This window comes from Acinetobacter sp. WCHAc010052, from assembly GCF_002165295.2.
GTDB lineage: Bacteria > Pseudomonadota > Gammaproteobacteria > Pseudomonadales > Moraxellaceae > Acinetobacter > Acinetobacter chinensis.
The window spans coordinates 2243669-2359011 of sequence record NZ_CP032143.1; the positions used below are offsets into that span (position 1 = coordinate 2243669).

General features: G+C 41.9%; 99 protein-coding genes and 1 pseudogene (2 of these 100 running past the window's edge). 41 read left to right on the top strand and 59 right to left on the bottom strand.

What is annotated here, in order from left to right; translation table 11 throughout:
- Positions 1 to 1032, top strand: the 3' portion of a protein-coding gene (locus CDG61_RS11175) for a DUF1615 domain-containing protein (protein WP_087512512.1). It extends 174 nt beyond the left edge of the window; 1032 of the gene's 1206 nt are visible here — the last part of the coding sequence; the start codon falls outside the window, past its left edge; it ends in the stop codon at positions 1030 to 1032.
- Positions 999 to 1670: an HAD-IB family hydrolase gene (locus tag CDG61_RS11180; protein ID WP_087549219.1), complete on the top strand. Its 672-nt coding sequence runs from the start codon at positions 999 to 1001 to the stop codon at positions 1668 to 1670. Before CDG61_RS11175 ends, CDG61_RS11180 begins: the two co-directional genes overlap by 34 nt.
- A gap of 57 nt (positions 1671 to 1727) precedes the next feature.
- On the opposite strand, the gene CDG61_RS11185 is transcribed toward CDG61_RS11180, so the two are convergent.
- Positions 1728 to 2822 carry a fatty acid desaturase family protein gene (locus CDG61_RS11185; protein WP_087549220.1) on the bottom strand — a complete coding sequence of 365 codons (1095 nt, stop codon included), beginning with the start codon at positions 2820 to 2822 and terminating at the stop codon, positions 1728 to 1730.
- Between the two features lie 14 nt (positions 2823 to 2836).
- Positions 2837 to 3901, bottom strand: coding sequence for a ferredoxin reductase (locus tag CDG61_RS11190; RefSeq protein WP_087549221.1), 1065 nt, complete (start codon positions 3899 to 3901; stop codon positions 2837 to 2839).
- A 142-nt stretch (positions 3902 to 4043) separates the two neighbouring features.
- Here CDG61_RS11190 and fabR point away from each other — a divergent pair, with 142 nt between their 5' ends.
- Positions 4044 to 4736 (top strand): HTH-type transcriptional repressor FabR, encoded by a 693-nt coding sequence (fabR, locus tag CDG61_RS11195; protein ID WP_087512508.1) that lies wholly within the window; start codon positions 4044 to 4046, stop codon positions 4734 to 4736.
- Positions 4737 to 4760: 24 nt separating this feature from the next.
- Here fabR and CDG61_RS11200 read toward each other — a convergent pair whose 3' ends face one another.
- The 12 genes from CDG61_RS11200 to CDG61_RS11255 form a co-directional block, all read right to left on the bottom strand.
- Complete coding sequence (locus CDG61_RS11200) at positions 4761 to 5594, bottom strand: alpha/beta fold hydrolase (protein WP_228199568.1); 834 nt, start codon at positions 5592 to 5594, stop codon at positions 4761 to 4763.
- A 156-nt stretch (positions 5595 to 5750) separates the two neighbouring features.
- A complete protein-coding gene (gene rapA, locus CDG61_RS11205; protein WP_087512507.1) occupies positions 5751 to 8588 on the bottom strand; it encodes an RNA polymerase-associated protein RapA in 2838 nt (945 codons plus the stop codon).
- A 143-nt stretch (positions 8589 to 8731) separates the two neighbouring features.
- Positions 8732 to 9376 carry an RluA family pseudouridine synthase gene (locus CDG61_RS11210; protein WP_087549222.1) on the bottom strand — a complete coding sequence of 215 codons (645 nt, stop codon included), beginning with the start codon at positions 9374 to 9376 and terminating at the stop codon, positions 8732 to 8734.
- Positions 9377 to 9508: 132 nt separating this feature from the next.
- A complete protein-coding gene (locus CDG61_RS11215) occupies positions 9509 to 10213 on the bottom strand; it encodes a phosphopantetheine-binding protein (protein WP_087549624.1) in 705 nt (234 codons plus the stop codon).
- A 21-nt stretch (positions 10214 to 10234) separates the two neighbouring features.
- The gene (locus CDG61_RS11220) at positions 10235 to 10651 is read right to left on the bottom strand and encodes a GlcG/HbpS family heme-binding protein (RefSeq protein WP_087549223.1); all 417 of its coding nucleotides are present in this window, start codon (positions 10649 to 10651) and stop codon (positions 10235 to 10237) included.
- 76 nt (positions 10652 to 10727) lie between these two features.
- Positions 10728 to 12023, bottom strand: coding sequence for a glutamate-1-semialdehyde 2,1-aminomutase (gene hemL / locus CDG61_RS11225; RefSeq protein ID WP_087549224.1), 1296 nt, complete (start codon positions 12021 to 12023; stop codon positions 10728 to 10730).
- Positions 12024 to 12061: 38 nt separating this feature from the next.
- Positions 12062 to 12685 carry a thiamine phosphate synthase gene (gene thiE / locus CDG61_RS11230; protein WP_087549225.1) on the bottom strand — a complete coding sequence of 208 codons (624 nt, stop codon included), beginning with the start codon at positions 12683 to 12685 and terminating at the stop codon, positions 12062 to 12064.
- A 233-nt stretch (positions 12686 to 12918) separates the two neighbouring features.
- Positions 12919 to 13791 (bottom strand): hypothetical protein, encoded by an 873-nt coding sequence (locus CDG61_RS11235; protein WP_087549226.1) that lies wholly within the window; start codon positions 13789 to 13791, stop codon positions 12919 to 12921.
- Positions 13792 to 14480: 689 nt separating this feature from the next.
- A complete protein-coding gene (locus CDG61_RS11240) occupies positions 14481 to 15200 on the bottom strand; it encodes a hypothetical protein (protein ID WP_087549227.1) in 720 nt (239 codons plus the stop codon).
- A gap of 18 nt (positions 15201 to 15218) precedes the next feature.
- A complete protein-coding gene (locus CDG61_RS11245) occupies positions 15219 to 15905 on the bottom strand; it encodes a hypothetical protein (protein ID WP_087549228.1) in 687 nt (228 codons plus the stop codon).
- An 88-nt stretch (positions 15906 to 15993) separates the two neighbouring features.
- Positions 15994 to 17148, bottom strand: a complete 1155-nt coding sequence (locus CDG61_RS11250) for a helix-turn-helix domain-containing protein (protein WP_087549229.1) — start codon at positions 17146 to 17148, stop codon at positions 15994 to 15996.
- Positions 17149 to 17536: 388 nt separating this feature from the next.
- On the bottom strand, positions 17537 to 17920 hold the full coding sequence (locus CDG61_RS11255) for a DUF962 domain-containing protein (RefSeq protein ID WP_087549230.1): 384 nt from the start codon (positions 17918 to 17920) through the stop codon (positions 17537 to 17539).
- Positions 17921 to 18209: 289 nt separating this feature from the next.
- Here CDG61_RS11255 and CDG61_RS11260 point away from each other — a divergent pair, with 289 nt between their 5' ends.
- Complete coding sequence (locus CDG61_RS11260) at positions 18210 to 19673, top strand: CYTH domain-containing protein (protein ID WP_087549231.1); 1464 nt, start codon at positions 18210 to 18212, stop codon at positions 19671 to 19673.
- 343 nt (positions 19674 to 20016) lie between these two features.
- On the opposite strand, the gene CDG61_RS11265 is transcribed toward CDG61_RS11260, so the two are convergent.
- Positions 20017 to 20649: a hypothetical protein gene (locus tag CDG61_RS11265; RefSeq protein WP_087549232.1), complete on the bottom strand. Its 633-nt coding sequence runs from the start codon at positions 20647 to 20649 to the stop codon at positions 20017 to 20019.
- A 95-nt stretch (positions 20650 to 20744) separates the two neighbouring features.
- Here CDG61_RS11265 and CDG61_RS11270 point away from each other — a divergent pair, with 95 nt between their 5' ends.
- From CDG61_RS11270 to CDG61_RS11290, 5 genes are all read left to right on the top strand, one after another.
- The gene (locus CDG61_RS11270) at positions 20745 to 21089 is read left to right on the top strand and encodes a DUF3144 domain-containing protein (protein WP_087512493.1); all 345 of its coding nucleotides are present in this window, start codon (positions 20745 to 20747) and stop codon (positions 21087 to 21089) included.
- 56 nt (positions 21090 to 21145) lie between these two features.
- The gene (locus tag CDG61_RS11275) at positions 21146 to 21541 is read left to right on the top strand and encodes a DUF3144 domain-containing protein (protein ID WP_087549233.1); all 396 of its coding nucleotides are present in this window, start codon (positions 21146 to 21148) and stop codon (positions 21539 to 21541) included.
- Between the two features lie 195 nt (positions 21542 to 21736).
- The gene (locus tag CDG61_RS11280; RefSeq protein ID WP_087549234.1) at positions 21737 to 22384 is read left to right on the top strand and encodes a LexA family protein; all 648 of its coding nucleotides are present in this window, start codon (positions 21737 to 21739) and stop codon (positions 22382 to 22384) included.
- Between the two features lie 13 nt (positions 22385 to 22397).
- Positions 22398 to 23693, top strand: coding sequence for a Y-family DNA polymerase (locus CDG61_RS11285; RefSeq protein WP_087549235.1), 1296 nt, complete (start codon positions 22398 to 22400; stop codon positions 23691 to 23693).
- A 144-nt stretch (positions 23694 to 23837) separates the two neighbouring features.
- Positions 23838 to 24914: an amidohydrolase family protein gene (locus tag CDG61_RS11290; protein ID WP_087549236.1), complete on the top strand. Its 1077-nt coding sequence runs from the start codon at positions 23838 to 23840 to the stop codon at positions 24912 to 24914.
- Between the two features lie 138 nt (positions 24915 to 25052).
- On the opposite strand, the gene CDG61_RS11295 is transcribed toward CDG61_RS11290, so the two are convergent.
- The 4 genes from CDG61_RS11295 to CDG61_RS11310 form a co-directional block, all read right to left on the bottom strand.
- Entirely contained in the window at positions 25053 to 27833 is a 2781-nt protein-coding gene (locus CDG61_RS11295; protein WP_087549237.1) for a M16 family metallopeptidase, read from the bottom strand.
- A gap of 108 nt (positions 27834 to 27941) precedes the next feature.
- Complete coding sequence (locus CDG61_RS11300) at positions 27942 to 29120, bottom strand: winged helix-turn-helix domain-containing protein (protein WP_087549238.1); 1179 nt, start codon at positions 29118 to 29120, stop codon at positions 27942 to 27944.
- A gap of 182 nt (positions 29121 to 29302) precedes the next feature.
- Entirely contained in the window at positions 29303 to 30127 is an 825-nt protein-coding gene (locus CDG61_RS11305) for a PhzF family phenazine biosynthesis protein (protein WP_087549239.1), read from the bottom strand.
- A gap of 202 nt (positions 30128 to 30329) precedes the next feature.
- Positions 30330 to 31721 carry an L-cystine transporter gene (locus CDG61_RS11310; RefSeq protein ID WP_087549240.1) on the bottom strand — a complete coding sequence of 464 codons (1392 nt, stop codon included), beginning with the start codon at positions 31719 to 31721 and terminating at the stop codon, positions 30330 to 30332.
- A gap of 213 nt (positions 31722 to 31934) precedes the next feature.
- On the opposite strand from CDG61_RS11310, the gene CDG61_RS11315 reads away from it, so the two are divergent.
- Both CDG61_RS11315 and CDG61_RS11320 read left to right on the top strand, forming a co-directional pair.
- Positions 31935 to 32519 carry a flavin reductase family protein gene (locus tag CDG61_RS11315; protein ID WP_087549241.1) on the top strand — a complete coding sequence of 195 codons (585 nt, stop codon included), beginning with the start codon at positions 31935 to 31937 and terminating at the stop codon, positions 32517 to 32519.
- Between the two features lie 154 nt (positions 32520 to 32673).
- Positions 32674 to 33852, top strand: coding sequence for a YbfB/YjiJ family MFS transporter (locus CDG61_RS11320; RefSeq protein ID WP_087549242.1), 1179 nt, complete (start codon positions 32674 to 32676; stop codon positions 33850 to 33852).
- Positions 33853 to 33906: 54 nt separating this feature from the next.
- Here CDG61_RS11320 and CDG61_RS11325 read toward each other — a convergent pair whose 3' ends face one another.
- Positions 33907 to 34215, bottom strand: coding sequence for a DUF4124 domain-containing protein (locus CDG61_RS11325; protein ID WP_147387786.1), 309 nt, complete (start codon positions 34213 to 34215; stop codon positions 33907 to 33909).
- A 169-nt stretch (positions 34216 to 34384) separates the two neighbouring features.
- Positions 34385 to 35638 carry an NADP-dependent isocitrate dehydrogenase gene (gene icd / locus CDG61_RS11330; RefSeq protein WP_087512483.1) on the bottom strand — a complete coding sequence of 418 codons (1254 nt, stop codon included), beginning with the start codon at positions 35636 to 35638 and terminating at the stop codon, positions 34385 to 34387.
- A 200-nt stretch (positions 35639 to 35838) separates the two neighbouring features.
- On the opposite strand from icd, the gene CDG61_RS11335 reads away from it, so the two are divergent.
- The gene (locus CDG61_RS11335; protein ID WP_087549244.1) at positions 35839 to 36627 is read left to right on the top strand and encodes a pseudouridine synthase; all 789 of its coding nucleotides are present in this window, start codon (positions 35839 to 35841) and stop codon (positions 36625 to 36627) included.
- Between the two features lie 80 nt (positions 36628 to 36707).
- Here the strand turns inward: CDG61_RS11335 and CDG61_RS11340 are convergent, their stop codons facing one another.
- The 6 genes from CDG61_RS11340 to CDG61_RS11365 form a co-directional block, all read right to left on the bottom strand.
- A complete protein-coding gene (locus tag CDG61_RS11340; protein ID WP_087549245.1) occupies positions 36708 to 37508 on the bottom strand; it encodes a sulfite exporter TauE/SafE family protein in 801 nt (266 codons plus the stop codon).
- Positions 37509 to 37618: 110 nt separating this feature from the next.
- Positions 37619 to 38113, bottom strand: a complete 495-nt coding sequence (locus CDG61_RS11345) for a flavin reductase (protein WP_087512480.1) — start codon at positions 38111 to 38113, stop codon at positions 37619 to 37621.
- A 439-nt stretch (positions 38114 to 38552) separates the two neighbouring features.
- Positions 38553 to 39584 (bottom strand): methionine synthase, encoded by a 1032-nt coding sequence (locus tag CDG61_RS11350; protein WP_087549246.1) that lies wholly within the window; start codon positions 39582 to 39584, stop codon positions 38553 to 38555.
- Positions 39585 to 39702: 118 nt separating this feature from the next.
- Positions 39703 to 40692, bottom strand: coding sequence for a putative oxygenase MesX (locus CDG61_RS11355; RefSeq protein ID WP_087549247.1), 990 nt, complete (start codon positions 40690 to 40692; stop codon positions 39703 to 39705).
- Between the two features lie 437 nt (positions 40693 to 41129).
- Positions 41130 to 43361, bottom strand: coding sequence for an NADP-dependent isocitrate dehydrogenase (locus tag CDG61_RS11360; protein WP_087549248.1), 2232 nt, complete (start codon positions 43359 to 43361; stop codon positions 41130 to 41132).
- A gap of 529 nt (positions 43362 to 43890) precedes the next feature.
- Positions 43891 to 45594, bottom strand: coding sequence for a M61 family metallopeptidase (locus tag CDG61_RS11365; protein ID WP_087549249.1), 1704 nt, complete (start codon positions 45592 to 45594; stop codon positions 43891 to 43893).
- Positions 45595 to 45769: 175 nt separating this feature from the next.
- On the opposite strand from CDG61_RS11365, the gene CDG61_RS11370 reads away from it, so the two are divergent.
- From CDG61_RS11370 to CDG61_RS11395, 6 genes are all read left to right on the top strand, one after another.
- Complete coding sequence (locus CDG61_RS11370; RefSeq protein ID WP_228199569.1) at positions 45770 to 47077, top strand: D-alanyl-D-alanine carboxypeptidase PBP6B; 1308 nt, start codon at positions 45770 to 45772, stop codon at positions 47075 to 47077.
- A 103-nt stretch (positions 47078 to 47180) separates the two neighbouring features.
- The gene (locus tag CDG61_RS11375) at positions 47181 to 48467 is read left to right on the top strand and encodes an NAD(P)/FAD-dependent oxidoreductase (protein ID WP_087549251.1); all 1287 of its coding nucleotides are present in this window, start codon (positions 47181 to 47183) and stop codon (positions 48465 to 48467) included.
- Positions 48468 to 48602: 135 nt separating this feature from the next.
- A complete protein-coding gene (gene slyD, locus CDG61_RS11380) occupies positions 48603 to 49085 on the top strand; it encodes a peptidylprolyl isomerase (protein ID WP_087549252.1) in 483 nt (160 codons plus the stop codon).
- A gap of 82 nt (positions 49086 to 49167) precedes the next feature.
- Positions 49168 to 50199 carry a hypothetical protein gene (locus CDG61_RS11385; protein ID WP_147387787.1) on the top strand — a complete coding sequence of 344 codons (1032 nt, stop codon included), beginning with the start codon at positions 49168 to 49170 and terminating at the stop codon, positions 50197 to 50199.
- Positions 50200 to 50231: 32 nt separating this feature from the next.
- Positions 50232 to 51662, top strand: coding sequence for a cryptochrome/photolyase family protein (locus CDG61_RS11390; RefSeq protein WP_087549254.1), 1431 nt, complete (start codon positions 50232 to 50234; stop codon positions 51660 to 51662).
- A gap of 71 nt (positions 51663 to 51733) precedes the next feature.
- Complete coding sequence (locus tag CDG61_RS11395; protein ID WP_087549255.1) at positions 51734 to 54688, top strand: hypothetical protein; 2955 nt, start codon at positions 51734 to 51736, stop codon at positions 54686 to 54688.
- Between the two features lie 70 nt (positions 54689 to 54758).
- Here the strand turns inward: CDG61_RS11395 and CDG61_RS11400 are convergent, their stop codons facing one another.
- Together CDG61_RS11400 and yaaA are read right to left on the bottom strand one after the other, a co-directional pair.
- Positions 54759 to 55382: a metal-dependent hydrolase gene (locus CDG61_RS11400; protein ID WP_087549256.1), complete on the bottom strand. Its 624-nt coding sequence runs from the start codon at positions 55380 to 55382 to the stop codon at positions 54759 to 54761.
- A gap of 31 nt (positions 55383 to 55413) precedes the next feature.
- Positions 55414 to 56193, bottom strand: coding sequence for a peroxide stress protein YaaA (gene yaaA, locus CDG61_RS11405; protein WP_087549257.1), 780 nt, complete (start codon positions 56191 to 56193; stop codon positions 55414 to 55416).
- A 124-nt stretch (positions 56194 to 56317) separates the two neighbouring features.
- Between yaaA and CDG61_RS11410 the strand changes: the two genes are divergently transcribed.
- Complete coding sequence (locus tag CDG61_RS11410) at positions 56318 to 56950, top strand: alpha/beta hydrolase (protein WP_087549258.1); 633 nt, start codon at positions 56318 to 56320, stop codon at positions 56948 to 56950.
- 467 nt (positions 56951 to 57417) lie between these two features.
- Here CDG61_RS11410 and rtcR read toward each other — a convergent pair whose 3' ends face one another.
- Positions 57418 to 59028, bottom strand: coding sequence for an RNA repair transcriptional activator RtcR (rtcR, locus tag CDG61_RS11415; protein WP_087549259.1), 1611 nt, complete (start codon positions 59026 to 59028; stop codon positions 57418 to 57420).
- 263 nt (positions 59029 to 59291) lie between these two features.
- Between rtcR and CDG61_RS11420 the strand changes: the two genes are divergently transcribed.
- The 5 genes from CDG61_RS11420 to CDG61_RS11440 all read left to right on the top strand — a co-directional run bounded on the left by CDG61_RS11420 (position 59292) and on the right by CDG61_RS11440 (position 63695).
- On the top strand, positions 59292 to 60551 hold the full coding sequence (locus CDG61_RS11420; protein ID WP_087549625.1) for an RtcB family protein: 1260 nt from the start codon (positions 59292 to 59294) through the stop codon (positions 60549 to 60551).
- A 2-nt stretch (positions 60552 to 60553) separates the two neighbouring features.
- On the top strand, positions 60554 to 61030 hold the full coding sequence (locus CDG61_RS11425; RefSeq protein ID WP_087549260.1) for a hypothetical protein: 477 nt from the start codon (positions 60554 to 60556) through the stop codon (positions 61028 to 61030).
- A 25-nt stretch (positions 61031 to 61055) separates the two neighbouring features.
- Positions 61056 to 61517, top strand: a complete 462-nt coding sequence (locus CDG61_RS11430) for a DIP1984 family protein (RefSeq protein WP_087549261.1) — start codon at positions 61056 to 61058, stop codon at positions 61515 to 61517.
- A 491-nt stretch (positions 61518 to 62008) separates the two neighbouring features.
- Positions 62009 to 63040, top strand: coding sequence for an RNA 3'-terminal phosphate cyclase (rtcA, locus tag CDG61_RS11435; RefSeq protein WP_087549262.1), 1032 nt, complete (start codon positions 62009 to 62011; stop codon positions 63038 to 63040).
- A 214-nt stretch (positions 63041 to 63254) separates the two neighbouring features.
- Entirely contained in the window at positions 63255 to 63695 is a 441-nt protein-coding gene (locus CDG61_RS11440) for a DUF2147 domain-containing protein (RefSeq protein WP_087549263.1), read from the top strand.
- 61 nt (positions 63696 to 63756) lie between these two features.
- On the opposite strand, the gene CDG61_RS11445 is transcribed toward CDG61_RS11440, so the two are convergent.
- From CDG61_RS11445 to pheA, 3 genes are all read right to left on the bottom strand, one after another.
- On the bottom strand, positions 63757 to 64134 hold the full coding sequence (locus tag CDG61_RS11445; RefSeq protein WP_087549264.1) for a hypothetical protein: 378 nt from the start codon (positions 64132 to 64134) through the stop codon (positions 63757 to 63759).
- A 224-nt stretch (positions 64135 to 64358) separates the two neighbouring features.
- The gene (locus tag CDG61_RS11450; protein WP_087549265.1) at positions 64359 to 66623 is read right to left on the bottom strand and encodes a bifunctional prephenate dehydrogenase/3-phosphoshikimate 1-carboxyvinyltransferase; all 2265 of its coding nucleotides are present in this window, start codon (positions 66621 to 66623) and stop codon (positions 64359 to 64361) included.
- 33 nt (positions 66624 to 66656) lie between these two features.
- Entirely contained in the window at positions 66657 to 67766 is a 1110-nt protein-coding gene (gene pheA, locus CDG61_RS11455; RefSeq protein WP_087512460.1) for a prephenate dehydratase, read from the bottom strand.
- A 286-nt stretch (positions 67767 to 68052) separates the two neighbouring features.
- Between pheA and CDG61_RS11460 the strand changes: the two genes are divergently transcribed.
- The gene (locus tag CDG61_RS11460; RefSeq protein WP_087549626.1) at positions 68053 to 68574 is read left to right on the top strand and encodes a DJ-1/PfpI family protein; all 522 of its coding nucleotides are present in this window, start codon (positions 68053 to 68055) and stop codon (positions 68572 to 68574) included.
- 89 nt (positions 68575 to 68663) lie between these two features.
- Here the strand turns inward: CDG61_RS11460 and CDG61_RS11465 are convergent, their stop codons facing one another.
- Positions 68664 to 69806 (bottom strand): acyl-CoA dehydrogenase family protein, encoded by a 1143-nt coding sequence (locus CDG61_RS11465; RefSeq protein WP_087512459.1) that lies wholly within the window; start codon positions 69804 to 69806, stop codon positions 68664 to 68666.
- Positions 69807 to 70199: 393 nt separating this feature from the next.
- A complete protein-coding gene (locus CDG61_RS11470) occupies positions 70200 to 71546 on the bottom strand; it encodes a dicarboxylate/amino acid:cation symporter (protein ID WP_087549266.1) in 1347 nt (448 codons plus the stop codon).
- 436 nt (positions 71547 to 71982) lie between these two features.
- Between CDG61_RS11470 and CDG61_RS11475 the strand changes: the two genes are divergently transcribed.
- A complete protein-coding gene (locus CDG61_RS11475) occupies positions 71983 to 72978 on the top strand; it encodes a glycosyl transferase family protein (RefSeq protein WP_087549627.1) in 996 nt (331 codons plus the stop codon).
- A gap of 91 nt (positions 72979 to 73069) precedes the next feature.
- Here the strand turns inward: CDG61_RS11475 and CDG61_RS11480 are convergent, their stop codons facing one another.
- Both CDG61_RS11480 and CDG61_RS11485 read right to left on the bottom strand, forming a co-directional pair.
- Positions 73070 to 73336, bottom strand: a complete 267-nt coding sequence (locus tag CDG61_RS11480) for a YeaC family protein (RefSeq protein WP_087512457.1) — start codon at positions 73334 to 73336, stop codon at positions 73070 to 73072.
- 2 nt (positions 73337 to 73338) lie between these two features.
- Positions 73339 to 74250, bottom strand: coding sequence for an NAD(+) kinase (locus tag CDG61_RS11485; RefSeq protein WP_087549267.1), 912 nt, complete (start codon positions 74248 to 74250; stop codon positions 73339 to 73341).
- 181 nt (positions 74251 to 74431) lie between these two features.
- Between CDG61_RS11485 and mrcB the strand changes: the two genes are divergently transcribed.
- Positions 74432 to 76831, top strand: a complete 2400-nt coding sequence (gene mrcB / locus CDG61_RS11490; RefSeq protein ID WP_087512455.1) for a penicillin-binding protein 1B — start codon at positions 74432 to 74434, stop codon at positions 76829 to 76831.
- A 17-nt stretch (positions 76832 to 76848) separates the two neighbouring features.
- Positions 76849 to 77415 carry a tetratricopeptide repeat protein gene (locus CDG61_RS11495; protein ID WP_171405641.1) on the top strand — a complete coding sequence of 189 codons (567 nt, stop codon included), beginning with the start codon at positions 76849 to 76851 and terminating at the stop codon, positions 77413 to 77415.
- Between the two features lie 24 nt (positions 77416 to 77439).
- Here the strand turns inward: CDG61_RS11495 and CDG61_RS11500 are convergent, their stop codons facing one another.
- Positions 77440 to 78342, bottom strand: coding sequence for a thiamine phosphate synthase (locus CDG61_RS11500; protein ID WP_087549628.1), 903 nt, complete (start codon positions 78340 to 78342; stop codon positions 77440 to 77442).
- Positions 78343 to 78478: 136 nt separating this feature from the next.
- On the opposite strand from CDG61_RS11500, the gene hemP reads away from it, so the two are divergent.
- Positions 78479 to 78649 carry a hemin uptake protein HemP gene (gene hemP / locus CDG61_RS11505; protein ID WP_087512453.1) on the top strand — a complete coding sequence of 57 codons (171 nt, stop codon included), beginning with the start codon at positions 78479 to 78481 and terminating at the stop codon, positions 78647 to 78649.
- A 139-nt stretch (positions 78650 to 78788) separates the two neighbouring features.
- Here the strand turns inward: hemP and CDG61_RS11510 are convergent, their stop codons facing one another.
- From CDG61_RS11510 to CDG61_RS11525, 4 genes are all read right to left on the bottom strand, one after another.
- Positions 78789 to 80111, bottom strand: coding sequence for a sensor histidine kinase (locus tag CDG61_RS11510; protein ID WP_087549629.1), 1323 nt, complete (start codon positions 80109 to 80111; stop codon positions 78789 to 78791).
- Between the two features lie 12 nt (positions 80112 to 80123).
- The gene (locus CDG61_RS11515) at positions 80124 to 80789 is read right to left on the bottom strand and encodes a response regulator transcription factor (protein ID WP_087549269.1); all 666 of its coding nucleotides are present in this window, start codon (positions 80787 to 80789) and stop codon (positions 80124 to 80126) included.
- Positions 80790 to 80923: 134 nt separating this feature from the next.
- Positions 80924 to 81289 (bottom strand): NirD/YgiW/YdeI family stress tolerance protein, encoded by a 366-nt coding sequence (locus CDG61_RS11520; RefSeq protein WP_087512451.1) that lies wholly within the window; start codon positions 81287 to 81289, stop codon positions 80924 to 80926.
- Positions 81290 to 81373: 84 nt separating this feature from the next.
- A complete protein-coding gene (locus CDG61_RS11525) occupies positions 81374 to 83131 on the bottom strand; it encodes a GspE/PulE family protein (RefSeq protein WP_087512450.1) in 1758 nt (585 codons plus the stop codon).
- Between the two features lie 172 nt (positions 83132 to 83303).
- Here CDG61_RS11525 and CDG61_RS11530 point away from each other — a divergent pair, with 172 nt between their 5' ends.
- Both CDG61_RS11530 and CDG61_RS11535 read left to right on the top strand, forming a co-directional pair.
- The gene (locus CDG61_RS11530) at positions 83304 to 84359 is read left to right on the top strand and encodes a hypothetical protein (protein WP_087549270.1); all 1056 of its coding nucleotides are present in this window, start codon (positions 83304 to 83306) and stop codon (positions 84357 to 84359) included.
- A 291-nt stretch (positions 84360 to 84650) separates the two neighbouring features.
- The gene (locus tag CDG61_RS11535; protein ID WP_087549271.1) at positions 84651 to 85667 is read left to right on the top strand and encodes a hypothetical protein; all 1017 of its coding nucleotides are present in this window, start codon (positions 84651 to 84653) and stop codon (positions 85665 to 85667) included.
- A 24-nt stretch (positions 85668 to 85691) separates the two neighbouring features.
- Here the strand turns inward: CDG61_RS11535 and tsaA are convergent, their stop codons facing one another.
- Complete coding sequence (gene tsaA / locus CDG61_RS11540; protein ID WP_171405603.1) at positions 85692 to 86408, bottom strand: tRNA (N6-threonylcarbamoyladenosine(37)-N6)-methyltransferase TrmO; 717 nt, start codon at positions 86406 to 86408, stop codon at positions 85692 to 85694.
- A gap of 105 nt (positions 86409 to 86513) precedes the next feature.
- Between tsaA and CDG61_RS11545 the strand changes: the two genes are divergently transcribed.
- Positions 86514 to 87293 carry a ferredoxin--NADP reductase gene (locus CDG61_RS11545; RefSeq protein ID WP_087512446.1) on the top strand — a complete coding sequence of 260 codons (780 nt, stop codon included), beginning with the start codon at positions 86514 to 86516 and terminating at the stop codon, positions 87291 to 87293.
- A 343-nt stretch (positions 87294 to 87636) separates the two neighbouring features.
- Here CDG61_RS11545 and CDG61_RS11550 read toward each other — a convergent pair whose 3' ends face one another.
- Positions 87637 to 88206: a TetR/AcrR family transcriptional regulator gene (locus CDG61_RS11550; RefSeq protein ID WP_087549272.1), complete on the bottom strand. Its 570-nt coding sequence runs from the start codon at positions 88204 to 88206 to the stop codon at positions 87637 to 87639.
- Positions 88207 to 88976: 770 nt separating this feature from the next.
- Here CDG61_RS11550 and CDG61_RS11555 point away from each other — a divergent pair.
- On the top strand, positions 88977 to 91394 hold the full coding sequence (locus CDG61_RS11555; RefSeq protein WP_087549273.1) for a membrane-bound PQQ-dependent dehydrogenase, glucose/quinate/shikimate family: 2418 nt from the start codon (positions 88977 to 88979) through the stop codon (positions 91392 to 91394).
- Positions 91395 to 91452: 58 nt separating this feature from the next.
- On the opposite strand, the gene CDG61_RS11560 is transcribed toward CDG61_RS11555, so the two are convergent.
- The 3 genes from CDG61_RS11560 to CDG61_RS11570 form a co-directional block, all read right to left on the bottom strand.
- Entirely contained in the window at positions 91453 to 92454 is a 1002-nt protein-coding gene (locus tag CDG61_RS11560; RefSeq protein WP_087549274.1) for an aldo/keto reductase, read from the bottom strand.
- Positions 92455 to 92561: 107 nt separating this feature from the next.
- Positions 92562 to 93488 carry a helix-turn-helix domain-containing protein gene (locus CDG61_RS11565; protein ID WP_068975460.1) on the bottom strand — a complete coding sequence of 309 codons (927 nt, stop codon included), beginning with the start codon at positions 93486 to 93488 and terminating at the stop codon, positions 92562 to 92564.
- 132 nt (positions 93489 to 93620) lie between these two features.
- A complete protein-coding gene (locus CDG61_RS11570) occupies positions 93621 to 94253 on the bottom strand; it encodes a cation transporter (RefSeq protein WP_087549275.1) in 633 nt (210 codons plus the stop codon).
- A gap of 102 nt (positions 94254 to 94355) precedes the next feature.
- Here CDG61_RS11570 and CDG61_RS11575 point away from each other — a divergent pair, with 102 nt between their 5' ends.
- On the top strand, positions 94356 to 94763 hold the full coding sequence (locus CDG61_RS11575) for a Cd(II)/Pb(II)-responsive transcriptional regulator (protein WP_087549276.1): 408 nt from the start codon (positions 94356 to 94358) through the stop codon (positions 94761 to 94763).
- 446 nt (positions 94764 to 95209) lie between these two features.
- Here CDG61_RS11575 and arsB read toward each other — a convergent pair.
- The 3 genes and pseudogenes from arsB to CDG61_RS11590 all read right to left on the bottom strand — a co-directional run bounded on the left by arsB (position 95210) and on the right by CDG61_RS11590 (position 97080).
- A pseudogene (arsB, locus tag CDG61_RS11580) lies at positions 95210 to 96258 on the bottom strand (ACR3 family arsenite efflux transporter).
- Positions 96259 to 96268: 10 nt separating this feature from the next.
- Positions 96269 to 96742: an arsenate reductase ArsC gene (locus CDG61_RS11585; protein WP_087549277.1), complete on the bottom strand. Its 474-nt coding sequence runs from the start codon at positions 96740 to 96742 to the stop codon at positions 96269 to 96271.
- 14 nt (positions 96743 to 96756) lie between these two features.
- Positions 96757 to 97080, bottom strand: a complete 324-nt coding sequence (locus CDG61_RS11590; protein ID WP_087549278.1) for an ArsR/SmtB family transcription factor — start codon at positions 97078 to 97080, stop codon at positions 96757 to 96759.
- A gap of 163 nt (positions 97081 to 97243) precedes the next feature.
- Here CDG61_RS11590 and yegQ point away from each other — a divergent pair, with 163 nt between their 5' ends.
- Entirely contained in the window at positions 97244 to 98644 is a 1401-nt protein-coding gene (gene yegQ, locus CDG61_RS11595; RefSeq protein WP_087549279.1) for a tRNA 5-hydroxyuridine modification protein YegQ, read from the top strand.
- A gap of 15 nt (positions 98645 to 98659) precedes the next feature.
- Positions 98660 to 98911, top strand: coding sequence for a YfhL family 4Fe-4S dicluster ferredoxin (locus tag CDG61_RS11600; protein WP_087512436.1), 252 nt, complete (start codon positions 98660 to 98662; stop codon positions 98909 to 98911).
- 183 nt (positions 98912 to 99094) lie between these two features.
- Here the strand turns inward: CDG61_RS11600 and CDG61_RS11605 are convergent, their stop codons facing one another.
- On the bottom strand, positions 99095 to 99988 hold the full coding sequence (locus tag CDG61_RS11605; protein WP_087549280.1) for a metal-dependent hydrolase: 894 nt from the start codon (positions 99986 to 99988) through the stop codon (positions 99095 to 99097).
- Positions 99989 to 100152: 164 nt separating this feature from the next.
- A complete protein-coding gene (locus tag CDG61_RS11610) occupies positions 100153 to 101043 on the bottom strand; it encodes a LysR substrate-binding domain-containing protein (RefSeq protein WP_087549281.1) in 891 nt (296 codons plus the stop codon).
- 114 nt (positions 101044 to 101157) lie between these two features.
- On the opposite strand from CDG61_RS11610, the gene CDG61_RS11615 reads away from it, so the two are divergent.
- Entirely contained in the window at positions 101158 to 101826 is a 669-nt protein-coding gene (locus CDG61_RS11615) for an FMN-dependent NADH-azoreductase (RefSeq protein ID WP_087549282.1), read from the top strand.
- Positions 101827 to 101935: 109 nt separating this feature from the next.
- Here CDG61_RS11615 and ahpF read toward each other — a convergent pair whose 3' ends face one another.
- Positions 101936 to 103501, bottom strand: coding sequence for an alkyl hydroperoxide reductase subunit F (gene ahpF / locus CDG61_RS11620; protein WP_087549283.1), 1566 nt, complete (start codon positions 103499 to 103501; stop codon positions 101936 to 101938).
- 574 nt (positions 103502 to 104075) lie between these two features.
- Between ahpF and CDG61_RS11625 the strand changes: the two genes are divergently transcribed.
- Positions 104076 to 104684 carry a DsbA family protein gene (locus CDG61_RS11625; protein ID WP_087549284.1) on the top strand — a complete coding sequence of 203 codons (609 nt, stop codon included), beginning with the start codon at positions 104076 to 104078 and terminating at the stop codon, positions 104682 to 104684.
- A 73-nt stretch (positions 104685 to 104757) separates the two neighbouring features.
- Here the strand turns inward: CDG61_RS11625 and CDG61_RS11630 are convergent, their stop codons facing one another.
- From CDG61_RS11630 to CDG61_RS11640, 3 genes are all read right to left on the bottom strand, one after another.
- Entirely contained in the window at positions 104758 to 105594 is an 837-nt protein-coding gene (locus CDG61_RS11630; RefSeq protein WP_228199639.1) for a hypothetical protein, read from the bottom strand.
- Positions 105595 to 105723: 129 nt separating this feature from the next.
- Positions 105724 to 106845 (bottom strand): toxic anion resistance protein, encoded by a 1122-nt coding sequence (locus CDG61_RS11635; protein WP_087512429.1) that lies wholly within the window; start codon positions 106843 to 106845, stop codon positions 105724 to 105726.
- A 33-nt stretch (positions 106846 to 106878) separates the two neighbouring features.
- On the bottom strand, positions 106879 to 107658 hold the full coding sequence (locus tag CDG61_RS11640) for a tellurium resistance protein (protein WP_087512428.1): 780 nt from the start codon (positions 107656 to 107658) through the stop codon (positions 106879 to 106881).
- 191 nt (positions 107659 to 107849) lie between these two features.
- On the opposite strand from CDG61_RS11640, the gene CDG61_RS11645 reads away from it, so the two are divergent.
- Entirely contained in the window at positions 107850 to 109394 is a 1545-nt protein-coding gene (locus CDG61_RS11645; protein WP_087549285.1) for a DUF4139 domain-containing protein, read from the top strand.
- Between the two features lie 89 nt (positions 109395 to 109483).
- Here the strand turns inward: CDG61_RS11645 and rnk are convergent, their stop codons facing one another.
- Positions 109484 to 109888, bottom strand: coding sequence for a nucleoside diphosphate kinase regulator (gene rnk, locus CDG61_RS11650; RefSeq protein WP_087512426.1), 405 nt, complete (start codon positions 109886 to 109888; stop codon positions 109484 to 109486).
- A gap of 228 nt (positions 109889 to 110116) precedes the next feature.
- Here rnk and CDG61_RS11655 point away from each other — a divergent pair, with 228 nt between their 5' ends.
- Positions 110117 to 111679 (top strand): hypothetical protein, encoded by a 1563-nt coding sequence (locus CDG61_RS11655; RefSeq protein ID WP_147387789.1) that lies wholly within the window; start codon positions 110117 to 110119, stop codon positions 111677 to 111679.
- Between the two features lie 48 nt (positions 111680 to 111727).
- On the opposite strand, the gene glyA is transcribed toward CDG61_RS11655, so the two are convergent.
- On the bottom strand, positions 111728 to 112981 hold the full coding sequence (gene glyA / locus CDG61_RS11660) for a serine hydroxymethyltransferase (protein WP_087512424.1): 1254 nt from the start codon (positions 112979 to 112981) through the stop codon (positions 111728 to 111730).
- A gap of 243 nt (positions 112982 to 113224) precedes the next feature.
- Positions 113225 to 114457: an alpha/beta hydrolase family protein gene (locus tag CDG61_RS11665; RefSeq protein WP_087549287.1), complete on the bottom strand. Its 1233-nt coding sequence runs from the start codon at positions 114455 to 114457 to the stop codon at positions 113225 to 113227.
- 260 nt (positions 114458 to 114717) lie between these two features.
- Between CDG61_RS11665 and CDG61_RS11670 the strand changes: the two genes are divergently transcribed.
- Positions 114718 to 115343 carry the 5' portion of a putative quorum-sensing-regulated virulence factor gene (locus CDG61_RS11670; RefSeq protein WP_087549288.1) on the top strand. The gene runs 73 nt beyond the window's last position, so only the first 626 of its 699 coding nucleotides appear in the window; its start codon is at positions 114718 to 114720; the stop codon falls past the right edge of the window.

The window sequence follows — 115343 nt, forward strand, 5'->3', positions numbered from 1 at the left end:
GCAAAAGATATTTACGATATTACAGATCAGCTCGGTATTCCTCAGACCAAAGAAAATATCTGCACCATTGTTGCAGTCGTTGATCAGGAATCCAATTTTGTTGCTGATCCGCAGGTACCTGGTCTGGGTGAAAAAGCAGTCCGTGAAGTTCAGGATCGTCTGGAAGAAAAGTTTAAAGATAAACTGGGAGACTCCATAGGGGGAACGGTTGCAGGATATTTTCAGGATGTACTGAAAAATCAGCCCAGCCCAGAAGACAATTATTTAAGTCAGATGCGCAGAGTCAAAACAGAGCGTCAGCTGGATGAACTTTACCGTGAAATTTTTGACTATATGTCCAAGCATTATCATGTCAGTGCATTGACTGGTGCAGCCCGACTGGTTGGTCAGGACATTGGTGAAAAGCTGAATCCAATTACCACACTGGGGTCAATGCAGGTACATATCGGATACGCAAAAGACCATAAACGTCAGGGTGGCAACATTGCAGCACTGAGAACAGACATGTACAGTCAGTATGGCGGTTTATATTACGGTATCCACCGTCTGATGATGTATCCTGCTGACTATGACAAGCCTCTTTACAGATTTGCCGACTACAATTCGGGTCGTTACTCCAGTCGAAATGCCGCGTTCCAGAGCATGCTGAATGATCTGACCACAGCTGAACTGACGCTCGATGGAGACCTGTTGCTTTACAACAAAGATGGTTCACCACGTGCGACCAAGAGTGAATCTGAGCGGGAGCTGACCAATGTATTTGCAACCCATAATATTCTGGTGACTCCGCGTCAGATCCGTTCCGATCTGAAAAAAGAAAAAGATCAGGACTTTGAAAAAACAGCGACATACAGAGCAGTGACCAAGCTGTATCGGGAAAAAACAGGTAAAGACGCTTTTTATGCAATTATGCCTCAGGTCGTGATTTCAGGCCCCAAACTGAGTCGTGACTATAATACCAACTGGTTTGCCACACGAGTAAACGGACGTTATCAGACATGTATGCAACGGGCAAAACGAATAAAAATTTAGCACTTTTTGACTTTGATGGAACACTGTACAACAAAGACAGTTTTACAGGGTTTATTTTTTATGCCTTAAAAAAACGGCAGATTGTGCGTCGGGGCATTAAAATTATTCCCTGGGTTCAAGCTTATTATTTAAATATCTACCCTGCCCATGCCATGCGGGCAAGACTGTTCAATGTGATGTTCAGAAATGCTGATTTCAGTGAAATACAGGCACTTGCTCATGAATATGCCAAAGAACTTCCTGCACATTTCAACACTGAATTGTTCAGACAGCTGTTACAGCATCAGCAACAGGGCGACGATGTTGTGCTGGTATCGGCATCGGTCAGTCTGTATTTAAGCGCTGTCTGTGAAATGCTGGATATTGACCTGATCTGTACTGAACCTGAAATTAAAAACGACAAACTGACGGGACTTTACAGCACAGCAGACTGTAGCTGTGAACAGAAAAAAATCAGAGTCACAGACAAATACGATCTGTCCAGCTACAGACATATTTATGCTTATGGTAACAGCCATGAAGACCTGGACATGCTGGAACTGGCACATCATCCTTATATGGTGGGTGAAAGCTCTCAGCTTCCTGCTTTACGCACTCAGTTCAGCATTACTGATCGGGAGACAGATGAAGCAGTCTGAACCTGTTTCATCTGTAACCCATATAAAAAACCACCAGTTTGCAGGTGGTTGTTTTATTTATTTTTTGAATGGAAATGCGTATTTCACGATCCGTTTTATGACACTGCCGTACTGTTTGAACAGACTCGCATTATTATAATTCAGACCATATTTTTCACAGACAGCCTGCACTTTCGGTGCCATTTTACGGTAACGTCTTGCTGGAATATCCGGATATAAATGATGTTCAATCTGATGACTTAAATGCCCCGTCAGAATATGAAATGCTTCAGAGCCTGTCAGGTTGGATGAACCACGGATCTGACGCATGTACCAGTGTCCACGGCTTTCATTCTGCATAACAGATTTCGGAAAAACTTCCACATCCTTGGTAAAATGACCGCAGAAAATAATACTGAAAGTCCAGACGTTACGGATACCGTTTGCAACCAGGTTTCCGGTCAATACCGGTAATGCCGCAGGTCCTGCTATTAAAGGGAAAAACACATAATCCTTAAACAGCTGTTTCGTCATTTTGCGCTGTAAAGGTTTCCATTCTTCCATAAATTCTTTTTTGGTTTTTTTGCCATAAAGCACCCGACCAATTTCAAGGTTCTGAATAGCAACACCCCACTGAAACAATAAACAGAAAGGAATACTGTATAACGGCTGCAGCAAATAGCCAGGTTTCCAGCGCTGTTCAGGAAACAGTCGGATCAAACCATAGCCGATATCATCATCCATACCTTTGATGTTGGTATAGGTATGATGTTTAAAGTTATGGGTCTGACGCCAGTTATCCGAAGTTCCTACAATATCCCACTCATAGGTCGCACCCTGAAATTTAGGGTCATTCATCCAGTCATACTGACCATGAATCACATTATGCCCCAGTTCCATGTTTTCCATGATTTTGGCAAATCCAAGCAGTCCTGTACCCAGCAGCCACATCGGCGGTAACCATCCCGCAAAAAGACAGGCACGACCTGCAATGGATGCATAGCGGATTGTGGAATACACTTTGCGGATATACTTAGCGTCTTTTTCCCCAATATCATCCAGCACTTCCTGCTTAATGGCATCCAGTTCTTTTGCCAGTGCATCCAGTTCAGTCTGCGTCAGCTCTCTGTTTTTCGGATTTTTAAAATATTGAAATTTTACAGGCATATTCATGATGTATATCTCTCTTAAAGATCAATGACGAGGTCAGTCTGAGCTGAATTGACACAAATTTTTAAAGCACTGCCAGGTTCATGGTGATGCTTACCGTTTGCCATATCCTGAGTTGTTCCCTGAACTTTCGAGCAGACACACTTATGACAGACACCCATACGGCATCCGTGTGCTGGTTTAATATTCTGCTGTTCCAGACCAACCAGAATGGACTGTCCTTTAGGTATCGCTACTGTTCTGTCTGAACGGGTCAGCGTCACATTGACAAAACCGGTCTCACCGCCGTCAAACTGACTTAAACTGAATGATTCTGTTTTCAGTCGTGCAGCCTGAGTAAACATTTTTTCAACTTCTGCTGAAAACCCTGATGGTCCGCAGGCAAACACTGTACCTGACTGCATGTCACCCGCCGCAGCGTGATGTGTTTCATTGATCCGTGAATCCCCTTCCTGGGTGTAGAAAAACTCACAACTGAAATCTGAATACTGCTCTGCCCATTGCTCAAACTGCTGTTTAAAAGCCACATCTGCATAATGTTTCACCCAGTACAGCAGTTTTATTTTCTTTTGAGAGAGCTGTTTTTTCTGGTGCAGGTCGTTCAGCAGGCTGTACATAGGAGTGATTCCACTGCCGGCTGCCAGCAACAGTACCGAATCTGTTCCTGTCTGCTGTAATGTCATATCACCATAAGGCTGTCCAAACTCAAGAATATCACCGGTTTTTGCCTGTTCAGTCAGCCAGTGACTGACTTTTCCTTTTTCAGTTTTTTTTACGGTCAGCAATACGTGATGTACATCGAGCTGAGTCAGACTGTAATTACGTTCATAACGCACACCTTCAATGCTGACAAAGACCGGGTGATGCTGTCCTGCCTGTCCTGCCTGAAAATGACGGTTTGTCTGCAGCGTCAGACTCACTGTATCGGCAGCTGCCTGATGAATCTGCACAATTTTTCCTAAAGCCTGGTGAACAGACCACACAGGATTTAATTTCTGCAACCAGAAATTAACGGTATGACGGTCTATCACCCCTTCGGCAAACTCTTTAAACAATGAGCTTCTTTTTTCAGTCATCTGCATAGCACGGACCACGTTGCTGTTGATTTTTAATTATTATACACATGTATATATATTTGTATATATATTCGTATTGTATCCATTCGTTTCACAACTGTGTCTGCTCGGGCTATAATGCGGAAATGTCTCTAATCCATTGAAAAATATGATTCAGTCTTCGATTAATACAAATATTGACACTGTTGCTGAACAGCAGACGCACAGAGAACCTGTGACGGTACGTACCGTTGGACGCAAAGCAACCATTACAAAAGAAGAACTGTTTCAGGCTGCACTGAATTTAATTGGACCTCAAAAAAGTATTTCATCTCTGAGTCTGCGTGAAGTCGCACGTGAGGCAGGAATTGCTCCAAACAGTTTTTATCGACATTTCAAAGATATAGATGAACTTGCTATTGAACTGATAGATCGGGCCGGTATTGTTTTACGTCAGATTCTGCATGAAGCACGTATTAAAGCTTCCCGTCAGAACAGTATTATCCGCAGTTCTGTAGAAGTTTTTATAGAACAGCTGGATGCTGATGAAGGCAATCTGAGTCTGCTGCTGCGTGAAGGATTTACTGGGTCACGGTCATATAAACAGGCGGTTGAACGTCAGCTCAATTATTTTCAGCAGGAACTTCAGGATGATCTGATTCGACTGGAACGACTGAACAACAGCAAAATTGCCCATCCTGAACTGGTTGCAAAAGCCATTACCCAACTCGTTTTTAATATGGGTGCAAAAGTAATTGATGTCCCTGTGGCTGAACGTACTGAAGTTGCAGAACAGACCATGATTATGATCCGTATGATTTTAGAAGGCGCGCGTCATCTGGATGAAGCTCAGTTTCAGTAAGCCTGATCAAAATTAAGTTAAACTTTAAGCATTCATTTCGATAATACTTTTAACTTTCTGTGCCGTCATTTCAGGCTGTTCCAGTGGAAACATATGACTGCCATCTACTACGCTGAACTCAATACCATAGGTTTTTTTCATGCCTTGCGGTAAACCCTGCTTATAAAAATGACTATGCGTCGCTGTAATTAAATGCACGGGCACATCTGGTGCCTGTCTTGGAGTTCTCCACCACCAGGCAGGCACAGTACGGAAGATATCTGCCTCAACCTGTTTTGGAATGCTGAGAGTTACACCGCCTCGCTGTTCATCTGCCCGAATACCATGAGCAAAATAATCATCAAAACACTGCTGATCAAAGTTTTTAAATAAACGGTTATTCCGTAATGAGGTATATGCCGTTTCCAGATCTGACCAGTGATCATTGCGTTTCAGGGTAATAGCTGCTGGCGTAATTTTATCTACAGCTTTGAGTTTCAGTTTTTGCATCGCTTCGAACAGGGCAGATTTTGAACCAATCACAAAAGGTGGATCCATAATCACCAGCTGTGAAAACAGATCAGGGCGTTTATAAGCTGCCATTAAAGTCACTAAAGAACCAAAAGAATGCCCTAAGCCAATCACCTTCTGCTTTGGAAACTGCTGTTCAATATCTTCAATCACCTGATTGACCAGATGCTCCCATGTATGGGTCACAGGAAAATCAGGACTCATACCAATCAGGGGAATTGCTTTCAGTTCATAATTGTGACCAAAACTCTGAAAAAATTTTTGATAGCTTGCAGATGGAATACCATTGGCATGCGTAAAATGCAGCGCAAATTTTTCAGTGTTGTCCAGAATCATGATGAATGCCATTTTCCATGTTGAATCAACATACGTTAATACAGTTCTTCCGAACTGTAATTGCCTTTGACTGATATTTTTATGTAGAAGAAGTCATACCGTTCTGTCACTTAAAAAGTGCTGACACAAAAAAAAGCTCCCTCAGGAGCTTTCTTATATATTCGCGTTTTAAGGCTTCACTACAACCAGAATCTGAATTGCTTCTGGTGTTACAGATAAGCCATCCAGCAGGTTCAGACCTTCTTTCTGGAATTTCTGTAAGCGGGCAATTTCATCTTCACGGATACTTGGATTGAACTGCTTCAGATAGCTTAAACGGTCAATTTCATACTGCCATTTAGAACCATAGACTTCTTTAGCCTGCTGTGTCAGTTCAGGTAATGAACCTTTTGCAATATCCAGTGCCTGTGAATAACGCTGTTCAATCACTTCACGGCGTGCTTTTACCACCTGACGGCAACTGTTGCCATCCAGATGATGCAGATAAGGTTTCAGAATCTCAGGATTAATTTTCGCAGAAAGATCCTGTCCCGTTTCACTCAGTAACACCCGAATCAGCTGCTGAGGCAGACTGGACGGTAAATTGAGCGCTTTAGGTGCAACCACATCCACCTTGAACCAGACTTCCATCAGGATTGTACCCTGCTTCAGTGCGCCAGATTTCAGCAGTGCAACATTGGTGCTACCGAATGACTGAGTACTGATCATTTCCATTACACTCTCAGTGAATGGATGTTCAAGAGTCAGATACTGTGCATCTTCACGTGTCTGAGCCTGATCACGGTAGAAGGTCACGGTCATACCGTCTTCATCCAGTGTCAGTCCCTGTACCTGCATCTGGTCAGTTGGTTTAATGATGACTGTACCGTTGCTTTGCTCATCAAAATCAATGTTGGTGGAAGCCATAAAACGCTTCATGAACATAGGCAATGTAGAATTATCATCATAGCTTTCCATTGCCTGCACAATTTCCTGTGCCACAACTGGACGGCATGAATTATATTCAAGCAGACGGTCACGCCCCGCCTGAAGTTCTGTTTCCAGTGCTTCACGCTGAACACTGACTGCTTCAAGCAGATCTTCAAATTTCTGACCCTGATCTGACAGCAGACAGTCTTTCAGATCAACAATAAAGTTTTCCTGTAAGGTCTGTGCAGCAGGTGAAATATTACTGAAAATGTTCAGGGCTTCGTTATACCAGCGGAACATACGCTCCTGAGCAGTTCCAGTCAGATATGGCACATGAATCTGAATACGGTTTTCCTGACCAATACGGTCAAGACGTCCAATACGCTGTTCAAGCACATCTGGGTTAGCAGGTAAATCAAACAGAATCAGGTCAGAGGCAAACTGGAAGTTCCGTCCCTCAGAACCAATTTCAGAGCACAGTAAAATCTGTGCACCATAAGAGTCTTCAGCAAAATAAGCTGCTGCCTGATCACGCTCAAGCAGGCTCATGCCCTCATGGAACATGGCAGTACGGATACCGGCATGTATACGCAATACATTTTCAAGTGCTTCCACAACAGGACCACTGCGTGCAATCAGCAGGACTTTTTTATGTTTTAAATCTGTACGCAATCGCTCCATGAGCCACATGACACGAGGATCTGATTCCATCCAGGCACCATCCAGCTGGGCTTCTTCCGGCCACATCTGTTCACGCAGTTTGCCATCTTTAGACCAGTTTTCTGGCGCTGGCAACGGTGCCGGCAGGCAGTCACGTCCAGGGAAGCCCTGAATCGCCTCACGTGTATTACGGAACAGAATACGACCTGTGCCATGACGGTCAAGCAGTTCATGAATCGCACGGTAACGCTGTTCTGGTTCATCGCTGATACGATGTCCCAGTAATGTTTCAACCGCATTCAGATGTTCTTCTTCAAGCGGGAAATCTGACATCAGTACTTCTGCGATTTTTGCAGTATGCTGATACTGTTCTTCTTCATCCAGGAAGCGGTCAAGTGAACTGAAACGCTGTGGATCAAGTAAACGTAAACGGGCAAAATGACTTTCCACACCCAACTGTTCAGGTGTTGCAGTCAGTAACAGTACACCTGCTGTCTGCTGTGCAAACTCCTCCACCAGATCATAACGGTCATTACCGCCTTCTTCTTCACTCCACATCAGATGATGTGCTTCATCCACAACGAGTAGATCAAAACCGGCAGCAATCGCCTGCTCACGCAGATCATCATGGTCAATCATCAGATCCACAGACGCAATAATGCACTGCTCTGTCAGGAATGGATTCTGTTCTGGATCATGCTCTTTAATGGATGCTGTACGTGTCAGATCAAACAGTGAGAAATTCAGGTTGAAACGACGACGCATTTCAATCATCCACTGATACTGAAGTGAGTCAGGAACCAGAATCAGAATACGCTCTGAACGACCTGTCTTGAGCTGCTGATGAATAATCAGACCCGCTTCAATGGTTTTACCCAGACCAACTTCATCAGCTAAAAGAACACGGGGAGCAAAACGCTGTCCCACTTCATGGGCAATATACAGCTGGTGCGGGATCAGTCCTACACGGGAACCGATCAGACCACGTAAAGGGCTGACTTTCATGCCCGCCTGCATCATCAGTGCTTCAATACGCAGGTCATACCATTCTTTATAGTCGACCTGGCTTGCAAGCAATCTGTCCAGCGGTTTTGCCAGCTGAATGGTTGCGCCAATTCGGGTTTCATTTAAGGATTTGCGCTCATCCGTACCATCTTCAAGTTTACGGAAAACGTTATAACGGACTACACCATGACGGTCTTCAAGTGACTCTACGGTCCACTTGTTACCTTCCTGATCCTGAACTTCATCATTCACATTAAATATAATGCGTGACAAAGGTGCATTGTTCCGTGCATAGACACGGGTTTCATCACTTTTGGGGAATAAAATGCTGACCGATCGTTCATCTACATCAATAAGAACTCCCAGACCAAGCTCTGTTTCTGTATCAGATAACCAACGTTGACCAATAGCAAACTGCTGCAATTTTTCCACCTTTTTTCAGAAGTTAGGACTGCGATTTCTGAGCCATATACCTGTTCGGTATTTGATCAAATAATCCCGTCTTTAAGCAATGTATTTTGACACAAAGCCCACTAAAAAGTGAGCAATATTAGTAAGTATTCATGAAGATTCATTTAAAAAGGGACTGCGCAGTGAAATTCAACCTTTTCACCACTGACAGGATGACTGAAACTCAGATAAGCAGCATGCAGACAGAGTCTTTCTGCCAGTGACTGCTGTTCCTCAGTTGCATACAGCGTGTCCCCAATAATCGGGTGTCCCAGGTACTGCATATGAACCCGTAACTGATGCGATCTGCCGGTAACAGGTGTCAGTTCCACCCGTGTGACTGGCTGTCCCTGAATTTCAGAATGCTCCACTGCTTTCCACAAAGTCAGTGCAGTTTTGTTGTGTTCAGGGTCGGCAATATGTAAAGGAGGATGAGCAGGATCGTACACTACAGGAACACTGATCTCACCCTCACCTTCAAGTCTGCCTGCAACCAGTGCCTGATAAGTTTTGGATGTCTGTCTTTCCTGGAACTGTCTTGAAATACTGTTCTGACCTGTTCTGGACAATGCAAATACAAGAATGCCAGAAGTATCACGGTCAAGACGGTGAATCAGAAGTGTTCTGGATTCTGTTTTCAGAAGCCTTGAAATCACGCAGTCCTTTAAGTCTTCAGTTTTACCTGGAACAGTAAGTATTCCTGCTGGTTTGTGAATAACCATGAAATCTTTATCACGATGAATCAGATGTTCAGTTAGAAAATTACTCAAAGTTCAATCCAGGCTGATCATAAAAACAAGGCGGCAATGATAGAAAGCCTGACACAGAATTACAATGCACAATGCTTCTTTTCCCGACGGATTTTCCGATTCTGACAAAAAATAATTTCAATTTGCTGAAAATTAAAACTCAGCTTTCAAAAGATGGAAAAGTTGTCTCAGTGAATTGTTCTGTTCAAAGTCTTCATAGCTGATTCCCGCGCCATTGGCACGCCATAAACCGATCAGACTGACCATCGCTACAGAATCCAGTCCATACTGACGTAAATCAGTTTCTGGATCAATTTCCAGTGGCTCCATATCCAGCTGTTCAGCCACAGCCAGCAGAATTCCTTTATAAGAAAGAATTTTTTCTTTCGGTGCGGACAAAGACCACAGTCTGGCAACGGTGTGACTGTTCATGTGATGAACATACTGCTGGGTCATATTTTCAACCCATTGAATATGCTGTTCCTGATTTGCCAGCTGAATTGCATCATCCACAAGGCAGACTTTATCTGTAATGCTTTTCAGATGTAACAGCAGCGGCTTAAGCTGAGGACTGATCAGTCCTGAAATAATAAGCTGCTTACGCTGAGTCATCTGTTCACCCAACTGCATCAGACCTTGAATATTCTGCTGATATGAATAATCAACCACTGGGATTTCAAGTGCTTTTGCTCTTTTGAGTGTATGCAGCATGTTGTGATTCAGTTCCGACTGTTCCCAGTCCGGCAAAAGACGCAGTTCATTCAACCCTGCAACCAGCAGTACACTTTCCTCAGAGAGTAAAGTCCATTTTGCCAAAGATGGGCTGAGCTGAATCTTTTTGGGCATTGCATACAGCATACTGACCGAACCTAGACCCAATTAATCAGCTAAAGCCAGGAAAACCTGAATGGCATGACGGGCAATCTCTGCATCCTGCTCAGATTTGACACCAGAAACACCCACAGCTCCAACCAGCTGCTCTTTATAAAGAATAGGTTCTCCACCTTCCAGCATACCTGAAACACTGTTGACCGTTAAAAAACCCAGCTGACCATCTCTGACCAGTTCTTCAAACAGTCCTGATGGACGACGGCTCGAAGCTGAACATCGGGCTTTTTCAATACTCAGACCCGCTGTCATCGGTGATGCACCATCCATTCTTTTCATTGCCATGAGACTGCCCGTATCGTCCACGACTGCAATACTGACATTGAATTCTTTATCTACTGCAAACTGGTGAGCACGCGTCAATAAAAATTCAGCATCTTCCAGGGTCAGATAGTGTTTAGTCTTCATCACAGCATATTCCTCAATCCAATAGAAAAGCCCGCAGCAGATGCCACGGGCTTAGTTTAATCGAATTTTTGAGGGCTTAGACTTTCATTTCAGCAAAAGTCTCTTTAGCTGCCTGAATTGTGAACTGAATGTCTTCTTCTGTATGTGCTGCTGAAATAAATCCAGCTTCAAATGCAGAAGGAGCCAGGTTGACCCCACGTTTCAGCATGCCGTGGAAAAATTTACGGAAAGCATCCACATCACACTTCAGAATATGATCAAAACTGCTGATTTCAGTCTGATCTGTAAAATAAAGACCAAACAGACCACCAGCCTGCTGAGTAAAGAATGGAATGCCTGCTTCATCCGCTGCAGCCTGAAGACCTTTCAGCAAGCTGTCCAGACGGGCAGACAACTGTTCATGGAAACCTGGCTGACGTAACATTTCAAACATTTTGATACCGGCACGCATTGCAAGCGGGTTACCTGACAGCGTTCCTGCCTGATAAACACCACCTAAAGGTGCAATGCATTCCATAATTTCACGCTTACCGCCAAACGCTCCAACAGGAAGTCCCGCACCAATAATTTTACCTAAAGTGGTCAGATCCGGCTTTACGTTGTAATAAGCCTGCGCACCACCCAAAGCCACACGGAAACCCGTCATCACTTCATCAATGATAAAGACTGAACCATGCTCATCACACTGTTCACGAATTGTTTCAAGGAAACCATGGAGCGGTTTAACCAAGTTCATATTCCCTGCAACAGGTTCAACAATCACACCTGCAATCTCTGCACCAAACTTGGCAAAACAGGCTTTTACTGCCTCAATATCGTTATACGGCAAAGTCAGAGTGTGTTTGGCAAAATCAGCAGGAACACCTTTGGATGTCGGTTCGCCCATCGTCAGCATACCCGATCCTGCTTTCACCAGCAGTGAATCTGAATGACCATGGTAACAGCCTTCAAATTTTACAATCATGTCACGACCGGTATAGCCACGCGCCAGACGGATTGCAGTCATGGTTGCTTCAGTACCGGAGTTGGTCATACGAACCAGTTCAATAGATGGCATCACTTCACAGATAATATCTGCCAGTGTGGTCTCATGAACCGTCGGTGCACCAAAACTTAAACCATCCACTGCAGCTTCCTGAACAGCTTTTACAATTTCAGGATGTGCATGCCCAAGAATCATCGGCCCCCATGAACCGACATAATCCACATAGCGCTTACCATCTACATCATATAGATAAGCACCTTTCGCCTTTTCAATAAATACGGGAGTTCCACCAACACCGTTAAATGCTCTTACAGGAGAATTTACTCCTCCTGGAATATGTTTACTGGCTTGTTTAAACAATTGTTCCTGCTTGGCAGATAAAGTCATGAAAATTCTCGGCTTAATAATTCAAATCACAAAATAACTCAGGCTTTATGAGCGGAAAACAACTCTGCCCATTCCTGAGTTCGGACAGTTACACCTGATAAAGAGCGACCTAATATATCACTAATCACTGCACAAAAGTCTGCACCTGCTTCAATCACTTCTGCTGAATTTTCAACAGTTAAGCCACCGATCGCACAGACTGGCACATCAAATTTTTCTTTTGCCTGTTTTAAAGTTTCAAGCCCGATATTTCCAGCCTCTGGTTTCGTTTCTGTGGCAAAAATTGCGCCAAAAGCCACATAATTTGCGCCATCGGCTACAGCCTGTTCTGCAAGTTCAATCGAGTTATTACAGCTGCGTCCAATCAGGACACCTTTAGGTAAGCGCTGAACTGCTTCTGCAACAGAGCCATCACCCTGCCCCAGATGCACGCCCACACCGTACTTCACAGCAGTTTCAAGATCATCATTAATGACGAAAGGGACTTTATATTGCGCACACATTGACTTCATGTATTCAATTTCATAAGCCTGATCTTCTTTAGCCACTTTTTTACGACGGTACTGTAATACCGCTACATCATAAGTCGCCATAGCACCTTCGAGCTTTGCCAGTAAAAGTTCGATAGGATCATCATTAGTAATCAAATACAGACCACGCATATTTTAAACCGCTGTCAAAACAAAACCTGATTTTAACCCGATTCCACCCGACGGTTCATCACCGAACCATAAATATGTGTTTAATTCTTCCTCTCCATAAAACTTCAGAATCATTCAATCGCATCAAACCCAGACAACAGCCTGATCAGTGAATCCGACGCTATGGCATATTTTCCACGGATAAAAAAGCCGTATTTACATACGGCCGCAATCAAACAATCAACTTAACTTACTCATAACTCCAGTAAACTCTCCCATGTAGCAGTCTTATCAAATAAAAGTTTATTTTTTACAATTGCTTTAAATATTGCATTTTGAGCATCCAGATATGAAATACTGATTGTACTGGTAGTGTCAGTCAGATCCTGAATATTCAACACTCCACTGTACGGATAACCCACGACCTCCCCGTCAGCATCGGTTTTGAACAGATAAGGCGTTGCTGAATTATCAAATGCGATATTAATATCCCCACCTTCACGCCCTGTGGATTTCACTTTTCCTTTGACCTGATTTTTAATATCCGCAGTACCCTGAGGAGTCCAGTCCAGCTGATAGTCACTCAGTACATAACTGACACTCTGAAAACCACCTTTACCATTCGGCTCTTTTACCAGGATGTCAATCTGATCTGATTTAAACTGCGTCAGTATTTCACTGTCTGTACTCAGTAATTTCCCTTTAATGATCTGTGTGGTACCATCAGGAAAAGCCAGGTTTAAATCCTGAAAATTATAACCCGCACTCACATCAATACTGCCATTTGCAACTGCACTGGCCTCACTCTCAAAAATACCTGTACATTTATCCAATGTAATTACAGTTCCTGTCTGTTTCCATGAACCCGTTTTACAGGGTACAGACTCACCTATTTCGTCCATACCGTATACAAGGGTATCCACGACTCCCTCCATCAGGGTTTCCCGAAGTGCAATCCCGCTGCTTGTTTCAACCTTAGCCAGTACCTGTGTTTCCGAACTTTCATTATTTTGATTATTTCCACCAGGTGTACCCTGATCTGCTGAACTTTGACTGTCCGATCCACCACCGCACCCAGTCATTAAAAAAATTCCACTGCACAAAATCGCGATTAATTTTAATTTCATGATGACTTCCAGTATTTTTTTATAGTCTGCACAGTGTTAGACATATTTTTTTTGCAGTCTATTCCATAAACCAGGTATAGACAGGTGACCAGAATACATATACCTGCAATTAATTCTGAACAATTAGTGAAGTAAATTTAAAAAACTGAAAAATACCAGATTTCAGTGATAGATCATTTTTTAACAGGAGTATTTAATAAAGTTACTTGATAACAACAATAGAGTTATAAAAGTAATAGTCTGTAAAGAGAACCATGCCTACAAAAATATAATAATAATTTAGGTATGACCAAACATGATTCATTATGTTCTGCGTTCAAAAAAGCATTTGGGGAGGCTTGCAGAGCATAATGGATCAACCTATTCATTCAATGCAATCATTTTTCAATCCAGATACGCTTCACCAGATATTCCACTTACTTTCTGAACAATCCAGTTTCCAGAAATAAAAAAAGCCTGAGGAATGTTACCCTCAGGCATGGAAAGATAAAGATATGTCATGGTTAAACCATTGCCAGATGGTTGATTCGACACAAGTAATTATTAGAATATTCACTCTAATTTTGCAATACCCTTAAACATTCATTTGTCTTTTTTTTATCATATTGTGCAATTTTTTCAAAAGAATGAATCAGTCTGCTTCACAACAAACCCCGGTTTTGCATCTGATACTCTGTTTACACATATTTTTACAAGCATTTTTTCAGTAATTCAGCGGTAAATCTGGATGCCAGACCTCCCCATTGATTTGCAACAGATGCACAAATCGCCTTATATGGCATGGAATTGACCGCACAGGAGTGATTCACAGGCAAACGACCTGAATTGAGTAATACTGCAGGATCTTCGCCGGGTCCCCCCCATGACTGTGATGCTGTTCCTGCTGCATCTTTTGCTGTCTTATCATAATTTTCAGCATCAAGCAGAGCCTGTTTGATAGCCTGCTCTTTATTTGCCGTGGAGGTTTTTACTTTAGAAATCACATCCTGCACTTTCGTACTGAGTATCGAGTTTCGTAAATCCTTTAATTCGGGGTCAGTATAAGCTTTCATGATTGAGCCAAGTTTACTGTAGGTCCCATTACAGCTTGTCTCCTGTACAAGCGCATTATTTAAAGCCAGGCTTTTGAGCCCCGAGCCAGCCCCCCTGTTTCCTGAGCCTGAAAACGCCTGATTCTGCATCAGCTTTTCAGCAGATTTCTGCGCATGCTCATGATAGATATCCTTTGCTGAATTGAGCCTGCTTCTGACTTCTTTATTTACTTTTGAAATATTTCTGTTTCCTTCGCCCTGCGCACGATTCAGCAAGTCATCAATATCTATATCCGACATTGCTGAATTCGGATCTGCATACAATGGGGCACTGTATGCATTTAACAGAAAAATCATCATCCACAACCATTTTTTCATGATTTTTCTTCCTTGATTTTACTTCTGAAAATCCACTTTATGTTGCATTCCATTAGTGTCGATAATCAAAACCAGTGGATCTGTCTCTTTTACCTTTTCAAAAAAAACGAGTCCATCAATCACCTGCTTCGGTTTTAAAACCGTCGTATTGAGTACATTGGATGTAACCTGATGACTTAAAGCATCCATCGTACTGGATGTATACTGAGTCGACTGACTGTAAGTTTCAAAGGCTGAATTTATTGATTCACTTGCCTGTTGCTGAGAAGTCTGTGCCAGTGATGTATCTCCAGATAATGCACCTAAAATACTGGTACCAATTGCAAGCGTTCCAACAACACCTGCCCAGATTGCATCATTCCTGTCCTTTTTCTGCTGAATTTTACTTAAACTTTCAACCGTCAGCGCTGAGACAGGCTGCCCATTCTTTGTTAACTGAACATTTTCAGGACCAAATTTCAGTGGTTTTTTACTTAAATTAGCGACAGTTACCCTGATCGGTAAGCCATATTTTGAGATGTCTTTGTATTCTGTTGAACGTGAGCTCATTTTACTGATACGTACTACATAATCTCCCTGTCGTGACTGTAACTGGCCATCAGATGTCAGACTCTGGTTTAATCCAGCAACAGGTTTGGTCGGTACTCCGGCACATGCGCTCAGCAATATGGTCAATGTGCATATTTTGATTATTTTATGATTCATTTTCAGGATTTCCTTTTTCTTTTATAGATATTCTGAAATTTCTGAAAGCAATAATCCATTCCCTGAACTGGGTATAAATTCTTTAAAACTAAATTCTATGCTCAGGCATATTCAACAACAGCCGAACAAGCTCTGATTGCCTGTTTGTTGACGTTTTTTTATAAATAGCGCGAATCTGCTTTCTTACCGTATCTTCTGTGACATGATTTTTCTGAGCAATTTCTTTGGGCAAATAACCTTCCAGTAACAGCAGGGCAACTTTTGTCTCCGCTGGAGTCAGATGAAATGAAAGATGTAACAGATGCAGATCTATAGCTGATGAATAACCTGAATCATAAAGTGTCAGCATAACAGCAGGAAGAATACCGGACATTTTCATTTCATTTTCAGAAACCAGTAAAGTAACAAAGAGATAAAGAATGTTTCCATCTGCATGTTTGATTTTAATACAGCTATTATTCAGCTTCTTGTTTTTTAAAGTTCTTTCATTTTTAAACTGTCTTTCCAGCTGGTTAATATTCTGAATCAGCATTGTCTGATAAGGTTCAGGCAGACATATCAACTCATTCTGAACTGCAATAATTTTATTTTTTCCAGTAACTCTTTCTGCTGCATGATTATGGTGCAGAACTGTACCTGATAAACTCAGCAGAATAACCGGTTGCGACAACTTATCTATCAGTTCAAAGCCAATAATGGATTGTGTTGAATACTCATAAATATTCCGTTGTATTTTTACCACTCTTCTTAAATGAATCAATAATTTATCAAGAAAAATCAATTCATCGGAAACCAGTGGCTGTCTTTGTGCTGAGGTCTGTATTGCAATCAGCATACATAATTTATCATCCCTGATTATTTCATGTGCAGCTGTATAACGTATCTGATCTGGAAGTAATATATCGTGGGATAAATCAGGCTTTTTTAAAATATCATCTGAAATATCATGATGACACTGATACCAGCCCTGACGGGATGTATTCAATACCCCCTTCCATTCCTGAACAGGAAAATGCAGATATAAAACTTCAACCTGAGCTGCATCCTTTCCACTGATAAACCGGTTCACAGTTCTACTGAATGAATACACCTGAAACTCCAGATCCCGAGCTAAAACGTGAACACTGGAACAGTTTATAACGGTTGATAATTTCTTACAAAAACTCCCCCAGCCATCATACTGTAATGGAATTTTATAAATCAGATCGACCAGTTCCTCATAATGTATCTCGTAATTTTCCATGAATTATTTTTCTTTTTATGAAGTTAATGTGATAAGAATAACTTTTCCATACACATTCACCCAGATATAAAATTCAATAAAAAATAAATATTGCTACCTTTATAACGATTAATAAAACCTTTTGTTTTCAGGTCATTTCTACAGATTCTTCTGTTTATTTATAAATATTTTTCTTTAGGTATTTTTTTAAAGTATTTCAATCACATTTTTTTCATAAAAAGTATAAATCAGAATAATCTTCAGTAAACAATACGTACTGAAAAAATATAACATCTCCGCTTCTTAAAAATATTCATGCTGTTGCTACACTGAACAATGCAGATTCAGAATAAAAAATGGATGATTGTGAATCATCCATTCTATGAAATTCAGTAAAATACGGCGCAGATTAACTGTCTATTTTATCAAATTTACGGTCACGCAGGCTTAAGTTACCACGCACGATGTCTGACAGCATCCGCCAGTCTGAAATGAAACTGTATAAAGGCTGTTTAAAACTGGCAGGTTTATTTTTTTCAAAGACGAAATGCCCTACCCAGGCACAGGCATAGCCTGAAACCAGTCCATAGACAAAATATTTAGGTTTACGCTGTCGAATGGCTTTAGTGAAAAAATAAATACCTACACTGCTGCCTGCTGCATGTAAACGGCGACTCATGATATTGCGATGTTCAGTCAGATAAAATCTGTAAAACTCTGAGTAGTTTTTAATGGGTAACTGAAATCCTGGGGTATCTTCAACTTCCCGTCTGGGCTGTACCTGGGCATTCATTTGCTAACATCCTTCTGTTTTTTCTTTGTCTCAGCCAAACCTGTTATACATCTTATACATCGCCTGGCCATGGATCATCAATTTTCTGATCATTATTCACACTTACAATATGCCAGTTTGATAAAAAATAACAGTCCATTTGATGTCTCTTTCAGTGATGTCACAGAGATTAACCAAAACAGCCAGTCTGCCTCTGTTCAAGTATGGCTTTTGGGCTACAATACGGACTCTTTGCACGATTCACTGTATATCGAATTGCTTGCCTTAATATAACAATCAGGAAAACCTCATGCTTGAAGTTGAATTGAAATTTCAGATTCCAGAAGCCCGTCGCAGTGCCTTACTCAAAGCCGTAGACCCTAAAAAATCTGATGTCATTCAGCTCCAGGCCCGTTATTTCGATACTGAAAGCAAACTGCTGGCGCAGCACAAAGCAGCGTTACGTCAGCGTCTTGAGGGTACGCAGTGGGTACAGACACTGAAAGCTGCGACACCGCAAAGCCATGTTCAGCGTTTTGAAGATAATCACAACCTGGGTGAACTGGAACAGGCGCCTGAACTGGATCTTTCGGTATATCAACAAAATCCCGAAGCCCTGAATATTTTAAAAAATGCGCTGGGTAATGAACTGGATCAGCTTAGGCTCCAGTTCGAAACAGATATTCAGCGTACCAGCCGTATCATTCAGTTTGAAGATGCTGAAATTGAAGTCTGTGTGGATATTGGTGAAGTCCGTACAGCATCAGCTAAACAGGATATTCACGAAGTTGAGTTTGAACTGAAAAGTGGCTCTGTTCAGTCTTTACTGGCTTTCAGTTTTGAGTGGGTTAAAAAATATCAGTTATGGCTGGATGTCCGCAGCAAAGCAGAATTTGGCAACTTACTTGTCAGCAATAAAACTGTCAGTCCTGCGAGTACCGCCAAAGAGCTACAGTTCAATAAAAAAGACTCTGCTGATAAAAACCTCCGTTCTTTTATTGCCAGTCATCTTCAGCATTTATTGCCCAATATTGCAGCCATTTCCGCTCAGGTCGCAGAAAAGGAGCATATCGAACAGGCGCAGACTGCACTGCATCATCTGCACCTGAGTTTGGCGCTGTTCAAGGACTGGACCGATACCAAAACCGATAAATGGGCACATCAACTGTCAGCATTTGAAAGTCATTTTAAAAATCTTGCGCATTTTGAACATATGCAACGAACCCTGGGTGCTTTATTGCAAAATCCCAAAACCGCAGAAAGTCTGAATAAAGATATTCTATATGCTCAGGAAAAGCTGATTAACCTGGTGAAATCGACACAGAATGTTCAGCATTATCTTGAGCTGCTGATGTTCAGTCTGAGCAGTTCCAGTAAAGTACAGAGTCATGACCTGAAATGGTTTGCTCAGAACACACTGCAAAATCAGTACAAGCAGTTACAGGAATGTCTGAACAGTGCCGACCTGTCTGACCTGGAAAGCCTGGAAGCGCTGGCATTACGCCTGAATGAACTGAAATTCAGTTTTCCACTTCTGACCAGTATTTATGATGTGAAAAACCTGCAGAAGTACGGTAAATCGTTAAATGACGCACAGGCAGCCTGCGAACAGTACCAGGTCCTAGCATCTTCATCTTCTTACTTACAGGAAACTGAACTGGAAGCCAGTGACTGGTTTGCACTGGGCTGGTTAACCGCCAAGCAGGAAGTCTACGCCGAAAAATTGCTTGAAGCGACTGAACAGTTCCTGGTCAGCCGTAAGTTCCTGAAATAAAAAGCTGAAACATCAGTATTTCTTTTATTATCCATTCATTTTACAAAGGCTGTCCCTGATCTGACAGCCTTTGTAAAATCAGCAACTGGTCAAAATCCAGGATTTCACCTGCGAACTATTTTGCATATTGTGTGATCCAGTAAATGCATCCTCTGTCTATCCAGTTCAGAAGCTGCTGACCATGTATACATGGTTTGCTCGCAACAACAGCACTGTCATCTAAATCCAGGTTGGGCTTACTTCAGACAGATCAGCAACTCCCTTCATGGCATAAGATGTATGCCACGGAAAGTAAGCTGTGAAAAACGAATTTTTCCCGAAATTTCTATTAGAGTCGGTTCCATCAACGGTATTTCCCAAACACTTTCCATGTACCGTTGTCAGCCAGCGGGTCACTGTAGCTGTCATTGCGCTGCTTTCGTGGTTTGTCCCGAGCATCCACCAGTTCAAAATGTGATTCCGTACTTAACACCAGTCCATTGACATAAAACCGTGTGCGCGTGTATTCACTTGCACCATGCTGAAAAACATAGGTTCGTAAATCAATAAATTCACGATGTGCCACCAGTGCTGCAGTATCATCACTGTTTAACCAATGTGCCATAGCCATCATTTCAGTGGTATCGAACTGTCCACATTTTTCCACCAGGCTTGCAATACCACGAAAGGTTTTGGATTCTTTTGCTCTGGTTTTATTGATCCGAACCCGATCCACATGAAAATAAAACAAAGGTAAATTCAGATGACTGGGTAAATGTACAGCATCAGGTAATTCATCCTGCATAAACGGCTGGCAGAGTTCCTGCGCCCGCTCGATCAGCCCCCCCCACTGCTGATAGTAGGTTTCAACCTGCTGTCTGGACCCATAGTAAATGGGTAATCCCTCAACATTTGCCAAGTCCGCCGGTGGCCAGATATTCTGCTTCAGTAAAGCAATATCACTTTTCAGGCTTTGTATGGCAATGGCGTCCTGCATGAGAATTCCTTATTTAACGGCAGTTTTAAAATGCTTAGGCTATTTTGAGTATGCTATACTTCAGAATTACACACAAGTTCTTTCATGGAAGTCAAATGTCTGAAGAAAATCAATTACCTGAAGATGATCAGTTTTATGAACGTGCTGATGAGTTCATCTCTTTGGCAAATAAACAATGCAACTCTGTCTCAGAGTCTGAATTTGAAACTCAGGCAGCAAAAGTCAGTGCTTCATTTATGTACGCCAATGCCCGTTTCAGCACCTGGTTGACTGCCTGTGGTTACAGCAATGCTGATGATATGCGAAACAATAAAGAGCTGATTCTTCAGTATTTCCTGGATCAGTACAAAATGATGCTTGAAGACAATTTTGAAGAATATGCATCCAATTTCGAAGAATATATGAATGTCGAAGCAGAAGAAGTTAAGCGTTTCGTTTAAGTATTCAATTGCCTATAATAGCCGTCTATTGAAGTTTAAGTTGTGGAATAAAAGTCATGTCTCAGAAAATTGAAGCTACAGATGTCACCGAAGAAGAAGCCTTAAATGCTGTATTTTTTGAGCGTGCTGACGAATTTATTAAACAGGCCAATGAGTTCTGCCGACCACCTAAAGGGCAACAGACAAAACCTGAAGAATTACGTGGTCAGGTCAGTGCTGCCATGCTGTTTGGTACAGCCCGTTTCAATACATGGGTCGCTGCCAATAACTTTAAAGACGGTAATGAAATGCGTGATGCCAAAGATCAGGTCATGTCCTATATTCTTCAGCAGTTCCAGATGATGCTGGAAGATAATTATGATGAATACTGTGACCAGTTTGAAAACTATCTGCGTTTCCGTAAAAATGAAGAATTTCATGCGCATAAACATGATCACAAGCATGAACATTAAGTTCTTTATTTAATATATTTTAAAAAGTCCTTCGGGGCTTTTTTATTTGCCTGTCTGATTTTTTAAATATCAGTACGTCCCAGTCTGACGCAATCCTGTCGGATTTCACACCTGCCCCGTTGCAGCCGTTTCCCTGTTTACTTATGCTCTGAATACTGTATTTCTTCAAACACGCCTTGTTGCGTAGGAGCAGACATGTCTAAAAAAATTCCTGTGTATTTTTCCGATGCCGCTTTTGCCAGGCTGCAACAGCTGATGGGTGAGCATGGTAAACCCAGTCCAACATTGAATGCCCTGCTTGAAAATAGCCTGGAACCTTTACAACATACGGTTTCAACATCAAAGGCATCCTCCATCATTGATGCTGAACTGCAAAAAGCCTACCCTCAGCGCACCTGCCCCTTACCTGTGACCCTCGAATCCATTCCGGCAGGTTTTCCAGCACCATCCGTCAATGATATTGATAAAGTTATTGATTTAAATGACATTCTGATCAGCAATCCTGAAGCGACTTTTCTGAATGTCATTAAAACCACATCCATGGTCAATGCCGGACTTGAGTATGGTGATATTGTAGTGATTGACCGCAGTCTGGAGCCCCGTCACCGCAGTATAGTGGTTGCCCTGATTGATCAGCATGAACTGACCATTAAACGTCTGATGGTTTCAGCTCAGATGTCCCGGGCAGAACTGGAAGAAGAGTTTGGCGAAGATGGACAGGACATTCCTGAACGCTGGCTGAAAGCTGAAAGCCCTGAATATGACAATATTTGTCTGAAACCAGGTCAGACTTTCAGTGTTCTTGCGGTCGTGACCTGGAACCTGAAAAAAATGCTTGCCTGATCTGGTGCTTTTTATGAAAAATCAGGATCAGATTTATGCACTGGTGGACATGAATAACTGCTATGTAAGCTGTGAACGGGCATTTGATCCACAGCTGAATCATATGCCTGTTATTGTGCTGTCCAATAACGATGGCTGTGTCATTTCACGCTCAGAAGAAGCCAAGCAGCTGGGCATTAAAATGGCTGTTCCGTTTTATCAGATTCAGTCCCTTGTGCAACAGCATAAGATTCAGGTACGTTCCAGTAACTATAAACTTTATAATGAAATATCACGGCGTTTTCATAATATTCTAAAAAGTTCTGTCAGCCCACTGAATCACGAGTTTTACTCTATTGATGAAGGTTTTCTCAATCTCAGTCAGTTTCAGCAGCATGACCTTTCAGATTTTACCCAGCAGATCAGACAGCGTATCGGACAATGGCTGGGCATTCCTGTATGTATCGGTATTGGTCGCAGCAAAACTGAAGCCAAACTGGCCAATCATCTGGCTAAAAAAAATGCCTATATGGCAGGTGTCTGTAATCTCGCGCAAATGGATCTGTGCAGTAAGGAAATGCTGTTTCAGAAGATTGATGTGGCTGAAGTCTGGGGGGTGGGGTGTAAAAACTGTAAACGGCTTTATGCTCTGAACATTCATTCTGTATTTGATCTGGCAACGGCTGATCCTGCATTTATAGAAAAAATGTTTTCGGTAGTCATGAAACGAAGCGTACTGGAGCTGACGGGTGTTTCCTGCCTGGAACTCGAACAGATCACCACAGCCAAAAAGCAGATTATCTCTTCCCGTTCCTTTGGTCAGCGTATCACTGACCTGGACTCATTATCTGAAGCCATGAGTCATTTTCTACAGATTGCGGTTACGGGTTTACGCAGACAGCAATCGCTATGCAACGGTCTGATTGCTTTCGTACAGTCAGGTACTTTTCCTGGTCGGACACAGTATTACCAGCAATCGATTACGATTAACTTTGCCACTCCAACAGACTCTGCATTACAGATGAATCAGGTGCTGATGTCACGTATGTCTGAGCTGTTTAAATCAGGTATAGCCTTTAAAAAATGTGGTGTTATTCTGACTGGACTTGAAAATAAAGCCACGCATATACATGACTTGTGGGCAGATCACGAGCAGCTGGAAAAATTTGAAAAACTGCAGTGTGTCATGGATCAGGTCAAACACCGCTATGGACAACAGGGACTGGCGATTGGCGCAACACAGCTACCTGACCGAGACTGGTCGATGACACAGCATCATCTCTCACCTGACTATTTCAGCCTTGAGGGCTTACCTGCCATTTATCACTGATACAGCATCCCGCTGATATTGTTTTCAGCCAAATTAACCAGAACAGAAATTGTTTTATTCTTGTGTTTTCAGTCTGAACCATCTTCCTTTTCCATCCAGTTTATATTTGAATGGAAACAAAGATATAACAACGGCAGAATAATTATGCAAAATTTAGGATTTGCATTGATTGACCCACATATTCACCAATGGGATCCCTATAACACACCACATGCAGCAGCACTGGCAGTAAAACTGCTGGGCAAACACCCTTTTTTACTGGATAAAATGGTGCGCCTGGTCAAACCGCGCGATCTGCTGGATACTGTTGGACTGACAACGCATATTACACGTCCTTATTTACCGCGGGATTATAAAAAAGATACGGGACATTATGCGGTTGAACAGGTGGTCCATGTAGAAGCCAGCTGGGCAAACCATAAAGGCAAAGGCGTAGTCGGTGAAACCGAATTTATTGAATCATTAGCTTTCAATGCTGACACCGTAAAACTGGGAGCAATTGTTGCTACAGCAGATCCGACAGACAGTAATTTTAAAAAAATTCTGAAACTGCATCAGCAGGCTTCAAAAAAAGTACGTGGCATCCGTCGTATGGCAGCACATCATGAAGATAAAGGGATTCATGCCTGGGCTGATGATCCACATTTGTATACCAGTAAAAAGTTTTTAAAAGGTTTTGAACAGATTGCACAGCACCATCTGAGTTTTGATGCCTGGGTATATTCCACTCAGATCGCGGATGTTATAGAACTGGCAAAAAAATTCCCTGAAACTTCAATTGTACTCGACCACTTTGGGACACCTGCAGGGCTGTTTGGCAAGGTGGGGCAATCCACAGGCTTAACTCAGACTGCCCGGGAAAATATTTTCTATCAGTGGCAGGACAATATTGCAGAACTGGCAACCTGTCCAAATGTCTATACCAAAATGTCAGGTCTGTTCATGCCGGTACTTGGACATCAGTTCCATAAGAAAAAACAGCAGGCATCAAAACAGCAGATCATTGATCTGGTTGCTCCACTGATTACCCATGCACTGGACAGCTTTGGTTCTTATCGGGTGATGTTTGCTTCCAACTTTCCAATGGACGGTGTCAGTACCTCACTGGTCAATATTATTGATGCATTCAGTGACATTGTGGCGGGCTATGACCATGAAACTCTGGAACGGGTATTTCATCATAATGCGAGACAGTTTTATCGACTGGATACGCCCCACTGAATCAGTGCTGTACAGGTCATCTCTTAGAAATAGAGACTGCCTGTTTCACTTAAATCTGATTCACTTTCTTAAGACATTCATAAATAAGATATACATAAAAAAGCCGCTGTTATCAGCGGCTTTATAATCTGAATTCACTTATTTTTTGACCGCAGCGCTATCCTGTGGCTGCCCATACTGATCTGCCATGACTTCCACAAGATGAGCCGGCTGAATGTACTTTTTAATTACAGTATCCACATCTGCTTTCGTCAGTTTAGCAATAGCCTGATCACGTTTTTTTCTGAACAGAAGATCACGATTCCGTTCCAGCTGTGGTGCAAGCATCTTATGAATATTACGCTCATCTTCAAGCGAGGTTACACGCTTTTTCATAATACTGGCTTTTGCTGCTTCCACTTCCTGTTCAGTGACACCTGATTTCAGCAGTTTTTGCAGCACTTTATGTACTGACTGTGAGACTTCAGCCGACTTGCCTGCTGTGTAATTTGCATTAATGGTTAAAGCACCTGAATCACTCCAGTCATCCAGCTGAATGCTGCTGCCAAAACCATACACCAGTGCATTTTTCTCTCTTAATTCCTGTGCAAGACGAGAAGAAAGCTGAGAGTTCCCCAGGATATAACTGAACACCATCATTGCAGGAGTATCGGGATGATCAGCCCCCATTGGGAAAGTCTGCAGTGCCTGATAACTGCCAAATTCACGCTGTTCAGACAATGCATGAACTTTCTGCGCAGAATAAGACCTGAATTCAGAATTTAAACGCTGGTAAGGCTGCTCCGAGTTCCATCCTTCAAAATTCTTCTGAAGCAGTTTCAGCATTTCATCAGATTTAAAATCACCTGTCAGCGCAACCTGTGCGTTGTTCATGGCAAAGAACTTTTTATACAGCTCCACAACCTGATCACGGGATGCCGCCTTGACCTGCTTAACCGCAAAATCAGGTTCAAAATGATAACGCAGATCACCAGGCTGATAGACCTCGATCAGCCTTGCTATGGTTAAAGCAGCTACCGTTTCAGGTTCAGTATATGGGCGGTTCAGTGTCGCCAGAGTTTGAGATTTGATCAGATCAAACTGACTCTGTTCAAAAGCAGGATTTTTCATGACATCCACGATGTACTGAAAAAATTCAGGAAATTTTTCTTTTTTTGCAACGATCTGAATATTCATACCATTGCCTGCCGCAGAAGCAACTGCCCCGCCACCTGCTTCAATGGACTTATCTGCAATATTCTGCAGGCTGTATTTATCTGATGCACGAAGCAGAAGGTAAGATGTAAAATCAATAATTTCATCTTTATTGAACAGGCTTTCAGCCGTGCCAAAATCTACATTGATCGTGGCATAAGTTTTGTCATCCTGGGTTGCCACAGGGAACAGTGCATATTTCAGACCATTTTTTAACTGCCCACGCTGAATTTTCTGTTCATTTTTTTCAAGTTGCTGACCGGATCTGACCAGATACTGGCGGACTTCCTTTTTATATTCACTGACATTCTTTAAAGGTTCAGCCTGTTCTGTTTTCTGATCAAGCGTCTGTGGCTGCTCCTTTTTCTCCTGCTGAAGTGCTTTTTTCTGATCTTCAGGTGTCGGTTTTATATCCCCTGAAATACGGTGTGCAGGGATTAAAAAGTCTTTCAGGGTACTGTTGACTTCAGCCACATTCAGTTTCTGAATCCGTTCCAGATCTTTAAAATACTGCGTCCAGTCGCCCTGATAAGACACATAATAATCAGATAACCGTGACCCCAGTGCCGCAGCATTGGTCTGAATGCTTTCAGCCTGGTTCTGCACCATATTCTGTACACGTTTCAGTTCAGTTTCATTGAAAGGTGCTGTTTTTTCCACACCATTAATCAGACCTGTCTGAACTTTATCTGCCTGATGATCAGGTGCATATACAGCTCCCATAAACACCAGGTTGAAATCACGATCCAGCCATGTTGTAGACTGAACAGCTGTTGCAGTCCCTGTTTCGACTATGCTCTGATAAAGATGCCCGCTGGGTTGCATACTGTATAAAGGAGGTGAAAGAGACAGTACCGTTCTGATCTTTTCATTTTTTCCATTCAGATAAATACTGAATTTTGCCAGGTCACTGCCTTTTTGAACCACAAAATTACGGTTCTGTATTTTTGCTGAATCCAGTACAGGTACCTGAGCCTGTGCAGGCACTTTTCTCGCAGGAATCTTACTGAAATTTTTATCAATCTGTTTCAGTACTTCGGCTTTATCAAACTTACCAGAGATCACCATCACAGCATTGTTTGGAGCATACCAGGCTTTATAGAACTGATTCAGTTCATCCATTTTTATGGACTTGAGTTCTACCAGATCACCAATAGGCAAACGTCCCATATACTGATTGCCATAAGCAGATTTCCACATCTGATCCATCATGACGGCAAAAGGCTGATCCATGCGGACTTCACGCTCACGCATAACAATGTTGATTTCTGAAGGGACAAATTTTTCCTGCAACACCAGTTTGTCCATCCGCTCTGCTTCCAGATAGATGACTTCATTCAGTGCATTTTTTTCTGGGCGTACAATATTCATATATTTAGTGGAATAATAATCTGTACTGGCATTGGTCATTAAGGTGTACTGATCCAGTCTGCGCTGAAATTCTTCACCTTTTACATTCTGTGTACCTTTAAATGCCAGATGTTCAAGCAGATGTGCCAGACCGCCCTTGCCCTGAGGGTCATTCAGCGAACCCGTCATATAAACGGTATTTACAAAGACTTTATTTTCTTTGTCATTCGGTGCAAGCAGAACCCGAAAACCATTATCGAGTTTATATTCTTCAATATTATGTTCAGATTTAAGTAATATCGTCTGTGCAAAAGCCCCCGCACTGAAACCGATTAAACAAAGTGACAAGGTAAGTTTTTTCATCTGTATCAACATAATCTGCCCAGAATTTATAAATGATTTTAAAGTTTTATACCGCTCTCATCTTAAAAAATACTGCGGTAAAGATATAGTAAATTTTTGAAAATATTGCTGTTTATTTCATCAGGATCTGTACAGATGTTGTGCCAGTCCAGCAATATGCTGAACATCGACCTGAGCACACTGGTTGAATACTGCAAATTTTGTTAGTGCCTCTGCCAGTTGTGTCCAGAAAACATCATGCTGTCTGATTTCTGTCTGCAGATGCAGACTGATCACTTCCAGCCGTTTTTCTGCACGATGGGCTTTGCAGTCCATTCTACCCACCAGTTCATTTTTAGCTAAAACAGGCAAACTGAAATAGCCAAAAATCCTTTTATCAGCAGGAACATAACATTCCATTTTATAATCAAAATCAAACAGGGTGTTTAATCGTTCTCTGTGAATAATCAGGTTATCAAAAGGAGAAAGGATTTTGACATCCGTGTATTCATTGCTCCGTTCAGCCATCTGCTCCAACCCCGCTGCATCGACATAGAGCTTTTGTCCACGATCCAGCTGGATTTCCTGAATTTCACTGGTACTCAGTTTTTCATGAATCAACTGACGCATGGCATCACGAATGGGCTGTCCTGACTTTAAATGTATCAACTGTTTCCAGCTGAACACGCCATGCGCACGCTGAACAGTTTTAAACAGGTATTCTGCATATTCATCCATACCGGGCATATTTAAATTCAGCCCTTCGGGTAAACAGCGTTCAGACAGGTCATAGAACTTTTCCATACCCTGACGTTCGCAGATCATTAAGTCACCCTGCATAAACAGATGTTCAAAAGCCCTGCGGGCAGGTCCTGAATTCCACCATGTCCCCTGTTTATTTTTATGCTTTGCATCAATCTGTCTGGAACTGATTTTCCCTTCAGCCTGTATTTTTGCCAGAATTTCCCGCATAAGACCAGCATCGCCCCGCCCAAAATAGCGGGTTGTGCCCTTTCTGACCTCAAGCATCTGGGGCAGCGCAAAACGATAGTCCTCTACAGGCAAATAAGCCGCGGCATGAAACCAGTATTCAAAAATCTTTTTCTGCTGAACCAGCTGATTTAGGTGCCCATGTTCATATCCAGGCACTCTGTTCCACAACACGTGATGATGTGCCCGCTCGACTACTGAAATGGTATCAATCTGCACATAGCCCAATTGCTGTATGGTCTGCAACGTTCCTGCAAGCCCCGTGGCAATGTTTTGCTGCGTGGAAAGCAGTTGTCTGGTCAGTGCCAGCTGTCTGAGTGTGGTTTTCATCATTATTCTATTGAAACTTTATGTATAAAGTGATTGATAGAAATCATCAGTCAAACCCTGTTTTCTGATCATTATCCTGCTCAATTTTATCCTGTTTCAATGGACAAAGAACATAAAAAAATGCCCTGATCTGCTGTCATAATCAGAGCATTTCGTATATTCAGGCTGTCAGAGGTTGTGAATTACACTTCAATTTCAGCCTGCATATACAGTTTTGCATAGCCCGATATTTCAATTCTTTCGGCTGACTGAATTTCACAGTACAACTTACCGCCACGCTCTGAAACCTGATAACCCACCAGTACATTTTTGCCCAGTTTCTCTGCCCAGAGAGGGGCAAGACCGGTATGCATGGAACCTGTGACAGGGTCTTCATTAATTCCTTTATGCGGCGCAAAGTAACGTGCAACATAATCATAGTCATCAGAAGCTGCGGTAACTGTAACATCCAGATCCGTCGCTGTAATGGCAGTACTGACATGATGATGTTGTGCAATCTCTGCAATGGCAACCAAGTCAGGCTGTGCATCCATCACATCCTGCTCAGACTCAAGCTCCAGAATATAAGCCTGTGGGTTTAAATACACGGCTTTAAACGGTTTATTAATGACTTTGTTTAAAAGTTCTGGATAGTCCGTAACCTGTACTGGTTTTCGGACAGGGAAATTCATCTGAATTTTGCCGTCTTCTGCCTGAGTAATCGTAAATATCCCCAGTTTTTTAACATGAAACTGAATGCTTTTCGCCCTGGTAAAATCTTTAAACAGAACGAATGCAGATGCCAGTGTTGCATGACCACAGAAATCCACTTCAACTTTTGGGGTAAACCAGCGGATCTGATAGTTTTCATCATCCACACGTTTTACAAAAGCAGTTTCAGCCAGATTATTTTCCAGTGCGATATTCTGCATCAGCACATCATCAAGCCATTCATCCAGCACCAGAACTGCCGCCGGATTTCCTTTAAATAACTGCTGTGTGAACGCATCCACCTGGTACATTTTCATAAGGGATTCTCCTGTCTATTCTCACATCATAAGGCATCTTAAAAATGAATACAGATACAGTTCAAAAGATAAAACAGATACAGATCCAGGCTCGGATTAATGGACAAATAAAATAAATTTCACAAAATAAAAATCCAGTGTTTTACACACTGGATTTTTCATAAATACTGCACCTAAATCCTTCAGACACAGAAGGATGGTATCAGCTATGTTTCAGCTCAACAGCTTCATCGGACTGTAAAATTTCCTGATTGGTCTGCCCCAGCAACTGACTTGTAACCATTCCTGCGGTCATGGAACCATCCACATTCAGCGCAGTACGTCCCATATCAATTAAAGGCTCAATTGAAATCAGCAGTGCAACCAGGGTGACCGGTAAGCCCATGACAGGTAAAACAATCAATGCAGCAAAAGTTGCACCACCACCTACACCAGCAACCCCAATGGAACTGAGCGTCACCACACAGACCAGGGTCACAATCCAGACAGGATCCAGAGGGTTGATACCGACAGTAGGTGCAACCATCACCGCCAGCATAGCGGGATACAGACCAGCACATCCGTTCTGACCAATCGTGGTTCCAAAAGATGCTGCAAAACTGGCAATTGTTTCTGGAATTCCAAGTCTTGTAGTCTGTGCTTCAATACTCAGCGGAATACTGGCAGCACTGGAACGGCTGGTAAATGCAAAAGTCAGCACAGGCAGTACTTTCTTAAAAAACCGTACAGGATTGACACCGGTCAACGCCAGCACGAGTGCATGTACTGCAAACATGATCGCCAGTCCAAGATAGGATGCAACCAGAAATCCTCCCAGATTAATAATATCTGCAGCGTTGGAACTTGCGACGACTTTAGTGATCAGCGCAAAAACACCATAAGGTGTCAGGGTCATTACCAGACGAACCAGTTTCATCACCCATGCCTGCAAAGTTTCAATCGCAGTCACAATCCTCTGACCTTTCACAGCATCGTCACGGATTAAATGAATCCCTGCAATTCCTAAAAATGTAGCAAAGATCACTACACTGATTATGGATGTTGGGTTTGCACCCGTCAGCTCCGCAAAAGGATTACTTGGAATAAAGGACAGAACAATATCGGGCACACTCAAGTCCGTCACTTTTCCTATATAGTCAGTATTCAGCTTATCCAGTCGTGCTGTTTCCTGTACGCCCTGAACCAGGCCTGCTGCGGACAGTCCAAAAAGGCTGGTCACCATCACACCGACAAAAGCAGCAATGGCTGTCGTCAGCAACAGTGTACTGATCGTGATAAGACTGATTTTTCCCAGTGATGAGGCATTGTGCAGTTTAATCACGGCGCTTAAAATGGAAATAAAGACCAGAGGCATCACCACCATCTGTAACAGTTTGACATAACCATTACCTACAAGGTTGAACCATTGAATGGACTCTTTCAGGATGTCAGAACCTGCGCCGTAGGCAAAATGTAAACCCAAACCAAAAATCACCCCAAGACATAAACCTGCCAGTACTTTTTTAGCCAGACTCCAGTCCGTTTTACGGGTCTGCATCAGTAGAAAAATAAAGCCTGTAAATAAGACAATGTTCAGTATTAAGGGAAAATTCATTGTGAATCCTGCTGTTTTATTGCATTTATTATATGTCAGATGCTATGCTGGATGAATCTCTCAGCATTTTTAATGATTTTATTCTGACTGAATAATGTTGTAATTATCGTCAATAAAACAGTTATTTATTCTATATATCTTAAAATCTTCTAAGCTATTTTAAAATTCTGCTAAACATCTCCTCACAGGTGATGAATAAAAGGACTCACCAGATTGAATACGCACATACAGACGGTTGAACTCGCCAAAGCATATCGCCTGATCAATCATGGACCGACTGTCCTGGTTTCTGCTCAGTTTCAGGATGACATCAATGTAATGACTGCTGCCTGGGCATGCGCCCTGGAACTGGTACCTGCCAAAGTTTCCGTCGTGCTGGATAAAGCCACAAAAACCCGTCAGCTGATCGAAAAGTCAGGATTTTTTGCGCTACAGGTTCCGACGCTGAAACAACTGCAGCTGGTTCAGGCTCTCGGCTCCATCAGTCAGCATGAAGACCCGCTTAAACTTGAGCACTGCAATACTCCTCTGTTTCAGATAGATGGTTTCAGTGTCCCTTTGGTTGAAGGCTGCTCTGCATGGCTGATCTGCGAACTGATTCCAGAACCGCATAATCAGCAGGCTCATGATTTATTTATTGGAAAAGTAGTTGCAGCTTATGCAGATGACCGTGTTTTCAGAAATGGTCACTGGTACTATCATGAAGCTGCCCCTGAATGGAAAAGTCTGCATCATGTTGCAGGTGGACATTACTACACGATTGGTGACGCTGTAGATGCAGCATCGGTTGATGTCTGATTTTTCAGTTTCAGTGTGTAAAACAATGAACTGATCAAGTATCCATGTGCTTAAAATATACAGGCTAAAGTCTAAATATATTTCACTTGTCATCTATTCCTAACCCGCTTAAGGTGAATTAAACATCAAGAAATGATTCCATAGTGAGAACAGGATGCTCTCCAGCAAAGTAAAACTCAGTCTTTTTCTGTGTCTCAGTATGTGCCTGGGGATTGGTATTCTGCGTTTTTCCTATACTGCATTACTGCCATCCACACGGGCTGCCTATGAATGGACAAGCAGTTTTGCCAGTATTCTGAGCAGTGCAAATCTGCTGGGTTATCTGATTGGAGCGTTCTGGGCAATGAAACTGCCACAGAACAGCCGTATGACATTTTTTATTCAAAGTGCAGCCATTCTGGGCAGTATCAGTCTGCTGAGCTGTGCTTTTTCAGGCTTTCATGGCAGCTGGTATATTTTCTGGCGTGTCATTTCAGGTATCAGTGGTGGCCTACTCATGATCCTGTCACCAAGTGTGGTTGCTCAGTGCTGTGATCTCAAAGACCGCTTGAGCATCAATTTCATTGGTTTCAGTGGTATCGGCATCGGGGTTCTGCTGGCGACACTGTTTATGCCCTATCTGGACAGAATCAGCACCAGCAGTGCATGGCTCATTCTTTTTGGTTTTTCAGCCATCATGTGTGCAGTCCTGTGCATACTTCTACAGCAGTTCAGATTTCATCTGTCAGCTCAGGCACTTCCTCAGACAGAATCTGTACCCGTTCAGGGGCTGTATCTGTGTCTGCTGACGGTATATGCATGCAGTGCTTTTTCGTATGTACCGCATTCTCTGTTCTGGATTGACTATCTCAGCAACACTCTGCATCTGGGACTGAACGTCATCAATTTCAACTGGATTCTGTACGGCAGCGGCAGCGCACTGGGGGCTGTAACTGCCTATATGCTGTCCAGGAAACTGGGGAATTTCAACGCGCTGAAAGTACTGTATTCTTTTTATGTCGGAGCGATATTTATTGCTGTTATGGATGCTTATCCAGCACTGACTTTTGTCTCCTCATTCCTTACAGGTCTGCTGAACCCTGCTGTGGTTTTCCTGACCTCATATACGATATTGCAGATTTATACCCATGCTTATAAAAAACTGTGGAGTATTGCCACGCTGTGCTTTGCCATTACCCAGCTGATAGGTGGATTGACATTCAGTACCCTGCAAAAGGCGGGAGTGTCCTATCATCAGCAGTTTGAACTGGCAGGGTTTGTGTTACTGGCGGGAACAGTTGTACTTTTTGTTTATCTGCGTAAATCACCACCTAAGCCACTGCATCAGCATTAAACCGAATCAAAAAGGCATTTTTAAAATGCCTTGATCATTCCAGCTACAGAGATGTCAGTTACGCTCTTTGGTCATCCGATAGGCGTCCTGTGCAATGGCCAGGCTTTTCTTTTTCCCTTCCACTGTGTCTGGAACAGCATTTGATGTATAAGGTTCAGCTTCCTGCTGTTCATCTGCCAGTGTATACGCTGTTGCAGGAGACTGTGCTTTATGATGCCTTAAACCTGAAATAAGCTCACCCTTTTCTTTGCAGGGTTTCGACTGATAGCCTGTTTCCCCACTGGAAATACACTTATAAATATCCTGAGCAAACACAGGACTGCCCAAGCCCAGAGCCATAATGAGAGTCAATATTTTTTTCATTCTGTAATATCCCCAAAACATATAAAATATCAGCCAATGAATAAAAAAACTATCCATCGTGCAGACTTATTTTCAGCTTTTAAACTTAGCTTCAGCTGTCTGAATCCTGCATGATCTACATTGATAAAAAAAACCCGCAAACAGTGCGGGCTTTTTTAGAAGTTCAGATTCAGTCCATATGCTGAATGATCGCATTGCCAAATTCTGAACAGCGCAACAGTGTGGCATTTTCCATTAAACGCTCAAAGTCATAGGTTACAGTTTTCGCTGCAATCGCCCCTGAGATACCTTTAATAATCAGATCAGCTGCTTCAATCCAGCCCATATCACGCAGCATCATTTCCGCTGAAAGAATAATGGAACCTGGGTTTACTTTGTCCTGACCTGCATATTTAGGTGCGGTACCATGTGTTGCTTCATAAACAGCAATTGCCCCGCCAATGTTTGCACCAGGTGCAATCCCAATCCCGCCGACTTCAGCCGCCAGTGCATCGGAAACATAGTCACCGTTCAGGTTTAAAGTTGCGATCACAGAATAATCCGCAGGACGCATGAGGATCTGCTGTAAAAAGGCATCCGCAATCACATCTTTAATCACAATGTCTTTACCGGTTTTTGGGTTTTTAATTTTCACCCAGGGACCACCATCAATCAGTTCACCACCGAAACGTTCAACTGCAAGCTCATAACCCCACTCTTTGAATGCACCTTCGGTATATTTCATGATGTTGCCTTTGTGTACCAGGGTCACACTCGGCTTATCATTATCAATCGCAAACTGAATCGCTTTACGCACCAGACGCTGTGTACCTTCTTTGGACACAGGCTTAATCCCGATACCACAGTTATCCTCAAAACGGATTTTACTGACACCCATTTCTTCTTTTAAAAACTTGATGACCTTCCTGGCTTCAGGGGAGTCCGCTTTCCATTCAATCCCTGCATAAATATCTTCTGAATTTTCACGGAAAATGACCATATCAGTCAGTTCAGGATGACGCACAGGAGATGGGACACCTTCAAACCAGCGCACCGGGCGCACACAGACATACAGATCCAGTTCCTGACGCAAAGCCACGTTTAAAGAGCGGATACCACCACCGACAGGTGTGGTCAAAGGACCTTTAATGGACACTACAAATTCACGCAGTGCTTCAAAAGTTTCTTCTGGCATATATGTACCATAAATTTTGTCCGCTTTTTCACCGCAGTATACTTCCATCCATTCAATAGACCGTTTGCCACTGTAGGCTTTTAAAACAGCCGCATCCACCACCGATTTCATTGCAGGTGTAATGTCCACACCAATGCCATCCCCTTCAATAAAAGGAATAATCGGGTGATTTGGAACATTTAATGATAAATCTGCATTTACTGTAATTTTGCCGCCATCCGCAGGCACTGTGATCTTCTGATAACCCATTTTGCAGGTTCTCCCTTTTATTATAGCTGGCTGATCCAAAAAAATTGCCAATTTGACAATACATTCAACGCTTCTTAACGCATAATAGTCTAATCGAATTCCAGTATTGTTTGAGATTTATACAAAGAATAGCCACATTTCTTTGTTAAATGAAACTTAATCAATCGCTATTTTATGTAATTACAGAAGCCTGTTCTTTTATGAAAATTGTTATTCTCAATAAACCATATGGCGTCCTCTCCCAGTTTCGTAAAGACGAAGCACACATGACCATGTCTGACTTCGTGGATGACTCAACTTTACGTCTGGCTGGTCGACTTGATATGGACTCTGAAGGTCTGGTGTTTCTGACCGATCACGGTGGTTTGAACCAATATATTACCAATCCCGCCAACAAGAAGTTTAAAACTTATCTGGTTCAGCTGGATGGCGATATCACTGAAGAAGCGCTTGAGCAGCTGCGTAAAGGCGTGGAGCTCAAAGATGGTATGACTCTGCCTGCCAAAGCAGAAAAAGTTGAACAGCCTGAATGGTTATGGGACCGCGATCCTCCTGTACGTTTCCGTGCCAGCATTCCGACATCATGGGTGGAAATTTCCATCTGTGAAGGGCGTAACCGTCAGGTTCGTCGTATGACGTCAGCAGTCGGTTTTCCAACTTTACGTTTAATCCGTACACGTATCGGTGCCATTGACCTGGTGCAGATGGGTTTACAGCCTGGCGAGACCAAAGATATCGAACCACTGTTATATCCTGACTTCCAGAATGTGCCTGCCGAAGAACCGTATCGCTCACGTTCTTATGTGAAAAAACCAGGCGGTACTGGCGGCAAGCCAATGGTACGTAAAAATAAAGATGGTTCTGTGAAAAAATCGGGAACCAAACGTATCTGGCAAATGGATGAAAGTGAAAAACCGAAGCGTAAAACCAACGGTACGACCCGTCCAAATACCAAAGCTCCTCGTGGTCGCGGACGTAACAGCCGTTAAAAACCAGTATTGATAAAGACCATTAAAAAAAGCCTCCGTTCTGGAGGCTTTTTTAATCCACTTTTTTTCTTTCTAAGAGCTTAAATAAACCCTTTCACCAAAAAGAAACTGCCTACACAGAGCAATAAAACGGCAAAACATTTTTTTAACACTGCTGGTGATAATGCATGTGCTGCTTTTGCACCGAGTTTTGCAGTAAAAAAGCTCATAATACTGATGCCCAAAAATGCATAAACATGAATATAACCAATGGTGTTTAGTACATTCACCTGCGCATTCATTCCAAAAAGCATGAATCCTAAAGCACCTGAAATCGCAATTGGTAGACCACATGCAGCTGAAGTACCGACTGCTTTTTGCATGACCACGCCATAATGCGTGAGATATGGCACAGTGATACTCCCACCACCAATACCAAAGATTGCAGAAGCAATTCCAATCCCCGCTCCTGCCCCAATTTGAGCCGAAGTTGATGGTAATGTTTTAGTATTGTCCACAACCTTTTTCGAGCCCATGAACATGGTGTACGCTACCCAAAGCAAGAATACACCAACGATCATTTGCAGATGAAGTCCAGATAACCAGCCTGCAATACCAGCCCCCAAAAAACAGCCCAATGCCATACCTGGTGCCAGATTTCTAAATACTGACCAGATAATGCCATCTTTCTTTTGATGTGCCATTAAAGAGCTGATTGAAGTGACAATGATCGTTGCAAGTGAAGTACCCAATGCCAGATGCATGACAACATCAGGATCATAGCCCATCTGGCTAAAGACAATATATAGAAGCGGGACAATGATGGTACCACCACCCACGCCAAACAGCCCAGCTGCAAATCCTGCAAATGCGCCGATGATTAAAAAAATGATGAGTTCCACGGATTACTGACTTTATAAATTGAGGGAATAAGATTTTGAAGCGTTAGGGTCTGCTCACACAGCGTATATAATATTAAAAATACACGGACGACGAATGACAAACCCTGGATTTAAGCGATTTCTGTTTCACCAACCTGGTGATAAGCACGGTTAAAATAAACCAAAGCTTGATCTTCCTGGTTCTTCTGGATTGCAACAATTGGGCAGATAAAAATGGTATGTGTGCCCACTTCCTGAATATCTGAAATTTTACAGTCAAAACTGACCAAAGCATCAGCCAGCACAGGTGAACCTGTTTCAAGTTCAGACCATTCTCCAAGTGCAAAACGCTCATCTGAACTGAGTTTAGATGATGCAAATGCATTGGAAAGTTGCTCATGTTGAGCACCTAAAACATTCACAGTCAGAACTTTATTTTCAACAAAATGCGTATGAGAACGTGATGATTTATTCATACAGACCAATAATGTCGGTGGCGTGTCAGTTACACTGCACACAGCAGAGGCTGTAAAGCCATGAAAACCTGATTCACCAACGGTGGTCACAACATTGACCGCACTCGTTAACGAAGACATTGCATTTTTAAAGTCTGTTGCATCAACCATGACCGTGTTCCTATTCGCCTAAAACACTGTATTTGAATAAAGTTCTGAAATACTGTGCTGTTTAGATCTAACTGTGTATCGGAAGTTCCCTCTTCTTTGTAGAAAAAGGAACTTTGAATGCTGTGTAAATGGTTAGTTTAAGTAATTACTGATATGACTTACTTAAGAAATAATTGTATTCATAAAAAATATTTAAACTTTTTAGTCGGAGTCTTACAACCATAGTTTTAATTTAGGGATCAGCCTTCGGCTCGACCTACTTTTCTTTCGGGAAAAGTAGGCAAAACCATTGTCCTTCGCAAAACTCGCAAAATACCGAGAAATATAAAAATTATCGCAGAAACAATATCTTTAAAATATTGTCATGCTCAAACAGTTGCGAAGGACGTTTCCGCGTATCAAACTCAGTTTAAGAAACCAATACAATCCTGTTTCAAAATTATCTCAATAATTCCTGACGGATAATTTCTGCACCTGCACTGAGGGCTTTCAGTTTTCCACGTGCAACTTCACGACCAAGTGGCGCCATACCACAGTTGGTTGAAGGATAAAGTTTATCAGCATCGACGAACTGTAAAGCTTTGCGCAATGTATCTGCAACCTGTTCAGGTGTTTCAATCACATTGGTCGCTACATCAATCGCACCCACCATGACTTTTTTACCACGAATCAGCTCAATCAAATCCATCGGTACACGTGAGTTCTGACATTCAAGTGATACGATATCGATTTTAGACTGTTGTAGTTTCGGGAATGCCTCTTCGTATTGACGCCATTCTGAACCTAAAGTCTTTTTCCAGTCGGTGTTGGCTTTAATGCCGTAACCGTAGCAAATATGTACCGCAGTTTCACATTTCAGACCTTCAAGCGCACGTTCTAAAGTCGCTACACCCCAGTCATTCACTTCATCAAAGAACACGTTAAATGCTGGCTCATCAAACTGGATAATGTCCACACCCGCAGCTTCAAGTTCACGCGCTTCCTGGTTTAAGATTTTAGCAAATTCCCAAGCCAGTTTTTCACGACTTTTATAATGACCATCATATAAAGTATCAATCATGGTCATTGGACCAGGTAACGCCCATTTAATCGGTTGATCTGTCAATGAACGTAAAAACTTAGCATCTTCAACAAATACAGGTTTTTGACGGGATACAGCCCCCACCACAGAAGGTACGCTTGCGTCATAACGATCACGAATTTTCACCGTTTCACGCTTTTCAAAATCTACACCGTCTAAATGCTCAATAAATGTGGTGACGAAATGCTGACGGGTTTGTTCGCCATCGCTGACAATATCAATGCCTGCTTGCTGTTGTTCATGTAATGACAAACGCAGTGCATCCAGTTTACCATCTACAAGTTCCTGGTCCTGCAATTTCCACGGCGACCAAAGTTTTTCAGGTTCTGCCAACCATGAAGGTTTTGGTAAACTGCCTGCTGTAGATGTAGGTAATATACGTTGAGTCATCTTTAATCTTCTATCTCTAAATTTGTTTCTTTCAGTAATTCTGTCGCAATTAAATCCTCCCCTTGCGGAACATGTTCCCCTCTTTGAAAAAGATGGGGCTAGGGGAGATTTTCTATAATTAAGCCGCAGCACCATTTTTCACAGTAAAGTTTTCAGCCCATTTCGTAAGTACTTCGCCATATTTATTGATGAAATTTTCTTCAGTCCATTTACCCTGTTTAACTGCCAGCTGACCACGTTCAACACGGTCATACACAATTTGTGTCAATGAATAATCTGGATATTCAAGGCTTGGCTGATACACCAGACCTGCGGTTGAGTTCGTGTTATAAATCTCAGGACGGTACACTTTCTGGAATGTTTCCATTGTACTGATGGCACTGATCAGTTCGAAATCGGTGTAATCACGCAGTAAATCGCCACTGAAATAGAATGCTAACGGTGCAGTACCGTTTTCAGGTTTGAAATAACGGACTGCCAAGCCCATTTTCGCAAAATAATCATCAGTGCGTGAATATTCATCATTGGTATATTCCACACCAAGCACAGGATGTACATTTGCAGTACGGAAATACGTCTTCGATGTTGAAACACTCAGACAGATTACAGGTTGCTTAGTGAACTCCGCTTTAAATACATCTGAATGAACCAGATGCTGATACAGCTTGCCATGTAAATCACCAAAATCTTCTGGTTTTTCATTGGTTTTACAACCTAAAGACGGCAATACAACACTGAAGTCATAATCACGCACATAAGAAGAAAAACTGTTACCGATCATGCCTTCAAAACGTTCATTGGTTTTATGGTCAGTAATCGTGCTTTTCAACATTTCAATAAATGGAAAAGTCTGACCATTTCCTTCGATATCAATCTCAGCAGAAATGATATCTATTTCAAGTGAATAACGATCCGCTTTAGGATTATCAAAATGCGCCAGGCTATTAAAACGGTTGTTGATCATTCGCAGTGTATTGCGTAAGTTTTCCTGACGGGACTCACCACGCGCCAGGTTAGCAAAATTTGTCGTCTGGCGTGTGTTGTCTGCAGGCTGATAGTTTTCATCAAAACGGATACGTTTAATTGAACATGCAAATGCGTTACTCATGGGAAATGCCACCTAATTTCTAAAATAAATCTAAATGTTTTCAATGACGATATTTATACCCAGAACCAAAGATGAATAAAAATGATTTTATCTAATTGAAAAGTGAGTAAAATTCATTTTAATTGTAAATTATTGTATTTATTAAAAATATTATTAAAACTTCAACAACGGTATTCTGAAAAATACTGATTTAATCCAAAAATCAGCAGTGCTCCGGATCATTCTTGAAAATATTTTCATACTCAACAGATGAAATCCGAATGCGTCAGATATGCAGAATGTACAAAAATATCTGATATCCGATGCAGATAAGTAATTTGCCTATCAGACATTCTCTATTTTATTTTTGTTTTCTTTTTAACCAGATACAATAAAAAAAGCCGATGCATTTGCATCGGCTTTTTAGTTCACTGATCAAGTGATCAGTTCATCTTCATTCAGATGGTCTGAAGTGCAGCATTCAAAGTCGCACTTGGACGCATCACAGCATCAACTTTTGCAGTATCAACAGCATAGTAACCACCGATATCTACAGCCTGACCCTGCACTTGTGCAAGTTCTGCGATGATCTTGTCTTCATTTTCATCCAGTGCTTTCGCAAGTGGTGCAAATTTTGCTTTAAGATCAGCATCTTCATCCTGAGCAGCCAAAGCTTCAGCCCAGAATTTAGCCAGATAGAAGTGGCTGCCACGGTTATCCAGTTCACCTGTACGGCGTGATGGAGACTTGTCGTTATCAAGCAGTTTATCTGTAGCCTGATCTAACGTTTTCGCCAGAAGTTTTGCACGGGCATTGTCTTCTTTAATACCCATTTCTTCTAAAGAAGCAGCTAAAGCCAGGAACTCACCTAAAGAATCCCAGCGTAAGTGGTTTTCTTCTACAAGCTGCTGTACGTGTTTAGGCGCTGAACCACCTGCACCAGTTTCGTACATACCACCGCCCGCCATTAACGGAACGATAGACAGCATTTTAGCAGAAGTACCCAGTTCCATAATTGGGAACAGGTCAGTCAGGTAATCACGTAAAATGTTACCCGTTACAGAAATGGTATCCAGACCACGCGCAACACGCTCAAGTGTGTAACGCATAGCACGAACCTGAGACATAATCTGAATGTCCAGACCTGCTGTATCGTGATCTTTCAGGTATTTCTGAACTTTTTTGATCAGTTCATTTTCATGTGGACGGTACGGGTCAAGCCAGAAAATCGCCGGCATACCTGAGTTACGTGCACGTGTTACAGCCAGTTTCACCCAGTCACGGATCGGTGCGTCTTTCACCTGACACATACGCCAGATATCGCCTTCTTCCACGTTCTGAGACATCAGCACTTCACCTGTTTCAAGGTCAGTGATGTTGGCAACACCAGCAGCTGGCGCTTCAAAAGTCTTGTCGTGAGAACCGTATTCTTCAGCTTTCTGAGCCATCAGACCTACGTTCGGCACTGTACCCATTGTACGTGGGTCAAAGTTACCGTTCCACTTACAGAAATTGATCATTTCCTGGTAAATACGGGCAAATGTAGACTCAGGCATTACAGCTTTACAGTCATAAGGTTTGCCGTCCGCACCCCACATTTTACCGCCACCACGGATCATTGCAGGCATAGAAGCATCTACAATCACGTCGTTTGGTGAATGGAAGTTTGTGATGCCTTTAGCAGAATCAACCATTGCCAGTGCAGGACGGTGTTCCTGACATGCATGAAGATCTTCGATGATTTCTTCACGTAAAGAAGTCGGTAAAGTTTCGATCTTTTCATAAAGACCAGCCATACCGTTATTTACGTTAATACCTAATTCAGCAAATAATGCAGCGTGTTTTTCAAACGCTTCTTTATAGTAAATTTTCACACAGTGACCGAATACGATCGGGTGTGAAACTTTCATCATAGTTGCTTTAACGTGTAAAGAGAACAGAATGCCCGCTTCTTTACAGTCATCGAGTTCTTTTTCATAGAAATCGCAAAGTGCTTTTTTGCTCATGAACATAGAGTCGATGATTTCGCCATCCTGAAGCGCAACTTTTGGCTTAAGAACAACAGTTTCACCTGACTTGGTAATGAGTTCCATTTTCACATTACGTGCACGGTCCAAAGTCATCGACTTTTCACCATGATAGAAGTCACCTTCATCCATGTGGGAAACGTGAGTCTGTGACCACTGTTTCCATTCACTCATAGAGTGCGGATGTTTTTTCGCATAGTTTTTCACTGCTGCAGGTGCACGACGGTCAGAGTTACCTTCACGCAACACAGGGTTCACTGCGGAACCAAGACACTTGCTGTAACGTGCTTTAATTGCCTTTTCTTCATCAGTAGATGGATTTTCAGGATAGTCAGGAATTGCATATCCTTTTGACTGAAGTTCCTTGATACATGCTGTCAGCTGAGCCACAGAAGCACTGATATTTGGAAGCTTGATGATGTTAGTGTCTGGATCCTGAGTAAGGCGACCCAACTCCGCAAGGTTGTCAGTAACCTTTTGTTCATCAGTTAAATATTCTGAGAATTCTGCGAGTACACGGGCTGCTACAGAGATATCAGTCTTGATAATCTCTACGCCAGCTGGCTTAGTAAAGGTCTCAATGATCGGCAGTAGCGAGTAAGTCGCCAGCAGAGGCGCCTCGTCGGTCAATGTGTAAATGATAGTTGACTTTCCACCAGCCATATATAGCCCCTTGCTTTGAATTACGTTTGTCAGACCCTAGCTTTTGGCTCAGTCTGCGAACCGGTTTGCTTAAATAAAAACATTGAAAGTATCGGTGTTCATCGCATTACAGTCAACGTAATATCACGTGATAACGACATTTCGTAGAAAAATGATGCTTGTCAATTTTTCCTGGATGAACTTTACCCAAATAATGACCATTTATCAATTGCAGAATCACTGTTTCATATTACATCTTCATTGCATGAAACTCGTCAGTGATGCACTGAGCCTGATTTTTCAGGACTGAACACCCGATATTATTTCAGCAGAATTATATTTTATTTTTTTATCTCATTTACAGTGTTCAACATTTACTTCCTTTATAGCTGCGTGCCATTTAAACCCGAGGCCGTGTCAGAACTGTCGTGATACAGCTCAGATGAATCACAGGAATACTCTGGAACAGTAAGTAACTCAGGTTCTGATTACTGAGCATAAAAAAGGGTACATCAAGTACCCTTTTTACCCAGCAAAGTCGAGCTTCAGGTTAAGCTTGTAACCAGCCTGTTGCTTTCGCCTGATCCTGCACACTCAGTTCCACTTCTGCAAGCTCAGTACCAGCAGCCTGTACTTCAAAGCTCATCAGCTCATCACGGCGGAATGCCAGCACTGTAAACACGCCTTCCTGTTTTGAATATTTTTCCAGCAGCTTAGCCGTCGCTTTCAAGCCATCTATTGCAATAATAACGTCATTTGCAGAAAGTCCAGCCTGAGCTGCTGCACCATCACGACGTGCTGACTGAATCAGTACACCTTCAGGCTTATCTGTTGCTTTAATCCCAAAAGCCAGCGATTTATCTGTTTTCAGTACATAATTAATGCCAAATTCAGGGAATAACTGATCCAGAGGAAGTTCGTCCGTTGTATTGATCAGATGATTGATCTGTTCAACCCAGTTATCACCGGTCAACTCATTACACAGTTCAAAGACCGTCCGTTCATTGACCTGTATACCCTGCTGCGCATTGTCATAAAGTTTACGCATCAGTGCATCCAGACTGGAACCCCGTAAACGTAAGCCCAGATCCAGACATAAGGCGACCAAACAGCCTTTGTTGTAATAACTGGTTCCTGCATTAACCGAGTTTTCATCCTGACGGTAGAACTTAATCCACGCATCAAAACTTGACTCAGACACTGACTGTACAAAACGTCCAGGATTCTGCAGATAACGGTCAATCTGTGCTTTCAACAGTTTCAGATAAGCATCCTGAGAGATCACGCCACTGCGCAACAGAATCAGATCATCATAATAGGAAGTGAATCCTTCAAAGATCCATAATAAAGAGGTGTAGCCCTCCTTATTCAGATCGTAACTGGCAAAGTTTTCAGGTCGGATAAATTTGACCAGCCAGGAGTGAAAATATTCATGACTGCATAAACCCAGAAAACGCTGATAAGCTACCGTTGGTTCAGCAGGTTCATCCATCTTAGGTAGATCATCACGTGGTGTAATCAGGCTTGTACTGTTTGGATGCTCAAGTCCACCATAGCTGTCAGCAGTAGCCATGGTCATAAATGTATAGTTTTCAAACGGTGCAGAACCAAACATCGTAATTTCAGTTGCACAGATTTTTTCAATATCCTGCTGCATGCGTGCAGCATTCATGGCATGTTTACCTGATACCACAAACTCATGTGGAATACCGTTTGCCTCAAAACTGAAACGGGTCTGATCCGCCAGTTCAAACGGTGAATCAATCAACTGTGCGTAATTTTCAGCTTTCAGGGTATAACGCCCTTTCACCAGACTCTTTGATGGCAGACCCGTCGCCAGCTGGAAATGTTTCAGTTCATCAGGAAGGAAAACTTCCAGTTCCACTTCCTTATGTTCCTGTCCCTCAAGCCCAATGCACAGACAGGCCGGATTGATATACAGCCGGGTCTGATCCACATAAGCACCACGAACAGACAGATCATAGGCATAAACATCATATTCAACAGTAATCAGTTCATGGTCTGTATTGAACAGTCGCCATTTATTCTTTTCAAATTTCTGAATATTCAGTTCACGCCCTGCTTCATCAGATGCTTTTACACGTTCAATATGCTTTGAAAATTCACGCACCAGATAACTGCCAGGAATCCAGGTCGGTAAAGTCAGAATCTGTACAGGATCTGCAAGAAAGCGTAAAGTGACGTGAACAAGGTGCTGACGGTAATCGTCAAATTCAATCTGATAATGCAACATAATGGACAAAATAGAATTAAAAAGTAGAAACTGAATATCAGCTTAACATTTTTTTATCAACTATTGCGGTACAGTTGTGAATGACTGTAAATCTGACTAGCCAAGCCATAAAAAAAGGCATAGCATGCCTGAGTTTTTTATCATTTTTACCGACGGATTGGTACTGGGAATCTCTTTGAAACGCATCATTTCATTACTTGCATTTATCTGCCTTTGTTTTTCTACAATTGCGCATGCCTCCTTACTGAATATTTCACCTGAAAGTGTTGAAGCTGAAGCATGGACCATACTGGACACTGAGTCCGGACAGATTATTGCTGAACATAACAGTCATGTTCAGCGCGCTCCTGCCTCACTGACAAAAATGATGGTGGCTTACATTGCTCTGAAAGAAATTCAGGCGGGTCATCTCAGGAAAACAGATGTTCTGACTGCTACACCTGTTGTGAAAACAGTAATGTGGGATGAATCTCAGATGTACTTAAAAGAGGGAGAACAGATTTCGGTTGACCAGCTGCTTGCAGGTTTAATTGTGATGTCTGCAAATGATGCAGCCGTAACCCTGGCGGAACGTATTTCAGGAAGTATTCCCGAATTTGTAAAACGCATGAATGCCGAAGCTCAGGCACTGGGAATGAAAGACACACATTTTCAGAATCCAGCGGGTATCACCATGCCTGAGCATTATTCATCTGCATCCGATATTGCTCATCTTGGACAGGCGCTGGTGAACCATACACCTGATTACCTGTATTACTCTAAGCAGCAAAGTTTTTCCTATAATCAGCATTTTCACCACGCAACCAATCTTCTGTTAAAAAAAGATCCCTCTGTCGATGGTCTGAAAACCGGATTTACCAAAGCAGCCGGCTACAACCTGGCACTGACTGCAAACCGCCCAACCAGTAATCCTGATACACCTGAAAGACGCCTGGTCGTTGTTGTTATGGGAACACACAGCGCGTTAAAACGTGCCGAAGTCGCCAGTGCGTTAATGAATCTTGCCTATCACTACACCCGTAATGAAGTTGCCATTAAGGATAAACAGCTGATTGCAGAGTTACCTGTCATCAGATCCACCCTGAAAATGTTCCGTGTTGAAACACGTAAACCGCAGATTATCACGACTTCCTTATACAATCAGAGTGTACCGGTTGACCTGCATACTTTTGATCAGATAAGTCAGCGTATTGTGATTAACAACGGCGCTGCTGTACAGACCATTGAGCCCCTCAGCTCAACCCAGACCCACATGAATGTCGCGGTAAATGAACAGTCCCTGACTGCACCACTTGCAAAAGTCATGAAACTGGCGACTGTTCAGGTTTATCAGGACAACAGACTGATTCAGACCATTGATATTGAAGATGATGTCAAAATTGAAGAAGCTGGTGTTTTTCATCAGTTCATCCAGTGGTTTAAACAGCTGTTCAGCTTTTTATCCAGTGATCATGCAGAAGTTAAGATTTATCCACTAAATTAATCAGATCACTTTGCTCTGGATTACAATTTTATAAAATGCCTGGCAAAGAAGATGGACTATCATGTCCATCTTCTTTTTTTGATTAAATAAAAACAGGCAAAAAATGAATCAATTACATCAGATTATCATCGTGGGTGGTGGTGCAGGTGGACTCGAACTCGCCACTCAGCTTGGAGATACCTTAGGTAAATCCGCAAAAGCCAGAATTATTCTTGTCGATCAGAATCTGACCCATATCTGGAAACCACTGCTGCATGAAATTGCGGCAGGTACTATGAATCCAGGTGAAGAAGAAACCAATTACTATGCACATGCAGCAAAACATCATTATGAGTTCATACTTGGACGTTTTGAAACACTGAATGCACAGGATAAACAGATTGTTCTCAGCAAGTCCCGAACCTCTAAATATGAAACCACCTCTGAACAGCAGATTCTGCAATACGACACACTGATCCTCGCGGTAGGTTCTGTTTCCAATGACTTTAATACCCCAGGTGTTCAGGAATACTGTCATTTCCTCGACAGCAGACAGCAGGCCGAAATTTTTCAGCAGGATCTGCTGCATTTATACCTGGATGCACAAAATCAGCAGGCAGAACAGCAACTGAATATTGCCATTATTGGCGCTGGTGCAACTGGTGTCGAACTGGCTGCTGAACTGGTTGAAGCCAAACAGAATTTCTACCGTTACGGATTAAATAAAATTAATCCTGAAAATGCTGTCATCTCACTGATTGAAGGTGCAGACCGGATTCTTCCAGCCCTGTCAGAAAAAATTGCAGATCATGCCCAAAGTCAGCTGCAACGTATGAAAATTAATGTCCTGACTGCGAAACGGGTCGAAAAAGTGGATGCAGAAAAAGTCTGGTTTACTGATGGCTCAAGTATTCAGGCAAATCTGAAAGTATGGGCTGCAGGCATTAAAACCCCTGCTGTCATTTCATCACTGGATGGCTTCAGCAAAGACCGCATGGGACGCCTGGATGTCTATGCTACGCTGCAGACAAAATCCAATCCTGACATTTTTGCATTTGGTGACTGTGCCAACTGCATCCTGGATGCGCGTGAACCAGCTTTGGGACCAAGGGCACAGGTTGCAAGCCAGCAGGCAGCCTTTCTTGTAGATGCCATGAAAGCCCGTATTAATGGTCGCAGTCAGCCAATGTTCCTGTTTTCTGACAAAGGCTCACTGGTTTCGCTCAGTAAAAATAAAGCTGTCGGTGAACTTATGGGACAGGTTAATGTTCAGGGCTTTATTGCAAAATCCATGTATGTTTCCCTGTACCGTATTCATCAGGCAACAATTTATGGTTATGCACATGCAGGTTTACTGACTGCAAAAGATTTTGTTACACGAAAAATCACGCCTAAAATTAAATTACATTGAAATTTAATAAAGTGCCCTTATTAATTAAAAAATCGTCATTAAAAACCGAAATGCGCTTTTTATGGAAATTATTAGTCTACAAAAACTGCATTTCACTTTATGATATAGCCTTAAAAATTTGAATGGATCAATAACATGACTGCTATTGCAAATAACTACGTGGTTTCTTTCCACTACACATTGACTAATGCTGAGGGTGAAACGCTGGATCAATCTCAGGGTGAACCACTTGCATATTTGCACGGTGCAGGCAACATCATCCCAGGTCTTGAAAAAGCGCTTGAAGGTAAAGCTGTTGGTGATAAATTCACTGTAAATGTACCAGCTGCTGAAGGTTACGGCGAATATAACCCAGACATGGTTCAGGAAGTACCTAAACAGATGTTCCAGGGTGTTGATAACATTCAGGCAGGCATGCAGTTCCAGGCTCAGACTGATGATGGCGTTCAGATCGTAACTGTTAAAGCAGTTGAAGGCGACAACATTATTGTTGATGCAAACTTCCCGCTTGCTGGTCAGGATCTGACTTTTGAAGTTGAAATCGTAGAAATCCGTGAAGCATCTCAGGAAGAACTTGATCACGGTCATGTTCACGGTGCAGGTGGTCATCACCACTAAGATCAGTTCTGATCACAAAAAGGCAAAGTTTTTACTTTGCCTTTTTTATTACAATAAAAATAATACTGATGGAACAATTAAAATGAATAAAACCAGAATAATACTATTGACCCTGTTAAGTGCTGTTTCGACTGTTGCCTGTGCAGAAAAAAAGCCGCAGTATAACTGTGCGGTCACCTCTCCCAAATGGGCTAAAGAATTCAATAAGGTTTACCAGTTGGATGAGTTCCGTGTCTATTATTCAGATCTTGAATCCAGCACGCACAAACTTCCTCAGACCTCTGACATCAATAACAATAAAATTCCTGATTATGTCGAAAATATGGCAATACAGGCTCAAAGCGCACGTGATATGTTCAGGCTGGCAGGCTTCCGATCACCGCTCGACTCACCTCGCTATCAAAACAGTGCCGAGTCCATCGCAATATTTCTACAGAAAACTGAAGGTAATGGCGTCGCTTTTGAGCGAGCTGCCCGTTATCCCAATCTATCTATCAATTCGAAAAACATGCCATGTTCGATAAGCATCGTCATCTCCAACAATTTAGAAGGCTTTCCAGGCTCATGGGCAACAGTTACTCATGAACTCTTTCATCTTTATCAATATGGATATGCTCAGTTTAAAAACTCCTGGTATCTGGAAAGCCTTGCCAACTGGGCTGATCGTGCAATGAAAATTGACATCACCAACAATACAAAACGTTTACCACCACTCCCTCAGACAAGAACTGAAATTAATCAGGATATTTTTGGAAAAGCATATACACATATCTGGCGAAGGTTATTTCTGATTAATGACAGTGATATCCTGGAAATACCAGAAGATATGCTTAAACGCAGATATGTAGGAGGGTCCAAAGTTTTCCTGGACAATGAATGGCGAGGAACTCATTTTGTTCTTACGTTTATGCAAAATCTGGAGAAAGAGTCAAATCGGGTTTCAGCAGAAAAAAAATGGGAGCCTTATCACTGGAAAGAAAAAGATCAACGCTCAAAAGAATGGGATCCTTTAATTTTACAGCTGATTCAGAAACAGTTAAAACAGCCGAAATATGATCAGAAAGAGACCCGTTTCATGCGAAATATTTCCATACAGAACCTAAAAAGTGAATAATTAAAATGTGAACCCCAAATGACTGTAATCATATGACTCAAAATACGCTGGTATGGTTCAGACAGGATCTGCGAGTATCTGATCACACTGCTTTATGGCATGCCTGTAACAGTGGGTACTGTACTGCCGTGGTTATTCTCTCACCTGAACAATGGAAACTGCATCATGATGCTCCAGTAAAACTGGATTTTTATCTGCGACAGCTTTCGGCGCTGAAAAAACAGCTGAATGAGCTGAATATTCCATTGGTCATTAAAACTGTTCCACTTTGGAAAAACATCGCACATGATCTGCTGGAACTTTCCCATCAACTGAATGCTCAGTATATTCATGCCAGTATTGAATGCGGTATCAATGAGTTGAGCCGCGACTTTCAGGTGCAGAAATTACTGAACCAGCATGGCAAAGATCTGATCCTTCATCATGACCGGACACTGTTCCCTGTTGGCTCCATCCGGAGTCAAAGCCAGAAACCCTACCAGATCTTTGGTGCTTTTAAAAAATACTGTTATGAGCAGTTAAGTATCTCAGTGCCACAGTGTTACCCCACTCCCTACATTCAGCAGAAACTGGCAACTGAAATTTCAGATCATGAACAGATTCCACAGATACAGCAGTTTTTTCCTGAATGGCAACCCACGACTGACCTGGAGTGGCAAACTGGTGAACAGCATGCACTGCATCTGCTGGATGAATTTATAACAGAACACCTTTCAGATTATGCAACAGCTCGCGACTTTCCCCATATAGATGGTACAAGCCAGCTTTCAGCCTACTTAAATACAGGGATTCTTTCTATTCGTCAGTGTATTCAGGCACTGTTCCGCCAGCAACAAGGTCATTTTCATATTGATCATACAGGTCAGCAAAGCTGGCTGGATGAACTGTTATGGCGGGAATTTTACACGCACATACTTTTTGATTTCCCGTACATTTCAAAGCATTTGCCCTTTAAAGCCGCTACTGTGAAGATTGCATGGAGGAATGCACCTGAAGACTTAAAAGCCTGGCAACAGGGTCAGACCGGCATCCCTGTGGTTGATGCAGGAATGCGCCAGCTACTCGCAACTGGCTGGATGCACAACCGAGTACGCATGATTGTGGCCATGTTTCTCTGTAAAAACCTGCTGATCGACTGGCGACTGGGCGAACAGTGGTTTATGCAGCATCTGATTGATGGCGATCTGGCTGCCAATAACGGCGGCTGGCAATGGTGTGCATCTACAGGGACAGATTCTGTACCTTATTTCCGTATTTTCAATCCTGTCAGTCAGTCACAGAAGTTCGATGCGACAGGAGAATACATCAGGCACTGGGTACCCGAACTTGCCCATCTGGATGCAAAAACCATCCATGAACCCTATGCTAAAAATGCAGATCTGAAGCTGAACTATCCTAAACCCATCGTAGATTTAAAAAGCAGTCGTCTTCGTGTGATAGAAGCATTTAAAGGAATCAGTTAAATTGATTACTCAGATTCATCTGTCTGTGTTAAATTTCCTTAATCCTGAAAAAACTTTATGATAACAAGATCATGACAAGACAGACACAACAGCAGGTAATGGAACTTCTTCAGCATTTTAAACTGAAAACATTGCCTGAAAATGGTTTGCTCTATTCAGAAGAGCTTTTCAAAATTGGGGCAGATGACAGTGATGCAAACCTGGAAGAACTGAATCAGCTTCTGGTTCAGCTGCATCGTCAGGGAATACGTCCCAACGATATAGTCGAACGGCCTGAAGGACTGAATTTCCTCATGACCATCGCGGCATTTATATGTGATGTTATCAACCAGCGAACCAACACTGAAACCGAATGGTATAACTACCATGAGGCAATCAAGATTCTGCCGTCTGACTACGGTTTACCATTGGATTTTTTCAGCTCCATGGTTGCCATGATCCGTAAACAGGTATGTTTACCCTTCAGTATTATTGCCGAACTGCTGCATGAAGGTTCTGATGCAAAACGTACCCTGCTCAGTTATGTCAAAGAACGCTGTCAGACTGTCAGTCAGACCACCCGTAATATTAATCAATGGTATACAACTTACATTGAAGCACTGCAGCATAAAGAATATATCCCAGGTGGAAATTATTATCGGCAGGCAACAGATCAGATCGCATTTGATTTTTCCATTCAGAGTATTGCTGAACTGGACATTTTACTGAAATGCATCCGCACAGAAGAAAATCTGACTGAACAGAACTATTCAGATTTCATGCAACATAAAGAAAAATTAAATTTCCTGGTGGCCATGAGCTACTATCTCGGGGCTGTCATTACACGGCACAGCATGTCATCACTGAAATGGTATGATTTTGAAGCCTATAAACAGAATTTTGCAGATGACCCACAACTGAGCTATCGCTTTGAACTGGATCAAGTCGCAGTTATAGACAGTAAACTGCTGTTTCCAATGACCATCATCACAGGTTGCCTGTTTGACTCATCAGGGGAACAACCTGACTGTGTTGAATACATTCAGAACGTCTGTAAAGATATTGATTCAGCGGTACATTATTTTCCATCATCACTGACTCAGGATTTTCATTTACCTCTACCTGAAATACTGGATCAGGCATTTACTCAGGCAGGTTTTCTTGCGGCATATTCAACCAGTATGGTGCAGGATACGTCCCTGCAACCCACCATGCTGGTTCCTGACCTGGGAAAAATCTCCCTGGTTCATCTGATGTATGACAACCCACAACAGGAAGCATTGTCAAAACTGGACAGCAACCCGACTGGACATCCATTTCAGCTGTACTGTGAAGATATACATGCTTATCTACCGACGGGTCGCACAGATGCCGTATATTTAAAAATCCGTGTCTATGATCAGCATCCACTGGATTTAACCTTAGTTATTCCCTATCAGAAAAAAACTGAAACGCAGCCCTTTAAAATATTTTCTGCGGTTCGCTACCTGCCCTGTGACCTGCCCGAAACCATTCTGGATACAGGACTGGCTCAGTTCTATAAACAGGCATTCCAGTTTACCGATCCGATCAGTCAGGACAGCCTGTGGCAACAGTATTTTGAAGAAAAACTCATCACCGCTCCTTCATCAGCTGAAGCAACGCACAGCCATTTAAAAATGATTCAGGATAAGTTTATTCATATTCTGAAAGCACAGGCTGAACCAACACCTCAGATTCAGGATCAGACTCAGAACAGTGAATCATCAACTTTCTTTGACCTGAATATTCAGCAGCTCATTCATGATTTACCTGAAGATTTCAGAGCATACCTACAGGTTCTGCCACCCGAATGGATGCAGAAAGATGAACTGTATAAACAGATTAAAGCCATGCCTGCGATGTATAAAAAAGGCAGAGTTGTCTGGGCTGCACTGGTTCAGGCAAATAAACTGATGTTTGAGCCACAGGGTCCACACTGTCCAGGTGAAATTGTATTTGATCCTGCTGGTCTGACTTCTCCTGAAGATCTGATCAAATATGCCCGTCAGCTGTTCAGTCTGAAAGAAACAACACCTCTGGAGCCAGACCAGCTCCAGTATGCACAACATATTTCCAATGAAAAAACCCGTGTTGTCAATTTTGACTATCCGCAAAGTTTATGTCGTGTTCCGCTTAAAATTTCGAGTATCTGGTTCTGGAGGCTGCATCTTCCTGACGGTATGCTGAGCCTGCCCTGCTTCCCTGTCCTGATCTGTGATGATGAACAATATGCAGGTGAAGCCACCGTGCTTCCTTATCTGTTCTGGCAGGAAAGTTTTGTTGAACAGTGGATTAAAGAAGGTGAAAAATCGCATGGGACAGGTTATGCGCTGAATGTAACGCAGCTGCATGCACGGGTATCTTCCAATGTGAGAGAGTTCGGTGCTTTTTTACGCCCATTGCTTTCTCAGGTTTTTGATACAGACAGTGCAGCCTCTTATACAGCGCACCACAGCCGGACAAATACTCCGGACACTTCAAGTCTGAGCCTTGTCCAGGATACACCTGTAGAACTGAAAATTGAAAATACAGCCCGCAATACTGTTTCCATTACACAGAGGTCTGTACAGATCCTGGATAATCCTGACAGTTCAGACCAGGAAAAACTCAATGCTGTAGAAAGCATAAAAACTCAGGCCATCTATAATGAACCTGAAGCACTGCAACTTATGGCAAGTTTTTATGAAAAAGGGATTCATGTTGAAAGTGACAGTAAACTTGCCTTTTATCACATGGCAGAACTGGCAAAAACAAAGAAAAGTGAAACATTATTCAGAAATGCGCTCAGATACTACCTGGATTCTGAAAATAATCTGAACCATGATGATCCTGAAGTTGAGCACTGGTTACAGCAACTGAAGACTCATTATGAACATGCGACCCGACAGAAAACGGCAAAAACAGATCCAAAAAATCAGGCATCTGCACGACGTAAAAACCAGAAGCAACTGGACTGGACTCAATGGATGATCCGCATTCTGATCGGTGCCATTGTACTGTTGCTGCTGATCGCTCTGATCAAATAATCAACCACAATATACAGGGTTCCAAATCGAACCCTGTATAACCGAACACTGTTTTTTTAAAGAATACGACTCACCAGTCTGCCTGACTCAGATTCGATTTTGCAGCCTGCTCCAGCAATAGCTGAAAATATTCAGTCTGATATAGAGGTCTCATCTGATAAAAATGTTGCAATACTTCTGCTCTTTTAACTTTATATAACTCAGGTTCGACCCAGGCATATTCCTGTTGAATCTGACGTTCATATTCGGCAAAGCGTGGTACTGCGCTCCCCAGAATAGCCAGATCCATATCCAGTAAATAATTTAAATCGTGATCTTCTGATGGTTGATGTGCTTTTGTGGCAACAATCCATTGATACACTTTTTCCAGCTTTCCTTTTTCCACAATGCCAGAGCAATGCTTTTGCATGAGTTTTGCACTTTGCTCTTCGTTATCTGAAGCTTCAGGATCATAAACCACATCATGAAACCAAATAGCTAGTTCCACAGCAACAGGGTCATGTAATCGATCTTTTACCTGATGGAATAATTCAAGACATTCCACAATATGCTGAACCGTATGATAATACCGCTGCGGCTCAGTGTAGGCATTCAGAAGTAACTGAGATAATTGCTGAGACTGATGATTGTCCAGTTCTGTCTGAGCGGAAAACTGTGCCCAGTATTGCAAAAACTGATCAGAAAAATTTTGCACTGGACACCATCCTGATTTAACTATTATTCAGTTAAGCAGCCTGCTCATCACGTTTGAATACCAGTTCACCTTTCAGCGAACTTTCAGCATCAAAATAATAACCGTCAGTATTGAATGATTTTAAATCTTCTGCTTTTTCAGGTCTGTTCTGGATAATGTAACGTGCCATCAAGCCACGGGCTTTTTTAGCATAAAAACTGATGACTTTATATTTGCCATTTTTCTGATCCAGAAATACCGGTTTGATAATTTCAGCATTAATTTTTGCTTCTTTTACCGACTTATAGTATTCATCAGACGCAATATTCACCAGTACTTTTGAGCCTGCCTGTTCCAGATCCTGATTAATCAGCTGGGTAATGCGGTCTTCCCAGAAATCATATAGGTTTGTGCCACGGGCATTTTTCAGGCGAATGCCCATTTCCAGGCGATACGGCATCATCAGATCCAGTGGACGCAACAAACCATACAGACCCGATAAGCTACGTAAATGGTTCTGTGCAAATTTCAGTTCATCTTCTGACAGACTGTAGGCATCCAGACCCGTATAAACATCACCTTTAAATGCAAAAATTGCCTGACGGGCATTGGCAAAACTGAAATCTGAGTTCCAGTCACGGAAACGCTCCACATTCAGATTGGCGATTTTTTCACTGACGGTCATCAGTTTTGCAATATCTGAAGCTGAAAGTTTACGACTTAGGTCTATAAGCTGTTGAGATTGATCCAGCAGTCTTGGTAAAGTATGCACATCAGTCGGTAATGCGGTTTCGTAATCGAGCGTCTTAGCAGGGGAAATTAAGGCGAGCATGGGCTTCCTGATCAAAAAATAATTAATCAAACTATAACAGTCGGAATATATTAACTCCAATTCGTGTTTTCTGTGACCATAATCGGTAAACTATACTGCTCCCCTGTAAATTATCGGTTAAATTATGTCCGAACAATTGTTCATACAAGGTCCGGTGGGCAAAATTGAAGTTTTTATTGATTACCCACAGGGCGAAGTAAAAGGATTTGCTGTCGTTTGTCATCCGCACCCTCTACAAGGCGGTACACCACAACATAAAGTTCCTGCACTCCTTGCACAGATTCTTGTTGAACAGGGTTGCGTGGTTTATCGTCCAAGTTTCCGAGGTTCAGGTCAGTGCGAAGGCATCCATGATGAAGGCTTCGGTGAAACTGATGACATATTAGAGGTTATTAAGTACACCCGTCTATTACACAAAGGTCTACCCCTCTATGTTGGTGGTTTCAGCTTTGGCGCACACGTGATGGCTAAGGCTTATCATGCACTTCCGGATGAGATTCAGCCGAAACAGGTCATTCTGTGTGGTTTACCAACAGCAACGGTTGATGGCATCCGTCACTATGAAACACCTGCGATCAAAGGTGATATTTTATTTGTTCATGGTGAAGCCGATCCAACCACCAGACTGTCCGACCTGGTGGAGTGGGCTAAACCCCAGCGCCACATCATCACCGTATTACCTGGTGCAAATCATTTCTTTACCGGTTATTTAAAACAGTTAAGAATTGCGATTTCAAGATTTTTACTTGTGCCGTAATTACTCTGGCTCTAAACTAACTTATACACTCTGTTAGTCTAGAGCCTAAAATAAAATTAATCACATAAAAAATAGTATAAATGAACATCCATACTGTACAAAGCCCCACCCACACTATGAATTAACATATTTATATTCAACCAGTTAACATGGTTATTCTCAAAACTCAAAACTTCATTTTCTTCAACACAAAGAGTGATCCGTATTTATTTTTTAATTTTGCCAATCTCACTGTATCACTTTAATTTAAAAATATATTTTCATATTATACAAATAAAAATAAAGTGACCAATTCTATGAAAACCCGGATATTCCCGCTGTTCACTCCCTACCTTTAAATAATCGATAAAAATCTTTTTTATTCCGTCTTATGTAATAAAAATTATATGTGGATATACCGACTAAACACAGTCATCCAAAAAGTATAGCTCCTATTGTCAGGAGTAATATCAAATCATGTGTGACAATTATGTCTTTAAACATTCATTCACATCATCCCAACTTAACCCAAATTTTGCCAGATACTTTTTGACCCGATCGCTATCATTAGTGGACTGTCTTTGCTCACGGGATACTGAAAACAATTGACGCCCAGCATCTGCCATTGATCTTGATTTCTGACAAATCTTAATAACTCCCTCTAACTGAATACGGTCAAATTCATCTATTTCAGCAATTTGTTCCTCATTTAAAATATCACTTAAAGTTGAATATTTTGATCCAACAGTATCATGAAGATTCCAGATATTCTGGAGGCGTATAATTTCAGCATTTACTTCATTCAATCCTATACGTTCTGCGTTTGCCAAGGTTGCCATCCTCGTTACACTTGCTGTTAAGTCACGAAAATTACCCATCCAAGTCGCTTCATCAGACTGTGCAAATTGTAAATATGCCTCAAGAGCATCACTGTGAAAACGTAACTGACGCTGTTGCTGCATGGCAAAACGCTGTAATTCAAATTCGATATTTGGCGCAATATCTTCACGGCGGTCTTTGAGACTCGGTAAAAAAAATGTCCACGTATTTAAACGCGCCCATAAATCTTCGCGAAAACGCCCTGCCTGAACCTCCTCACGCAGATCCTTGTTTGTTCCTGCAATCAGCTGAAAATCTGCCTGAACCTCCACATCACTACCAACAGGGAAAAAGGATTTATCTTCCAGTGCTTTCAGCAGCATAGCTTGCTCATCCAGCCCAAGCTCACCTATTTCATCCAGAAATAAAATCCCGTCATCGGCAGATTTTAAATATCCAGTCCGTACATTTACAGCACCCGTAAATGCCCCTTTCACATGACCAAACAATGTTGACATAGCACTGTCACCTACCAGTGTGGCACAATTCACATCCACAAGACGTCCATGTAAATGAAACTTTTCTTTTTTAAGCTGATAAATCTGTTTTGCCAGCTGCGACTTTCCAACACCTGTTGCCCCCATGATTAAAATGGGTGCTGTGGAACGGGTGGCGACCTGCTCCACTTCCTGAATCAACTGATTAAAGCCTTTGTTTTTTGTGGCGATATTAGCCTTAAGCTGTTGCCAGTTCTCCGACTGTTCATGCTCAAAACGCTGTGTCAGGGCAGCATAACGTGATAAATCCAGATCAATAATGCGATATTCCCCTTCAGGTTGCTGTTTTCCTGTTGGTGAACTCTGAATAATTTTTGCTGGCAGATAGTGCGCATCTATCAACAGATACCAGCAAATCTGTGCAACATGCGTACCTGTTGTGATATGCAGTAAATACTGATTGTTTTCTGTATCAAATGAATAGGATTTTACAAAGTCATACAACGCCCCATACATATCAGAAAAATCCCACGGATCCCGGATATGGACCCGATGCCCCTGAACAAGAGTATGTGGTGAAAGCAGCAAAGCATCTCCTTTCAGATGCTCTATCAATCCGGTATTTCTTCGATCATGTAAAAGAACGAGTTCATCCACCAGCAGATCTTCATGCATGAGCAGACTCAGGGTTGGACGCCAGCGTTGCCAGCGCTCTTCTTTTTTACCCTGATCAAGGGTTGATCCAACAAATCCGATTACCACTGTTCTTTTGGTTTTCTGCATACCCATAAAACTATAAATATTTATATTTAACTATATATTAATATATAAATTAAGATTCATTATTTCAACGCATCGACCAAAACAAATATCCAAAAAATTATTTAATTTATATTTCTCAATAATATATGAGATTGTTTTTTTAAATTTAAAAAACCTGGCACACTCTCTGCAATATAAGAATCATACATCATGGGATGTATAACAACATCACCTGCCTGCAACCGCTTGGCAGGCAGGTTTAGAGTAAGGATAAAGCAATGACAATGTCAGTAATTGAACAAATCGAAAAACAAGCATCGAATGAGCGTGCTTATAACATTATTCAGGATGCTAAAGGCGTTCCAGTTAAGATGTGGACCAAAGGCGTCCCTGTCGATGAAAAATCGAAAGATCAGCTGCTAAAAACAGCACAAATGCCGTTTATTTATAAATGGATGGCAGTGATGCCAGATGTACACGTAGGAATCGGTGCAACGATTGGTAGCGTAATCCCAACCAAAGGCGCGATTATTCCTGCTGCTGTAGGAGTCGATATCGGTTGCGGAATGATGGCAGCGCGTACTTCCTTAACAGCTTCTGATTTACCAGATAATTTACATGGATTGCGTACCGAACTTGAGCGTTTAATCCCTCATGGTATGACCAAAGGACGTGGACGTCGTGACCGTGGTTCCTGGGAAAATCCATCTGAACGTGTGGATGCAGTATGGGCTGAACTCGTCACAGATTTTGAATATATCTGCGCTAAACACCCCCGTTTAAAGAATACTAATAACCGCAAACAACTTGGAACTTTAGGAACTGGAAATCACTTCGTTGAAATCTGCCTGGATGAGCATCAGCAGGTCTGGATCATGTTGCATTCAGGTTCCCGTGGTGTTGGCAATGCGATTGGGAACTACTTTATTGAGCTTGCACGCCAGGATATGCAGAAGCATTTTATCAATCTGCCTGATAAGGATCTGGCATATCTGGTGGAAGGAACGGATCATTTTGATGATTACTGGTTTGCTGTGGGTTGGGCACAACGTTTTGCCATGAAAAACCGTGAGTTAATGATGGAAGCAGCTGTTCAAGCGTTGCGTATTATCATTAATAAACCGTTTAATGCCAAAGTTGAAGCGGTGAATTGTCATCATAATTATGTGGATAAAGAAGAGCATTTCGGTCAGGAAGTTTTAGTGACTCGTAAAGGCGCTGTACGTGCCCGCCTGGGTGAGTATGGAATTATTCCGGGGTCTATGGGTGCGAAGTCTTTCATTGTAAAAGGTAAAGGAAATCAGGATTCTTTCTGCTCGTGTTCGCATGGTGCAGGTCGTGTGCATAGCCGCACTGCTGCCAAGAAGCTGTTTACTGTGCAAGATCAGATTGAGCAGACTCAGGGGGTGGAATGTCGTAAAGATGAAGCCGTGATTGATGAGATTCCATCTGCCTATAAACCGATTGAAGATGTGATGAAAGCGCAGAGCGATCTGGTGGAAGTGGTATACACCCTGAACCAGGTTGTGTGCGTGAAGGGGTAAACATGACGAGATTCATCCTGGAAAATATGCGTTGGGAAATTACAGACAATGCTTTTGACAGGTCTCAGTGGACAGGCTTAAGTCAGGGTGAGGTCTGGACTGAATCAGCAACAGCCTGGGGATTCTATTTTGCAAAATGGACGCCCAATCAACATCATGATTTAAAACTGATGCTGATCGCAGTGAATGATACTTTAAATGCAGATCTTGTAATTGGTTTCACTTGTGCAGTAGATAAGCTTGATTCATTACAGCAGGATACATCCACAGATTTCCCCTGGGAAGACTGGGAGGGACTGAAACTGATCCGTCGGGATGAATTTGATCAATACACAAAAGCATCTGAAGCACTGATGATCGCAAAACAGATTATCCGACAGGATGCCTCTTTAGCAAAATACATCCGACTCACTGAACTGAGTTTGTCAGATCATTCATCTACAATTGATCAAAATAACAGTCACAGCATTTTAGTGTAAATGACTTTAAAATAAGGAAAACAATATGAAACTTGCAGAAGCACTCTTACTCCGAAGCGATCAACAAAAGAAACTCTCCTCACTGAAACAACGTATCAATGCAAACGTATTGGTACAGGATGGTGATGAACCCTCTGAAGATCCAAACGAGCTGTTAAAGCAGGTCTTTGCTTTAACTCAGGAATCACAAAAGTTAGTCTTAGCGATTCATCAAACCAATGCTTTGGCAAAACTGACCGATGGACGCTCTTTACTTGCGTTATTGACTCAGCGTGATGAACTGGTTGAACGTCATAAAATTTTGACGTCTGCAATCAGCAGTACCAACCGTGAGCCTGATCGTTACAGTACCCGTGAGATCAAATGGCACAAAGTGATTCCTGTATCATCCTTGCAAAAACAAGCTGATGATATCAGTGCAAAACTTCGTGATTTAAATGTTTTGATACAAGCGACCAACTGGCAGCTGGATTTGCTTGAGCTTTAAATTCATCCATACACAGTTTTGATGTAGTTCGCTATGTCAAATCCGAAATATACTGGGCGAGCACTGGATCTAATGCCGAATAGATTGAAATAAAAGAAGGCAACATTTTTGGGTAATGAGCTAAGTGGATTTATAGCGCAATCGCACCAATCAATCCATCACTATTTATCCATTAAACCTTTGTGAATCAAAGTCATTATTCACATTGCATCACTAGGTGCTGACAATATATTTCACTTTTTCTAAAGCAACTTTTTTGTTTTAGAATAAACCCGAACATACTGGGCGAGTACAGGATCCCCTACTTCCACAACATGGGATTGAAAATAAAGTGTAGTGGCTTGCAGAGCGAGCGGGTGAGCTTAAAAATTTAAGCACAAATCAACCCATCACATTGCACAGAGCAAACCTTTGTGAAAACAAAGTCACAACTCACTCAGCACGACCATGTACTGACAGTATGTTCACCTTATTATTTATAAAGAAAAAATATGAATGCAAGAGTAAAAAATACAACCATCCAGATTGATGGCTCACAGGGCGAAGGCGGTGGACAAATCCTCCGTACTGCCCTTTCCCTTTCCATGCTTACAGGTATTCCCTTTGAACTGATCAATATCCGTGCTGGACGAAAAAAGCCTGGCTTAATGCGCCAGCATCTGGTCTGCGTGCAGGCATCACAAAGTATCAGCAATGCAAAAACCGAAGGAGCAGAATTGCATTCACAGAAACTGTATTTTCAGCCACAACATGTACAGGCAGGGACTTACGATTTTCAGATTGGCTCTGCGGGCAGTACAATTCTGGTTTTACAGACATTACTTCCTGTCCTGATGATGCAGAAACAGACCAGCCAGATCAGCATTCACGGCGGGACACATAACCCAATGGCACCGACAGCCGATTTTATCTCACATTGCTTCCTGCCTGCGATTCAACGACTTGGTATTCATGTGGATTTTAAATGTGAACGTGCTGGCTTTTTCCCGATTGGTGCAGGTCAGATCAATGCCACTGTATATCCATGGCAACACAACGGGAAATTTTCAGGTATGAATAAAGGCAAATTTATCTCATCTTCAGGCTATGCCGCAGCCTTAAATATTCCTTCGGATATTGCTGAGCGTGAGCTTGATGTTCTGAATCAAAAACTGAAATTAACTGAGCGGAAGCGACTCAACTTTCAAGGAATCAGTCAGGGAAATACTGCCTTTGTACTGTTAAATTATGAACAGCATCAACAGGTGTTTACCCGTTTGGGTGAAATGAAAAAGAGTGCTGAAACTGTCGCCCGTGAGCTTGCAAAAGACGTTCAGGCTTATATCACCTCAGATGCAGTCGCAGATGAATATCTGACTGACCAGTTGCTGCTGCCTCTCGCACTTGGTCAAGGTGGAGAATTTACTGCAACCACCATCAGCCAGCATGCTCAGACACAAGCACAGATTATTCAGAAATTTCTGGATTGTGACATACGCTTTGAGGCAACAGGGAAAAATTTTAAAGTGAGTGTTCAGGTCTGATACACTCCATCGCACCCTGATTGCAAATAAAAGCTCCGCCTTAAATTCTTTACAAACCTTTGAAATTTTATCTTTCGATGCCATTTTAAGTTAATTTTCATGTTTTTTTGGCACAATATGTAAATATGAATTTCAATTATCAAATATATAATCAACAACTTACAAATTTTCAGTTTGTGTTTTATCAGAAACATTTTTTATATTCAGGGATATTATGAAAACTATTTTTGGGACGATCTGCATCACTTTATTCTGCACGACTGCAATGGCTCAGGACATTACAGGGACATGGCGATATATCGATGACAAAACTGGTGAGCCTAAAGGTCTGGTAAAAATTGAAAAACAGGCAAATGGAACTTTTAGCGGAACTGCACTGAAAGCAACTCCAAGACCGGGTTACACTCCTAAAGAATTATGCAGTAACTGCCCTGCACCTTATACCAATAAGCCAATTATCGGTATGCAGGTGATTACAGGTTTAAAAAGTGAAGATGAGATTAACTATACAGATGGACGAATTATTGATCCCGTCTCCGGTAAAATTTATAAACTGAAAGGGAAAATCAGTGCTAATGGAAAGAAACTTTTCCTGCGTGGTTATATTGGCGTTTCAGCAATGGGACGTAATCAGACCTGGCTGCGTGTAGAATAAAATTCCGCCCTTTAATGGAATGGCAAAACAGATACTCTATCTTGCCATTCCCGATTTAATCTTAGCCTTTCCACTCAAAGCCACTAAATGCTTCATCTTTTTTTAAAGTATTCTCTACTGCGTTTGCCAATTGTTTGATCATACTTTGCGTCGCAATCTTTTTAAACCACACCTGCTCTTCATCCGCATGCGCTGAAATTTGACAAGTCAAAAGTCCATCATCATTTAAACGACAATTCACGCCTAAACCGATCGGATGATTTTCCACACTTACTGCTAAGTTTTCTTCCGAATTTGTTGATTCAGCTTTAAAACCATATTCAGCAAGTTGTGTCGATAATAAGTCTGTCACATAGGCTTGAGTGACATGACATGCATTGCCCTGCGCATCATTTTTAATATGATTTTCACAGTTCGCAGTAAATTGTAATGTTCTCATTGCTTCATCCAAAAGGCTTTATAGTTGTATGGTTTTAGAATAAGCAATAAAAACAAAACAGCCAAGCTTTTGCTTGGCTGTTGTCGAACAAATACACAAAAATTAGACCAAAGATTGGCTATAGCTAAAGAGAGAACTTAAGTCCCCTCATCCTAACCTTCTCCCAAAGGGAGAAGGAACTTTCACTATTACCAACAATTAATAATGATTTTTCAAAAACCCTATTATTCGGTCACTTCAATACTTAAACCCGCTTGCGTTACAAGTTGAGTAAATGTCGGGAAACTGGTTGCCACTGTTTCAGTACCGACAATTTTAATTTCCTCAGAATTACGCAGACCTGCCATTGAGAAGCTCATCGCAATACGATGGTCATGATGTGACTCAATTTCACCACCCGTGAAGATTGCGCCCCACTCGCCTGATTTACCTTTACCTTCAATGATAATGCCGTCATCCGTTGGTGTGCAGTCGATGCCCATAGTTTTTAAGCCATCAGCCATCACCTGGATACGGTCAGATTCTTTGACACGTAGTTCAGCAGCACCTGTCAAAATGGTTTGACCTTCGGCACATGCCGCAGCAATAAACAATGCAGGAAATTCATCAATCGCTAAAGGCACTTGGTCTTCAGGCATGTGAATACCTTTCAATGTACGGCTACCACGAATACGAATGTCTGCAATCGGTTCACCACCTGCAACACGTTCATTCTCAACCGTTAAATCCGCACCCATTTGCTTGAGGATTTCAATCACACCTGTACGCGTTGGGTTAATTCCTACCGCTTCAAGTGTTACATCTGAACCCTCAGTAATCGCCGCACCGACCATAAAGAATGCTGCTGATGAAATATCTGATGGTACCTGAATCTCAGTGCCGACTAATTTTCCACCACCTTGCAGTGAAATACGGTTACCTTCAGTTTTGACATCATAACCAAATGCACGAAGCATACGTTCAGTATGGTCACGAGTTGGTTCAGGTTCAGTTACAGACGTTTCACCCGCAGCCCAAAGACCCGCAAGTAAAATGCCTGATTTCACCTGAGCAGATGCCATTGGCAAATCATAATGAATGCCTTTCAACGCTTGCGCACCTGTGATTGAAATTGGTGGTGTGCCACGTTCACCCGTACTTTGAATCTGCGCGCCCATTTCACGTAAAGGTTTCGCAATGCGTTCCATCGGACGTTTTGATAATGATGCATCACCTGTCATCACAGAATCAAATTGCTGTGCAGACAACATGCCTGAAAGCAGACGCATGGATGTACCTGAGTTGCCCATGTACAAAGCAGTTTTGGGTGCTTTCAAACCATTGATACCGACACCGTGAATGGTCACTTCACCATTTTTCGGGCCTTCAATGCTCACGCCCATATCACGGAATGCCTGCAAAGTTGCTAAAGCATCTTCACCCTCAAGGAAACCTGTCACATGCGTTGTACCTTCGGCAATCGCACCAAACATGATGGAACGATGTGACACTGATTTGTCACCTGGCACGGTAAATTTACCTTTAAATGTCTTCTCACCTGGCAAAATGGTAAATTGTTGTGTCACCTTATTTTTCTCCATCAAAGGTTTATTGGCGAGCATGTGATTGAAATGCTGACGTGCGGCTTGCGCATGTCCAAGCAGTCCCATCAATGCTTGTGAATCTTCATTTTCAATGAGTTGGCGTAATATTGCGAGCTGAGCTTCAAAACCATCTACAGCGTTTAGAATAGCTTTTTTATTGGCGAAGAAAATATCGTGCCACATCTGCGGATCACTGGCGGCAATCCGAGAGAAATCACGAAAACCACCTGCGGCATAACGGAAAATATCGAGATTATCTTCACGATTGGCAAGTTGCTCAACCAAGTTAAACGCCATTAGATGCGGTAAATGACTGGTATGCGCAAGCACTTCATCGTGCTTATCAACATCCATACAGATCACTTCTGCTTTTGCGGCTTGCCACAGTTGAATCAGCTTTTCGACTGCCCAATCTGCGCTACTGGCTACTGGCGTCAGAATCACTTTATGATTGGCAAATAAATCAACTTTACCTGCATGCACGCCTGTATGTTCAGCGCCTGCAATCGGATGACCTGGAACAAAACCTACAGGTAAGTTTTCACCAAACACCGCATTGGCTGCATCAACCACATTGCCTTTTGTACTGCCTACATCGGTAATGATGACATTTTCAGATAAATACGGTTTGATACTTTCCAAAGCCTTTTGCGTCGCACGTACAGGCAATGCCAATACCACTAAATCTGCATCTTTCACCGCTTCCGCAGGATCACTAAAACCCTCTGAAATAATGCCCAAAGCTTTGGCATCTTCCAGTGTTTTTTTAGAACGGGTTGAAGCAACGATTTTCTCTGCCAGATGTTCGGCAATCATGACACGTGCCAAACTTGAGCCAATTAAGCCCAAGCCGATAAATGCCACTTTTTTAAACAATGGCCGGTCTTTTAAAACAGGTTGTGACATGACGAGTCTTATATCCTCTATCGCACAACGAAATTAAAGTACAGCCGCTGGGTATGAACCCAATACACGTACTTCTTTGACTAAAGGACGAATATCTTCAATCGCAGCTTTGACATTGTCCTGTTCTACATGTCCTTCGAGGTCAATGAAGAATACATATGCCCATTTCTCAGGCAATGCAGGACGGGTTTCAATACTGGTTAAGCTGATATTGTGTTTTGCAAATGGTGCAAGAATTTCCAGTAACGCCCCTGCACGATCATGCGCAGAAATAAGCAATGAAGTCTTGTCATTACCACTTTGTGGAATTTTCTCACGACCAATCACAAGGAAACGTGTGGTATTTTCAGGATTGTCTTCAATGTTGCCATGTAAAATTTCTAAATCATAAATGCTTGCCGCAACATCCGATGCGATCGCAGCAGAATGCCACTCATTGCGAATACGGCGCGCGGCTTCGGCATTTGAGCTGAGTGCAACACGTTCTACACCTGGATAATGTGCATCAAGCCATTTACGACATTGTGCAAGGGTTTGTTGATGCGCGTAAATCTGTTTAATGCTGTCTTTACGGGTATTTGAAGAAATCAAGAACTGGTGATGAATACGCAATTCAACTTCACCAATCACATTTAAATGTGATGCTTTAAAGCAGTCCAAAGTATGATTAACCACACCTTCAGATGAGTTTTCGACAGGCACTAAACCATAGTGCGCACTGCCTGCTTCCACTTCACGAAACACTTCGTCAATGGTTGGCAATGGACGAACCACAGCATCCTGACCAAAATGTTTAAGTACAGCTGAATGAGTATATGTGCCGACTGGACCTAAGAATGCAATGCTTTGCGGTGCTTCGAGTGCCAGACATGCAGACATAATTTCACGGAACAGACGTGCCATCGTGGTATCTGACAATGGACCTTCATTACGTTCCATGACATTACGCAACACCTGCGCTTCACGTTCAGGACGATAAAACAACGGATTCTCTTCTGCTGCAAACTTGGCTTTTGCCACTGCTTCTGCCAATCGGGCACGGCGGTTAATCAGTTGCTGAAGCTGTTGATCTACTGAATCAATTTCTTCACGGATATTTGTCAAATCAAGCGAAGTCGAAGAGTTCTGACCATCATGGACCATTGTTATACTGCCCTATCAATCGTGTTTATAAACTTTGAACAGTATAGCAATAGTTCCATCAGTTTTGTTGTGCAAAATCGCTGAAATCAAACAATACCCTGAAAGTAAAAACAGGACATTTAACAGTCTCTTAATTTTGTTAAGCGCCCTGAAAAGTTCTGAATAAAGTTTCCTTCGGTTTTATGTATATTTACAATTTAGGAATGACTGGTTAACAAAGACTGCACAGAACAGGTTCAGGCTTTTATTATGATTAAATATTAGCCTAATACAGGTGATTGCCATGCTGAACAAAAATATTGCTGTTCTGGTCACCCATGACTTTGAAGAAGCCGAATATCACATGCCCGTTGAGGCTTTTCGTGCCGCCAGTCACAGCGTCAGAAATATTGAAAAAACAGCAGGAAATATTGTCTACAGCAAACAGCGGAAATCTTCTGTCAGTATAGACCACGGCATTGAAGATATCTGTATCCGTGATTTTGATGCACTCATGATTCCAGGTGGACAGTCTCCTTTTCTGCTCAAAGAAGACCTGAGATTTATTGATTTTTTACGTCAGTTTGCCAATGCCCAGAAACCGATTTTTCTATGCTGTGCCAGTCCTGGGTTACTGATTGATGCTCAGTTAGCCATCGGGCGCAGACTGACTTCGGTTGAAACTTTGCTGCATGAACTAAAAACGGCTGGTGCTGTTATTTTTGACCGTGATGTTGTGAATGACAATAATCTCTATGTTTCATCCCGTTCAACACTTGAGCTGCCTGTATTTATTGATGAATGTCTGAATGTACTGCGTGTTTCCTGACGACTGAAACACCTGTTTTTAAAAAAATAACAATAAAAAAAGGCTTTCATCATGAAAGCCTTTTTTATGACTGCTCATTTTCTGGCAGATTAACGACCTAAAATACCTCGAGCCACGATTTCTTTCATAATTTCATTTGTTCCACCGTAAATACGCTGAATACGTGCATCAACAAAGAAACGGGAAATCGGGTATTCAGTCATATAACCATAACCACCAAACAGTTGCAGTAAGTTATCAATCACTTTCATCTGCATATCGGTACTGAAGCTCTTCAGTGCCGCCGCAGTTTCCACATCCAGTTTCGCTTCTTTGTATAAAGCCAGGTTCTGGTTATAGAATGCAGCAGTCGCCAGTTCATCAATTTTTGCCTGAGCCATAACAAAACGGGTGTTCTGGAAACTGGCAATCGCCTGACCAAATGCCTGACGCTCTTTGACATACTGCGTTGTGACATCAATAGCACCACGGATTGCACCCAATGCGGTTGCAGCAATCGCTGTACGTTCCCGTGGCAGTTCCTGCATCAGATAAGCAAAGCCCTGACCTGGATTCCCCAGTAACTGACTGGCTGGTACTTTGACATTATCAAAGAACAACTCAGAAGTATCCTGAGAATGTAAACCGATCTTGTCCAGGTTTGTGCCCTTTTTAAAGCCTTCAAGATGCGTATCCACCAATAGCAGTGAAACACCTTTTGCACGTGCCTGAGGATCAGTTTTTGCAGCAAGAACCACCAGGTCTGCATGCTGACCATTGGAAATAAATGTTTTGGAACCGTTCAGCAAATAATGATCACCATTTAAAATGGCAGATGAACGCATACCCTGTAAGTCAGATCCTGCTCCAGGCTCGGTCATACCAATCGCGCCAACCACTTCACCTGAAACCATTTTCGGCAGCCAGTGCTGCTTCTGTTCTTCATTGGCAATATGCAGAATATAAGGTGCTGCAATTTCAGAGTGGCATGAAATTGCCGTTGATAATGCGCCATAACCTGCACGAGCCGACTCTTCGACCAGCATCAGAGAGTATTCTGTCGGTACACCATAACCACCGTATTCTTCGGGAACATCCACACACAGGTAACCGTTTTCACCCAGCAATGACCATACGGAACGAGGCATTAATCCTTCTTTTTCCCATTGCTCATAATGTGGAGCAACGTGTTCATTCATAAAACGTTTGAAGTTGTCACGAAAAAGTTCTAAATCTGCATCATATGCCAGCATGTTCTGTATTCCTTTCAATCTGATTTCTTGATTTTCTAATCTCAAGCATCCTAATCATTTTTTCTGTAATTGTCATGAACAGATGAGGTCATTTTATTTGCACAGTTCATCAAAATACCTTTTCAAAGGCAAAAAAAACGGAAAACCTAAGTTTTCCGGGTGTAAGGGTAGTTTCAAGCTTTATCGTTATGTTCAACAGTAAAACAGAATATAAGCATTCCACCCATCCCAACAACCTGGTATTTTTTGACATTAATGATGAATTTTCAACCTATCTGTTCGTTTTTTAACTGTTTATTTAAACACAACATAGAGTTTTCAGAATACTGCAACTTCAACACAGATCTAAAAAAAGGAAGCCGAGGCTTCCTTTTAAGATCAGTAAATGAATGTTCAGGCATGTTGCTGTGCAGAATCAGCCAGCATTTTGCGGTCCACTTCTTCTGGATTATTTAATGCTTCATTGAGTTTTTCTGTATCCAGTTTACCGACCCATTTCGCAACAACAATTGTTGCCAGCGAGTTACCAACCAGGTTGGTGAGCGCACGTGCTTCGGACATAAAACGGTCAATACCCAGGATTAATGCCAGGCCTGCAACAGGAATATGACCTACTGCTGATAAAGTTGCAGCCATCACAATAAAGCCTGAACCAGTCACACCTGCTGCACCTTTAGATGAAATCAGCAGAACAAGCAGTAACGTAATCTGATGCGAAACATCAAGCTGAGTATTGGTTGCCTGAGCAATAAAGATTGCCGCCATAGTCAGATAAATGGATGTTCCATCCAGGTTAAATGAATAACCGGTCGGAATCACCAGCCCTACAACAGATTTTTCACAACCCGCAATTTCCAGCTTTTTCAGCATGCGTGGCAATACAGATTCTGAAGATGATGTTCCAAGTACAATCAGCAGTTCTTCGCGAATCATGCGGATCATTTTTAGAATACTGAAACCACAGATACGGCTGATCGTTCCCAGTACAAGGAAAATAAACAGCACACAGGTAATATAGAAACAGATAATCAGCTCACCCAGCTGCGCCAGTGATCCGATACCGTATTTACCGATTGTAAATGCCATAGCACCGAATGCACCGATAGGCGCGAGCTTCATGATCATATTCACAATATTGAAAAATACATGTGAAACCTGATCAATGAATTTCAGAACCGGCTTTCCTGTATCTCCAAGCTGATGCAGTGCAAAACCGAACAGCAGAGCGAACAGTAATACCTGAAGAATTTCACCTTCCGCAAAAGCACCGACAACCGTATTGGGAATAATGTTCATCAGGAAGTCCATCGTAGACTGAGACTCACCCGATGCCACATATTTTGAAATACCGCCCTGATCCAGAGTCGCCGGATCAATGTTCATGCCTGTACCCGGCTTCCAGATATTGATGACTATTAAGCCAATCAATAAAGCGAAAGTGGACACAATTTCAAAATACATCAAAGCAATACCACCGGTTTTACCCACCGATTTCATGCTTTCCATGCCTGCAATACCACTGACCACGGTACAGAAGATCACAGGTGCAATAATCATTTTAATGAGTTTAATGAACGCATCACCCAAAGGTTTCAGCTGCTCACCAATACCCGGCACATACTGTTCTGCACCATTGATAATCTGTGTTCCACTTGGCGAGTAATGCCCCACAAGCACACCGGCAATAATTGCTATAATCACCTGAAAATACAGTGACTTATAGATAGTTTTCTTAGCCATAAGAAGTCTTCTTTATATATTTCTGAACACAGAAATACTCAAAATTTGATGTATCCGTTATGAATACACAGCCCTGAATCCCCGGCAAAAAGCAAAGGAGAAGAATTTTTAAACAATAAAAATCCGTATAGAAAACAAATGTTTTCTAAAAAAACAGCTATAAAACGACCTTTTACAGTCGGATGTTTTATCTGTAATGCTGTATAGACGGCATTCAGACAAAAAATAGGTACAGGAGATTGATGAATTTAAAAAATATAAAACATGCAGATTTTAATAAAATTTTTAGTGCAAAAGTTCAGGGATTTGTTAATTTTGCTTAAAATTAATACGACACACCTTAGACCTTAGTCTAAGATTAATATTCCAGGTACATTCTTCAGACATTTATGTCATAGTGACAGCTGACCGCAGCAATCACGATTCAGATTTTTTCATGTCCACAAAACGTAATCTTTATAAAGACTTTGAACACCCTTTTGCTCAGTATGTCCGCATCGTGGGAAAAGGGAAAAATGGTGCACGATCACTCACTTATGAAGAAGCCTACAATGCTTTCAGCATGATTCTGAAAAATGAAGTACTGGATGTACAGTTAGGTGCATTTCTGATGCTGTTACGGGTCAAGGAAGAATCTGTAGATGAACTGGCGGGTTTTGTACAGGCCACCCGTGATCAGCTGAATTTTGAGCCTATGCAGATTGATCTGGACTGGTCCAGTTATGCTGGAAAACGTAAGCATTATCCCTGGTTTTTACTGGCTGCTCTGACGCTTGCGAAAAATGGCTATAAAGTTGTTATGCATGGCGCATCGGGGCATACCATGAACCGCGTATATACCGAACAGGTTCTGCAGTACCTCGGATACCCTGTCTGTCAGAATCAGCAGGATGTAGCTGCTCAGATTGAACAGCACAATTTTGCCTATCTACCTTTATCTGTGATTTCTCCCGTCCTGAGTGATCTGATTGATCTGCGTAATGTGATGGGACTTCGCTCACCTGTGCATACACTTGCCAGACTGATCAATCCATTTAATGCCCCTGCCACCATGCAGGCAATTTTCCATCCCGCTTACCGAAGCTCGCACCAGCAGGCAGCATTTCAGCTGGGTTATCTGAACAGTGCTGTGATTAAAGGCGAAGGGGGTGAATTTGAGCGCAACCCTGATGCAAAAACACTGATCTGCGGTATTCAGAATGGCGAACTTTATGAACACGAACTGCCAAAACTGACAGATAACAGAAGCCCAACTGAAGAAGAACTGGATTTAGCAGTGTTCAAACAGGTCTGGGAAGGTCAGCAGCAGCATGAATATGGTGAAACAGCAGCCACTGAAACCATGGGAATCGCACTGTATACCATGGGCATGGCTAAAACCTTTGAGGAAGCCATGAATACAGCACAGACCCTCTGGAAAAACCGTTTCTGACAGACATGAAAAAGCCCTCAATGATCTGAGGGCTTTTTTAGCTGTATGAAAATATCATTTCCATACAGCTTACATAACCTGTCCAGTTCTTTTATACAAAACGGATCGGTTTAAATTCAGGCTCTGGAACATGAGAGTCGCACTCCTCACCTTCTTCTTTATGACCTTTATCAATAAAGCCACTGCGCTCGTTTTCCGGTAAATTCTGAATTTCCCAGGCATACACAGCCTGCATACAGATCTGACGCTGTTCTTTGGTCAGCACAACACCATTCGGCCATTTACCAATCTCAATTGCTGTTTTTAAACGTCCAACAATTTCAGGATCGAGTACGGCAAGCATTTGTTCAATATTCATAATTAATCCTGCTGGAATGAATCAAAATCTCGGTTCCAGCCCAGCTTTGTTCTGCATGCCATGTAGAAGTCATAGCCAGGTGGATGTAATAAATTCAGTTTATACGGATGCTTACGGATGTGTAAACCATCCCCTACATTTAATGAAACACTGTGCTGCCCATCGGCACTGACCATAGGTAAAACACGGTTTTCACGGATCACAATTTTAATTTCACTCTGTCCACCCACAACCACCGGACGCGAAGACAGCGTATGTGGATGCATCGGAACCAGTGCAATGGCATCCATACTTGGGTGCAGAATCGGACCACCACCTGACAGCGCATAGGCAGTTGAACCTGTTGGTGTTGAAACAATCAGACCATCACTGTGCTGTCTATATACATACTGACCATCAATATGCAGATCAAAATCAATCATGTGTACCGACTTACCCGAATGCAGTACAACATCATTCAGTGCAATCGCTTCATGGATGATTTCACCTTTGGAGCGTACTTCCATTTCAAGCAGAAAACGTCTGTCGTGCTGAAACTGTCCCTGGAGCACCTGATCCAGTTTAAAGATCACTTCAGTCGGGGTAATATCCGTCAGAAATCCAAGACGACCACGGTTGACCCCTATCACAGGTGTATTGTACTTCACCAGCGCACGGGCAGCATGCAGTAAAGAACCGTCACCACCAACCACGATGACCAGATCCACTACTTCTCCGAGCAGCGCACGGCTGACCGTCTGTGTGTTTTTATAAGGAACCAGTTCGGCTGTTTCTGAATCAAAAACAGGATGTAAGCCCAGATTAAGTAAATGATCATGAATGAGACTTAATGTTTCGACTACTGACGATTTATCCGGTCGTCCAATTAATCCAATGTTCCGAAAAGTCTTATGTGATATTTGCACCTGCATCATCGCTCCGCCAGGGTTCGTCTTTTATAATAGCATTATCATGTTTGTTTTAAAAAACCTTTAAACTGAGTAACCGGTTCATTTTTTTATTCAATGAATTTGTATTGTTTCAAAGATTAAATATTGCAAATTGACGAAAAGCTTCGCATGATTAGCACAATTTATCAGGGTTTTATCTTTATATATGAAGTCTGAACGTGGTATTGGTTTCTTTGCACTTATTTTCTCAGTACTGGTCATTGGTATTTTTGTAGTCTTCAGTATCTACCTGATCCGACTTGATAATATTGTGCGTGAAAAATTTGAAGGGAAACGATGGGACATACCAGCAAAAGTATTTGCCCGCCCTCTTGAAGTGTATACCAATGCCCCTGTATCTCAGACTGATTTTGAACAGGAACTGAAACTGCTCAGTTACAAAAATACAGACAGTTATGCAAAATCGGGGAATTATGTTTCATCAGGGAACACCCTTTATGTGCATACCCGTGGCTTTGATTTTGGTGACAGTGTTGAACCTGAACAGGTACTGAAAGTTTCATTCACCAACAACAGCATCAGTGAAGTCAGTGCAACCAAACCGTCATCGACTGGACTTGCCCGACTTGAACCTTTACTGATTGGCGGCATTTATCCTCAGCACAATGAAGACCGAGTTCTGATTAAACTGACCAATGTTCCTAAACCTCTGATTGAAGCCCTGATCGCGACCGAAGACCGTAATTTTTACCATCACTATGGAATTTCAGTCCGTGGTACAGCCCGCGCACTGGTCAGTAATGCAACCGGTGGCAGACGCCAGGGGGGATCAACGCTAACTCAGCAGCTGGTTAAAAACTTCTATCTGACCCCTGAGCGGACTTTAAAACGTAAAGTAAATGAAGCACTGATGGCTTTACTGGTCGAACTTCATTATGACAAAGATGAAATTCTTGAAGCCTATTTAAATGAAGTCAATCTTGGGCAGAACGGCAATTATTCCATCAATGGCTATGGTCTTGCTTCCCAGTTCTATTTCGGTCTGCCACTGCGTGAACTGAACATTGCACAGCAGGCTTATCTGGTAGGACTGGTTCAGGGGCCAACGCTGTACAACCCATGGAAAAATCCTGAAGGTGCAATCAAACGCCGTAATATTGTATTGAACAATATGGTGGTGATGGGGTATCTGACTCCCGATCAGTTTGAACGTGAATCAGCAAGACCTTTAGGCATACTGGCAAAACCGACTTTGGGGCCTGCACGTTTCCCAGACTTCCTTGATATTGTCCGTCGCCAGCTGAAAAGTGAATATCAGGAAAGTGACCTGACCAACCAGGGTCTGCGAATTTTTACAACGCTTGATCCAGTTGCCCAGACACATATTCAGCAGGAGTTTAAAAGCTCAGTTGCTCGCTTGGCAAATGCCAATCCTAAAACACTGAAAGATCTCCAGGGTGCTGTACTGGTCTCTCACCCTGAAAATGGTGAACTGGTTGCAGCCGTTGGCTCGACTCAGGATTTCACTGGTTTTAACCGGACTCTCGATGCAAAACGTCAGGTAGGTTCATTGCTGAAACCTGTGATCTACCTTAGTGCCATTGAGTCAGGTCGCTATAACTGGGCCAGTCCTGTTGAAGACAGTTATATCAATATTCAGAGTGAAGGAAAGTCATGGACACCTAAAAACTACAGCGGTGGTGAACACGGCGTTGTTCCAATGGCTCAGGCACTTGCCAACTCCTATAACCTTTCTGCTGTCCGCCTTGGACAGGAGTTCGGTATAGCCACTTTCAGCAATCAGCTGAAAAAATTTGGTGTAGTTTCCAGTATTCCATCATATCCATCTATTTTCCTCGGTGCGGTAGATATGTCACCTATGGAAATGATGAGCATTTATGGCAACTTTGCTACGGGTGGCTTTAAATATCCGGTTAAATCCATCCGTTCAGTGGTTGACTCAAATGGACGGTTGCTGGACCGCTACAGCCTGACTGTACAGCAGACCATTGACCCATCCGCAGCCTACATTCTCAACTATGGTTTACAGCAGGTCATGACATCGGGTACGGGACGTTCAGCATACAACTCTTTACCGCAGGATCTTAAACTTGCCGGCAAGTCAGGAACCACCAATGACACCCGTGATTCATGGTTTGCAGGATATTCAGGCAATTATCTCAGTGTTGTATGGCTGGGTCTGGACAACAACAAAGTGACCGGACTGACAGGTTCTTCAGGTGCATTGCCCGTCTGGACCAATGTCATGAAACAGTTACGTCAGAAACCGGTGAACCTGCGCCAGACTGACGATGTACAGTGGCAATGGATTGATAAAAACTCCGGAAACCTTTCAGCTCAGGGCTGTGAGGGCGCCATGTACATTCCTTTACTGCGTAACAATATTCCACGTCGGGCAACCGCATGCGGTCTGCCTCATTATCAGGTGGAACCTGTTTACAATCCCGATACTGAATCCACTCAGCCGCCTGCACAGCAGGAAGATAGAATAGAAAACTATATCCGTGAAAGTGAAGCTGATATGGGACGCGAACTGTCAAACAGCGACAACCGCGTAATTTCCAGTGGATCTTATAACAACTGAGGGTTAAGTGTTCCATGATGCTGAAAAAGGTTGCGTGTATTAAACCTGTATTTGTTCTTGGATGTTTACTGATGGCAGGCTGTCAAAGCCAGCCGACTCCTGAACAGCCTGAAAAAAAGGTTAGACCTCTGCCTGAAAAACCTGCTGAAATCCATACACCATCAGGCGTTGTCATCAAACCTTATGACCAGGAAGAAATTATCCGTAAGCAGTTAAAGGTTGTCGTTCCTGAACAGAAGTCCAGCCAGAAATTTGATGACGGACATAACCTTCCTGCTTTCAGACAGCTCATGCAGCAGGCAAATACAGCATATGCCAAAGAACAATGGAGTGCTGCTGAAACGGCTGCACTGCATGCACAGCGTCTGGCACCTCAGTCTCCCGAACCATTTTTATACCTTGCCATGATTGCAAACCGTAAACAACAACCTGCAAATGCCGAATCACTGGCAAAACGTGGTTTAAGTTATGCTCAGACTGATGCCATGAAAAAACAGTTATGGCTGAGTATTTTAAAAGCAGGACAGATGCAGAAAAAAACTGCAACCATCCTGCAGGCTCAGACTGCCCTGAAATCACTCTGACAGCATCGTCTGAATACACGAGACTCAGTTAAATGTACTGATTCCCGCAATACCATAACCACCTGACTGCTGCACCTGTATCAGGTCATTGTGACTGATGCCTCCAAGTGCAAAGACCGGTATATCCACCTGTGCTGCATATTCTTTGAAAAGAGACCAGCCTAGAGGGGCAGCATCAGGATGAGTCGCCGTTCTGCACACAGGACTCAGCAGAACCGCATCGCAACCAATGTGCTGTGCATGTTTCATTGAAATCAGATCATGACAGGCAGCAATGTATCGCTTCCCTGCTTTCAGCTCCCCTTTTTTTAATGCCATCAACTGCTGCTGTTTTAAGTGAATCGCTGAAATGCTCTGCTGCTGGACAGTGTTCAGTTTTTTCCAGAGCTCCATATTCACAATCAGTTTTGGCAGCTCTTCGATGTTCAGCTCTGCAAGCTGTTTCAGACTTTCTGCAGTCACATCCTTACGCCAGTACAGCAGCTGATCATTTTCCAGTTGCTGACAGACTTCCAGCTGTTCAGAAATGCGGATTTTATGCTTCCATACAAGTCGGGACACAATACTTTTATTTGCACTCGGAAAATGCAGTTCAGTCAGTTCTTCCCTGCTGTACCAGGTCCAGGGCTGCTGAATTTCATTTAACAGCTCATCGGGCACTGCTGCATGAAACAGATGCAGATTGACTATGACATCATCATATTCGTGACGGATAAAATCAAAATCATTCCACGAACTGATCCCTACACCCACTTCTTCATACACTTCCCGACGGCAGGCTTCGAGTGGTGTCTCACCCTGTTCAACTTTCCCACCAGGAAATTCATATTTATTGCCTTGATGCTGTTCAGCCTGACGCCAGCCCACGAGTACTTTATTACGGTGCAAAAGTATCGCAACAGCAACATGGATATTGGGTTTGGACATCATTCATCTCCCTGAAAATATGACTGAGTGTAACCAGTTCAGTGTTTTTTATAAAATATGAAAATTTGCATTGACAGGTCTATTCGATAATGATTATCATTTAAATCGTTCACTATACACCACGGAGTCAACGGACATGAACGCACCTTTCAGCTTATTTACACGTAACAATGAAACCGCACATTCACTGCCAATGCTGCATTCCAACAACCTTTTTGCTTTAGGGCGTGAAATACGGATCATGCATGCAGGGGAAGAATACCGCCTTCGTCTGACACGTAATAACCGACTCATACTCACAAAATAATAAATACACACAGAATAATAAACGTGGGAACAGGCAGTATGAATCAGCGCATACTGCTTTTTTAGTTTTTGCATGCTGTCTTTATGACTGTAAACATTCCATCTTTCATGATCATGACAGACTCAGACCTTTCTTCAGTTTATGAATGTTCAGAAAAATCTATTCGGACTTTGAAACTATCGGGAGCAGATGCTTCGAAGGACAGCTGACTGTAATGCAGTTCCAGAATTTTTTTACAGATGGACAGCCCCAGTCCTGAACCTTGAGTTTTTGTACCCAGTACCCGATAAAACCGCTCTCCAAGCCTGCTCAGATCTGCCTGCAGTCCTGGACTCCTGTTTGCAACAGTCAATACAGCACCTTTGCTCAGTGCCCGAAGTGAAATACAGACTTCCCCTCTCTCAGGGCTGTAACGAACGGCATTATCCAGCAGATTACGGATGCAGCTGAAGATCAGTTCGCGGTTACAGTAAAAATCAACATCCTCAAGATCACAGTTCAGGCTTAAAGACTTCTCTTTCAGTCCAGGCTCTATTGTGCCCAGTGCATTATCCACTATCTGTTTCAGGTTATGGCGGGCTTTAGCTAACTGATCAGCAGCTTCAGGATCAAGTCTTGCAAGCAGTAATAAATTTTCCAGCACCTTTGTTCCACGGTCTACATCCTGTTGTACCACAGCAAGTTCTGAACTCAGCTCAGGAAATTTACGTTTCAGTACCTGCAAACGCATCTGAATAGCCGAAAGTGGTGAACGCAGTTCATGCGAAGCATCTGCGGTAAAACGCTGTTCTGAAACCAGTGCCTGCTCAAGACGGGAAAGCAACCGGTTCAGTTGCTGAACAATAGGCTCTATTTCAAGCAGCTGAGGGGATTGCTGTACGATTGGGCTTAAATCATCTGCACTTTTTTCCGCTATTTTTTCAGATAAATCTTTTAAAGGTCTAAACTGACGGGCAATGGCATAATGCACAATCAACCACTGCAAAAACCATAAAAACAGCAGAATGCCCGCATATCCTAGCAACGTACTGACAAATGTCTTAAAACGGACTTTTAAAGGCTGATAAGCAATGACTGTCAACTGCGTACTCTCATCAGCTGTCTGATAAACACGCCATAACTGACCATCAAACCATTCAAAAGAATATTCATTGTCATACTGCTGGGTATTCTGGCGTGGTACGTAATTCATGGAGTGTGTCAAAACCTGGTTCTGACTCTGTAACTGATACTGGATATCAAATTCATCACTCAGTTCATCCAGCTGAGTACCCGAGCCTGCAACACTGGTCAGATCAGAAATCAGCAGCATGTCTGAGATTTCATCCATGATCTCATCCTGCACATTCATGGTCTGATAAACCGAAATGCCAAGCAGTAAGATGAATGCAATCATACCCGCTACGACTGAACTCAGCATGGATGTGCTGACCAGTTTTTTTTGCAGTGACACCTTTTTGATGGCATCCATGACTCAATCCTTCTGCAGATTCATTTTATAACCGAGTCCTCTGACTGTTTTTATATAATGACTGCCTATCTTTTTACGCAACTGATAAATAAAGACTTCAATAGCATTACTTTCTATTTCATCACCCCATGCATATAAAGACTCCTCCAGCTGTTCGCGGGTCACAATATGTTCTGGGCGCAGCATCAGCTTATGCAGAAGCTGAAATTCGCGGGCAGTCAGATTCACAGGCTGACCATTCAGATGAACGGATTTAGCCGCCGGATTCAAGACAATATCTCCAAAAGAAATCTGATCGGAAACAGTCTGCTGACGCTGCCTGAGCTGAGTCCGTACCCGTGCAGACAGTTCCTCCAGACTGAAAGGCTTCACCAGATAATCATTTGCACCCATATCCAGTCCTTCCACCCGATCCTGCACTGCATCACGGGCAGTCAGAAAAATAACCGGTGTTTCAGGATGATCCTTACGCAGTTTTTTCAGAATTTCATCACCACTGGCAACAGGTAAACCACGGTCAAGCAGAACACAATCATATTCATGCTGAGCCAGCGCATGTATGGCATGATCACCTCGCTCCACCCAGTCCAGATGATAACCATCCATTTCCAGCCAGGTTTTTATACTTTCTGCCTGAGAAACATCGTCTTCTGCCAGTAATATCCGCATTTTATTTTACCCATCTGTCAGGTACAGCTTTTATCATGCCCTGAAAAACCTGCTGAATCAAAAAAACCATATGATGACTCATATGGTTTTTTCAGGTTCATACTAAGATCAGTTAGTGTTGATCCATAGCTCGATCAGAACTGTACAGCATCTACATCAATTTCAACACGCTTTGCAGGTTTATAATCAATATCCACCTCACCGGTAATGGTCACAGGCGTTCTTGCAGAAACAGGCTTACCTTTCCATAGCTCATCATCAATATCTACAGTAATAGTTCCTGTACTGTCACGGAACTGATATTTTTCATCACCGATAGCTTTAACAACATAACCTTTCAGCTGTACCGGTGAATCATCTTTGAGTGTCAGTGCATGTTTAACCGTAGTCGGTACAGCCTGAGCAGCGACTGCTGCCTGATTGACAGGAGTGTTCGCCATTGCAAATGTAGTACTGCCAACAATACCCGCAACCATTAAAGCTTTTGAAAATACGTTCATTTCTTCTTCCTCATCTACTTGTTCAGTTATCTGATGCAGTCATTAAATCAAACAAACATGAGGTGAATCTTAAGATGAAGCATTTCAGCTCAATGGCACAACCCGCAGAACTTCCTCAAGGGTCGTCATCCCTTCCACCACCTTGCGCGCACCTGCAATTCTTAAAGGTTCAATACCTTCTTTCTTTGCCTGCTCACGCAGTTGCGTCAGATTTGCATTTGCACCGATCATCTGTTTGGACTCCAGGCTGACAGGCATAAACTCATAAATACCGACACGACCTTTATACCCTGTATGGCGACACGCCTCGCATCCTGTTGCCTTAAAGACAAACTCGGGTTTTTCTATGGCATAGTCATACGTCAGATGATCCCATTCCTGATCATTCAAAAAAGTTTCCTGTTTACACTGTGGACATAAACGTCTGACCAGTCGCTGTGCCAGTACACCCAGAATGGTTGCAGCAGTTAAAAATGGCTGCACCCCCAGATCATGAAGTCGGGTCAGACTGGAAGGAGCATCGTTGGTGTGCAATGTAGATAAGACCAGATGACCCGTTAAAGCTGCCTGAATGGCCATATTTGCAGTGTCCTGGTCACGTATTTCCCCCACCATAATAATGTCGGGGTCCTGACGCATCAGTGCCCTGACACCATCTGCAAATCCGAGTTCAATGCCCTGATTGACCTGCATCTGGTTAAAACTCGGTTCGAGCATTTCAATCGGGTCTTCAATCGTACAGACATTGACTTCATCTGTTGCCAGCTGTTTCAGTGATGAATAAAGAGTCGTCGTTTTACCAGACCCTGTCGGACCTGTCACCAGAATAATACCATGACTGTGCGCTGTCAGTGTCTGCCAGCTCTCAAGCAGTCCACCTTCAAAACCGAGCTGCTGAAAACTTCTGACCAGAACTTCCGGGTCAAAAATACGCATCACCAGTTTTTCGCCAAAAGCCGTAGGCAAGGTTGAAAGACGAAGCTCTGTTTCCTGCCCTTTAGGTGTTCGGGTCTTTAAGCGACCATCCTGCGGTTTACGTTTTTCAGCGACATTCATACGTCCCAGAATTTTAATACGGGAAATCACCGCAGTCAGTGTATTTGCCGGCATGTTGTAAATGGTGTGCAGTACACCATCAATTCTGAAACGTACTTTACCTGTATCTTTGCGAGGTTCCAGATGAATATCACTGGCACCCTGTTCAAATGCAAACTGTAAAACCCAGTCCACCAGTTTAACAATATGCTGATCATTGGCATCAGGGTTCTGTGTATCCCCCAGCTGTAACAATGCCTCTACACCTTTGTTTTCACGGTCATAAGCATTTGATTTCTGTGATGAATGCACAGCGCGACTGACCTGATAATACTCCACCAGATAACGCTGTAACTGTTCCGGATTGAGCAGAACACGCTTTATTTTACGCGGTAACAGACTTCTTTCCAGATTGGATACCCACTCAGTCACATAAGGCTGATCTGTCGCAATTAAAATGGTATCTGTCTGAATTTCCACAGCAAGAATTCGGTTTCTGACAGCAAACTCCTGTGACATTACAGCTGTCAGCGCCTGCACATCGGCCTTTAGTGGGTCAATAATATAAAAAGGCAATTCTGATTTTTCTGCCAGCCACTGACATAAACGGTTCAGGGTTAAAGTACTTTGCGGATGACTCTGGTCCACCAGACTGAAATTTGAAATCCATTGTAAAGGGTGCCACTTCAGCTGATCACGCTGTCGATGCGTGGTCTGTACCCTCATTTTTTCCCGTTCAGTAATTTTGCCATCTTTTAATAACTGGTCGAGACACCAGGTCGTATCAATTTCAAAATTGAATTGCATTTTTATTTCCCCAAAAGACACCACCAGTATAGCAGAAATGCATTAACTCTCTGTCACTTACAGATATTTCTGACTGATAAATAAAATAAGAAGAATGTAAGCAGATTTGAATTTCTTTGAATTAAAGAAAAATAATGATAAATTGATCACAAAATAACAAAGAGATGTAATAATGATCATAAAAAAATGTTTAGCTCTTACATTATCTTCACTGTTTTTACTGAGTGCATGTAGTGATGATGATAAAAATGATAGTGGTTCTGCCCCTCAGCCAACCCCATCTAAAACAGAACAATGGACAAAATTTAAGATTCCTGGAAACCAAACAGATCCAAATGACAGTGAGATATATGCAGAATACAGCTCGCAAACATTTACCATCAAAGATGGTAAACTTTACGTAAAATCATTCAATCCCGAATTAGCAGGCATTGGGAAAAATTTGATACATTCCACCCCGGACTCGATATATTCAAATGGAACTGTTGATAAAACCGATGGAACCCTTGCAGGAAATATTACAGTTACTAATACCGAATGGTTACTGAAACCTAATTCACCTATCAATATTAATCAACTGGAAATCAAATATGAATATAAACTTCTGAACATTTCCGGTCAGGATATCCTTGAAAGTATTGAACCTTATATTGCTGTAAATCAAAGAAATGTCCCCTATACTGATCAGCTTTATAATCACAACATCAAAGCACTCGCAACACTGGAACAATTTAAAGGTAAAAAATTCCCAAATGGTGCGACTTGCCTTCAGCTTCAGAAGACTACTCAAAATCAGGATACATGGGAGCTTCAACTCTATAATGATCAAAATGCTGCACAGAATATCTGGTATGATTATGCTGAAGGTGCATCACCTGAGTACCACAGACAAATGGAAGGTTTCATTTCACCTGAAATCAGTAAAGTAAATATGCCCTATATTCATCAGGATGACTTTACTCCCCTGATGAGCAATGTTGATTTTCATTGGGGCATAGCAAAATACAATAATAAATTTTATAGCGTGCGGAAAACTGGAAAAGGAGTGCGTTTTGACCCTACACCTTTCAGAAATAAACAGCAAAGTTATTTTAATGGATATGATGAATATTATCCTGAAATTGCAATAGAAGCCCAGATAAAGAAAGCACTTGAAAATTCCTGTGATTATCTCAACCCTGTTGCAACCAAAGCAGTTTACGATATTTTAGGTACACCTCTAAAATAATTAATGCTTCAAGCAGTTCATATTCCACTATGGACTGCTTGTATTTCTTAAAATATAAAATGATCACAAACAGCATTTGATCACGAGACAACCACTCATTACAGATCTCAAACCCAGCAGTTAATAAACTGTGAGATACAGAATATTCAGTTCACACCCTGCGTCCACGCTCAAAAACTCTCAACTAAAATAAACTATTGTTTTTTAACTTTTTACCATTACAAGTATAAAAAAGTTCAGATAAAATCCGCTTGCTTTATACAAGCGATAATTAGTAATTTTGAGGGTGTTATGAATATTAAATTTTTAGGGGTAACTGTTTTTTCTGCTTTTGTACTGGCTGCCTGTGGTGGAGGTGATTCATCAGACTCAGGAAATGCTTCAGCTGAAAATATCCCAAATGACGCTCTTGGAGAGAGTGTAGTCAACAATCCAGAATGGGCTTCATATGAATTAGGATATGCTCCACCATCCAGTGATTATCCAAATCTGCTGACCAAAGAACTGCTCACAATCCAGAATGGCAATATTTACAATAATCTGGTATATACAAATTCTGGTATTTTCCCAACAGATGACTATGATCTTTATACTGATAGCCTGACTGCAGATGGGTTATATCAGACTCCAAAAACAAAAACACAATGGGGTTACCATATAGGAGTCGACTTAAACTTTAAAAAAAATGGGAGCCAATGGACCTTTACACCTAATTCCATCAAAAAGCTGAAAGGTCTACAATTCACAATTGATTATGAGGTGATTGATCTCTCAGGCAAACCACTCAGTTATTATATTGATACTTATACACATCTTAGCGAAAGTGACTTACAGTCCACCAATACCCCAACCACCAGTAATTATTTAAAAAAATTACAGGGTCTTAATTTTCCAAAGGGTTCAGTCTGTCTACGTGAAAAAACGTCATCCTCCAATCAACCTGTAATGGATATTTACTATTACAATCCTCTGGATTCTGATTGGTTACAGGATCTTAACCGATATTTCCCTGATGGATATAAAACTCAGAAGATAGCTGGATATTCTGTCCATATATCCAATGAAATATATGACTACTCACGTGATGCATTATTGAATACTGGAACCGAGTATGCTCAAGGTGACTATTATGAAAAAGCGGGCATCATGTATAACATTCAGGATGAAATAGCTGAGCTCGAAGAACTGATAAAAGATCGTCCTGCAAACAAAAACCATAAGTGGGAACTTGAAGCCGCAAAAAATCAGTGTACCCTGTTTAACAAAACAGCAAGTACATATATAGATTCAGCTCAGAAACTAAAATAAGCCATCACCCGGAACAGTACTGATTCAGTGCTGTTCCTCAAGTGCTGTTATATAAATACACTGATCATCTGCGGTAAAACGCACATTGACTCCGCCAAAGCAAAGTCCATAAGAACGCTCAGAATCCTGCTGATAAGCTGGTCTCGGATCCAGTGCCAGCACCTGCTCAAGCTCATTGACCAGCTGGACGGTGATCATTTGAGATTCAAGAAAATGCTGTTGATGCTGCTGTGCCGTTTCAGTCCAGCTCACCTGTTTTCTGACCGGTTCATCCTGTGCATAACCACTGATTGCATGCGGTACTGAATCTGAATACTGAATATAAGGTTTAATGTCCAGCACTGGCGTACCATCCAGTAAATCACTGCCTGTCACACAAACCCGAACAGACTTACCCATTTTTTTAACTTCTTTTAACTGAACAACAGACAGTCCAACAGGTGACGGTCTGTACATACTGCGTGTCGCAAATACACCTGTTTTTTTATTTCCCCCAAGTCTGGGTGGACGTACCTGTGGGCGAAACTTCTCACTCTGCTGATTTTTATTATCATGAAACTGCCATATCAGCCATAAATGACTGAATTCTTCAATACCTTCAAAGGCAAGCAGATCATTATAAGGCTCAACCATTTCAATCCAGGACTCCACCTGTACCAGATTCGGCTGCCTCGGGATACCGAACTTTTCATGGTACGGAGAATTCATATAACCAATTATTGGTAAGCTGATTTCAGACATAATCACTTTTTCTGATAAGCTCAATTAAATATATTCAGTTTATAGAGAATGATTTTAGATTAGAATAGCAAGCTGTTCTAATTTGATAATTTATTGAGACCTTTAATGGCTGCTTTCAACGTCGAAAAGATTACTCACGTTCATCACTGGAATGACACATTATTCAGTTTTAAAACAACGCGTGATACTGCACTGCGTTTTAAAAATGGTCAGTTTGTGATGATTGGACTGGAAGTCAACGGTAAGCCTTTAATGCGTGCATATTCAATTGCAAGTGCAAACTACGAAGAAGAACTTGAATTCTTCTCTATTAAAGTTCCAGATGGTCCTTTAACTTCAATTTTACAGAAAGTTAAAGTTGGTGACGATATTCTTATTTCAAAAAAACCGACTGGAACACTGGTTCTGGATGACCTGAACCCAGGTAAAAACTTATATCTGCTGTCTTCGGGTACTGGTCTGGCACCATTTTTATCTACCATCCGTGATCCAGAAACCTATGAGCGTTTTGAAAAAATTATTGTGGTTCATGGCACACGCTTTATTTCAGAACTGGCGTACCAGGATCTGATTTTAAATGAAATTCCGAATCACGAATTTTTCTCTGAGCTTGGTGCTAAAGAAAAGTTAGTCTATTACCCAACTGTGACACGTGAAGAGTTCCATACTCAGGGTCGTGTCACAACTGCGATTGAATCTGGTCAGCTGTTTGAAAAAATTGGGTTACCACGTTTCAACCCTGAAACCGACCGTGCAATGCTTTGCGGTAGCCCTGCTTTCCTGGATGATGTTGCAGCACTTCTTGACCAGCATGGTCTGAAAGAATCTCCTAAAATGGGTGTTCTTGGTGACTACGTTATTGAACGTGCCTTTGTTGAAAAGTAATCCTGATTCAAATAAACCGGACAAAAGTCCGGTTTATTTGAACTGATGCACATATCAGACTTTACTTTTTCCATAAAAGTTGTTTTTCTTCAAAAGATTAAATATAATCAAAAAATAAAATATTCAGTGTGAAGTTATTTCTGAATCACTGTTTAAAATGGATAAAATTTCAGAGGATGTACCGTCTATATTAAAATAACCATAAGAAAGAAGATTAAAGCTTCTCATGTTAATGTCTTAAACATTCTTTTTAAGAATTGTTCATTGTATTAACAAATAAACTTTTTCAGCGAAGCGTGATTTAAAAATCACGCTTTTTTATTTTTAAGCCCTGAGATTCAACTCAGACTGTTTCATTTGCTTCAAACTGAATCAGCTGATAAACCCTGTCCCAGTATTCCTCTATTTTCACAGTTTCTGGTTTAATCTGAGCCTGTATTGTCATGCCATCCAGTAAACTTGTCAGTACCATTGCCAGTGACAAAGACTGCTGTATACCCAAACCTTTCAGAGCACTGTCCATACGTGCTGTCAGCCATTGCCTGTACTCCGTGGCAGGTTCCAGGGTTGAAGGATACATTGTGGAAACTTCTTCAATTGCCTTCTGGAACATGCAGCCATTGAAGTCTTCCATCTTAAACCAGTGATCATACCAGTAAAAAACTGTGCGTAAATGGTTGATATAATCCGTGGAATCACATTCAGCAATCGCAGCATTTAACGCAAACTGTAAATTCAGGTTTCTCTGATGCAGACAATCTTCAATCAGTTTTGCCTTGGATGAAAAGTATTTATAAAAAGTCATTTTTGCGACACCTGACTCATTGATAATACGATCAACACCAATTGCATTATATCCATACGCATTAAAGAGTTTTAATGCTGTATCAATAATTTCATCCTTTTTGGACATAAGTACTGCCTGCTACACCAAGTTTCAGATGCCCTGTTAATCTGGAAAACCATGAACATCTGAATACATAAAAATTATAGGTTTAAAGTATTTACTGATCTGCGCTAAAAACAGACCTGTATTTAATTAGAATTTTTTTTTCACATCTGACAGCATCTTTTTTATTTTTTAGAGTAAAAATACGATGCAAATCATATTCATTCTAAAAAAGAGCTGATGAAAAGCGAGTAACTATAACAGACTGCCTTTTAAAAATAAAAACCGTGCGATCAATCCTGTTCTCTTATATAAACCAGTCAGTCCAGCCTAAAACACAGTTTTTTTGATATTACATAAAAAAATTAGACACACTTTTTTTTAAATAACCCTCCTGTTGCATTCAAGTCATTGAAATATACAAACAAGTCATTCTATTTTTCTAAATTTTAATAGATTTTATCATTATGCGATAAAGTGGTACAATATTAACCACAAAATCTCTCCCCTTCATTGAATCAATTGCTTACCCAGCGATTGATTCCTGATGACTTTGTTACATAGCTATTGAATTCGATAAGATTTGAGTCTGTTGAGCATTCGTCTATGTTTGCGACAATATGTATTTTTCAATGATACGTAACGTGAAATATGAGTTTCATTATTCAAAATGGTGAACTCAATCATTTCTCGACATAACGTAAATCATTGATGAAATCTCAACAGCCCCTATAACATGCCCGTTATTCTTTTCTGAACTATGCAACCAAGCCGAATTTACCAAGAGGCAAGGTATGAGCACAGAGCAAAACTCTCCCGTAGAGGCAACCAAGTCCAAAGTCTATCGATACTTCTTTATCGTCTTGACTGCACTCATTGCCCTATATCTCATCATCCAGGGTTCAAAATTATTGAGCTTAGGTGGTTCAAGTTATTACGTTATTGCTGGTGTTGCGTACATCATCATTGCGATTCTATATGCGTTAAAAAAAGCCGCTGGTTTATGGCTGTCTATCATCACATTTGTTGCCACTGTGATCTGGGCAATTGCAGAAGTTCAAGGTCTGGACTTCTGGCAATACATTCCGCGTTTGGTAATTCCAACAGTTTTATTTGTTTTAAGTTTATGGGCAAGTCACAGTCTGCCTGCATTAACCAGTAAAAAAGTAAAAACCGCAAATCAAGTTGGATTTGTAGGTTTCGCTGCCTGTGTTGTTGCACTGATTGCAGCATTTTACCCACACGGTAAAGTTTTAAATCCAATCGATCTGGTTCAAGATCCAAACCTTGCAAAACCCAATGCTGAAAACTCAGATAACTGGGAATATTTCGGTCGTAATGGCAATGGTACACGTTTTGCGCCTTATACCGACATTAGCCCTGAAAATGTCAAAGATTTAAAAGTTGCCTGGACGTATCACACAGGTCGTGATTTAAAAGCAGGTGTGGATGAAAATACACCAATTCAAATTGGTAGTACGCTTTATTCATGTACACCGACCAATATCATTACTGCAATTGATGGTGATAGTGGTAAAGCCATCTGGAAATATGATCCTAAGGCAAAAACAGCGGAACATATTACCTGTCGTGGTGTCGGTTATTATGATGCAAGCAAAGATGCTTCTCTCACTCCTGCTGATTTAGCATCGAATGGTATTAAAGCCTGTCCACAACGTATTTTAACTTCGACTGTGGATGGTCGTTTAATTGCGTTAAATGCCAAAACGGGTGCTTTGTGTTCTGAGTTCGGTGTCAATGGTCAAGTCGATGTTTTACATGACATGGGACCAACTGAACAAAGTAAACGTTATCACCCTACTTCTACACCATTAATTGCAGGTCATGTGACAATTCTTGGCGGTTGGGTACGTGATATTGTTCACGGCGAACCTTCTGGTGTCGTTCGTGCTTATGATGTGCGTACAGGTAAACTCGCTTGGGCTTGGGATGTGGGTAATCCTGAACTTTCTGGTGAGCCTACAAACGGAAAAGGTTTCACCCTTGAAACACCCAATATGTGGACCATTCCAACGTATGACAAAGATCTAAATCTGGTTTATTTACCTACAGGTAATGGTCCTCCAGATTACTGGGGTGGCGACCGTAACGGTGCCAAAGAAAAATTTGGTTCTGCTGTTGTTGCTGTCAATGCCACTACGGGTAAAACTGTATGGTCTTATCAAATCGTGCATCATGACGTTTGGGATTATGATTTACCGTCACAACCTGTTTTATACGACATGACCAATGAACAAGGTCAAAAAGTTCCAGCATTGATTCAAACCACGAAAATGGGACAAATCTTTGTATTAGACCGTCGTACAGGACAACCTGTTTCTAAAGTGGTTGAAAAAGCAGTGCCAACTTCTGGCGCGGCTGAAGGCGAAAAACTTTCTCCAACTCAACCTTATTCTGTAGATATGCCACAAATTGGTAATGACACTTTACGTGAAAAAGACATGTGGGGGATTTCTACATTTGACCAGTTGAACTGTCGTATTGATTATAAAGACTTAGTCTATCAAGGTCTTTATACTCCACCAGGCGAAAAACCATATATCGAATGGCCAAGTCTATTGGGTGGTATGAACTGGGGTGGTATTTCAATTGATGAATCGACTGGTTTAATGTTCGTCAACGATATGCGTATGCCGCTTCGTATGTCTTTAGTCCGTAAAGAAGACATGGGCAAATACAAAATTTCAACTGATGAAGTGCCTGGATTTATGGGTACTGTACGTCCACAATTTGCAGGTCCTTATGCGGGTGTGAAAATTGACATCATGCAATCTGCATTAGGTGTACCATGTAACCGCCCACCTTTCGGCACCATGACAGCGATTGATTTAAAATCTAAAAAAGTCGTTTGGGAAGTGCCTATGGGGACTGCTGAACAACTTGGACCTTTAGGTGTTAAATCACACATGCCTATGCCTTTAGGTATGCCAACTTTAGGTGGTCCTACTTCAACAGCTTCTGGTTTAGTGTTCTTTGCCGGTACGCAAGATTATTACTTACGTGCTTTAGACTCTAAAACAGGTAAAGAAGTCTGGAAAGCTGAGCTTCCAGTTGCTGCTGTTGCCGCACCATTGATTTATAAATCTCCGAAAACAGGTAAACAGTATGTTGTCATCTCTGCGGGTGGTGCAAGCCATTCTAAAGATGTGGGTGATTATATTATTGCCTATGCTTTACCTGATCAGAAATAAGTACATTTGACTTATCCATAGAAAAACCAGAGCCTCGGCTCTGGTTTTTCTATTCCAGTTAATGATTTACTGTCGCAAGTTGCTCTGAATTATACCGTGCCCCAATATTTGGATATTGATGAATAATTTGTTCAATCTCAGTTAAATCCTGCTGAGTCAATTTCACATCAACCGCTTTTGCATTTTCAATCAGACGCTCAACTTTTCGAGTTCCTGGGATTGGAATAATGTTTTCACCACGATTCAATACCCACGCCAAAGCAAGTTGTGCAGCAGTTAATTGTTTAGATGCTGCAAAGTCTGAAAATGCTTGCGCCAATGCTTGATTATTAGCAAGATTTGCTCCCTGATAACGAGGTAAATGTTTTCTAAAATCATGAACATCCAATTGATCTGGATCAAGATGATTGGTCATCAGCCCACGTGATAACGGGGAATAAGGCACAAAAGAAATACCTAACTCACGACTCAAAGGCAAAATACTTTCCTCTACATCTCGCGTTAATACGGAATATTCATATTGCAATGCTGAAACTGGATGAATCGCATGTGCTTTACGAATTGATTCAGCAGAAGCCTCACTCAAGCCAAGATATTTCACTTTTCCTGCTTGAACTAAATCAGCCATTGCCCCAATCGTATCTTCAAGCGGAACTTGTGGATCAATGCGATGTGCATAATACATATCAATCACATCTGTGTTTAAACGCTTCAAACTGTTTTCTACAGCAATCCGAATCCACTCAGGAGAGCCATCAATATAACTGTTTAGTGAATTTTCAACTTTTCCTGAATTTTCAGGATAACGAAAGCCAAATTTTGTAGCGATAAAGACCTGATCACGCCGTGATTTCAAAACTTTTGCTAAAAGTTCTTCATTTGCACCATTGCCATACATATCCGCTGTATCCCAGAAATTAATTCCGAGTTCCAATGCTTCATATAAAGTCTTTATACTTTGCTGATCATCGCTAGCGCCATAGGCAAAACTCATTCCCATGCAACCCAAGCCAATTGCTGAAAGTTGCTCACCTGTTTTTGCGAGTTCTCTATATTTCATTGTTATCGCCTCTTTGTGAATAAATCATGCTGGTCTATTCAATATAAAGCGTTGATGAAAATATCACGTATAACAATCAAACCATTACTTATAAAATTCAAACATCGTTAAACAGATGAACTTTCAGTTTTTATAACAGACTCTCGAAATATTTTAGGTGATTGACCTGTAAGCTTTTTAAAAAAATTGGTGAAATATGCTGGATATTCAAAACCTAAACTATAAGCAATTTCTGAAATATTCCAATTTGTGAATTGAAGTAATGCCTTCGCTTCCTGACACACTCTTGAACTGATATGTTCAGAAGTGGTCTTGCCTGTTGCTTCTTTAACTGCACGATTTAAATGATTCACATGAACAGATAAGTGATAAGCAAAATCATTCGGCGTTTTAAGCGTTAAATGAAAATGTGGGGAATCGATTGGAAATTGTCGCTCTAGCAACTCAAAAAACAAATGGCTGATTTTCACTGCTGCATTGCTATGTTGTTCAAACTGTTGAGTTGGTTTCATTTTTACAGCTTCATGAACAATTAAATGCAAATAATTCCTTAACACATTGTATTTATGAATATAGTCACTGGAAACTTCATGCATCATTTTCTTAAAAATAAATGATATTTCATCAACTTGACGATCATCCAGAAAATATAAAGGGTCTCCATCCACTTTAAAAAGTGGAGAATCTTTTAAAAAATTTTGCCGTACTTCATGCTGAATAAAATCTTCAGTAAATAAACAAAACCAGCCTGCTTGCTCAGGTGAATGAATTTCCCATGAATAAGGAATGATTGGATTTGAAAATAACAATGCTGGTCGGTCAACTTTGATCCAGCGATTGGCATAATGTAATTCACCCGTCCCTAAAACTAACGAAATTTTATAATAATCGCGACGACTGTATGGGGTAAGAAAGCTACATGCACTACGCTGAAATACATTGAAATGACCAATGGATGAAAATTGTGGTGTAAAACTTGTTCCCTTCGTCTCTGAAAAGCGTTGATAAAACTCTTGAATACTTTCATGTTTCATTTTCCACGCTCCCAGCAAAAGCGATTTCTTATAATATTCAAACATGATCTTACAGTGAATTAAATAAAAAGCCAGATTCATTGTGTAATCTGGCTTTACTTAAATTTGAAAATGCATGACTTAAATCAGCATTTAAACTTTAACTGCATTTTTAAATTCTCTTCGTTCCTGCAACGCTTTCTTAATCACCTGATAGCCACCGGTTAAGCCTAAAGTCGCCATAATCACTGCAACAATAATATCCGGTAATAAACTTCCTGTACCAAATACCCCCACCGCTGCCAGGATCACTGCAACATTACCTATCGCATCATTACGACTGCACAGCCACACAGACTGCATGTTGGAATCACCATCGCGGAAAGCGTACAGAACTACTGCGGCAACCACATTAGCAATCAACGCCAGAATACCGATTGCCCCCATGGTAATTGCTTCAGGTGGAATTCCCTGGATATAAGCATAGGCAGATTTACCGATCACCACAAAACCAAACAACGCCATGGTCAAACCTTTCAGCAATGCCACTGTCGCACGCCAGTACAGACTTGCACCCAACACGGCAAGTGAAATCCCGTAGTTGACTGCATCACCAAAGAAGTCCAAAGAATCTGCCCACAGTGCTGATGAATGTGCATAAGCACCACCAATCAACTCGACAAAGAACATAGCAAGGTTAATAAACAATGCAATCCACAATGCTGTTCTGAACTTACTGTCTGGTTTTTTCGGTGCAGGTTCATGACTGCAATCACAACATGCCATGTGCGTTCCCCTTGATTAATAATTCATCTGTATTATGCTATTTAAAACTATGGACTAACTCCAAGGTCAAGCCTTGTTTGAATATTTCTGGAGAAATTCACCATGCAACAGTATCTCATCAGCGACCTGGCTAAAAAGACCCAACTGAGTACCGACACCATTCGTTTTTATGAAAAAAAACAATTGATTCAACCAAGCTTTCGTGCTGAAAATAATTATAAATATTATGATGATGAATGCCTGAAACGCCTGATCTTTATCAAACGCTGTCGTGCCCTTGATATGACATTGCATGAAATTGTGGCATTACTGGAGCAGGTGCAACATCCTGAACGTGGCTGTAAAATTGTCGATCAGTTAATTGAGGAACACATTCAACATGTGGAAACACGGATTCTGGAATTGCAGAGTTTTAAAACACAATTGATTGCCCTGCGCCAATCCTGCGCTTCAGACAGCACCATTGATCATTGTCAGATTGTTAAAAAGTTAGAGGCTTCGATTGAATAAACGTTCGAATACCTTGTGCTAAAAACATCGGGAGCTAAACAAAGTTTTGCTACAACATTAGACCTCTTGCATAAGTCAAAAAATGTTCAAATTTTAGATTTAAAACATATTCAAAAGAATGTTGGAAGTTCCTTCTCCCTTTGGGATGAGGAGGTAACTCCGCAAGAGGATGAGGGCTTTTAAATAGAAAGCCTCTCCCTCTTGCGAAACGATGTTTCTCATCCTGAAAGGAGAGGGAACCTTCAATATTGATTCAGATCTTGCCGAAACTAACTTTCGCAAGAAGTCTATTATTAAACCATATTTGAATCCCGATTATTTTCGGTATGAAATATAGTCATCAAATTGACTTCAGATTCACCCATTTCAATAGATTATCTGCCCATTTCTTACACTCAGAATAACGATCCATTATTCGAACAATACTGAATCTATATCTGGCAATATCATTTAACACCCACCTCTTTAAATACTTTTTTACGTAACCAAAGCGACACACTCACCAAAGCAATCAACACAGGTACTTCAACCAAAGGACCAATCACCGTGGTAAATGCTACTGGCGAAGCCAGACCAAAAGTTGCGATTGCCACTGCAAGTGCCAACTCAAAGTTATTACCTGCTGCGGTAAATGAAATAGCTGTTGTTTTCGGATAATCATTGCCCATCCATTTGCTCATAAAAAGCTGATAAAAAACATCGCAATAAAATACAGCGTCAGAGGAATAGCAATTCGCAATACATCCAATGGCAACGCCACCACATCTGCACCTTTTAAGCTGAACATCGCCACAATGGTAAACAGCAATGCCAGTAAACTCAGCGGACTGATTTTAGGAATAAAACGATTTTGATACCAATCCAGACCCTTTTGTTTGACGAGAATCAAACGGGTTAAAAAACCTAATAAGAATGGAATACCCAGATAAATCAGCACCGCTTGGGTGATCGTCCAAAAACTGACATTGATCACTTGCGCTTCAACACCAAAAAATGGCGGTAAATAAGTTAAAAATAACCATGCATAACTGCTGAAAAACAGGATCTGGAAAATACTGTTAAATGCCACCAAGGCTGCAACATATTGATGATCACCACAGGCAAGATTATTCCACACCAATACCATTGCAATACAACGTGCCAAGCCGATCAAAATCAGCCCTGTCATATATTCTGGATAGTTCTGCAAAAACAGAATTGCGAGTGCAAACATCAGACACGGTGCAATCAACCAATTTTGCAGCAAAGACAAAACTAAGGTTCGCTTATCCTGAAAAACCTGGCTTAAATTTTTATAATCCACTTTGGCTAAAGGTGGATACATCATCAAAATCAAACCAATGGCAATCGGTAAATTCACCGTACCCACACTCATCTGATTCAGCGTTTGTGCTGATTCAGGAAAAAACAGACCGATTGCAATGCCAATCGCCATGGCGATAAAAATCCAAAGCGTAAGATTCCGATCTAAAAAAGAAAGTTTCTGAACTGACATAGACGAATCTTCACGCAATCAAAGCAATTTTTTCGAGTGCTTTGGCTAATTCCTGTGCATTCAATTGTTCAAAATCCAGTGCAAAAAAAGCATCAAAACGTCGTTGGATATGTTGCACCGTTAAATTAAATGCCTGTAATTTTTCTGCTTCCGGCAAATCCAGATGCGATGGATCATCCAAACCCCAATGAACTTTTAAAGCATTACCCAAATAAAGTGGGCACGATTCATTAGCCGCTTCGCTACACACCGTCACCACAATTTCAGGAGCAAAGGCTTCACATGCCTGCATATTTTTACTGAATAAATCCTCAGTCGGGATATTTAAACTTTGCAAGGTTTTCAATGTGAGTGGATGAACCTGTCCAGATGGATGACTGCCTGCGCTACATGCCTGAAAACCTGATGGTGCCTGTACATTAAACAAAGCTTCAGACAGAATGCTACGACAGCTGTTACCTGTACATAAAAATAAAATTTTCATCTTAATTCAATCACCTATTCACAACAGTTTGAATTTTCAGAACATGAATTTTCAACCAGGTTAAACCGCTGATCCTGTTCTGCGAGTCTGAGTAAAATCTCTTTACACCACGGGGCTAAATCATCATGTAACTGATAGTAGACCCATTGCCCCTGGCGGCGATCCTGTAAAATCTGTGAAGTGCGCAGCAGTGCGAGATGACGTGAAATTTTTGGCTGACTGAACTCCAGAATTTCTGTTAAATCACAGACACAGCGTTCGCCCTGCTTCACGATCATCAGTAAAATATCGAGCCGGGTTTGATCCGCCAGACATTTAAAAAAATCAACTTGATTCATCTCTATATATGGATATATGCATTTCCATACATATTAAGCTTAAAATGAGTAAACTGGCAATATTCAGTGATCATTCATTTGTAATTCCGAGCTTTTTACTAGGTTGAATCTATTTTTTTTATCACTAAAATAATACCCATAAAGTTTTTATGCCTTTTACAACATGACCATTTCCCACGTTACTGAACTTCTCTCGCCTGCCGGTTCGCTGAAGAATATGCGCTATGCATTTGCTTATGGTGCGGACGCTGTCTATGCAGGTCAGCCGCGTTACAGCTTGCGGGTTCGCAACAATGCATTTGATCATGACAATCTGCAAATCGGCATTGCCGAAGCACATGCTTTAGGCAAAAAGTTTTATGTGGTCGTCAATATTCAACCGCATAACTCTAAACTTAAAAACTTTATCCGTGATCTTGAACCTGTGGTTGCAATGCAGCCCGATGCTTTGATTATGTCTGATCCCGGTCTGATCATGATGGTGCGTGAACATTTCCCTGAAGTGTCGATTCACCTGTCTGTTCAAGCCAATGCAGTCAATTGGGCAACGGTCAGGTTCTGGAAAAATATGGGGCTAACGCGTGTGATTTTATCACGTGAATTATCCCTCGAAGAGATCGAAGAAATTAAGCAGAATGTGCCTGATATGGAAATTGAAGTTTTCGTACATGGCGCACTTTGCATGGCTTATTCCGGTCGTTGCTTACTTTCAGGCTATATGAATAAACGTGATGCAAATCAAGGCGCATGCACCAATGCATGTCGCTGGGATTATAAAGTTCACGAAGCAGCAGAAGATGCATCTGGGGATGTCATTCCAGTCCGACAGCTGGAGACAGCATCAGGCTGCTGCAACAATAAAGATGCCGACGAGCAACACGCCCAAAATCAACATCAATTTGGCGAACCGGTTTTATTACAACGCAATGAAGAAGAAATGTTCGCTGCTGAAGAAGACGAACATGGTACTTACTTCATGAACTCCAAAGACTTACGTGCCGTACAGCATGTAGACCGTTTAACCCGAATGGGAGTTCACTCCTTAAAAATTGAAGGTCGTACCAAGTCCTATTTTTACTGTGCCCGTACCGCGCAGATTTACCGTAAAGCAATCGATGATGCACATGCGGGTAAAGGTTTTGATCCTGCACTGATGACCCAGCTCGAAGGTCTGGCAAACCGTGGCTATACCGAAGGTTTTTTACGTCGTCACGTACACAGTGAATATCAGAATTATGAAACAGGTTCTTCACGCTTTGACCATCAACAGTTTGTTGGTGAAGTTTTAGAGCGAAATGGCGACTATATCAAAGTCGAAGTGAAAAACCGTTTTGTTGTTGGTGACTCACTGGAACTGATGACAACCTCAGGAAATATCACATTTATTCTGTCTGAAATACTGGATAAAAAAGGTCACTCCATCACTGATGCAAAAGGTTCAGGTTATATCGTTGATATTCCAGTACCTGCAGATGTGGATATGACTTACGCCCTGCTCATTCGTAATTTACCAGAGTCCACTGCCGATATTCAGGCCACTTCACTGGCTTATCAGGCGGTTTAAAACTTCGAGGTATTTATGGCTTTACTGATAACAGATCAATGCATTAACTGTGATATGTGTGTTGCAGAGTGCCCCAATCAAGCAATTTTTGAAGGCGAAAAAGTCTATGAAATTGATGCTGAACGCTGTACGGAATGTGTCGGTTTTTACGAACGACAGACCTGCGTGGATGTCTGCCCGATTGAATGTATTCTGCCAGATCCGGCACATAAGGAAACCAGGGAAGAACTCCTGAACAGATTTTATTATCTGAATTTATTTGGTTAATCCACTGCGAAACATCAGTTTCCCTGTTTTACGTTAATCAGCGCATAATAACAATAAATAAAAATGGAATTAAGGTTCAGCGACTTAATTCCAGAAAAGGAAAAAATAATAAGGGAGAAAAAGCCAGAGTGTAATCTGGGGAGAAAATACTCTGGCTTTTTCTGTTCCAATGATTTCAGTGCATCAGGAGAATCTGACAGGAGGAGCCTGTACATACTGAGGCAGGTTATTTAAAACCGTCAGTGCCTGTTCTGTATTTCCTTCATGATCAGGATGAAACTTCGGTGAAGCCCAGCGCAGGACGGACTTAGTCAGAAAGCTGAAAGTAGGCAGATTTCCTGTTTTACGACCGACTTTCTCCAGTTCCCACCACATTTTAAATACATTGGCTTTGGCCAGTTTCTGCATCTCTTCCAGGCTGTCCTGTCGGGCTAAACCACGTCCAATATCCACCATCAGATACATGAAAATCGGATAAATCACTGCCATAAGTGCCTGACGGGTCAGATAAAAACCATGTTTATTCTGTAACAGGTGATGGAACAGATCAAAAGCAACATTGCGGTGTTCAACTTCTTCAGCCAGATGCCAGCGGAATAAATCACTCATTTCGGTATCAGCATCAAACTTTTCCCAGTTATGACTGTTATCCAGCGTCCACTGTCCGATAACACCTGTGAAATGCTCAATAGTCGCAATGATTCCAACGCGTAGGGTTAACCAGTAATTTTCTAAAAACCTGAACCGATCAACCGGAATCCCGAAGGGTTTATCTGCAAGCAACTGTCCAAAAATTGCATTGGCAACTTTTAAACCAGACTCAAGATCATAATTCTGCTCCCGCATAAAATGCTGCCCTTGAATATGTGCCCGTGCATGCATGGCTTCCTGTTTAATAAATGCCTTTACATCTTCTTTTAACAGATCATCCGTTATCAGAGGCAGAGCTTTATTGAAGACACGGCAAAACCAGAATTCACCGGCTGGCAGCAGGATATTGATCGCGTTGTAGGTATGAGATGAAAAAGGATCTTCAGCAATCCAGTGAATTCTTGATTCTGAAAAATCAAAAGCCATCGTTCTTGGAGTAATTTTTATATGCTTTTTTACCACGACTCATCGTCCATTATCGCTCTTTTAAGCAATTCTAAACGATCATTTCTGCACCACATTGGCATGACTGACGAAGCCTGATCTTTTTGTGTTCACTTTCTGTGTGTAATGTCCACTTATTTAAACCCTTAAACAGTTGAATCATATGATTTTTCAAATACAGACCTGGTCCAGTTTTTCACTTCATTCACAATAAAATCAGCATCCGGCAAAGTTAACAGATAATAGTTCATTGCCTGCTCTCTATGCGTGGACACTATTTTCATCTTCTGATTTTTTAAATAATGTGCCACAGAAATACGGCTTAGCAAAGCAACACCCTGCCCTGACAGTACAGCCTGAATGGCATGGCTTTCCTGCGTATAAAATACCTGTGGCTGTCCTGCCTGAATATGCATCCCCTGTTTTTCAAACCACTTTTGCCAGTTCACGCGGTTTGGGCAATATTCATCTCCCCAGGTAAAATGAATGAGTGGTACAGTCTGCCAGTCCAGTTCACTCAAGTCCATTTCAGAACAGCCCACCACGACATATTCATCTCCTGCCAGAAACTCTATACTGACATCCTGATAATCACCCGAACCATAACGGATGGCTAAGTCATACATGCCCGATGCCATATTCACAACATCATAGCTGCTGTGTACCCGAAACATGATGTCAGGAAACCGTTGCTGCAATTCGGGTAAATGCGGAATAATCCATTCACTGGCAAATGTAGGCGTCGCTGTAATGGTAAACAGTCGCTGCCTGTTCTGTTCCAGCTGCATCAATGCCGTATGGATCTGGTCAAAACCTGCCTGTACATGCTTAAGCAGATATTCCCCTTCAGGTGTCAGGCTGATTGAGCGCGTCCGTCTTTCAAACAGTTGTAGATTCAACTGCTGCTCCAGCTTTTTTATCCGATGGCTCAAAGCAGTCGGCGTTAAAAATAACTGATCTGCGGCTTTCTTAAAACTTAGGTGCTCAGCAACATACTGAAAAGCTAATAATTGCTCTAATGAATAATGAAAGGTCATCCGAAGCATCTTCATGAATGAATTTCATTCAGTTATAGCATGTAATTTTATCGTTTGTTGTTCTGTTGATGTTGTTTGAAAATCAGACTTATCTTCAATGCATGAGTCATCAAAATGACCAATATTTTAAGAATTGATGCCAGTGTGAGAACAGGAATTTCAGGAACCGACCCTCATGGCTCGCTCAGCAGACGTTTAACTGAACTGTTTATAAATACATGGGCTGAAAATGATTCATCCATCCAGGTCAAACACCGTGATGTAGGGAAAAATCCTCCGCCTCTGATTGATGAAGAATGGATTGTTTCAGAATTTGGTTATGCTGAATCTGAAGAAAAAGCCCAACAGCGTTTAAAACTGAGTGATGAGCTGATTGCTGAATTAAAATGGGCAGATCTGATTGTAATCGGTGTACCTATGTATAATTTTGGACCACCAGCACATTTAAAAGCATATATTGACAATATTGTCAGAAAAGATAAAACCTATGCTTTTGATGCAGATCAGCAGCAACCTTATGCAGGACTGCTGGACGTGCAAAAACCGCTGGTGATCTTATCTGCCCGAGGTGGGCATGACTTTGATGCTCCTGATGCTCCTTTTCAGAATCATGTGGAACCGAGTATCAAAACAGCTTTTAACTTTATCGGCATTCAACAGTTCCATGAAATTGCAATTGAATATCAGGAATATGGCGGGGAGCTTTTAGAAAAATCCATTCAACAGGCTGAACAGAAAACCACAGCGCTTATCAGTGATTTACAACAAAAACTCATCCCATAAAAAAAGGAACTGAGCTGTTAGAACTCAATTCCTGTTAACTGCCGGAGGTATCGGAAAAGCCACGATATGAACCCTGACTTTTCCTTTACTCCATTCGTTTCAGATGATCTTACTGACCTGAACGGATCATGTAATCAAATGCAGACAGTGCTGCTTTCGCACCTTCACCTGATGCAATAATGATCTGTTTGTATGGAACAGTCGTACAGTCACCTGCTGCAAATACACCTTTCACATTGGTTTCGTTACGGTCATTCACCACAATTTCATTACGGTTTGACAGTTCTACAGCTGTTTCTTTCAGGAAGTCCGTATTTGGCAACAGACCAATCTGTACAAAAATCCCTGCCAGTTCAACTGTATGTTCCGTATCCGTTGCACGGTCTTTATATTTCAGTGCAGTTACCTGAGAACCATCACCAACCACTTCTGTAGACAGTGCATTCATGATCACTGTGGTATTTGGCAAGCTGTTCAGTTTATCCTGAAGCACCTGGTCAGCACGCAGTCTGGTATCGAACTCAACCAGCGTCACATGTTCCACAATACCCGCCAGATCAATAGCAGCTTCAACACCTGAGTTACCACCGCCAATTACAGCAACACGTTTGCCTTTGAACAATGGACCATCACAGTGCGGACAGTATGCAACACCACGGGTTTTATACTCTTTCTCACCAGGAACATTCATTTCTCTCCAGCGCGCACCGGTAGACAGAATGATCGTTTTAGATTCAAGTTTTGCACCGTTTTCCAGTTCAACTTCAACCAGACCGTTCGCTGTCTGATCAGCACCTACAATGTTTTTCACACGCTGCAGGTTCATAATGTCCACACCGTACTCACGTACATGCGCTTCCATATCGGCAGCAAATTTTGGTCCCTGAGTTTTCTGCACTGAAATAAAGTTTTCAATGTCCATCGTATCCATAACCTGACCACCGAAGCGTTCAGCCACGATCCCTGTACGGATACCTTTACGTGCCGCATAAACGGCAGAAGTTGCACCAGCAGGCCCACCACCGATCACTAAAACATCAAATGCTTCTTTGGCATTGAGTTTTTCAGCATCTTTAGCAGCTGCACCTGTATCCAGTTTCGCCACAATCTCTTCCAGTGTCATACGACCCTGTCCAATGTGTTCACCGTTCTGGAACACCATAGGCACAGCCATGATTTTGCGTTCTTCAACTTCATCCTGGAAGAATGCACCATCAATCATGGTTGCAGTCGTACCCGGGTTGTTGATTGCAATCAGGTTCAATGCCTGAACCACGTCTGGACAGTTATGGCAGCTTAATGAAACAAATACATCAAAGTTTGCAGTCAGGTTCAGACCTTTGATCTGTGCCAGAACTTCGTCTGAAACTTTTGGTGCATAACCAGAAACCTGTAACAAAGCCAGAATCAGTGAGGTAAACTCATGTCCCATTGGTAAACCAGCAAAGAATACACGTGGCTGTTCACCTTTTTTTGCAATACCAAAGCTCGGTTTACGGTCGTTTTCACCATCAAAACGTGCAGTTACCTGATCAGAAAGTGCAGCAACCTCAGTCACCAGTTCTTTAATTTTGTCTGATTTTTCAGAACCATTTAAAGAAGCAACAATTTCAATTGGGCTTTCAAGACGTTCAAGTAATGTTTTTAATTGAGCAGAAGTATTTGTATCTAACATGCTAACAGTCTCCAAGGGAGTAAATTCTTTCGTTGAATATATATTACGTCGATTTAAAAAATAGATAAAACAGTTTGTTTTCATAAAAACAATCGGATTTTCAGTTTAATCATCACCCTGCTGAAAACCACGACAAAAAACACTGTTTTAAAATAAATTTCAATCAGTTAATTTCTTCATTCTGCTCTATATATGAGGATTATTCCAAAATAATCAATGATTGTTCCTGTATTTCTTCAGTATTTTAAATACGGAAAGAATCTGAAGTCAGAGACACTGGAAGTAAAAACAGGTTATATCAGTTATTCACTGTAAAATAGATGTAAAAACCAGTAAGCCACTGAAATTCAATTATAAAATATAAAATTTCTTGTAAACAGTACAATGCTGTCTCTTCGAATCTTAAAATTTCATTATCTGCAAAAAAACACTTCAATTCCCCCACTGGCACTGCACAAAAATGCCCTAACACACTGCCTGATCAGGTTTATGCTGAACCTGAACAACAGATAACTGTCCAGATCCATATTTCATTCTGCACAACAGAACGAATGATTAAAACAGAGGCACAATAATGAAAATTGAATTCGTATTTGATATTGCATATCCCATGAGTTACGTCGCTTTTGAAAAGCTCAAACAGCACTGGAATCAAGCAACTGCCACTAAAATTGAACTGCTGCCTGTACAGGTTCTCCCCGAAATTCCCCTGGAAGGTATAAATGTCTACGAATATCTGACTGAACGTTATGGTTCAAAAGAAGCCAACCGTAAACTTGAAATGGCTAAATTCGCTGCCTACAGCGAAGACCTGACCATTGATATTGAACACATGAAACGTATGCCGAACAGTCGTCTGGCACATCAGGCTATTTTAGCGCTGGACAATGTTTTTGATCAGTACGCGCTGACTCAGGCGATCTTTCATGCCCTGTTTACACATGGTAAAGACATTTCAGATACAGCTGTTCTCAAAGAGATTATTGAAGCCATGGGACTGGATGGTACCAAAGTCCTGCGCTCCATTCAGCATAAAGAGATTGCAGATAAGCAGGCTGAAATTACACGATATGTGCAAAGTTTTGGGCAACACCCGACACCCTATTATATTGTGGATGGTGAAATACAGGATGAAAGTTTTTCCACACTTGAGCTGAAACGGTTGCTGTTACAGGCGAGTTAATACCTTAAATAAATCAACAGTAGCCTTCTCCTGAGCCACCTATAGTGCAGAAGAAGGCACTTTTCAATACAGATTAATACTGAAGTTTCTGTGATATCCGCACTAACCTTTTTTTTAGCCCTTTGGACAGGAAGTAAAAAATACCGCTGATCAATACTGAAACCGCAATCAGAGCATAAAGTACATAATTGAGAACCCTGGACCAGTGGGATGCTTTCGCAACCAGTGGTTCTACAGACTGAGCAAGTGGTGTGACTGCCTGACCATAAAGCTGATACTGCATGGACCATAACTGTTCAGGCTTCAGACCATATTCCAGAAAATGTGGATCTTTACGTTCTGCCTGAATCAGCTTTGCTGTGTAGGCAACAGCCACATCTCTGTCCTGTGGTTTATGCAGTAACGCAGTCTGTGCAAGCACATAGTCTTTAACCGGTTCAGGATCTTCTGTGCGCTGTAAATACTGATAAATCTGACTTTGCTGAATACTCTGATCATAACTGACCAAAGCCTGATACTCAGATGCTTCATCTTCTTTGAGGTCATACTGTACATAAGTCAGACCTGACCATAAAACAATGAATGCCACCAGCCAACCGACAAATTTCAGTACAAAAGACTGAAAACGTATTCTGAAAAACCTGATTTTTTTTAACAGTGAAACACTGATAAAAGCACCCGTAAATGCCACGATCAGTTTCAGGATCAGCCAGCCAAACCATGAAAGCAGGTTCAGAAAATAATTGGGCTGATGCATAAATGCTTCAAACTGTGCGTTGATACTGAACGGTATATGTAACTGCCGAACCTGCTCGGAAACACCAAACAGCCCCAGCACCATATCCTGCTGAAAAAAAATGGAGACAAAACTGATCAGTGCGAGTGTACTGGTCGCAACTGCCATCACCATCAGCCTGTTCTGACGTCGCTGTAACACTGCAACGCCAGTTTCTATCTGCTGCAACTGATCGATTTCACTGTCATGACCTTTGACCTGTCGTTCTGACAAATTTCACTCCTCAATGTTCATACTGCATGATCAGGACTTGGTCGCTGTATCCAGTACCATCTGCTGTAAATTATTCTGCAGTGCTTTAATTCGTGTGGACGCTTCCTCACGCTTCTGCATTCCCTCTTTCTGAATCTGAATCACATCATTTACAGTCTGTATGAGGGTATTCTGTACATGTTCAAGTGTTTCAATATCAATCACTGAGCGCTGATTGGCACGGGCAGTATCCACTGAGTTCTGGTGCAGCAGATCGGCATTACGCTTCAGCAGTTCATTGGTGGCATTATCAATAGTGTTTGCCAGCTGAACACTGTTTTTCTGTTCATGCAGTGATATCGCCAGACTGATCTGGTTTTTCCATGCAGGCAAAGTTATATTTTTAATGGCATAAAATTTGTCGACCAGCATTAAATTATTGGACTGAATAATGCGGATCATTGGTAGTGTCTGCATGGCTGACTGTTGCAGAACAAGCAGATCACTGACCCGTTTTTCCAGGTTATTAGCCAGATGATTCAGATCATAGATTTTCTGACTGGTCTGCTGATCCTGTTCCTGAGTGGTCAGTGTCACAATTTCCTGCTGAATTTCTTCCTGCTTCAGTCGCCCAGCCGCAACATATATGCCCAGCTGTCGGTATTCATCCTGCACACCGGCAAACATTTTATCGAGTGTGCCTACACGAGCTTTCAGCCCATTCTGAGAGGATTCAATTTCTTTCACCAGTGCATCAATCTGCTCTTTGGTGGTATTGAAATGCTGATCAAAACTCTGCTTTGCCCCCTTAAACTTACTCAGTAAACCACCAATAAAACCTGTATTTTTAGATTTGTTCAAAAGATTGCTGGTATTTAACTGCTGTGCCACCTGAACCACTTCATTCAGCTTCTGTCCAGTGACATCCAGATCTTTATTTTTTACAAGATCAAGCAGTTCATCAGTATAAGTCGATGTTTTAGTCGCAATATTTTTGCCATACTCAGCCACAGAAGAATGATTGATTTCAGCCAGTTCCTTGCGGGCATTCAGTACTTCTGTAAAATCCTGCTCCTGCAGACCCAGTTCTTTCAGATTCATCTGCTGAAACTTTTTTTCAATAACTTCTGAGGAAAATTCCACAGGTAAATTCTGTTGTTCTGAAGCGGTCATGGCTCACCCTGTATGTATAACTGAATTTTTGGCTTAAGATTTCTCTAATGATTTTTTAAGCGTCTTAATTAAATTTTCACGACTATTATTAAGCTTTTCCAGATCAGTTGTCGAGCTGGAAGCAGTATTGTGCTTTACATGATATTTCCACGCAGGAATCAGGACTTGCTGAGCTTCCTTAAAACGGTCAAGCAAGCTAAAGGACAGCTGCTGAGACAGCTGCATCTGAGCAATTGCAATATCATTGTTCGCCTGTAAGGTTCTTAAACTGTAGATTTTCTGAGACAGTCTTTCTGAAAAATTATCCAGTGGATGCTGTTTTGTAAATGACGGATATTCTTCAAGGAACTCCTCAGCGGCCATAATATATTTTGCCATCTGCTCTCTTAAACCCGTCAGTTGCTGCAAACGGGACTGTGACTTCTGAATCTCAATCTGAAGTTTCTGACTCAGATGGTTTGCCCGATCCAGCAGAACATCAAGGTTTTTATAATACTGTATCTGCCCTGAAGTATATTCAAGGTCTATACCCAGCCATTTCTGAACAGCATGAAACTTTCTGGTTTTCAGATATTTTTTTGAATCAGCCAAAGCACTGATCAATGATTCAATCGTGGAACTGAGCTGCTGGGTAAGCGCAGGGTCAACACCGTTCAGCAACACGGACTGTGCCTGAATCAAATGATCAGCATAACGGTTCAGCTGCTGCTGATTGTTGACCAGGGGCGAGAGGTCATTACGTTTGATCGAAAGTGTATCATCCCTGCTTACACTGATCTGATTCAACGGCTGTAACTGAAAGAACTGAGTCATCGGAATTAAAACACCAGGTAATCAAACTGTTATCTGAATAAATCATGTCCCATACTACAGCATTCTGTTGCATATTTTATTCAGTGATTTGTTACTGAACCGGTCACCCTAGACCATTTAAAGTCATAAAACAGACTGTATTTTTCAGCAAATTCAGACATAATAATTTTTTTCCAAAGATACCTATAAGAATGAAAAACACTTATTTTCTCCCGCCCCTGCTCGGGCTGTTCAGCTTAAGTTTTCAGGTGTCTGCACTGACAACAGCGGATGCTCCGATACAGCAGGTCACACTGTATCCTGGCGCTGCAAAAATTGAACGCAGCATTAAAGTGAAATCTGGTGAGCAGCTGGTCAGTCTGCAGGGGCTCGCAGCTAATTTTGATATCAATCAGTTGCAGTATCAGACCTCAGGTATAGATGTAAATGCTGTCTCACATACCGACAGCGCACTGGACAAACCAGCCGGCAATGAGTCCAGCCAGTTAAAGACAGAAATTGAACAGGTTCGTGATCAGATTTCAGCACAGAATGCAATTATTCAGTCCGCTGAACTTCAGAATAAATTCCTCACCAACATTACCAAGGGTTCTGCCAGAAAAGTGCAGAAGCAGGCATATCAGGCATTTATAGCGATAGATGAAGCTAAAGTTAAAAAAGAAAAACTGACCCAGCGACTGAATGAACTTGAACAGGATCTGAATGCGATTGGTGATCATGGTTTTAATCAGCGAACTCTGAAATTTCATGTCAATGCACCACAAAACGGTGAAATTCATCTCAGTTATATGATTCCCTATGCACGCTGGCAACCTGTTTATAAAGCTGAACTGGACTCTAAAACACAGCAGCTGAAACTGAGCCGAATGGCAATGATTGCCCAGAAAACGGGAGAAGACTGGAATAATGTCAAACTGACTCTTTCCACGTCCACCCCACAGAACTATGTAGAACAGATCAGTCCAGCGCCGTGGTGGGTCAATTACTACGAACCTGAACCCATCAGACCGATGCCTGCACCTGTCGCTATGGCAGAAATGGCTTATGGTCGTGCATCAGCAAAAATGCAGGCTGCGGGACGGGACAATCCAGAACCTGGTTTCCCACAGTTTGAAGCCAGTGAACAAAATTTCAGTACAGAATTCAGATCGTCAACCAAAGCCTCTGTTCCAAGCAGTCAGCAGCTGATTTACCTGCCGCTGAGTACAGAACAGTATCCTGCAAAACTCTCAGTCTGGGCTATTCCAAAGCAAAGTACTCAGGCAACAGTCAATGTTGAAGTTCCTGCGCAGGGTAACAACTGGCCGTCGGGTATGGTGCGTTTATACCGTGACGGTGATTATATCGGGCAACGGAACTGGAACAACCATGCGGACAGTTCACTGCAGATGAGTTTTGGCGTCGATGATCAGATCCAGATTCAGGTAACGGATCTGAGCAACAAGAAAAGCCCTGCTGGGAAAACTCAGTCCACCACGGTTCAGAAACAGCAGTACACTGTTAAAAACCTGCATCGCTATCCTGTAAACCTGGTGCTGTTTGAATCATCACCACAGAGTCAGAATGGGAAACTCAATACACAATCCACTTACAGTCTGCCACCCTCACAAACCAGCTGGAATGGTCAACCTGGGATCAACAGCTGGCAGACAGTACTCCAGCCGGTTCAGAGTTTTCAGCTGGATGTACAGCATGAGTTTAATTTCCCTGCCAAAGGGACTACATCGGGCTTCTGATCCATTCATCAGCTGAAACTAAAAAGGCTCTGATTGATAAAATCAGAGCCTTTTGCGTATTCTGCCAGTTTATCACTGACCGCTATGCCTTAAATATAATTACCTTCACGTTCAGGCTGATACAGCACTTTCTCAATTCTGACTTTCATCAGGTGTCCATCTGGCTGAGGCCACTCAATTTCCTGCCCTTCAGCCAGTCCTAGAATCGCAGCGCCCACAGGTGCAATCACATTGACCTGACCTTTCTCACCTTTAAAATCGTGTGGATAAACCAGTACTATTTCAGTTGGTTCTTCAGCTGGTGCAATCGTAATCAGAACACGGGCATTCATGCTGACCACATTTCCAGGAACATCTTCAGGCTTGACCACTTCTGCCCGTGCCAGCTCATCTTCAAGATGCTGCATCGTTGGAGTCAGTGTGGACTGATGTTCCAGCATTGTTTCCAAACGATGCAGATCCTGTTCTGAAATAACAATATTTGGTTTGTCCATAACATCACTCCTGAGTACCAGAAAACCATTTTCTGGCACTAACAAAAAATTAAATCGGTATGCTTTAAATTCTTAACACAGAATCCTGTATTTACAAATAAATATCTGTATTGCCCACTTCAAAGAAAAATTTATTTATTGTATGTTTTAAATACATAAATTTGTTCGAGAATAAAAATGACAGGGATGGCATTAATAAATACAGACGGTATCAGCTCAACAGAATTTATGCAAAATATACGTCGTAAATTCCATAATCCGAATCACAGTCGGGAGTTTTATATACATTCTGCTCTGCTCACTGTCCATTTTGACGGCAGTTTTGAATGTCTGCAACGTCTGGATCAGATGATCACCGCCTACAGGAAGCAGGTTGGTCCACTGAATGAAGACTTTACTTCAGACCCGACCAAGGTAAATGCTTTAATTTTAATTGCAAGCTATATAGGTGCTTTTTTCTGTCAGAAAACAGGAAAACCTGAAATCTGGTTCAGTCAGGCTGAAATTTTCAGCGATTCTGACCAGGTATGCTCTACCCCTTTGGACAATCTGCTGCACAGTTATGCTGTCATGGACGATCAGCAGGCTTTCTTTCCTCTGCAGTTGCTGTACCAGCATCTTTCAGTCAGTGAAGAGCTGACACCCTCAGTCAGCCAGAAAATTGAAGCACGTATTTTAAGTCATCTACTCAGACATGTTGCAGAAACTGAAGCCTATAATAAAGAAATGCATTTTTTACAGAAAATGTATTTAAAAAACTATCCTCTGGACAAGGAAAATACTTTTCAACCTCTGATCAACCTATGCAATCTTGATTATTCAACAGACAGCCTGGATCGTCTGGATGAACTGCTCAGAGAAATCCGTCAGCAGTACAGACTGATGCCTGAAGCCTTCTTAAAAAATCCTGAAAACCATAATTTCATTTTATTTGTCAGTGGCTATTTAGGGCGCATTACTGCACAACAGTCTGCTGCAACTTTACGCTGGCTTCCACCTGAGCAAAAAAATAATATTATTGATAAAACAGCACGGGATTATATTGGTCATTTACGGGTTGCTCAGATCAATCAACATCTGGTTTTTGTTGCCCAGCATGTCTGTGATTTCCTGTTCAGTCCTCTGGTTCAGACCAGCAGTAAAATTTATACAGCCAATATGGTTGATAAAATCCGTTCAGAAAGTACGCCCATTTACTTGGTACCGCATCTTCCCTCCACAACTGCCAGTCCATTTTACAATGTACTCTTTCAGGCAGGCAGGCTCACAGGTCATCTGTTTCAGCAACTGTTCAATACAGCTGAACAGCGCAGTACCACTGTGACACCCACCAGTTTCCCACAGGGAAATACATTTATCAGTCATTCTGATGGCGTGGATCATGCACTCAGACAACTGCACAGTAACTCAGATCAGCATGAATACAATGCTTTAGGCTATGTCACTCAGGTATACCTGCCACATCTCTGTACTCAGGCAATCACGCTGAATATTCGTGACTTTTCAACAAACAGTATGAACTTATGCCTGAATATTCCATTTTTTGAATCAGATGATTATCGCGGGTTCTGCATTTTACAGCCCTATATGTTCAGCTCAGATATCAGCACAGAAACCCATATGCAGGAGATTTACAACAGTATGGGTGCTTTTTATGAGGGACTTCATCATTTTGAACAGTCCATCGCTGAATCTGAAAGAATCTGGAAAAAATATTATTCCCCAGGAAAACATCCATATCCAGGAATTTTCCCGACCGTTCAGCCCAGTGAATTCAGCTTTAAAAAATAAAAAAAGCCTCCTGTATCAGGAGGCTTTTTCAGTTTTCAGCAAAATGTCTTATTTTGCGTAAACCGGGAATTTAGCACATACCGCTTCAACTTTCGCTTTCACAGTATTGATCACAGCTTCATCACCTTTTGCATCCAGGATATCTGCAATCCAACCAGCCAGGTCACGAACTTCAGCTTCACCAAAACCACGTGTAGTCACTGCAGGTGTACCGATACGGATACCTGAAGTCACAAATGGAGAACGTGGGTCGTTAGGCACAGAGTTTTTGTTCACAGTAATGTGAGCAGCGCCTAACCATGCATCAGCTTCTTTACCTGTTACATCCTGTTTGATTAAAGACAACAGGAACAGGTGGTTTTCAGTACCGCCAGATACAACATCGTAACCACGTGCAATTAATACTTCAGCCATCGCTTTAGCATTAACAACGACCTGTTTCTGATATTCTTTATATTCAGGAGCCATTGCTTCTTTAAAGCAGATTGCTTTAGCGGCAACAGCATGAACCAGTGGGCCACCCTGGTTACCTGGGAATACAGCAGACTGAAGTTTTTTCTCAATCTCTTCGTTTGCTTTCGCCAGGATCAGACCTGAACGCGGACCACGAAGTGTTTTATGAGTCGTTGTTGTCGTTACGTCAGCAATTTTCACCGGGCTTGGGTAAACACCCGCAGCAACCAGACCTGCAACGTGCGCCATATCTACGAATAAATATGCACCAACTTTGTCCGCGATATCACGGAAACGTTGCCAATCAACGATTTGGCTATAAGCAGAAAAACCAGCCACGATCATACGTGGTTTGTGTTCTACAGCTAAACGCTCAACTTCTTCGTAATCAATTTCGCCAGTTTCTGGGTTTAAACCGTACTGAACTGCGTTATATGTTTTACCAGAGAAGCTTACTTTTGCACCGTGAGTCAGGTGACCACCGTGAGCAAGGCTCATACCCAGTACTGTATCGCCCGGGTTCAGAAGCGCTAAATAAACTGCTGAGTTTGCCTGAGAACCAGCGTGTGGCTGAACGTTGGCATAATCTGCGCCGAATAATTCTTTAGCACGGTCAATCGCCAATTGCTCGATCACGTCTACATATTCACAACCGCCGTAATAGCGTTTGCCTGGATAACCTTCCGCATATTTGTTAGTGAGTTTTGATCCCTGAGCTTCCATTACTGCTGGTGAGCAATAGTTTTCAGATGCGATTAACTCAATATGAGCTTCTTGACGAGCATCTTCCTGAGTAATTGCTTTAGCAATTTCTGGATCAAATTCAGAAATAGAGATATTGGCGAACATTAGCGAGGTCCTATGAATTAGGGCTTTTAAGCCGTGCTAAGATTGGCGCATATTGTAACATGAAGTTCATACAAATAAGGAATGAACTTTGCTCAGTTTTACACAAAAAAAAGCTCATCCTGAGATTCAGAATGAGCTTTTTGATCACAATTCTTTTATTCAGTCAGTTTCAGCAAAAAAACATCTTTTTAAACTCACTGAATACGTACCTTAAAAAATCGGAACACAAATATTCAGTTTCTGCTACTGATTCAATAAACCACCAATATCCTGAACAAAATTGCTGAAATTTTGTGTATATACAGTCCCGTGATCCCACGTTTTATTTGAAATGTAGGTGACACTGCTTCCTTTATTTTGCATTGCCCCATTCAATATATCTGTAGCTGCTGATGGCACAGTTGTATCTGCCTCACCCTGATAAATAATCACCTTCTGATTCAGTTTTACAAGACCCGGTTGTGATCCCTTTTCAAGAAACTCCTGTATCACAGGTATTTCCATAAACTTACTTTGAGTTCTTCCATACCCCTGTAAAGACCCCATACCAATAGGACCCTGCGCATAATCCTGCATTCCTTTACCTAAAGCCAATCCTACTGTACCACCACATTCTGCTTCTGCTACAGGAGCAATTTTTGCAGTATCAGGCTGAAAAACCTGAGAATAACTGACAGTCGTTTTATACCCCTGCATACCTGCAACAATCAAAGAAGTATAAGTATCCAGCTGAGCCAGCATCCCAATCTGTTCAGGAAGCGGTTTCTGAGCTGCCTGAGCTTCACCGACGGATAATATCAAAGCCAGATTCGAAGCCGGTGCAATTGCAACCGTCCCTTTATAATCCAGCTGAGCGCGTACAGCATACTGTGCAGCTCCAAGTACAGCATGCCCGCCCTGTGAGTGTCCAATACTGACCCATTTATCACTGACCGCCAGATTCTGAGCTTTCAGATAGTTTCGGGTTGCAACTACAGCATCTGTAATTGAAAATGCTTCACTTTTCAGATTCAGAAATGGGTGATTTCCAGCAGAACCCAAACCTTCATAATCCGGTGCCACCACAACATAGCCCTGTGCCAGCAGTAATTTCAATAATGCTTCTGTTCCCTGCAACCCTTGTGCACTTGGAGCACACTTATCTGCAACACCCGTTGTACCATGTGCCCAGACCACAATCGGCCATCCTCCCACAGGAGCAGCAGTTTTTGGCGTGAAAACAAGGGCTGTTGCATTCACTTCCTTACCGTCCACACCGAGCATTTTGTAGGTCATTAACTTGCTGATCGCAGCTGCATCGGTCATGCTGTCTTTTGTATAGTCTTCAACTGTGACCACAGGATTTGTAATATTATTCAGCGGAATATCATCCCCTGGTTTTGAAATGACGTAACTTGTATCTCCATCGCCACCACCACATGCACTCAGTAACAGTACTGAGCTGCTCAGTAAAACCGTCAACAGACTTTTTTTCATGATGTCATTTCCTTATTTATTATTCAAAAATCCATAACTTAAATATTTACGCCATTTTCAACTGAAGGACAACACGTAATTCATCTTATTCATCGGGAAAATCCAGTCATAAAATAAATATCAGTCCGCTCTTTATTTCATTTCTTTTTATCAATTAAGAAAACAGCGTCATCAGTATATTGAAATATGATAAAACAGCTGTTTCAGCATTGCCTAAAATGATAAACTGGATACAGTTTTAATGAGATCAAGGTTGGAACATGCAGGCAATTATCCTGGATACTGAAACCCATACTTTAAACGGGCAGCCGATAGAAGTTGCGTATGCCCCTGTTCAGATTGCAGATGGAAAACTGAGCCTGGATAAAAGCAGGATTTTTGACCAGCTGTACAGTGTGGACGAACCTATTTCATACGCGGCAATGGCAGTTCACCATATCCTTGAATCTGATATAGCCGATCAGCCTCATTTCACCAGTTTCAGCCTACCTGAAGAAACGACCTATATTATTGGTCATAATATTGATTATGACATTTTGGCTATTCAGAAATGTGGTGTAGATACCTCATCCATCAAAGCCATCTGTACACTGGCGCTGGCACGCCTGGTCTGGCCTGATGCTGAAGCACATAACATTTCCGCACTGATCTATATGATCAGCAAAGGCAGTGCAAAAGCACGGGATATGATTAAAAAAGCACATCGGGCGGATATGGATATTATCCTGACTGCCAATATTCTGATGCATGTTGTTCACCAGTTAAAAATAAACAGTATCGAAGAATTATTTGCCGCATCAGAAGATGCACGTATTCCTCGTGTGATCAATTTTGGTAAACACCGTGGTACTCCTGTACAGGACTTGCCTCAGGATTATGTACAGTG

Excerpts from the sequence above, each read along its gene's own strand:
- CDG61_RS11520 (WP_087512451.1), bottom strand. The coding sequence starts at position 81,289 with ATGAACGTATTTTCAAAAGCTTTAATGGTTGCGGGTATTGTTGGCAGT.
- CDG61_RS11285 (WP_087549235.1), top strand. The coding sequence starts at position 22,398 with ATGAAAAATCAGGATCAGATTTATGCACTGGTGGACATGAATAACTGC.
- CDG61_RS11500 (WP_087549628.1), bottom strand. The coding sequence starts at position 78,342 with ATGTCCAAACCCAATATCCATGTTGCTGTTGCGATACTTTTGCACCGT.
- CDG61_RS11425 (WP_087549260.1), top strand. The coding sequence starts at position 60,554 with ATGACGAGATTCATCCTGGAAAATATGCGTTGGGAAATTACAGACAAT.
- CDG61_RS11300 (WP_087549238.1), bottom strand. The coding sequence starts at position 29,120 with ATGAAAACCACACTCAGACAGCTGGCACTGACCAGACAACTGCTTTCC.
- icd (WP_087512483.1), bottom strand. The coding sequence starts at position 35,638 with ATGGGTTATCAGAAGATCACAGTGCCTGCGGATGGCGGCAAAATTACA.
- rtcR (WP_087549259.1), bottom strand. The coding sequence starts at position 59,028 with ATGCAGAAAACCAAAAGAACAGTGGTAATCGGATTTGTTGGATCAACC.
- CDG61_RS11655 (WP_147387789.1), top strand. The coding sequence starts at position 110,117 with ATGCAAAATATACGTCGTAAATTCCATAATCCGAATCACAGTCGGGAG.
- CDG61_RS11395 (WP_087549255.1), top strand. The coding sequence starts at position 51,734 with ATGACAAGACAGACACAACAGCAGGTAATGGAACTTCTTCAGCATTTT.
- CDG61_RS11180 (WP_087549219.1), top strand. The coding sequence starts at position 999 with ATGTATGCAACGGGCAAAACGAATAAAAATTTAGCACTTTTTGACTTT.
- yegQ (WP_087549279.1), top strand. The coding sequence starts at position 97,244 with ATGACCATTTCCCACGTTACTGAACTTCTCTCGCCTGCCGGTTCGCTG.
- mrcB (WP_087512455.1), top strand. The coding sequence starts at position 74,432 with ATGAAGTCTGAACGTGGTATTGGTTTCTTTGCACTTATTTTCTCAGTA.
- CDG61_RS11245 (WP_087549228.1), bottom strand. The coding sequence starts at position 15,905 with ATGAATCATAAAATAATCAAAATATGCACATTGACCATATTGCTGAGC.
- CDG61_RS11555 (WP_087549273.1), top strand. The coding sequence starts at position 88,977 with ATGAGCACAGAGCAAAACTCTCCCGTAGAGGCAACCAAGTCCAAAGTC.
- fabR (WP_087512508.1), top strand. The coding sequence starts at position 4,044 with ATGATTCAGTCTTCGATTAATACAAATATTGACACTGTTGCTGAACAG.
- CDG61_RS11590 (WP_087549278.1), bottom strand. The coding sequence starts at position 97,080 with ATGAATCAAGTTGATTTTTTTAAATGTCTGGCGGATCAAACCCGGCTC.
- CDG61_RS11545 (WP_087512446.1), top strand. The coding sequence starts at position 86,514 with ATGGCTGCTTTCAACGTCGAAAAGATTACTCACGTTCATCACTGGAAT.
- CDG61_RS11635 (WP_087512429.1), bottom strand. The coding sequence starts at position 106,845 with ATGACCGCTTCAGAACAACAGAATTTACCTGTGGAATTTTCCTCAGAA.
- pheA (WP_087512460.1), bottom strand. The coding sequence starts at position 67,766 with ATGGTCCATGATGGTCAGAACTCTTCGACTTCGCTTGATTTGACAAAT.
- CDG61_RS11305 (WP_087549239.1), bottom strand. The coding sequence starts at position 30,127 with ATGAAAATGTACCAGGTGGATGCGTTCACACAGCAGTTATTTAAAGGA.
- CDG61_RS11575 (WP_087549276.1), top strand. The coding sequence starts at position 94,356 with ATGCAACAGTATCTCATCAGCGACCTGGCTAAAAAGACCCAACTGAGT.
- CDG61_RS11200 (WP_228199568.1), bottom strand. The coding sequence starts at position 5,594 with ATGGCATTCATCATGATTCTGGACAACACTGAAAAATTTGCGCTGCAT.
- CDG61_RS11515 (WP_087549269.1), bottom strand. The coding sequence starts at position 80,789 with ATGCGGATATTACTGGCAGAAGACGATGTTTCTCAGGCAGAAAGTATA.
- CDG61_RS11550 (WP_087549272.1), bottom strand. The coding sequence starts at position 88,206 with ATGTCCAAAAAGGATGAAATTATTGATACAGCATTAAAACTCTTTAAT.
- CDG61_RS11235 (WP_087549226.1), bottom strand. The coding sequence starts at position 13,791 with ATGAAATTAAAATTAATCGCGATTTTGTGCAGTGGAATTTTTTTAATG.
- CDG61_RS11185 (WP_087549220.1), bottom strand. The coding sequence starts at position 2,822 with ATGAATATGCCTGTAAAATTTCAATATTTTAAAAATCCGAAAAACAGA.
- thiE (WP_087549225.1), bottom strand. The coding sequence starts at position 12,685 with ATGCGTGGTCTGTATTTGATTACTAATGATGATCCTATCGAACTTTTA.
- CDG61_RS11265 (WP_087549232.1), bottom strand. The coding sequence starts at position 20,649 with ATGCAGGACGCCATTGCCATACAAAGCCTGAAAAGTGATATTGCTTTA.
- CDG61_RS11385 (WP_147387787.1), top strand. The coding sequence starts at position 49,168 with ATGAATAAAACCAGAATAATACTATTGACCCTGTTAAGTGCTGTTTCG.
- CDG61_RS11270 (WP_087512493.1), top strand. The coding sequence starts at position 20,745 with ATGTCTGAAGAAAATCAATTACCTGAAGATGATCAGTTTTATGAACGT.
- CDG61_RS11215 (WP_087549624.1), bottom strand. The coding sequence starts at position 10,213 with ATGCTGTATGCAATGCCCAAAAAGATTCAGCTCAGCCCATCTTTGGCA.
- CDG61_RS11190 (WP_087549221.1), bottom strand. The coding sequence starts at position 3,901 with ATGCAGATGACTGAAAAAAGAAGCTCATTGTTTAAAGAGTTTGCCGAA.
- CDG61_RS11530 (WP_087549270.1), top strand. The coding sequence starts at position 83,304 with ATGATCATAAAAAAATGTTTAGCTCTTACATTATCTTCACTGTTTTTA.
- CDG61_RS11585 (WP_087549277.1), bottom strand. The coding sequence starts at position 96,742 with ATGAAAATTTTATTTTTATGTACAGGTAACAGCTGTCGTAGCATTCTG.
- CDG61_RS11615 (WP_087549282.1), top strand. The coding sequence starts at position 101,158 with ATGACCAATATTTTAAGAATTGATGCCAGTGTGAGAACAGGAATTTCA.
- glyA (WP_087512424.1), bottom strand. The coding sequence starts at position 112,981 with ATGTTCGCCAATATCTCTATTTCTGAATTTGATCCAGAAATTGCTAAA.
- CDG61_RS11375 (WP_087549251.1), top strand. The coding sequence starts at position 47,181 with ATGAATCAATTACATCAGATTATCATCGTGGGTGGTGGTGCAGGTGGA.
- CDG61_RS11310 (WP_087549240.1), bottom strand. The coding sequence starts at position 31,721 with ATGAATTTTCCCTTAATACTGAACATTGTCTTATTTACAGGCTTTATT.
- CDG61_RS11255 (WP_087549230.1), bottom strand. The coding sequence starts at position 17,920 with ATGAATGCCCAGGTACAGCCCAGACGGGAAGTTGAAGATACCCCAGGA.
- slyD (WP_087549252.1), top strand. The coding sequence starts at position 48,603 with ATGACTGCTATTGCAAATAACTACGTGGTTTCTTTCCACTACACATTG.
- yaaA (WP_087549257.1), bottom strand. The coding sequence starts at position 56,193 with ATGCTCGCCTTAATTTCCCCTGCTAAGACGCTCGATTACGAAACCGCA.
- CDG61_RS11630 (WP_228199639.1), bottom strand. The coding sequence starts at position 105,594 with ATGGTGATGGCAGTTGCGACCAGTACACTCGCACTGATCAGTTTTGTC.
- CDG61_RS11390 (WP_087549254.1), top strand. The coding sequence starts at position 50,232 with ATGACTCAAAATACGCTGGTATGGTTCAGACAGGATCTGCGAGTATCT.
- CDG61_RS11495 (WP_171405641.1), top strand. The coding sequence starts at position 76,849 with ATGCTGAAAAAGGTTGCGTGTATTAAACCTGTATTTGTTCTTGGATGT.
- CDG61_RS11475 (WP_087549627.1), top strand. The coding sequence starts at position 71,983 with ATGTCCACAAAACGTAATCTTTATAAAGACTTTGAACACCCTTTTGCT.
- CDG61_RS11360 (WP_087549248.1), bottom strand. The coding sequence starts at position 43,361 with ATGGCTGGTGGAAAGTCAACTATCATTTACACATTGACCGACGAGGCG.
- CDG61_RS11320 (WP_087549242.1), top strand. The coding sequence starts at position 32,674 with ATGCTCTCCAGCAAAGTAAAACTCAGTCTTTTTCTGTGTCTCAGTATG.
- CDG61_RS11465 (WP_087512459.1), bottom strand. The coding sequence starts at position 69,806 with ATGCTGGCATATGATGCAGATTTAGAACTTTTTCGTGACAACTTCAAA.
- rtcA (WP_087549262.1), top strand. The coding sequence starts at position 62,009 with ATGAATGCAAGAGTAAAAAATACAACCATCCAGATTGATGGCTCACAG.
- CDG61_RS11535 (WP_087549271.1), top strand. The coding sequence starts at position 84,651 with ATGAATATTAAATTTTTAGGGGTAACTGTTTTTTCTGCTTTTGTACTG.
- CDG61_RS11220 (WP_087549223.1), bottom strand. The coding sequence starts at position 10,651 with ATGAAGACTAAACACTATCTGACCCTGGAAGATGCTGAATTTTTATTG.
- CDG61_RS11605 (WP_087549280.1), bottom strand. The coding sequence starts at position 99,988 with ATGGCTTTTGATTTTTCAGAATCAAGAATTCACTGGATTGCTGAAGAT.
- CDG61_RS11260 (WP_087549231.1), top strand. The coding sequence starts at position 18,210 with ATGCTTGAAGTTGAATTGAAATTTCAGATTCCAGAAGCCCGTCGCAGT.
- CDG61_RS11365 (WP_087549249.1), bottom strand. The coding sequence starts at position 45,594 with ATGTTGCATTATCAGATTGAATTTGACGATTACCGTCAGCACCTTGTT.
- CDG61_RS11600 (WP_087512436.1), top strand. The coding sequence starts at position 98,660 with ATGGCTTTACTGATAACAGATCAATGCATTAACTGTGATATGTGTGTT.
- CDG61_RS11280 (WP_087549234.1), top strand. The coding sequence starts at position 21,737 with ATGTCTAAAAAAATTCCTGTGTATTTTTCCGATGCCGCTTTTGCCAGG.
- CDG61_RS11350 (WP_087549246.1), bottom strand. The coding sequence starts at position 39,584 with ATGACTCAACGTATATTACCTACATCTACAGCAGGCAGTTTACCAAAA.
- ahpF (WP_087549283.1), bottom strand. The coding sequence starts at position 103,501 with ATGTTAGATACAAATACTTCTGCTCAATTAAAAACATTACTTGAACGT.
- CDG61_RS11355 (WP_087549247.1), bottom strand. The coding sequence starts at position 40,692 with ATGAGTAACGCATTTGCATGTTCAATTAAACGTATCCGTTTTGATGAA.
- CDG61_RS11640 (WP_087512428.1), bottom strand. The coding sequence starts at position 107,658 with ATGACTCAGTTCTTTCAGTTACAGCCGTTGAATCAGATCAGTGTAAGC.
- CDG61_RS11345 (WP_087512480.1), bottom strand. The coding sequence starts at position 38,113 with ATGGTTGATGCAACAGACTTTAAAAATGCAATGTCTTCGTTAACGAGT.
- CDG61_RS11485 (WP_087549267.1), bottom strand. The coding sequence starts at position 74,250 with ATGATGCAGGTGCAAATATCACATAAGACTTTTCGGAACATTGGATTA.
- CDG61_RS11420 (WP_087549625.1), top strand. The coding sequence starts at position 59,292 with ATGTCAGTAATTGAACAAATCGAAAAACAAGCATCGAATGAGCGTGCT.
- CDG61_RS11295 (WP_087549237.1), bottom strand. The coding sequence starts at position 27,833 with ATGTTGATACAGATGAAAAAACTTACCTTGTCACTTTGTTTAATCGGT.
- CDG61_RS11335 (WP_087549244.1), top strand. The coding sequence starts at position 35,839 with ATGAAAATTGTTATTCTCAATAAACCATATGGCGTCCTCTCCCAGTTT.
- CDG61_RS11325 (WP_147387786.1), bottom strand. The coding sequence starts at position 34,215 with ATGAAAAAAATATTGACTCTCATTATGGCTCTGGGCTTGGGCAGTCCT.
- CDG61_RS11570 (WP_087549275.1), bottom strand. The coding sequence starts at position 94,253 with ATGGCATGTTGTGATTGCAGTCATGAACCTGCACCGAAAAAACCAGAC.
- CDG61_RS11250 (WP_087549229.1), bottom strand. The coding sequence starts at position 17,148 with ATGGAAAATTACGAGATACATTATGAGGAACTGGTCGATCTGATTTAT.
- CDG61_RS11560 (WP_087549274.1), bottom strand. The coding sequence starts at position 92,454 with ATGAAATATAGAGAACTCGCAAAAACAGGTGAGCAACTTTCAGCAATT.
- CDG61_RS11240 (WP_087549227.1), bottom strand. The coding sequence starts at position 15,200 with ATGAAAAAATGGTTGTGGATGATGATTTTTCTGTTAAATGCATACAGT.
- hemL (WP_087549224.1), bottom strand. The coding sequence starts at position 12,023 with ATGACTTTATCTGCCAAGCAGGAACAATTGTTTAAACAAGCCAGTAAA.
- CDG61_RS11275 (WP_087549233.1), top strand. The coding sequence starts at position 21,146 with ATGTCTCAGAAAATTGAAGCTACAGATGTCACCGAAGAAGAAGCCTTA.
- hemP (WP_087512453.1), top strand. The coding sequence starts at position 78,479 with ATGAACGCACCTTTCAGCTTATTTACACGTAACAATGAAACCGCACAT.
- CDG61_RS11290 (WP_087549236.1), top strand. The coding sequence starts at position 23,838 with ATGCAAAATTTAGGATTTGCATTGATTGACCCACATATTCACCAATGG.
- CDG61_RS11565 (WP_068975460.1), bottom strand. The coding sequence starts at position 93,488 with ATGAAACATGAAAGTATTCAAGAGTTTTATCAACGCTTTTCAGAGACG.
- CDG61_RS11525 (WP_087512450.1), bottom strand. The coding sequence starts at position 83,131 with ATGCAATTCAATTTTGAAATTGATACGACCTGGTGTCTCGACCAGTTA.
- tsaA (WP_171405603.1), bottom strand. The coding sequence starts at position 86,408 with ATGTCTGAAATCAGCTTACCAATAATTGGTTATATGAATTCTCCGTAC.
- CDG61_RS11470 (WP_087549266.1), bottom strand. The coding sequence starts at position 71,546 with ATGGCTAAGAAAACTATCTATAAGTCACTGTATTTTCAGGTGATTATA.
- CDG61_RS11625 (WP_087549284.1), top strand. The coding sequence starts at position 104,076 with ATGAAAATTGAATTCGTATTTGATATTGCATATCCCATGAGTTACGTC.
- CDG61_RS11480 (WP_087512457.1), bottom strand. The coding sequence starts at position 73,336 with ATGAATATTGAACAAATGCTTGCCGTACTCGATCCTGAAATTGTTGGA.
- CDG61_RS11645 (WP_087549285.1), top strand. The coding sequence starts at position 107,850 with ATGAAAAACACTTATTTTCTCCCGCCCCTGCTCGGGCTGTTCAGCTTA.
- CDG61_RS11665 (WP_087549287.1), bottom strand. The coding sequence starts at position 114,457 with ATGAAAAAAAGTCTGTTGACGGTTTTACTGAGCAGCTCAGTACTGTTA.
- CDG61_RS11445 (WP_087549264.1), bottom strand. The coding sequence starts at position 64,134 with ATGAGAACATTACAATTTACTGCGAACTGTGAAAATCATATTAAAAAT.
- rnk (WP_087512426.1), bottom strand. The coding sequence starts at position 109,888 with ATGGACAAACCAAATATTGTTATTTCAGAACAGGATCTGCATCGTTTG.
- CDG61_RS11610 (WP_087549281.1), bottom strand. The coding sequence starts at position 101,043 with ATGACCTTTCATTATTCATTAGAGCAATTATTAGCTTTTCAGTATGTT.
- CDG61_RS11450 (WP_087549265.1), bottom strand. The coding sequence starts at position 66,623 with ATGTCACAACCTGTTTTAAAAGACCGGCCATTGTTTAAAAAAGTGGCA.
- CDG61_RS11440 (WP_087549263.1), top strand. The coding sequence starts at position 63,255 with ATGAAAACTATTTTTGGGACGATCTGCATCACTTTATTCTGCACGACT.
- CDG61_RS11410 (WP_087549258.1), top strand. The coding sequence starts at position 56,318 with ATGTCCGAACAATTGTTCATACAAGGTCCGGTGGGCAAAATTGAAGTT.
- CDG61_RS11430 (WP_087549261.1), top strand. The coding sequence starts at position 61,056 with ATGAAACTTGCAGAAGCACTCTTACTCCGAAGCGATCAACAAAAGAAA.